At 57.2% G+C, this 115343-nt stretch carries 101 protein-coding genes, 2 tRNA genes and 2 pseudogenes (2 of these 105 cut by a window edge); 71 read left to right on the top strand and 34 right to left on the bottom strand.

All coding sequences use genetic code 11. The features are described 5' to 3' along the window. Window positions 1–845: the 5' portion of a hypothetical protein gene (locus F8562_RS07755; protein ID WP_014839204.1), read on the bottom strand. The gene continues 367 nt to the left of window position 1, outside the view; the window shows 845 of its 1212 coding nt (coding positions 1–845); the start codon lies at window positions 843–845; the stop codon falls past the left edge of the window. Window positions 846–1245: 400 nt separating this feature from the next. Here F8562_RS07755 and F8562_RS07750 point away from each other — a divergent pair, with 400 nt between their 5' ends. The 13 genes from F8562_RS07750 to F8562_RS07690 all read left to right on the top strand — a co-directional run bounded on the left by F8562_RS07750 (window position 1246) and on the right by F8562_RS07690 (window position 19220). Beyond that, window positions 1246–6192, top strand: a complete 4947-nt coding sequence (locus F8562_RS07750; RefSeq protein WP_042934142.1) for an alpha-2-macroglobulin family protein — start codon at window positions 1246–1248, stop codon at window positions 6190–6192. Further along, complete coding sequence (gene pbpC, locus F8562_RS07745) at window positions 6193–8517, top strand: peptidoglycan glycosyltransferase PbpC (protein ID WP_014839202.1); 2325 nt, start codon at window positions 6193–6195, stop codon at window positions 8515–8517. It abuts the gene before it with no gap. Between the two features lie 170 nt (window positions 8518–8687). Beyond that, a complete protein-coding gene (gene ndk / locus F8562_RS07740) occupies window positions 8688–9119 on the top strand; it encodes a nucleoside-diphosphate kinase (protein WP_004114414.1) in 432 nt (143 codons plus the stop codon). 413 nt (window positions 9120–9532) lie between these two features. Next, complete coding sequence (locus tag F8562_RS07735; protein ID WP_004123586.1) at window positions 9533–10699, top strand: bifunctional tRNA (adenosine(37)-C2)-methyltransferase TrmG/ribosomal RNA large subunit methyltransferase RlmN; 1167 nt, start codon at window positions 9533–9535, stop codon at window positions 10697–10699. Window positions 10700–10976: 277 nt separating this feature from the next. Beyond that, window positions 10977–11948: a cytoskeleton protein RodZ gene (gene rodZ / locus F8562_RS07730; protein WP_094909360.1), complete on the top strand. Its 972-nt coding sequence runs from the start codon at window positions 10977–10979 to the stop codon at window positions 11946–11948. A gap of 26 nt (window positions 11949–11974) precedes the next feature. Next, window positions 11975–13096, top strand: coding sequence for a flavodoxin-dependent (E)-4-hydroxy-3-methylbut-2-enyl-diphosphate synthase (gene ispG / locus F8562_RS07725; protein WP_004104485.1), 1122 nt, complete (start codon window positions 11975–11977; stop codon window positions 13094–13096). Window positions 13097–13187: 91 nt separating this feature from the next. Further along, window positions 13188–14462 carry a histidine--tRNA ligase gene (gene hisS, locus F8562_RS07720; protein ID WP_025106604.1) on the top strand — a complete coding sequence of 425 codons (1275 nt, stop codon included), beginning with the start codon at window positions 13188–13190 and terminating at the stop codon, window positions 14460–14462. A gap of 34 nt (window positions 14463–14496) precedes the next feature. Further along, window positions 14497–15117, top strand: a complete 621-nt coding sequence (locus F8562_RS07715; protein ID WP_004853194.1) for a YfgM family protein — start codon at window positions 14497–14499, stop codon at window positions 15115–15117. A gap of 10 nt (window positions 15118–15127) precedes the next feature. Next, the gene (gene bamB, locus F8562_RS07710) at window positions 15128–16306 is read left to right on the top strand and encodes an outer membrane protein assembly factor BamB (protein WP_004104478.1); all 1179 of its coding nucleotides are present in this window, start codon (window positions 15128–15130) and stop codon (window positions 16304–16306) included. A 115-nt stretch (window positions 16307–16421) separates the two neighbouring features. Continuing rightward, window positions 16422–17900, top strand: coding sequence for a ribosome biogenesis GTPase Der (gene der, locus F8562_RS07705; protein ID WP_014230361.1), 1479 nt, complete (start codon window positions 16422–16424; stop codon window positions 17898–17900). A 155-nt stretch (window positions 17901–18055) separates the two neighbouring features. Then, a complete protein-coding gene (locus F8562_RS07700) occupies window positions 18056–18433 on the top strand; it encodes a TonB family protein (RefSeq protein ID WP_014230360.1) in 378 nt (125 codons plus the stop codon). Between the two features lie 59 nt (window positions 18434–18492). Continuing rightward, complete coding sequence (locus F8562_RS07695; RefSeq protein ID WP_014839197.1) at window positions 18493–18885, top strand: cell envelope integrity TolA C-terminal domain-containing protein; 393 nt, start codon at window positions 18493–18495, stop codon at window positions 18883–18885. Between the two features lie 119 nt (window positions 18886–19004). After that, complete coding sequence (locus F8562_RS07690; RefSeq protein WP_014230359.1) at window positions 19005–19220, top strand: zinc ribbon domain-containing protein; 216 nt, start codon at window positions 19005–19007, stop codon at window positions 19218–19220. Here the strand turns inward: F8562_RS07690 and F8562_RS07685 are convergent. From F8562_RS07685 to xseA, 3 genes and pseudogenes are all read right to left on the bottom strand, one after another. Then, the gene (locus tag F8562_RS07685; protein ID WP_009654386.1) at window positions 19217–19561 is read right to left on the bottom strand and encodes a protealysin inhibitor emfourin; all 345 of its coding nucleotides are present in this window, start codon (window positions 19559–19561) and stop codon (window positions 19217–19219) included. The genes F8562_RS07690 and F8562_RS07685 overlap by 4 nt on opposite strands. Further along, window positions 19558–20586: a M4 family metallopeptidase gene (locus tag F8562_RS07680; RefSeq protein ID WP_014839196.1), complete on the bottom strand. Its 1029-nt coding sequence runs from the start codon at window positions 20584–20586 to the stop codon at window positions 19558–19560. Before F8562_RS07680 ends, F8562_RS07685 begins: the two co-directional genes overlap by 4 nt. 68 nt (window positions 20587–20654) lie before the next feature. Then, a pseudogene (gene xseA / locus F8562_RS07675) lies at window positions 20655–22041 on the bottom strand (exodeoxyribonuclease VII large subunit); the annotation flags it as partial. A 158-nt stretch (window positions 22042–22199) separates the two neighbouring features. Here xseA and guaB point away from each other — a divergent pair. Then, a complete protein-coding gene (guaB, locus tag F8562_RS07670) occupies window positions 22200–23666 on the top strand; it encodes an IMP dehydrogenase (RefSeq protein WP_014230355.1) in 1467 nt (488 codons plus the stop codon). 68 nt (window positions 23667–23734) lie between these two features. Beyond that, window positions 23735–25312: a glutamine-hydrolyzing GMP synthase gene (guaA, locus tag F8562_RS07665; RefSeq protein ID WP_004853173.1), complete on the top strand. Its 1578-nt coding sequence runs from the start codon at window positions 23735–23737 to the stop codon at window positions 25310–25312. 137 nt (window positions 25313–25449) lie between these two features. Here the strand turns inward: guaA and F8562_RS07660 are convergent, their stop codons facing one another. After that, a complete protein-coding gene (locus F8562_RS07660; protein WP_014839193.1) occupies window positions 25450–26646 on the bottom strand; it encodes an MFS transporter in 1197 nt (398 codons plus the stop codon). Window positions 26647–26744: 98 nt separating this feature from the next. Between F8562_RS07660 and F8562_RS07655 the strand changes: the two genes are divergently transcribed. Continuing rightward, window positions 26745–27632, top strand: coding sequence for a LysR family transcriptional regulator (locus tag F8562_RS07655; protein WP_014230353.1), 888 nt, complete (start codon window positions 26745–26747; stop codon window positions 27630–27632). A gap of 14 nt (window positions 27633–27646) precedes the next feature. Here the strand turns inward: F8562_RS07655 and F8562_RS07650 are convergent, their stop codons facing one another. Continuing rightward, window positions 27647–27838 (bottom strand): YfgG family protein, encoded by a 192-nt coding sequence (locus F8562_RS07650; protein ID WP_009654356.1) that lies wholly within the window; start codon window positions 27836–27838, stop codon window positions 27647–27649. A gap of 370 nt (window positions 27839–28208) precedes the next feature. Between F8562_RS07650 and F8562_RS07645 the strand changes: the two genes are divergently transcribed. Continuing rightward, window positions 28209–30428, top strand: coding sequence for an EAL domain-containing protein (locus F8562_RS07645; RefSeq protein ID WP_094909358.1), 2220 nt, complete (start codon window positions 28209–28211; stop codon window positions 30426–30428). Window positions 30429–30467: 39 nt separating this feature from the next. Here F8562_RS07645 and ppx read toward each other — a convergent pair whose 3' ends face one another. Both ppx and ppk1 read right to left on the bottom strand, forming a co-directional pair. After that, window positions 30468–32009, bottom strand: a complete 1542-nt coding sequence (gene ppx, locus F8562_RS07640) for an exopolyphosphatase (protein WP_004853121.1) — start codon at window positions 32007–32009, stop codon at window positions 30468–30470. Window positions 32010–32012: 3 nt separating this feature from the next. Then, window positions 32013–34073 carry a polyphosphate kinase 1 gene (gene ppk1 / locus F8562_RS07635; protein ID WP_004123499.1) on the bottom strand — a complete coding sequence of 687 codons (2061 nt, stop codon included), beginning with the start codon at window positions 34071–34073 and terminating at the stop codon, window positions 32013–32015. Between the two features lie 177 nt (window positions 34074–34250). Here ppk1 and F8562_RS07630 point away from each other — a divergent pair, with 177 nt between their 5' ends. Next, window positions 34251–35924: a hypothetical protein gene (locus tag F8562_RS07630; protein ID WP_094909357.1), complete on the top strand. Its 1674-nt coding sequence runs from the start codon at window positions 34251–34253 to the stop codon at window positions 35922–35924. A 3-nt stretch (window positions 35925–35927) separates the two neighbouring features. Here the strand turns inward: F8562_RS07630 and F8562_RS07625 are convergent, their stop codons facing one another. Beyond that, window positions 35928–37025 carry a glycoside hydrolase family 105 protein gene (locus F8562_RS07625; RefSeq protein ID WP_004853118.1) on the bottom strand — a complete coding sequence of 366 codons (1098 nt, stop codon included), beginning with the start codon at window positions 37023–37025 and terminating at the stop codon, window positions 35928–35930. Next, entirely contained in the window at window positions 37000–38454 is a 1455-nt protein-coding gene (locus tag F8562_RS07620; RefSeq protein WP_014230349.1) for an MFS transporter, read from the bottom strand. Before F8562_RS07620 ends, F8562_RS07625 begins: the two co-directional genes overlap by 26 nt. Window positions 38455–38876: 422 nt before the next feature. Between F8562_RS07620 and F8562_RS07615 the strand changes: the two genes are divergently transcribed. Then, window positions 38877–40235 (top strand): glycoside hydrolase family 28 protein, encoded by a 1359-nt coding sequence (locus F8562_RS07615; RefSeq protein ID WP_014839190.1) that lies wholly within the window; start codon window positions 38877–38879, stop codon window positions 40233–40235. A gap of 43 nt (window positions 40236–40278) precedes the next feature. Here the strand turns inward: F8562_RS07615 and purN are convergent, their stop codons facing one another. Beyond that, on the bottom strand, window positions 40279–40920 hold the full coding sequence (gene purN / locus F8562_RS07610; protein WP_014230347.1) for a phosphoribosylglycinamide formyltransferase: 642 nt from the start codon (window positions 40918–40920) through the stop codon (window positions 40279–40281). After that, window positions 40917–41954 carry a phosphoribosylformylglycinamidine cyclo-ligase gene (gene purM / locus F8562_RS07605; protein ID WP_049114485.1) on the bottom strand — a complete coding sequence of 346 codons (1038 nt, stop codon included), beginning with the start codon at window positions 41952–41954 and terminating at the stop codon, window positions 40917–40919. Before purM ends, purN begins: the two co-directional genes overlap by 4 nt. A 265-nt stretch (window positions 41955–42219) precedes the next feature. Here purM and bglK point away from each other — a divergent pair, with 265 nt between their 5' ends. The 5 genes from bglK to F8562_RS07580 all read left to right on the top strand — a co-directional run bounded on the left by bglK (window position 42220) and on the right by F8562_RS07580 (window position 47544). Further along, window positions 42220–43113 carry a beta-glucoside kinase BglK gene (bglK, locus tag F8562_RS07600; protein WP_014839187.1) on the top strand — a complete coding sequence of 298 codons (894 nt, stop codon included), beginning with the start codon at window positions 42220–42222 and terminating at the stop codon, window positions 43111–43113. Between the two features lie 9 nt (window positions 43114–43122). Further along, a complete protein-coding gene (locus tag F8562_RS07595; RefSeq protein ID WP_014230344.1) occupies window positions 43123–44553 on the top strand; it encodes a 6-phospho-beta-glucosidase in 1431 nt (476 codons plus the stop codon). A gap of 182 nt (window positions 44554–44735) precedes the next feature. Beyond that, on the top strand, window positions 44736–45362 hold the full coding sequence (gene upp, locus F8562_RS07590) for a uracil phosphoribosyltransferase (protein WP_004123492.1): 627 nt from the start codon (window positions 44736–44738) through the stop codon (window positions 45360–45362). Between the two features lie 95 nt (window positions 45363–45457). Continuing rightward, window positions 45458–46747 (top strand): uracil permease, encoded by a 1290-nt coding sequence (uraA, locus tag F8562_RS07585; RefSeq protein WP_004853099.1) that lies wholly within the window; start codon window positions 45458–45460, stop codon window positions 46745–46747. Between the two features lie 95 nt (window positions 46748–46842). Further along, window positions 46843–47544 (top strand): DnaA inactivator Hda, encoded by a 702-nt coding sequence (locus F8562_RS07580; protein WP_211800913.1) that lies wholly within the window; start codon window positions 46843–46845, stop codon window positions 47542–47544. 26 nt (window positions 47545–47570) lie between these two features. On the opposite strand, the gene arsC is transcribed toward F8562_RS07580, so the two are convergent. Together arsC and bepA are read right to left on the bottom strand one after the other, a co-directional pair. After that, window positions 47571–47930: an arsenate reductase (glutaredoxin) gene (arsC, locus tag F8562_RS07575; RefSeq protein ID WP_014839186.1), complete on the bottom strand. Its 360-nt coding sequence runs from the start codon at window positions 47928–47930 to the stop codon at window positions 47571–47573. Between the two features lie 9 nt (window positions 47931–47939). After that, window positions 47940–49403: a beta-barrel assembly-enhancing protease gene (bepA, locus tag F8562_RS07570; RefSeq protein ID WP_004853093.1), complete on the bottom strand. Its 1464-nt coding sequence runs from the start codon at window positions 49401–49403 to the stop codon at window positions 47940–47942. Between the two features lie 229 nt (window positions 49404–49632). Between bepA and F8562_RS07565 the strand changes: the two genes are divergently transcribed. Further along, window positions 49633–50700: an AI-2E family transporter gene (locus tag F8562_RS07565; RefSeq protein WP_004123481.1), complete on the top strand. Its 1068-nt coding sequence runs from the start codon at window positions 49633–49635 to the stop codon at window positions 50698–50700. A gap of 78 nt (window positions 50701–50778) precedes the next feature. Here F8562_RS07565 and bcp read toward each other — a convergent pair whose 3' ends face one another. Both bcp and F8562_RS07555 read right to left on the bottom strand, forming a co-directional pair. Next, entirely contained in the window at window positions 50779–51249 is a 471-nt protein-coding gene (gene bcp / locus F8562_RS07560; protein ID WP_004104423.1) for a thioredoxin-dependent thiol peroxidase, read from the bottom strand. A 3-nt stretch (window positions 51250–51252) separates the two neighbouring features. Continuing rightward, window positions 51253–51822 carry a glycine cleavage system transcriptional repressor gene (locus F8562_RS07555; protein WP_004123480.1) on the bottom strand — a complete coding sequence of 190 codons (570 nt, stop codon included), beginning with the start codon at window positions 51820–51822 and terminating at the stop codon, window positions 51253–51255. Between the two features lie 153 nt (window positions 51823–51975). On the opposite strand from F8562_RS07555, the gene dapA reads away from it, so the two are divergent. From dapA to ypfH, 6 genes are all read left to right on the top strand, one after another. Beyond that, window positions 51976–52854 carry a 4-hydroxy-tetrahydrodipicolinate synthase gene (dapA, locus tag F8562_RS07550; protein ID WP_004853086.1) on the top strand — a complete coding sequence of 293 codons (879 nt, stop codon included), beginning with the start codon at window positions 51976–51978 and terminating at the stop codon, window positions 52852–52854. Window positions 52855–52870: 16 nt separating this feature from the next. Next, entirely contained in the window at window positions 52871–53905 is a 1035-nt protein-coding gene (bamC, locus tag F8562_RS07545; RefSeq protein WP_004853085.1) for an outer membrane protein assembly factor BamC, read from the top strand. Window positions 53906–54013: 108 nt separating this feature from the next. Beyond that, window positions 54014–54727: a phosphoribosylaminoimidazolesuccinocarboxamide synthase gene (gene purC, locus F8562_RS07540; RefSeq protein WP_004104417.1), complete on the top strand. Its 714-nt coding sequence runs from the start codon at window positions 54014–54016 to the stop codon at window positions 54725–54727. Window positions 54728–54847: 120 nt separating this feature from the next. Then, window positions 54848–55714, top strand: coding sequence for a neutral zinc metallopeptidase (locus F8562_RS07535; RefSeq protein WP_014839185.1), 867 nt, complete (start codon window positions 54848–54850; stop codon window positions 55712–55714). Between the two features lie 12 nt (window positions 55715–55726). Then, complete coding sequence (locus tag F8562_RS07530) at window positions 55727–57727, top strand: tRNA(Met) cytidine acetyltransferase TmcA (protein ID WP_089046384.1); 2001 nt, start codon at window positions 55727–55729, stop codon at window positions 57725–57727. A gap of 77 nt (window positions 57728–57804) precedes the next feature. Beyond that, window positions 57805–58503 carry an esterase gene (gene ypfH / locus F8562_RS07525; RefSeq protein WP_004853078.1) on the top strand — a complete coding sequence of 233 codons (699 nt, stop codon included), beginning with the start codon at window positions 57805–57807 and terminating at the stop codon, window positions 58501–58503. A gap of 340 nt (window positions 58504–58843) precedes the next feature. On the opposite strand, the gene F8562_RS07520 is transcribed toward ypfH, so the two are convergent. Genes F8562_RS07520 through F8562_RS07510 form a run of 3 tightly spaced genes read right to left on the bottom strand, consistent with a single transcriptional unit; the run spans window position 58844 to window position 60559 of the window. Next, the gene (locus tag F8562_RS07520) at window positions 58844–59047 is read right to left on the bottom strand and encodes a YpfN family protein (protein ID WP_004123464.1); all 204 of its coding nucleotides are present in this window, start codon (window positions 59045–59047) and stop codon (window positions 58844–58846) included. Between the two features lie 27 nt (window positions 59048–59074). Continuing rightward, window positions 59075–60202, bottom strand: coding sequence for a succinyl-diaminopimelate desuccinylase (gene dapE / locus F8562_RS07515; RefSeq protein WP_004853076.1), 1128 nt, complete (start codon window positions 60200–60202; stop codon window positions 59075–59077). A 3-nt stretch (window positions 60203–60205) separates the two neighbouring features. Continuing rightward, window positions 60206–60559, bottom strand: coding sequence for an ArsC family reductase (locus F8562_RS07510; protein WP_014839182.1), 354 nt, complete (start codon window positions 60557–60559; stop codon window positions 60206–60208). Between the two features lie 386 nt (window positions 60560–60945). Here F8562_RS07510 and ypfM point away from each other — a divergent pair, with 386 nt between their 5' ends. Beyond that, window positions 60946–61005 (top strand): protein YpfM, encoded by a 60-nt coding sequence (gene ypfM / locus F8562_RS07505; RefSeq protein ID WP_100181659.1) that lies wholly within the window; start codon window positions 60946–60948, stop codon window positions 61003–61005. A 137-nt stretch (window positions 61006–61142) separates the two neighbouring features. Here the strand turns inward: ypfM and acrD are convergent, their stop codons facing one another. Further along, window positions 61143–64256 (bottom strand): multidrug efflux RND transporter permease AcrD, encoded by a 3114-nt coding sequence (gene acrD / locus F8562_RS07500; RefSeq protein WP_004853071.1) that lies wholly within the window; start codon window positions 64254–64256, stop codon window positions 61143–61145. Window positions 64257–64637: 381 nt separating this feature from the next. Between acrD and aegA the strand changes: the two genes are divergently transcribed. From aegA to F8562_RS07485, 3 genes and pseudogenes are all read left to right on the top strand, one after another. Next, window positions 64638–66602, top strand: coding sequence for a formate-dependent uric acid utilization protein AegA (aegA, locus tag F8562_RS07495; RefSeq protein ID WP_014230339.1), 1965 nt, complete (start codon window positions 64638–64640; stop codon window positions 66600–66602). Window positions 66603–66660: 58 nt separating this feature from the next. Further along, a pseudogene (gene nudK / locus F8562_RS07490) lies at window positions 66661–67258 on the top strand (GDP-mannose pyrophosphatase NudK). A 65-nt stretch (window positions 67259–67323) separates the two neighbouring features. Continuing rightward, window positions 67324–68391 carry a DUF1176 domain-containing protein gene (locus F8562_RS07485; RefSeq protein ID WP_089046453.1) on the top strand — a complete coding sequence of 356 codons (1068 nt, stop codon included), beginning with the start codon at window positions 67324–67326 and terminating at the stop codon, window positions 68389–68391. Here F8562_RS07485 and tkt read toward each other — a convergent pair. Next, entirely contained in the window at window positions 68360–70354 is a 1995-nt protein-coding gene (gene tkt / locus F8562_RS07480) for a transketolase (RefSeq protein WP_014230336.1), read from the bottom strand. The two genes, F8562_RS07485 and tkt, sit on opposite strands and share 32 nt — an antisense overlap. A gap of 289 nt (window positions 70355–70643) precedes the next feature. Here tkt and maeB point away from each other — a divergent pair, with 289 nt between their 5' ends. The 18 genes from maeB (at window position 70644) to eutR (ending at window position 87946) form a co-directional block, all read left to right on the top strand. Next, window positions 70644–72923, top strand: a complete 2280-nt coding sequence (gene maeB / locus F8562_RS07475) for an NADP-dependent oxaloacetate-decarboxylating malate dehydrogenase (RefSeq protein WP_004853066.1) — start codon at window positions 70644–70646, stop codon at window positions 72921–72923. A gap of 159 nt (window positions 72924–73082) precedes the next feature. After that, entirely contained in the window at window positions 73083–73418 is a 336-nt protein-coding gene (eutS, locus tag F8562_RS07470) for an ethanolamine utilization microcompartment protein EutS (RefSeq protein WP_004123425.1), read from the top strand. A gap of 12 nt (window positions 73419–73430) precedes the next feature. Next, entirely contained in the window at window positions 73431–73910 is a 480-nt protein-coding gene (gene eutP, locus F8562_RS07465) for an ethanolamine utilization acetate kinase EutP (protein ID WP_009654912.1), read from the top strand. Continuing rightward, window positions 73888–74580, top strand: a complete 693-nt coding sequence (gene eutQ / locus F8562_RS07460; protein WP_014230335.1) for an ethanolamine utilization acetate kinase EutQ — start codon at window positions 73888–73890, stop codon at window positions 74578–74580. Before eutP ends, eutQ begins: the two co-directional genes overlap by 23 nt. Beyond that, on the top strand, window positions 74577–75380 hold the full coding sequence (eutT, locus tag F8562_RS07455; RefSeq protein ID WP_014839175.1) for an ethanolamine utilization cob(I)yrinic acid a,c-diamide adenosyltransferase EutT: 804 nt from the start codon (window positions 74577–74579) through the stop codon (window positions 75378–75380). Before eutQ ends, eutT begins: the two co-directional genes overlap by 4 nt. Further along, entirely contained in the window at window positions 75377–76393 is a 1017-nt protein-coding gene (gene pta, locus F8562_RS07450; protein ID WP_014230333.1) for a phosphate acetyltransferase, read from the top strand. Before eutT ends, pta begins: the two co-directional genes overlap by 4 nt. Window positions 76394–76434: 41 nt before the next feature. After that, on the top strand, window positions 76435–76725 hold the full coding sequence (gene eutM, locus F8562_RS07445) for an ethanolamine utilization microcompartment protein EutM (RefSeq protein WP_094909355.1): 291 nt from the start codon (window positions 76435–76437) through the stop codon (window positions 76723–76725). Between the two features lie 114 nt (window positions 76726–76839). Beyond that, window positions 76840–77127, top strand: coding sequence for an ethanolamine utilization microcompartment protein EutN (gene eutN, locus F8562_RS07440; protein WP_004853058.1), 288 nt, complete (start codon window positions 76840–76842; stop codon window positions 77125–77127). A gap of 11 nt (window positions 77128–77138) precedes the next feature. Continuing rightward, window positions 77139–78542: an aldehyde dehydrogenase family protein gene (locus tag F8562_RS07435; RefSeq protein WP_004853056.1), complete on the top strand. Its 1404-nt coding sequence runs from the start codon at window positions 77139–77141 to the stop codon at window positions 78540–78542. 10 nt (window positions 78543–78552) lie between these two features. After that, the gene (eutJ, locus tag F8562_RS07430) at window positions 78553–79392 is read left to right on the top strand and encodes an ethanolamine utilization protein EutJ (protein WP_014839174.1); all 840 of its coding nucleotides are present in this window, start codon (window positions 78553–78555) and stop codon (window positions 79390–79392) included. Beyond that, window positions 79382–80569 (top strand): ethanolamine utilization ethanol dehydrogenase EutG, encoded by a 1188-nt coding sequence (eutG, locus tag F8562_RS07425; RefSeq protein ID WP_014839173.1) that lies wholly within the window; start codon window positions 79382–79384, stop codon window positions 80567–80569. The genes eutJ and eutG overlap by 11 nt, the downstream gene beginning before the upstream one ends. Before the next feature lie 194 nt (window positions 80570–80763). Then, complete coding sequence (gene eutH, locus F8562_RS07420) at window positions 80764–81996, top strand: ethanolamine utilization protein EutH (RefSeq protein ID WP_004853049.1); 1233 nt, start codon at window positions 80764–80766, stop codon at window positions 81994–81996. Continuing rightward, window positions 81993–83396, top strand: coding sequence for an ethanolamine ammonia-lyase reactivating factor EutA (eutA, locus tag F8562_RS07415; protein WP_025106628.1), 1404 nt, complete (start codon window positions 81993–81995; stop codon window positions 83394–83396). The genes eutH and eutA overlap by 4 nt, the downstream gene beginning before the upstream one ends. A gap of 11 nt (window positions 83397–83407) precedes the next feature. After that, on the top strand, window positions 83408–84769 hold the full coding sequence (gene eutB, locus F8562_RS07410; RefSeq protein WP_004104373.1) for an ethanolamine ammonia-lyase subunit alpha: 1362 nt from the start codon (window positions 83408–83410) through the stop codon (window positions 84767–84769). A 20-nt stretch (window positions 84770–84789) separates the two neighbouring features. Beyond that, on the top strand, window positions 84790–85683 hold the full coding sequence (eutC, locus tag F8562_RS07405; protein WP_032693169.1) for an ethanolamine ammonia-lyase subunit EutC: 894 nt from the start codon (window positions 84790–84792) through the stop codon (window positions 85681–85683). Between the two features lie 9 nt (window positions 85684–85692). Then, window positions 85693–86352, top strand: a complete 660-nt coding sequence (gene eutL, locus F8562_RS07400; protein WP_004853042.1) for an ethanolamine utilization microcompartment protein EutL — start codon at window positions 85693–85695, stop codon at window positions 86350–86352. 10 nt (window positions 86353–86362) lie between these two features. Then, window positions 86363–86845, top strand: a complete 483-nt coding sequence (gene eutK / locus F8562_RS07395) for an ethanolamine utilization microcompartment protein EutK (protein ID WP_014230327.1) — start codon at window positions 86363–86365, stop codon at window positions 86843–86845. Between the two features lie 48 nt (window positions 86846–86893). After that, a complete protein-coding gene (eutR, locus tag F8562_RS07390; protein WP_032720556.1) occupies window positions 86894–87946 on the top strand; it encodes an HTH-type transcriptional regulator EutR in 1053 nt (350 codons plus the stop codon). Window positions 87947–88060: 114 nt separating this feature from the next. Here the strand turns inward: eutR and hemF are convergent, their stop codons facing one another. After that, entirely contained in the window at window positions 88061–88960 is a 900-nt protein-coding gene (gene hemF / locus F8562_RS07385; RefSeq protein ID WP_014839170.1) for an oxygen-dependent coproporphyrinogen oxidase, read from the bottom strand. Continuing rightward, a complete protein-coding gene (gene amiA / locus F8562_RS07380; RefSeq protein WP_004870750.1) occupies window positions 88960–89835 on the bottom strand; it encodes an N-acetylmuramoyl-L-alanine amidase AmiA in 876 nt (291 codons plus the stop codon). The genes hemF and amiA overlap by 1 nt, the downstream gene beginning before the upstream one ends. A 211-nt stretch (window positions 89836–90046) precedes the next feature. Between amiA and F8562_RS07375 the strand changes: the two genes are divergently transcribed. From F8562_RS07375 to cysM, 9 genes are all read left to right on the top strand, one after another. Next, window positions 90047–90472, top strand: a complete 426-nt coding sequence (locus F8562_RS07375; RefSeq protein WP_004853033.1) for a GNAT family acetyltransferase — start codon at window positions 90047–90049, stop codon at window positions 90470–90472. After that, on the top strand, window positions 90459–90908 hold the full coding sequence (locus F8562_RS07370; protein WP_004853030.1) for a DUF2919 domain-containing protein: 450 nt from the start codon (window positions 90459–90461) through the stop codon (window positions 90906–90908). The genes F8562_RS07375 and F8562_RS07370 overlap by 14 nt, the downstream gene beginning before the upstream one ends. A 63-nt stretch (window positions 90909–90971) precedes the next feature. Next, the gene (locus F8562_RS07365; RefSeq protein ID WP_014839169.1) at window positions 90972–91547 is read left to right on the top strand and encodes an RpoE-regulated lipoprotein; all 576 of its coding nucleotides are present in this window, start codon (window positions 90972–90974) and stop codon (window positions 91545–91547) included. A gap of 93 nt (window positions 91548–91640) precedes the next feature. Continuing rightward, window positions 91641–92540, top strand: a complete 900-nt coding sequence (locus tag F8562_RS07360) for a Dyp-type peroxidase (RefSeq protein WP_014839168.1) — start codon at window positions 91641–91643, stop codon at window positions 92538–92540. Window positions 92541–92765: 225 nt separating this feature from the next. Further along, a complete protein-coding gene (cysP, locus tag F8562_RS07355; RefSeq protein ID WP_014230322.1) occupies window positions 92766–93782 on the top strand; it encodes a thiosulfate/sulfate ABC transporter substrate-binding protein CysP in 1017 nt (338 codons plus the stop codon). Beyond that, on the top strand, window positions 93782–94615 hold the full coding sequence (cysT, locus tag F8562_RS07350) for a sulfate/thiosulfate ABC transporter permease CysT (RefSeq protein ID WP_004123378.1): 834 nt from the start codon (window positions 93782–93784) through the stop codon (window positions 94613–94615). Before cysP ends, cysT begins: the two co-directional genes overlap by 1 nt. Then, complete coding sequence (cysW, locus tag F8562_RS07345; protein ID WP_014230321.1) at window positions 94615–95490, top strand: sulfate/thiosulfate ABC transporter permease CysW; 876 nt, start codon at window positions 94615–94617, stop codon at window positions 95488–95490. The genes cysT and cysW overlap by 1 nt, the downstream gene beginning before the upstream one ends. Next, window positions 95480–96574 (top strand): sulfate/thiosulfate ABC transporter ATP-binding protein CysA, encoded by a 1095-nt coding sequence (gene cysA / locus F8562_RS07340; RefSeq protein WP_014230320.1) that lies wholly within the window; start codon window positions 95480–95482, stop codon window positions 96572–96574. The genes cysW and cysA overlap by 11 nt, the downstream gene beginning before the upstream one ends. 66 nt (window positions 96575–96640) lie before the next feature. Then, window positions 96641–97552, top strand: a complete 912-nt coding sequence (gene cysM, locus F8562_RS07335) for a cysteine synthase CysM (protein ID WP_014230319.1) — start codon at window positions 96641–96643, stop codon at window positions 97550–97552. On the opposite strand, the gene F8562_RS07330 is transcribed toward cysM, so the two are convergent. From F8562_RS07330 to ptsJ, 3 genes are read right to left on the bottom strand one after another with little or no spacing between them, the layout of a single operon-like run. After that, window positions 97549–97956 carry a YybH family protein gene (locus tag F8562_RS07330; protein ID WP_014839165.1) on the bottom strand — a complete coding sequence of 136 codons (408 nt, stop codon included), beginning with the start codon at window positions 97954–97956 and terminating at the stop codon, window positions 97549–97551. The two genes, cysM and F8562_RS07330, sit on opposite strands and share 4 nt — an antisense overlap. 45 nt (window positions 97957–98001) lie before the next feature. Next, window positions 98002–98709 (bottom strand): GMP synthase, encoded by a 708-nt coding sequence (locus F8562_RS07325; protein WP_009654866.1) that lies wholly within the window; start codon window positions 98707–98709, stop codon window positions 98002–98004. Between the two features lie 14 nt (window positions 98710–98723). Then, a complete protein-coding gene (gene ptsJ, locus F8562_RS07320; RefSeq protein WP_089046383.1) occupies window positions 98724–100022 on the bottom strand; it encodes a transcriptional regulator PtsJ in 1299 nt (432 codons plus the stop codon). An 82-nt stretch (window positions 100023–100104) separates the two neighbouring features. On the opposite strand from ptsJ, the gene pdxK reads away from it, so the two are divergent. Both pdxK and F8562_RS07310 read left to right on the top strand, forming a co-directional pair. Continuing rightward, entirely contained in the window at window positions 100105–100971 is an 867-nt protein-coding gene (gene pdxK, locus F8562_RS07315; protein ID WP_014839163.1) for a pyridoxine/pyridoxal/pyridoxamine kinase, read from the top strand. After that, window positions 100968–101207, top strand: a complete 240-nt coding sequence (locus F8562_RS07310) for a hypothetical protein (protein WP_004104337.1) — start codon at window positions 100968–100970, stop codon at window positions 101205–101207. Before pdxK ends, F8562_RS07310 begins: the two co-directional genes overlap by 4 nt. A gap of 41 nt (window positions 101208–101248) precedes the next feature. Here the strand turns inward: F8562_RS07310 and crr are convergent, their stop codons facing one another. From crr to cysZ, 5 genes are all read right to left on the bottom strand, one after another. After that, window positions 101249–101758, bottom strand: coding sequence for a PTS glucose transporter subunit IIA (gene crr, locus F8562_RS07305; protein WP_000522253.1), 510 nt, complete (start codon window positions 101756–101758; stop codon window positions 101249–101251). 42 nt (window positions 101759–101800) lie between these two features. Beyond that, window positions 101801–103528 (bottom strand): phosphoenolpyruvate-protein phosphotransferase PtsI, encoded by a 1728-nt coding sequence (ptsI, locus tag F8562_RS07300; protein ID WP_032693091.1) that lies wholly within the window; start codon window positions 103526–103528, stop codon window positions 101801–101803. Window positions 103529–103572: 44 nt separating this feature from the next. Then, on the bottom strand, window positions 103573–103830 hold the full coding sequence (ptsH, locus tag F8562_RS07295; protein WP_002913505.1) for a phosphocarrier protein Hpr: 258 nt from the start codon (window positions 103828–103830) through the stop codon (window positions 103573–103575). 381 nt (window positions 103831–104211) lie between these two features. Continuing rightward, entirely contained in the window at window positions 104212–105183 is a 972-nt protein-coding gene (cysK, locus tag F8562_RS07290; RefSeq protein WP_004852997.1) for a cysteine synthase A, read from the bottom strand. A 159-nt stretch (window positions 105184–105342) separates the two neighbouring features. Beyond that, window positions 105343–106104, bottom strand: a complete 762-nt coding sequence (gene cysZ / locus F8562_RS07285) for a sulfate transporter CysZ (protein WP_014839159.1) — start codon at window positions 106102–106104, stop codon at window positions 105343–105345. 230 nt (window positions 106105–106334) lie between these two features. Here cysZ and zipA point away from each other — a divergent pair, with 230 nt between their 5' ends. The 3 genes from zipA to F8562_RS07270 all read left to right on the top strand — a co-directional run bounded on the left by zipA (window position 106335) and on the right by F8562_RS07270 (window position 109658). Then, window positions 106335–107348: a cell division protein ZipA gene (zipA, locus tag F8562_RS07280; RefSeq protein WP_014230313.1), complete on the top strand. Its 1014-nt coding sequence runs from the start codon at window positions 106335–106337 to the stop codon at window positions 107346–107348. A 74-nt stretch (window positions 107349–107422) separates the two neighbouring features. Beyond that, window positions 107423–109447 (top strand): NAD-dependent DNA ligase LigA, encoded by a 2025-nt coding sequence (gene ligA / locus F8562_RS07275; protein ID WP_014839158.1) that lies wholly within the window; start codon window positions 107423–107425, stop codon window positions 109445–109447. Further along, the gene (locus F8562_RS07270) at window positions 109440–109658 is read left to right on the top strand and encodes a DUF3820 family protein (protein WP_004123346.1); all 219 of its coding nucleotides are present in this window, start codon (window positions 109440–109442) and stop codon (window positions 109656–109658) included. Before ligA ends, F8562_RS07270 begins: the two co-directional genes overlap by 8 nt. On the opposite strand, the gene F8562_RS07265 is transcribed toward F8562_RS07270, so the two are convergent. After that, window positions 109655–110653 carry a bile acid:sodium symporter family protein gene (locus F8562_RS07265; protein WP_004852990.1) on the bottom strand — a complete coding sequence of 333 codons (999 nt, stop codon included), beginning with the start codon at window positions 110651–110653 and terminating at the stop codon, window positions 109655–109657. The two genes, F8562_RS07270 and F8562_RS07265, sit on opposite strands and share 4 nt — an antisense overlap. Before the next feature lie 89 nt (window positions 110654–110742). Between F8562_RS07265 and F8562_RS07260 the strand changes: the two genes are divergently transcribed. From F8562_RS07260 to F8562_RS07245, 4 genes are all read left to right on the top strand, one after another. Beyond that, window positions 110743–111669 carry a LysR family transcriptional regulator gene (locus F8562_RS07260; RefSeq protein ID WP_014230310.1) on the top strand — a complete coding sequence of 309 codons (927 nt, stop codon included), beginning with the start codon at window positions 110743–110745 and terminating at the stop codon, window positions 111667–111669. A 122-nt stretch (window positions 111670–111791) separates the two neighbouring features. Continuing rightward, the gene (xapA, locus tag F8562_RS07255) at window positions 111792–112625 is read left to right on the top strand and encodes a xanthosine phosphorylase (protein WP_014230309.1); all 834 of its coding nucleotides are present in this window, start codon (window positions 111792–111794) and stop codon (window positions 112623–112625) included. Between the two features lie 60 nt (window positions 112626–112685). Next, window positions 112686–113942: a nucleoside permease gene (locus tag F8562_RS07250; RefSeq protein WP_014839157.1), complete on the top strand. Its 1257-nt coding sequence runs from the start codon at window positions 112686–112688 to the stop codon at window positions 113940–113942. Window positions 113943–114040: 98 nt separating this feature from the next. Further along, complete coding sequence (locus tag F8562_RS07245; RefSeq protein WP_014839156.1) at window positions 114041–114925, top strand: LysR family transcriptional regulator; 885 nt, start codon at window positions 114041–114043, stop codon at window positions 114923–114925. Between the two features lie 314 nt (window positions 114926–115239). Here the strand turns inward: F8562_RS07245 and F8562_RS07240 are convergent. Both F8562_RS07240 and F8562_RS07235 read right to left on the bottom strand, forming a co-directional pair. Further along, a tRNA-Lys gene (locus F8562_RS07240) sits at window positions 115240–115315 on the bottom strand. 4 nt (window positions 115316–115319) lie between these two features. After that, window positions 115320–115343, bottom strand: a tRNA-Val gene (locus tag F8562_RS07235); it runs 52 nt beyond the window's last position.

The following is a 115343-nucleotide window of genomic DNA, read 5'->3' as shown; positions in this document are numbered from 1 at the left end:
AGCATCAATGCCATAATGGCGAAGCCAAAGCCGTTCGCCTTATGCAGCATATGCTTTTCAAGAAAGCCTAACGAGGTAAACACCACGCCAAAAAACAGGCACAGCACGAAGGGGCTGATATTCACTATCGGCTTCGCGAGGTCGGCGACAAGCCAGGCCAGACAGCCGACCAGCGCCAGCCGCAGGAATTTAAAGTAGTTGCTGTTGTAGCTAACGGGGATTTTACTGAACAGGCGCGGCATTTTCTCCTCGCCAACGGTGAGCATCGCGTGCTCTTCGGCAATGTCATCAGGGCGCTGTTCGCCGCTGCGGTAGCGGGCAAGCAGCGTTTTGCCTTCTCGTTGCAGCATAATAGCGGTCAGCGGATATCCGGCGAACCCCTGCATCACGTAAATCAAAATGGCAAAAACCGACAGGTCGACCAGTCCGGCGCTGCTCGCGCCCTGCGACATAATCAGCGATGAGACGATACCGCCGACCAGCGGAGGAATGGTGACCAGCGCGGTGTTGCGGTCGAACAGCGCCAGGCTCACCGCAAAGACCGCCGCCGCGATCCCGGCAATGCCGGCGAGGGAGATGACCACGGCCTTCCACTGCTGCGCCAGCTCTTTTAGCGACAGCAGGGTGCCCATATTGGTGATTAACAGATACATCAGCATTATGGCAACCGGCGTGCCGATTCCGGCCCGGCTGATAATATCTGCCGGGAAAAATGTCCAGTACCCGATTAAAAACAGGACCGCACAGACAAATACGGAGGGAATCCAGGCTTTTGTGCGGGTTGAAACAACGTCGCCGATATAAAGAATTAAAATAATAATCGACAGTGCGACCATCTGAGACATAAATAACTTCCATATTATTAATCCCATATATATTTATATGAGATGGGTTGATGTTGTGCTATCTGGTAAACGCTGGAACGTACAGTCAATATCATCGCCGGCGTAATAATTTATATTTTAAAGGCAATGATATCCCGAACAATAAATAGAAAACGCGCGCCTTGTCAATTTATATGGGCGGAGAGAATGGGATTTCAGAATAAAAAGTATCGATAGCTGAGGATATTAAAAGTTGATATAAGAAAAATCGTAGCGTGGTATATCCGTTAAATTAATCCACTCCTGCTATCCGTGGTCCCTACCAATATTGCTTGCTAGCGCGCTATTGGTAATTCTGCCGTTAACGCATAATAATGTGTTCACTGAATTTATCTGGCCTGCGGGCCGAGGGGTTAGAAGGATGAAACCATTTCGTTTGGCGGCGCTATCTCTGGCGCTACTTACCGCGCTATCGTTGACCGCCTGTGACGACAGCGGCAAACCGCAGGCGGTCGCGTCGGCGCCATCCGCGGCGGCAGATAGCGCTCCCGCGAAGCCGGACAGCGCCCAGCTGGCGGCGCTGGCTGAAAAAAGCAAAGGCAAAGCGTTAACGCTGCTGGATGCTTCTGAAGTTCAGCTCGACGGCGCGGCGACGCTGGTGCTGACCTTCTCTATTCCTCTGCAGCCGGATCAGGATTTCTCCCGCAGCGTGCATCTGGTCGACAAAAAAAGCGGCAAAGTCGATGGGGCATGGGAGCTGGCGCCCAACCTTAAAGAGCTGCGTCTACGCCATCTTGAGCCAAAACGCGAGCTGATCGTTTCGCTCGACCCCACCCTGACCGCGCTGAATAAAGCGACCTTAGACAGCAGCGTTGAAAAAACCATTACCACCCGCGACATCGCCCCGAGCATCGGCTTTGCCAGCCGCGGCTCGCTGCTGCCGGGGAAAGTGGTGGCCGGACTGCCGGTGATGGCGCTGAATGTCGATAACATCGACGTCAATTTTTTCCGCATCAAACCTGAATCGCTCTCCGCCTTCGTCAGCCAATGGGAATACCGCAATTCCCTGAGCAACTGGGAGTCGGACGAGCTGCTGAAGATGGCCGATCTGGTCTACACCGGCCGTTTTGACCTTAACCCGGCGCGCAATACGCGCGAAAAACTGCTGCTGCCGCTGGCGGATATCAAGCCGTTGCAGGAGCCGGGCGTCTATATCGCGGTGATGAACCAGGCGGGCCGCTACAGCTATAGCAACGCCGCGACGCTGTTCACCCTCAGCGATATCGGCGTATCCGCGCACCGCTACCACAACCGGCTGGATGTCTTTACCCAGAGCCTGGAAAACGGCGCGGCGCAGTCCGGTATCGATGTGCAGCTGCTGAACGCCAAAGGGCAAACCCTGGCGCAGGCGAAGAGCGACGCTCAGGGGCACGTGACGCTGCAAACGGACAAAGAAGCGGCGCTGCTGCTGGCGCGTAAGGACGGGCAAACCACTCTGCTGGATCTCAAACTTCCGGCGCTGGACCTGGCTGAATTTTCCATCGCCGGCGCGCCGGGCTTCAGCAAGCAGCTATTTATGTTTGGCCCACGGGATCTCTATCGTCCGGGCGAAACGGTTATTCTCAACGCGCTACTGCGCGATAGTGACGGTAAACCGCTCCCCGAGCAGCCGGTGAAGCTGGAAGTGGTGCAGCCGGATGGCCAGGTTATTCGTTCGACGGTCAGCAAACCGGTTAACGGCCTGTATCAGTTGACTTATCCGCTCGATAGCGGCGCGGCGACCGGGATGTGGCACATTCGCGCCAGCACCGGCGACAACCAGCCGCGCGAGTGGGATTTTCACGTTGAAGATTTTATGCCTGAGCGCATGGCGCTGAATCTCACGCCGCAAAATGCCCCGGTTTCGCCGGCTGCGGATGTCAGCTTTGCCGTGAGCGGGGCGTATCTGTACGGCGCGCCGGCCAGCGGCAACCCGCTGCAGGGTAAACTGTTCCTGCGTCCGCTGCGCGATGCGGTGCCTGCGCTGCCGGGCTTCCAGTTTGGCGACATTGCCGAAGAGAACCTTTCCCGCAGCCTGGATGAAGTGCAGACCACCCTGGACGATCGCGGACATGCGGAAGTCACCGCCGCCAGCCAGTGGCAGGAGAGCCGCTCGCCGCTGCAGGTGATCCTGCAGGCCAGCCTGCTGGAATCCGGCGGCAGACCGGTCACGCGCACCGTCAGGCAGCCGATCTGGCCGGCCGAAACGCTGCCGGGTATCCGACCGGAATTTGCCCTGAAAGAGGTTTACGACTATCGCACCGACAGCACTATCAAGCAGCCGGTGGTGGATGAAAACGGCACCGCCGCGTTTGAGATTGTGTATGCCGACGCCAAAGGTGAGAAGAAAGCGGTCTCCGGGCTGCAGGTTCGGTTGATTCGCGAACGCCGCGACTACTACTGGAACTGGTCCGAGAGCGAAGGCTGGCAGTCGCAGTTCGATCAAAAAGATCTTCAGGAAGGCGAGGAGTCGCTGGATATTTCAGCCGGACAAACGGCGAAAGTGAGCTTCCCGGTCGAGTGGGGTTCTTATCGCCTGGAAGTTAAAGGGCCGGATGATGCGGTCAGCAGCGTGCGCTTCTGGGCCGGATACAGCTGGCAGGATAACAGCGATGGCCAGGGGGCGGCGCGTCCGGACCGCGTCACCATGAAGCTGGACAAACCGGCCTATAAACCGGGCGATACGATCAAGCTGCATATCGCCGCTCCGGCAGCCGGTAAAGGCTACGCGCTGGTGGAATCAAGCGAAGGGCCGCTGTGGTGGCAGGAGATTGACGTCCCGGCGGAAGGGATGGAGCTATCGATCCCGGTGGATAAAGCGTGGAATCGTCACGACCTCTATCTCAGCACCCTGGTGATTCGTCCGGGGGATAAATCCCAGTCCGCGACGCCAAAACGGGCGGTGGGTCTGCTGCATCTGCCGCTTGGCGATGAAAATCGCCGTCTGAACCTGACGCTGGAAGCGCCGGATAAAATGCGCCCCAACCAGCCGCTGAAGGTCAACGTTAAGGCCAGCGTCAAAGAAGGCGAGACGCCGAAACAGGTTAACGTGCTGCTCTCCGCCGTCGATAGCGGCGTACTTAATATCACCGACTATGCAACGCCGGATCCGTGGAACGCTTTCTTTGGCCAGAAACGCTACGGCGCCGATATTTACGATATCTATGGTCAGGTGATCGAAGGGCAGGGGAGACTCGCCAGCCTGCGCTTCGGCGGCGACGGTGATGAACTCAAACGCGGCGGCAAACCGCCGGTTAATCACGTGACGATTATCGCTCAGCAGGCGCAGCCGGTGGTGCTGGATGAGAAAGGCGAAGGGACGGTGACTTTGCCGATTGGCGACTTTAACGGCGAACTGCGGGTTATGGCCCAGGCGTGGACCGCAGAGGATTTTGGCAGCAGCGAAGGAAAAACGATCGTGGCGGCGCCGGTTATTGCCGAGCTGAATATGCCGCGCTTCCTCGCCAGCGGAGATACCACTCGCCTGGCGCTGGATCTCAGCAATCTGACCGATAAGCCGCAGACCCTCAACGTTGCGCTGGCCGCCAGCGGTCTGCTGCAGCTTGAAGGGGGAGAAATACCGACGGTGCATCTGGCTCCCGGCGCGCGCAGCACTCTGTTTGTGCCGGTTCGCGCGCAGCAAGGCTTTGGCGATGGTCAGGTGAATGCCACCATCAGCGGCCTGAACCTGCCGGGTGAAACCTTCGCGCCGATGCAGAAGCAGTGGCAACTGGGCGTGCGTCCGGCTTTCCCGGCGCAAACCGTGAATTCCGGCGCTGTCCTCCAGCCGGGTGAAAGCTGGCAGGCTCCGGCGGCGCAAAGCGAGGGCTTCTCGCCCGCGACGTTGCAGGGGCAGCTGGTGTTCAGCGGTAAGCCGCCGCTGAACCTGGCGCGCTATATACGCGACCTGAAAGCCTATCCTTACGGCTGCCTGGAGCAGACCACCAGCGGGCTGTTCCCGTCGCTCTATACCAACGCCGCCCAGCTTAAAGCCCTGGGGATCGGCGGCGATAGCGATGAAAAGCGACGCGCGGCGGTGGATATCGGCATTTCTCGTCTGCTGCAGATGCAGCGCGATGATGGCGGTTTCGCCCTGTGGGATAAAGAAGGGCCGGAGGAGTACTGGTTGAGCGCCTACGCGATGGACTTCCTCGTCCGGGTGGGCGAGCAGGGCTACAGCGTACCAACGAACGCCGTCAATAACGGCAACCAGCGCCTGCTGCGTTATTTACAGGAGCCGGGGCTGATGACCGTCCGCTATAGCGATGATGCCCAGGCCAGCCGCTTTGCCGCTCAGGCCTACGCCGCGCTGGTACTGGCCCGGCAGCAGAAAGCGCCGCTCGGCGCGCTGCGCGAAATCTGGAGCCGTCACGACCAGGCGCGTTCCGGTCTGCCGCTGCTGCAGCTGGGCGTGGCCCTGAAATTGATGGGCGATGCGCCGCGCGGCGACGAAGCCCTGAAGCTGGCGCTGACGACGCCGCGGCAGGACGCGAATCGCTGGCTCGGCGATTACGGCAGCGAGCTGCGCGACGATGCGCTGAAGCTGGCGCTGCTGGAGGAGAACAAACTGCTGCCGGAAGCGCAAAATACGCTGCTCAGCCATCTGGCGGACGAAGCCTACGGCCAGCGCTGGCTCTCGACGCAGGAGAGTAACGCCCTGTTCCTGGCCGGGCGTACGCTGCAGGATCTCCCCGGCAGCTGGCAGGCGCAAACCTCCGTGCAGGCCGAACCGCTCTCCGGCGAGAAAGCGCAAACCCGCAACCTGACCGGCGACCAGCTGGCGGCCTTGCAGGTGACCAATACCGGCCAGCAGCCGCTGTGGCTCCGTCTCGACAGCAGCGGATATCCGCAGAACGCGCCGCAGCCGGGGGGCAACGTACTCGGCATTGAACGGCAAATTTTCGATACCCAGGGCCAGCAGAAATCGCTCTCTTCGCTGCGCAGCGGCGAACTGGTGCTGGTAAAGCTGGAAGTGACGGCTAAGCGTAACGTCCCGGACGCGCTGGTGGTGGATTTACTCCCGGCGGGGCTGGAGCTGGAAAACCAAAATCTGGCCAACAGCAGCGCCAGCCTGCAGGAGAACGGCGAGGTGGTGCAGAATCTGCTTAACCAGATGCAGCAGGCCGATATTCAGCACATTGAGTTTCGCGACGATCGCTTCGTCGCCGCGGTGGCTATCAATGAAGGCCAGCCGGTGACGCTGGTTTATCTGGCGCGCGCGGTGACGCCGGGCACCTATCAGGTACCGCAGCCGCAGGTCGAGTCAATGTACGTGCCGCAGTGGCGGGCAACCGGCGCGGCCAGCGGACCGCTCACCGTTGCACCCTAAATGCGGGCACTGAAGCGCATTAAACGCCGCTGGTGCTGGCTGGCGGCGTTTATTTTTTTGCTGTGGCTGCTGCTGCTGGCCGCCGATCGCCTGTGGCCGCTGCCGCTGCGCGAGGTGACGCCTGCCCGAGTGGTGGTGGCGGAAGACGGGACGCCGCTGTGGCGTTTCGCCGACGCGCAGGGCGTCTGGCGCTATCCGGTGACCCTGGCTGACGTTTCGCCGCGCTATTTACAGGCGCTGATCCAGTATGAAGATCGCTGGTTCTGGGATCACCCCGGCGTTAATCCGTTCTCGATCGTTCGCGCTGCCTGGCAGGATCTCACTTCCGGGCGGGTGATCTCCGGGGGCAGCACCCTGACCATGCAGGTGGCGCGCCTGCTCGATCCGCATCCCCGAACCTTTGGCGGCAAGCTGCGTCAGCTATGGCGCGCGCTGCAACTGGAGTGGCATCTGTCAAAAAGCGAGATCCTCACGCTCTACCTCAACCGGGCGCCGTTCGGCGGTACGCTGCAGGGGATCGGCGCAGCCAGCTGGGCCTATCTCGGTAAACCGCCCGCGCAGCTCAGCTATGGCGAAGCGGCGCTGCTGGCGGTACTGCCGCAGGCGCCGAGCAGGCTGCGTCCGGATCGCTGGCCGGAGCGAGCGCAGGCGGCGCGCGATAAAGTGCTGCTGCGGATGGAAAATCAGGGCGTGTGGCCGGCGCAGCCGGTACGAGAAGCTATCGAGGAACCCGTCTGGCTCTTTCCGCGGCAGATGCCGCAGCTGGCGCCGCTTTTTGCCCGCCGCGCGCTGGCGAGCAGCCGCGCAGAGAAGGTGGTAACGACGCTGGATGCCGGACTGCAGCGGCAGCTGGAAGACCTGGCGCTGAACTGGAAATCGCGCCTGCCGCCGCGCAGCTCTTTAGCGATGATCGTAGTTGACCATACCAATATGAAGGTGCGCGGTTGGGTAGGGTCGGTGGATATCAACGATGATAGCCGCTTTGGTCATATTGATATGGTCTCGGCGATCCGCTCCCCGGGCTCGGTTCTGAAGCCGTTTGTTTATGGTATGGCGCTGGATGAGGGGCTGATCCATCCGGCTTCGTTGTTACAGGATGTGCCGCGACGGTTTAGCGACTACCGGCCGGGGAATTTTGACAGCGGTTTTCACGGGCCGGTGAGCGCCAGCGACGCGCTGGTTCGCTCGCTGAACCTTCCGGCAGTGCAGGTGCTGGAGGCCTACGGGCCGAAGCGTTTTGCCGCCAGGCTACGCAATGCCGGATTGCCGCTGATGCTGCCCGCCGGCGCGGAGCCGAATCTGTCGCTGATCCTCGGCGGAGGCGGCGCGCGTCTGGCGGATATCGTGGCGGCGTACAGCGCGTTCGCCCGCCATGGTAAGGCGGGACAATTGCGCATCACGCCAGACTCACCGCTGGTTGAGAGGCCGCTGCTGTCGCCGGGCGCCGCGTGGATCGTGCGGCGCATACTGGCCGGCGAAGCGCAGCCGGTGCCCGATGCGTCGCTGGTGCAGGTGGTGCCGCTGGCGTGGAAAACCGGAACCAGCTACGGCTACCGCGATGCCTGGGCGATCGGCGTGAACGCCCGCTATCTGATAGGTATCTGGACCGGGCGACCCGACGGCACGCCGGTCGTCGGGCAGTTTGGCTTCGCCAGCGCGGTGCCGCTGCTGAACCAGGTGAATAATATGCTGCTGGCGCGCCCGGCGATGAGCCGCGGCGGATTGCCGGCCGACCCTCGCCCGTCGTCGGTCAGCGCCGGGACGGTTTGCTGGCCCGGCGGGCAGAATTTACCCGCGGGCGACGCGAACTGCCGCCGACGGCTGGCCACCTGGCTGCTCGATGAGAGCCAGCCGCCGACCCTGCTGCTGCCCGGCCAGGAAGGTATCCGCGGGATTCGCTTCCCGGTGTGGCTGAATGAGAAAGGGCTGCGGGTGGCGGCAGATTGCCCCGGCGCGGTAGAGAAAAGCCTCGACGTCTGGCCGCTGCCGCTTGAACCCTGGCTACCCGCAGGCGAACGGCGTCGCGTCAGGCTGCCTGCGGTTTCGGCGGCGTGTCCGCCGGTGCAAACCGCGGATGCCGCTCCGCTGGTGCTCTCCGGTCTTCGTGAAGGCGCGGTGGTTAAACGGCTGCCCGGCGAGCAAAAGGTGATGCTGCCGCTGCAAACGACCGGCGGGGAGGGGCGCCGCTGGTGGTTTCTTAACGGTGAGCCTCTGCCGGCGGAAGGCGCCGGCGCGACCCTTAACATCGATCGCCCTGACCGTTATCAGCTGGTGGTGATGGACGAGGCGGGGCAAATTGTTGCCGTGAACTTCACCGTGCAATAAACGTAACGTGCCTTAATTGGCGGGATTTGTTGTTTAAGGTCGCTTTTTTTTAAAAAAATGTTACCTAAACACATAGGCAATCGCCTTAGATGATGATTATAATTCGCGCCGTATTTATCGGTCTCATCTGCTCATCTGCAAAACAGAACAACATATATAAAGAGGTTATCATGGCTATTGAACGTACTTTTTCCATCATCAAACCAAACGCGGTGGCAAAAAACGTTATTGGCGGCATCTTTTCTCGCTTTGAAGCTGCAGGGTTCAAAATTGTTGGCACCAAAATGCTGCATCTGACCGTTGAGCAGGCTCGCGGCTTCTATGCTGAGCACGAAGGTCGCCCGTTCTTTGACGGTCTGGTTGAATTCATGACTTCCGGCCCGATCGTGGTTTCCGTGCTGGAAGGCGAAAATGCGGTTCAGCGTCATCGTGACCTGCTGGGCGCAACCAACCCGGCGAACGCGCTGGCGGGTACCCTGCGCGCAGACTACGCTGACAGCTTCACCGAGAACGGCACCCACGGTTCCGATTCCGTTGAATCCGCTGCGCGCGAGATCGCGTTTTTCTTTGCTGAAGGCGAGGTTTGCCCGCGCACCCGCTAATCTCCCGCGTCTTTCACGCCACCGCTTTGTTGGCTTCATTCGCGCACCCCGGTCACATAGTTATCTATGCTCCCGGGATTTGCGAATTCGCCGCCTCGCCGTGACGTAAAATACTTTGGAGATACCCATCCTCGTCGTCTTTTCGACTATCGCTGTGTTGGCTGCGCGCGTTCACCCCGGTCGCTTATCTATGCTCCCGGGGCTTCACTTGCTTACCGCCTTGCGACAATCGAAAATCCTTAGAGGATCTGCCAGGCAGTTACAGATTTTTTCATCATTGCTGCGTGCAAACGTGGTATTGATGGACCAGAATTTGTAGAATACAGCGCCCCGGATGAGCAGTCGCTCCCGGGGCGTTTCTTTTTTCAACCCTCCAGGGGCCATAACGTGTAATAACGAGGCCGGAATCAATTATGTCTGAACAAATAGTCACACCTGATAGCGCCGCTCTGACGGTGCCGAACAAAGATGCCAAAATCAACCTGCTGGATTTGAATCGTCAGCAGCTGCGCGAGTTTTTCAAAAACATGGGCGAAAAGCCTTTCCGCGCCGATCAGGTGATGAAATGGATGTATCACTACTGCTGCGATAACTTTGACGAGATGACCGATATCAACAAAGTTCTGCGCGGCAAATTAAAGGAAGTCGCGGAGATTCGCGCCCCGGAAGTCGTTGAAGAGCAGCGCTCCAGCGACGGTACCATTAAGTGGGCGATTGCCGTTGGCGATCAGCGCGTCGAAACCGTGTATATCCCGGAAGACGATCGCGCCACCCTGTGCGTTTCTTCCCAGGTGGGCTGCGCGCTGGAGTGTAAATTCTGCTCTACGGCCCAGCAGGGCTTTAACCGCAACCTGCGGGTTTCGGAAATTATCGGCCAGGTCTGGCGCGCGGCGAAAATCGTCGGCGCGGTGAAGACCACCGGCGTACGTCCGATTACCAACGTGGTGATGATGGGGATGGGCGAGCCGCTGCTGAACCTGACTAACGTGGTGCCGGCCATGGAGATCATGCTCGATGACTTCGGTTTTGGTCTCTCTAAACGTCGCGTCACGCTCTCCACTTCCGGCGTGGTGCCGGCGCTCGATAAGCTTGGCGATATGATTGACGTCGCGCTGGCCATCTCTCTGCACGCGCCGAACGATACCATTCGTGATGAAATCGTGCCGATCAACAAGAAATACAATATTGAGACCTTCCTGAACTCGGTGCGTGGCTATATTTCGAAGTCCAACGCCAACCAGGGACGCGTCACTATCGAATACGTCATGCTGGATCACGTCAACGACGGCACCGAGCATGCGCACGAGCTGGCCGCGCTGCTGAAAGATACGCCGTGCAAGATCAACCTGATCCCATGGAACCCCTTCCCGGGCGCGCCGTATGGCCGTAGCTCCAACAGCCGTATCGACCGTTTCTCCAAGGTGTTAATGGAGTATGGTTTCACCACGATCGTGCGTAAAACCCGCGGCGACGATATTGATGCCGCCTGCGGTCAGCTGGCCGGCGACGTTATCGACCGTACCAAGCGTACGCTGCGTAAACGTATGCAGGGCGAAGCCATCGACGTGAAGGCGGTCTGATAATCAATGATGCAGCGCACAGCCCTGGCGGTGCGCTGCATATTTATGTGGAATCGCCGGGCGAAATACGCTGTTGTGGTTAATAATTACGGTGCGTTTTTGTCGACTTTGAGGCAGTATGTAGCGGTACAACAACCGCTTAGCATTCAATATTGATAAGTCTCTGTGATACCAGGTCATACGGACTTATACTGTTTGTCTGACGTTGAGCAGATGTCTCGCGGCGCGGGGTCACCGGCGCTGAATTTTAAATTTCACGTACCAGTAGTTGTAGCGAATGAATACTGAAGCCACTCAAGACCATCAAGAAGCAAACACCACGGGCGCGCGTCTGCGTAATGCCCGCGAACAACTCGGGCTCAGCCAGCAGGCGGTGGCTGAACGCTTATGCCTGAAGGTTTCCACGGTTCGTGATATTGAAGACGATAAGGCACCCGCCGATCTTGCTTCAACCTTCCTGCGCGGCTATATCCGCTCTTATGCCCGCCTTGTGCACATTCCTGAAGAAGAGCTGCTGCCGATGATGGCCAAGCAGGCTCCGATCCGGGCGGCGAAAGTTGCCCCCATGCAGAGCTTCTCGCTGGGTAAACGCCGTAAAAAGCGCGACGGCTGGCTAATGAGCTTTACCTGGCTGGTGCTGTTCGTGGTGATTGGCCTCAGCGGCGCCTGGTGGTGGCAGGACCACAAAGCGCAGCAGGACGAGATCTCCACGATGGCCGATCAATCCTCCGCCGAACTGAATGCGGGCGATAGCAACAGCCAAAGCGTCCCTCTGGATAATCAATCGGCGAATTCTGCACCGGATACCGCCGCCAACAGCGCGCCTGTAGAAACGTCTCCGGCGCCAGCGGCGTCGGCCCCGGCCCCGGCTCCGGCCGAGAATAACGCCGTTGTCGCGCCTTCTCAGGCCAACGTCGATACGGCGGCAGCGCCGGCAACTTCGCCGTTACCGACCGACCAGGCAAACGTGACCGCTGCGGCGGCCTCCGCCCAGGATCTGGTGCTGAATTTTACCGCCGACTGCTGGCTGGAAGTGAGCGATGCGACCGGTAAAAAGCTGTTCAGCGGTTTACAGCGTAAAGGCGGTAACCTCAATCTGAGCGGCCAGGCGCCTTATAAGCTGAAAATCGGTGCCCCGGCGGCGGTACAGATACAGTATCTGGGTAAACCAGTCGATTTGAGTCGTTTTATCAGAACTAACCAGGTTGCACGTCTGACCCTCAATGCCGAACAATCACCGGCGCAGTAACAGACGGGTAACGCGGGAGATTTTTCATGCATAACCAGGCTCCGATTCAACGTAGAAAATCAAAGCGAATTTACGTTGGGAATGTGCCGATTGGCGATGGCGCTCCCATCGCCGTACAGTCGATGACAAACACGCGCACCACCGATGTGGCGGCGACGGTAAATCAAATTAAAGCCCTTGAGCGCGTTGGCGCGGATATCGTGCGCGTTTCGGTGCCGACGATGGACGCGGCGGAAGCGTTCAAGCTTATCAAACAGCAGGTTAGCGTACCGCTGGTTGCCGATATCCACTTCGATTACCGCATTGCCCTGAAGGTTGCGGAATACGGCGTTGATTGCCTGCGCATTAACCCGGGCAATATCGGCAACGAAGAGCGTATCCGCATGGTGGTGGACTGCGCTCGCGATAAAAATATCCCTATCCGCATCGGGGTGAACGCCGGCTCTCTGGAAAAAGATCTCCAGGAAAAATACGGTGAACCCACCCCGCAGGCGCTGCTGGAATCGGCAATGCGCCATGTCGATCACCTCGATCGTCTCAACTTCGATCAGTTTAAAGTCAGCGTGAAAGCTTCCGATGTGTTCCTGGCGGTTGAATCCTACCGCCTGCTGGCGAAACAGATCGATCAGCCTCTGCACCTCGGGATCACCGAAGCGGGCGGGGCGCGCAGCGGCGCGGTGAAGTCCGCGATCGGCCTCGGCCTGCTGCTGTCTGAAGGGATCGGCGATACGCTGCGCGTCTCCCTGGCGGCGGATCCGGTTGAAGAGATCAAAGTGGGCTTCGATATTCTCAAGTCGCTGCGCATTCGCTCTCGCGGAATCAACTTCATTGCCTGCCCGACATGTTCACGTCAGGAGTTTGACGTTATCGGTACCGTTAACGCGCTGGAGCAGCGCCTGGAAGATATCATTACGCCGATGGATATTTCGATCATTGGCTGCGTGGTAAACGGTCCCGGCGAGGCGCTGGTTTCCACCCTCGGCGTGACCGGCGGCAACAAGAAAAGCGGCCTGTACGAAGACGGCGTACGTAAAGACAGACTGGATAACGACGATATGATCGATCAGCTGGAAGCGCGTATTCGCGCTAAAGCATCGATGCTTGATGAGGCGCGTCGCATCGATATTCAGCAGGTTGAAGCGAAATAACGTGTTGGGAAGCGATACGCTTCCCGTGTATGATTGAACCTGCGGGCGCGAGGCGCCGGGGTTCATTTTTGTATATATAAAGAGAATAAACGTGGCAAAGAACATTCAAGCCATCCGTGGCATGAACGATTATCTGCCGGGCGAAACCGCTCTCTGGCAGCGCATTGAAGGCTCACTGAAGCAGGTGCTTGGTAGCTACGGTTACAGCGAAATCCGTTTGCCGATTGTAGAGCAGACCCCGTTATTCAAACGCGCTATCGGCGAAGTGACCGACGTGGTTGAAAAAGAGATGTACACCTTTGAGGACCGTAACGGCGATAGCCTGACTCTGCGTCCGGAAGGTACCGCTGGCTGCGTACGCGCCGGCATCGAACATGGTCTCCTGTACAATCAAGAACAGCGCCTGTGGTATATCGGGCCGATGTTCCGCCACGAACGTCCGCAAAAAGGGCGCTATCGCCAGTTCCACCAGATTGGCGCGGAAGCGTTCGGTCTGCAGGGGCCGGATATTGATGCCGAGCTGATTATGCTGACCGCCCGCTGGTGGCGCGAGCTGGGCATCTCCAGCCACGTTGCGCTGGAGCTGAACTCTATCGGTTCGCTGGAGGCTCGCGCTAACTATCGCGACGCGCTGGTGGCCTATCTTGAGCAGTATAAAGATAAGCTGGACGAAGACTGCAAACGCCGCATGTACACTAACCCGCTGCGCGTGCTGGATTCTAAAAACCCGGACGTCCAGGCGCTGCTGAACGACGCCCCGACGCTGGGTGACTATCTTGATGAAGAGTCCAAAGCTCATTTTGCGGGACTTTGCGCGCTGCTGGATGATGCCGGTATCCGCTATACCGTGAATCAGCGTCTGGTGCGCGGTCTCGACTATTACAACCGCACCGTGTTTGAGTGGGTCACCACCAGCCTCGGTTCCCAGGGCACCGTCTGCGCCGGCGGCCGTTACGATGGTCTGGTTGAGCAGCTTGGCGGTCGCGCAACCCCTGGCGTCGGCTTTGCGATGGGGCTGGAACGTCTTGTTTTACTGGTTCAGGCAGTGAATCCGGAATTTAAAGCCGATCCTGTTGTCGATATATACCTGGTAGCCTCCGGAACTGACACCCAGTCCGCAGCAATGCGTCTGGCTGAACAGGTACGCGATGCGTTACCCGGCGTTAAGCTGATGACCAACCACGGCGGCGGCAACTTTAAGAAGCAGTTTGCGCGCGCTGATAAATGGGGCGCTCGCGTTGCGCTGGTGCTGGGCGAATCAGAAATCGCTGACGGAAACGTGGTAGTGAAAGATTTACGCTCAGGAGAGCAAACTACCGTAACGCAGGATAGCGTTGCCGCGCATTTGCGCACACTTCTGGGTTAATCTCCCGGGAATCATTAGTCAGGAGAAGGACTGCGTGGAACTTTACAATAACGAAAACGATCAGGTCGACGCGCTGAAGCGTTTCTTTGCTGAAAATGGCAAGGCGCTGGCCGTTGGGGTGATTTTGGGCGTTGGCGCGCTGGTTGGCTGGCGCTACTGGACCTCCCATCAGTTGGATACCGCCAGAGGCTCGTCTCTGGCTTATGAAAATGCGATTTCCGCCCTCAAATCGGATAAACCAGAAGCGCTGAACGCTGCGCAGAAATTTGCCGCCGACAGCAAAAACACCTATGGTGCGTTTGCTTCTCTTGAGCTGGCGCAGCAGTTTGTCGATAAAAACGACCTGCAGAACGCTGAAAAGCAGCTTCAGCAGGGGCTTACGGCCGCTTCTGATGATAACCTGAAATCGGTTATCAATATGCGTCTTGCTCGCGTCCAGCTGCAGCTTAAGCAGCCTGATGCCGCGCTGAAAACCCTGGATGCCGTGAAAGGCGAAGGCTGGACCGCGATTGTCGCTGACCTGCGCGGCGAGATCCTGCTGAGCAAAGGCGATAAGCAAGGGGCGAAAGCAGCATGGGAAGCGGGCGCGAAAAGCGATGCCTCACCGGCGCTCAGCGAAATGATGCGTATGAAAATAAATAATTTGTCCATCTGAGAGGGACTCGATGCAATTGCGTAAATTACTTCTGCCAGGGCTGCTTTCCGTTACCTTATTGAGCGGCTGTTCGCTGTTTAACAGCGAAGAAGATGTGGTGAAAATGTCGCCACTGCCGACGGTGGAAAACCAGTTTACGCCGTCCACCTCCTGGAGCACCTCCGTTGGCGGCGGTATTGGCGAATTCTACTCTAACCTGCACCCGGCTTTTGCTGATGGCGTCGTGTATGCCGCAGATCGTAAAGGTACCGTTAAAGCCCTTAATTCAGGCGACGGCAAAGAGGTGTGGTCGGTTAATCTGGCAGAGAAAGACGGCTGGTTCTCCCGCGCGCCTGCGCTGCTCTCCGGCGGCGTGACCGTCTCCGGCGGCCACGTTTATATCGGTAGCGAAAAAGCGAAAGTTTATGCGCTGAACACCAGCGACGGCACCGTCGCGTGGGAAGCGAGCGTGGCGGGTGAAGCGATTTCTCGTCCGGTCGTCAGCGACGGCATGGTGCTGATTCATACCACTAACGGTCAGCTTCAGGCGCTGAACGAAGCCGATGGCGCGGTGAAATGGACCGTTAACCTTGATATGCCAGCGCTCTCCCTGCGCGGCGAATCCGCTCCGGCTACCGCCTACGGCGCAGCTATTGTGGGCGGCGACAACGGTCGCGTCAGCGCGGTGCTGATGCAGCAGGGCCAGATGATTTGGCAGCAGCGTATCTCTACCGCGACCGGTCCGACTGAAATCGACCGTCTTAACGACGTCGACACGACGCCGGTTATCGTGAACGGCGTGATTTACGCGCTGGCCTACAACGGCAACCTGACGGCGCTGGATCTGCGCAGCGGCCAGATTATGTGGAAACGCGAGCTGGGTTCAGTGAACGATTTCATTGTCGACGGCAACCGTATTTACCTGGTTGACCAGAATGACCGTCTGCTGGCGCTCACCACAGACGGCGGCGTGACGCTGTGGACGCAAAGCGATCTGCTGCACCGCCTGCTGACGGCGCCTGTGCTGTATAATGGCAATCTGGTTGTTGGCGATAGCGAAGGCTATATGCACTGGGTCAACCCTGAAGATGGTCACTTTGTGGCTCAGCAGAAGGTGGACAGCTCAGGCTTCCTGACCGATCCGGTTGTTGCTGACGGCAAACTGCTGATTCAGGCGAAAGACGGCACGCTGTACGCGATTACGCGTTAACAACAGCGGTAGTCTATTTTTGAGAAACGGCCCCTGGCAGACAGGGGCCGTTTTGGCTTTTTTAAAAACGCCGTGAAAACGGGCGTTGTATCGATTTTTGTATGAGGCATTTAACATGATACCTGTGGTCGCGCTTGTCGGGCGCCCTAACGTTGGAAAATCCACGCTCTTTAACCGCTTAACGCGCACTCGCGATGCGTTGGTCGCGGATTTCCCGGGGCTGACTCGTGACCGTAAGTACGGTCGTGCTGAAGTGGAAGGCCGCGAATTTATCTGTATCGATACCGGCGGGATCGACGGTACCGAAGATGGCGTAGAAACGCGAATGGCGGAACAGTCGCTGCTGGCGATTGAAGAAGCGGACGTGGTGCTGTTTATGGTCGATGCGCGTGCGGGCCTGATGCCGGCGGATTCGGCAATTGCGAAACATCTGCGCTCCCGTGAGAAACCGACTTTCCTGGTGGCAAACAAAACTGACGGTATCGATGCCGATCAGGCGATTGCCGATTTTTGGTCGCTGGGGTTAGGCGAGATTTATCCTATCGCCGCTTCCCATGGCCGCGGCGTCACCAGCCTGCTCGAGCACGTGCTGCTGCCGTGGGTTGACGAGGTGAACCCGCCGGAAGAAGTGGACGAAGACGCAGCATACTGGGCGCAGTTCGAAGCCGAGCAGAACGGCGAAGCGCTTGAAGAGCCGGAAGATGATTTTAACCCGCAGGATCTGCCGATTAAGCTGGCGATTGTGGGCCGCCCGAACGTGGGTAAATCAACGCTCACCAACCGTATCCTGGGTGAAGATCGTGTGGTGGTTTACGATATGCCGGGAACCACTCGCGACAGCATCTACATCCCGATGCAGCGCGATGAGCGTGAATACGTCCTTATCGATACCGCAGGCGTGCGCAAGCGCGGCAAAATTACCGATGTCGTCGAAAAATTCTCGGTGATCAAAACGCTGCAGGCGATTGAAGACGCCAACGTGGTGCTGCTGGTGATTGATGCGCGCGAAGGGATTTCCGATCAGGATCTCTCCCTGCTGGGCTTTATCCTCAACAGCGGTCGTTCGCTGGTGATTGTCGTCAATAAATGGGACGGCCTGAGCCAGGAGGTAAAAGAGCAGGTGAAAGAGACCCTGGACTTCCGTCTGGGCTTTATCGACTTTGCCCGCGTGCACTTTATCTCCGCGCTGCACGGCAGCGGCGTAGGCAATCTGTTTGAATCCGTGCGCGAGGCGTACGACAGCGCAACCCGTCGCGTGGGTACCGCTATGCTGACCCGCATCATGACCATGGCTGCCGAAGACCATCAGCCGCCGCTGGTGCGCGGCCGTCGCGTGAAGCTGAAATATGCCCACGCCGGTGGTTATAACCCGCCGATCGTGGTTATTCACGGTAACCAGGTTAAAGATCTGCCGGATTCTTATAAACGCTACCTGATGAACTACTTCCGTAAATCGCTGGAAGTGATGGGCACGCCGATTCGTATTCAGTTCAAGGAAGGGGAAAACCCGTTTGCCAACAAACGCAATACCCTGACGCCGAACCAGATGCGTAAGCGTAAACGCTTGATTAAGCACATCAAGAAAAGCAAATAAGCTATCTGCCAGCATCAAAAACCTAAAGCCCGCATCCGCCGGGCTTTTTTATTATCGCCATTGTACATGCGCAGAATAATAAACTCGCTTGAGGCCGGGTTATAAATGTGAGACAAACCAGGGAGGATAAATATTTTTGTGACAATGAGGTCTGAATGAAACGCCTTTTAACCCTCCTGATGCTGTTTCTTATTCCCATAGCCTGTGCCGCTGAATCACAACCGATTGAACCACGCGTTAAGCCTGCTTATCCCGCGAAAGCCGAAAAAAAAGGGATACCGGGCCTGGTTAAAGCGCAATTTGACGTTGATGAGAATGGGCGGGTGACTCACGTTCGGTTATTAAGCTCCGATCCTTCCGGAATGTTTGATAATGAAGTCAGGGCCGCAATGGAAAAATGGCGATACGTCAAAGGGAAGCCTTCCAGCAATAACATCATTACCATTCATTTCACGCCGGGGCCGCTTTGCGTAGAGGTGCCAGCGCCAAACCAGCCCGGCAGTATTCAAAGCAGCGGCGTCCCTTTTCGCTAAAGTAGAACACGGGTAAATGAGCGTAGGGGAGAATCGTGTCAAACGATGGGGGCAGGGATATGAAAAAAACAATAGTGATGGTCGGTTTGGTTATTTTAGCCAGCAGCTGTACGCCGTTTCATCCTTCTGACTGTCATAAGACATCAGCGCTTGGGAGCTGTAGCTCCGGACGCTTCAGCGATGACGATAAATATGGCAAACAGGCGAGAGCGATAAAAGAGTCTATTGATTCCCGGTTATCCAATCGCTACGGCTGGACGGGAAAAAAATGCACAATACATCTGAGATTTAGCGATGAGGGGAAACTGAATAGCGTGACAACGAGTGAAGGTCATAAAGCCTATTGTGCCGCGCTGGTTGATGCCGCTAAACGGGCCACTTTTCCGCCGTTTACCGATAAGCAGGTCTATGATGCTTTTGCTCAGTCCCGATTCAGTATGCAGGGTGAATAAAATTAAAGGTGGCGGACCGCCTGGGGGCGAATAACCTGCTGGAGGATAATGACTGGCAGCAGCCACAGATTGTGCAACCGTGATAAAATAAAGCGATATACCCGTCGTCAGGAGTCACCATGGAATTTGATTGCCCCGTGTGCCATACGCAGCTTGCTGTGCAGGGCAATAGCGCCCGCTGCGAGCGTTGTGCGAAAGAGTATGTTGTCGAAGCCCGCTGCCCGGACTGCCACAAGCCGCTGGAGGTGTTAAAAGCCTGCGGCGCAGTGGATTATTTTTGCCAGAATGGCCACGGGCTGATTTCGAAAAAACGCGTCGAGTTTGTGCCGATTTAATCTTTATCGCTGACGCAGCCTTCGCCGTCGCGCCAGAGTTCAACCAGTGAATCTGGCGCACGATCCTCCGGGATGAGAATAATCAGGCTGTGGTAGTGCTGCTCGCTGACGATCTGGATGCGAAAAAAACGCTGGTCGCCCCGGCCAGGCGAGTCGGGCTGGCCCGGCGGCTTGCCCAGCGGTAGCGACTGTTGGAGAATCGTCGCGATCCGCTGCTTCTGTTGCTCGTTGAGCTTCGCCACGACGATCTTACGCATCCCGCTGAGCGCCGGGATCCAGGCAACGCCACCCTCGCGCGCCAGCTCAATCACCGCGTCATCGCTAAGATCGGCAAGATTCATAGCACCACTCCGACCCGCTCCCAGGCCTGAGTAATCGCCTCTGCGGTCTCTTTGCCAGAGCGTTTCTCGCCGTGGCGAATCGTCAGCCTGGCAAAGGCTGAGAAATCGGCGTCTTTTGCCAGAGATTGATCGCACACCGCGTCGTACCAGGCGTATCCCGCTTTCTCCCATGCAAAACCGCCGAGGGCGCTGGCGGCGAGATAAAAGGCGTGATTAGGAATGCCGGAGTTGATATGCACGCCGCCGTTATCCTGCTGGGTATGAACAAAATCTTTCATATGGGCGGGTTGCGGATCTTTGCCAAGGACAGGGTCATCGTATGCGGTACCCGGCTGCGACATTGAGCGCAGACCTTTGCCGTGGATGCCTTTCGCGAGTAGCCCCTCGCCAATGATCCAGTCCGCTTTATCTGCCGTCTGCTGGCGCTGATACTGTTTGACCAGCGAACCGAAAACATCGGAAAGCGATTCGTTCAGCGCGCCGGATTGTTCGAAATAGATGAGACCGGCTTCGCTCTCCGTCACGCCGTGGCTTAGTTCGTGCGCTACTACGTCAATGGCGATAGTAAAACGATTAAAAATCTCGCCATCCCCGTCGCCAAACACCATTTGTTGGCCGTTCCAGAATGCGTTTTGATATTCGTGACCATAGTGGACGCTGCCGGTGAGCTTCAATCCGCGGTTATCCAGCGAATCGCGCTGGTAGCTCTTCCAGAAAAAATCATGGGTGATGCCGAGATAGTCATAGGCTTCATCAACGGCAACGTCGCCGTTGGAGGGCTGTCCCTCAAAACGGACCTGAGTACCCGGTAGATCCTGGGTCTGCCCGGCATCATAAATGTCGCGTTCAAGCAGGCCCGGCGTGGTGACGTGGGGCGCGGCAGGGCGCCCCGGAACATGCGCCATCAGGGTCTGAACGTGGCTGAGGGTATTCTGCGCGCAGCGCTGCTGCTGAAGGGAACCACGATCGACAATGCGGCGTAAAATGTAGGGCGGAATCACATAACAAGGATAAGCATCTGGCATATCACGCTCCTTAGCCGGATAGAACCGTTTAAAAAGGGCATGACAGCAGTATAGTTATCCTCGGTCGAAATGGCAGGCTTATCCGGCTTTTTTGCGGGAACGGGTTTTCTTCACCGGCGTGATGTTCTTCACTTCGCTCTCTACCCAGCCATCGTTCAGACGGGTAGTGAGAACGTCTCCCTCGCGCACCTGTTTCGTTTGTTTCAGCACCTTGCCGTCGCTGGCGGAAGTGACGCTATAGCCGCGGGCCAGCGTCGCCAGCGGGCTGACGGCTTCCAGGTGCGTGACCATATTACCGAAGCGTTCACGTTGCTCGCCAAGACGCGCGCGGATGTTTTCCGCCAGCCGGTATTCCAGCTGTTGAATACGGCTCTGGGCGCGGTGAATTCGCGGCTGTGGGTTTTGTTGATTCAGGCGCTGCGCGGCGCGCTGCTGACGCTGGTCGGCGCGCTTTATTTGCGTCTCAAGAGCGAAACGCATGCGCTGACGCAATCTTTCAAGCTCCGTTTGCTGACGGGCCAGCCGCAGCTGAGGATGCTGCTGCTGCAGGCGGTGAAAAACCTGGGTAAAGCGACGATGGCGGTTGGCAAGGAAGTAGTCCATCGCCATTTCAAGGCGCTGCTGCCCGGACTGGAGCTGGCGCAGCAGCTCCTGCTGGTTGCGGCTGACCATTTCCGCCGCCGCGGAAGGCGTCGGGGCGCGCAGGTCGGCGACAAAATCGGCGATAGTGACGTCAGTCTCATGGCCTACGGCACTGACGATGGCAATAGGGCTGGCAAAAATCGCCCGCGCCACTCGCTCATCGTTAAAGCTCCATAAATCTTCCAGCGAACCGCCGCCGCGCCCGACAATCAGCACGTCGCACTCCTGGCGCGCGTTGGCCAGCTCAATCGCGCGAACGATCTGCCCCGGCGCATCTTCCCCCTGGACGGCGGTCGGGTAAATAATCACCGGCAGGGAAGGATCGCGGCGCTTGAGCACGTGTAAAATATCGTGCAGCGCAGCACCGGTTTTAGAGGTGATGACGCCGACGCAGTGCGCGGGAGAGGGGAGCGTTTTTTTATGCTGCTGATCGAACAAGCCTTCCGCCGCCAGCGCGGTCTTGAGCTGTTCATACTTCTGCTGAAGCAGACCTTCGCCCGCAGGCTGCATGCTTTCCACGATGATCTGATAATCGCCGCGAGGCTCGTACAGCGTGATATTGGCGCGGACCAGCACCTGCTGCCCGTGCTGCGGACGGAACGTCACGCGGCGGTTGCTGTTGCGGAACATCGCGCAGCGCACTTGGGCGTTATCGTCTTTTAGGGTGAAGTACCAGTGGCCGGAAGAGGGCTGGCTGAAATTGGAAATCTCGCCGCTGATCCATACCTGACCCATTTCACGTTCGAGCAGCAGTCGAACCGACTGATTGAGGCGGCTAACCGTGTAAATTGAGGGGGATTGAGATGGCAACATGTGAGCAAGATCAAATTCTAAATCAGCAGGTTATTCAGTCGATAGTAACCTGCTGGGAGGGGATCGCAAGTATTATTTGCAAAAAAGGGTAGATGCAATCGGTTACGCTCTGTATAATGCCACGGCAATATTTATCCACCCTGGTCGAGATATTGCCCATGCTACGTATCGCTAAAGAAGCCCTGACGTTTGACGACGTCCTCCTCGTTCCCGCTCATTCAACCGTTCTGCCAAATACCGCCGATCTCAGCACTCAGCTGACGAAAACCATTCGTCTGAATATTCCAATGCTCTCTGCTGCAATGGATACCGTGACGGAAGCGCGTCTGGCAATTGCCCTGGCACAGGAAGGCGGCATCGGCTTTATTCATAAAAACATGTCCATCGAGCGCCAGGCGGAAGAAGTTAAGCGCGTGAAGAAGCATGAGTCCGGCGTGGTTACCGACCCGCAGACCGTCCTGCCGACCACCACTCTGCGCGAAGTGAAAGAGCTGACTGAACGCAACGGTTTTGCTGGCTATCCGGTGGTGACCGAAGACAACGAGCTGGTCGGCATCATCACCGGTCGCGACGTGCGTTTCGTCACCGACCTGAATCAGCCGGTGAGCGTTTATATGACGCCGAAAGAGCGTCTGGTGACCGTTCGCGAAGGCGAAAGCCGCGAAGTGGTTTTTGCCAAAATGCATGAAAAACGCGTTGAGAAAGCGCTGGTTGTGGATGACAGCTTCCATCTTCTCGGCATGATCACCGTTAAAGATTTCCAGAAAGCGGAGCGTAAACCGAACGCCTGTAAAGATGAGCAGGGTCGCCTGCGCGTCGGTGCGGCGGTGGGTGCGGGCGCCGGTAACGAAGAGCGCGTGGATGCGCTGGTTGCCGCGGGCGTAGATATTCTGCTGATCGACTCCTCTCACGGCCACTCTGAAGGCGTATTGCAGCGTATCCGCGATACCCGTGCGAAATACCCTGACCTGCAAATCATCGGCGGCAACGTGGCGACCGGCGCGGGCGCACGTGCGCTGGCGGAAGCCGGCTGCAGCGCGGTGAAAGTAGGGATCGGCCCTGGCTCCATCTGTACGACTCGTATCGTGACCGGCGTGGGCGTTCCGCAGATCACCGCCGTTTCTGACGCGGTTGAAGCGCTGGAAGGCACCGGTATCCCGGTTATCGCCGACGGCGGTATTCGTTTCTCCGGCGATATCGCGAAAGCGATCGCCGCAGGCGCAGCCGCCGTTATGGTTGGCTCAATGCTGGCCGGTACCGAAGAGTCCCCGGGTGAAATCGAACTCTATCAGGGCCGTTCGTACAAATCTTACCGCGGTATGGGTTCCCTTGGCGCGATGTCTAAAGGTTCCTCCGATCGCTACTTCCAGACCGATAACGCCGCCGACAAACTGGTACCGGAAGGTATCGAAGGCCGCGTCGCCTATAAAGGCCGCCTGAAAGAGATCATTCACCAGCAGATGGGCGGCCTGCGCTCCTGTATGGGCCTGACTGGTTGTGGTACCATCGACACCCTGCGGACCAAAGCGGAATTCGTGCGCATCAGCGGCGCGGGTATCCAGGAGAGCCACGTTCACGACGTGACTATCACCAAGGAATCCCCGAACTACCGCATGGGCTCCTGATTTTCATCGCCCGGCCACGCGCCGGGCGATTTATTTAACCTGTATCACTTGCCTCGGAATTATCGTCAATGACGGATAACATTCATAAACATCGTATTCTTATCCTGGACTTCGGTTCTCAGTACACCCAGCTGGTTGCGCGTCGCGTTCGTGAATTAGGTGTCTACTGTGAACTGTGGGCATGGGACGTGACTGAAGCTCAAATTCGTGAGTTTAATCCTAACGGCATTATTCTTTCCGGCGGCCCGGAAAGCACCACCGAAGATAACAGCCCGCGCGCGCCGCAGTATGTCTTTGAAGCCGGCGTGCCGGTATTCGGCGTATGTTACGGCATGCAGACCATGGCGATGCAGCTGGGCGGCCACGTTGAAGCCTCTAATGAACGTGAGTTTGGCTATGCGCAGGTTGAAGTGCAGACCGATAGCGCCCTGATTCACGGTATCGAAGATGCGCTGAGCGCGGATGGTAAGCCGATGCTGGACGTCTGGATGAGCCACGGCGACAAAGTCACCGCCATCCCGTCTGACTTCGTCACCGTTGCCAGCACCGAAACCTGCCCGTTCGCCATTATGGCTAACGAAGAGAAACGTTTCTACGGCGTACAGTTCCACCCGGAAGTCACCCACACCCGTCAGGGTCTGCGCATGCTGGAGCGTTTCGTACGCGATATCTGCCAGTGTGAAGCGCTGTGGACCCCGGCCAAAATTATCGACGATGCCATCGAGCGCATTCGTCAGCAGGTTGGCGACGATAAAGTGATCCTCGGCCTGTCCGGCGGCGTGGATTCCTCCGTGACCGCCATGCTGCTGCACCGCGCCATCGGCAAAAACCTGACCTGCGTCTTTGTGGATAACGGTCTGCTGCGTCTGAATGAAGCCCAGCAGGTTATGGATATGTTTGGCGATCGCTTCGGCCTGAACATCGTTCACGTCGAAGGCGAGGCGCGTTTCCTGGCCGCGCTGGCGGGCGAAAACGATCCGGAAGCGAAGCGTAAAATCATCGGCCGCGTGTTCGTTGAAGTGTTTGACGAAGAAGCGCTGAAGCTGGAAGACGTGAAATGGCTGGCGCAAGGGACCATCTACCCTGACGTCATCGAGTCCGCGGCTTCCGCAACCGGTAAAGCGCACGTCATCAAATCTCACCACAACGTGGGCGGCCTGCCGAAAGAGATGAAGATGGGCCTCGTTGAACCGCTGCGCGAGCTGTTCAAAGATGAAGTGCGTAAGATTGGCCTCGAACTGGGTCTGCCGTACGATATGCTGTACCGCCACCCGTTCCCGGGGCCGGGTCTGGGCGTGCGCGTGCTGGGCGAAGTGAAGAAAGAGTACTGCGACCTGCTGCGCCGCGCGGACGCAATCTTCATTGAAGAGCTGCACAAAGCCGACCTGTACAACAAAGTGAGCCAGGCGTTCACCGTGTTCCTGCCGGTCCGTTCCGTTGGCGTCATGGGCGATGGCCGTAAGTACGACTGGGTTGTTTCCCTGCGTGCGGTTGAAACCATCGACTTTATGACCGCTCACTGGGCGCATCTGCCGTACGATTTCCTCGGCCGCGTATCCAACCGTATCATCAATGAAGTCAACGGTATTTCCCGCGTGGTGTACGACATCAGCGGTAAGCCGCCGGCGACCATTGAGTGGGAATAAACTTTATTCTTTGCGTTAATTGAATAAAAAAATAATGCCATTAATGATTGACGTCATTAATGGCATTTTTCTTAACAATATCGCCGAGTTACGGCATTCCCTGAGACGATGAATACCGATACACCGGGTTTCTACTGTCAACCCCGTTCTTCAATCGCCGCTGGCGTATTCTCCCGCTGACACCATGCAATGGCCATCGCCAGAGCTGCCACCACCAGGGCCAGCGCGGCGGAAACCGCTAAACTGCCCCTTATCCCGAGATGATCATTCAGCCACGCGTAGGCAAACGGCGAGGCGGCGGCCAGCAGCTGCGCGGGAATCAACAGAATACCGGTTCGTCGGGCATAATCCTCGGCGGCAAAAAGCTGCAGCGGCAGAGTGGCTTTAAATACGGTCGTCAGGCCGTTGATCGCGCCGTAACCCAGCACAAATCCGCCGGCCGCCCACGACAGATATGGCCCGCTCAGGCCGAGCGCAAAGCAGAGCGGCATCAACAGGGTGGTCAGTATCGTTAGCCGCAACGGCGTAAGGACAGAACCGGATGCCACTTCGAGAAAGCGCGCGCCGGTTTGCCCAATCCCCCACAGCATTCCCACCGCGACAGGAAGCCCGACGCTGGCGATATACTCGGGGAGATGCGTCGAGGTACCGTTGGAAACAAAGGTTACCAGCGCAATCAGCGACGCGTACAGGAGGGCAGGGCGTTTATCGCGGTGGGAGAGCCGCTGGCGTTGCATTATCCGTTTCGGTGACGGCAGTCTGTGATTTGGCATTTTCCACAGCAGCATCGCGCTAAGCAGGCCAAACAGGGCATAAATCAGCAGCGCATGCCGCCAGTCCATCTGCGTCAACAACCCGGCGCCGAGCGGCCAGAAGAGAGCCGAAGCCAGGCCGCCGGCCAGCGTCACGCGCGAGATAGTTAATCTGGCGCTTTGCCCATAGATATTCACCAGCGCGGCGAACAGCGCGTCGTAGAGCGCCAGACGCATCCCGGCGCCGGTCAGAACCCAGGCGGCGAACCAGCCCGGCAGGCTCTGGACGTAAGCCATTACCAGGCAGCCCGCTGAAATCATTAGCGTACCCGTGACCACCACCCGTTGGCCCCCAAAGCAGGCCAGTAGCCGGGCGACAAACGGGGAGAGCATCGCCATCATCAGCATGGCGATAGTCAGGCCAAAGTAGATTTCCGTTGCGGCCCAGCCGGTCTCCTGAGCAATAGCTCTGGCGAAAGTGCCGGGCATATAAAATGAGATTCCCCAGTTTATTAGCTGGTTGCACCCGGCGGCAAGCGTGACGGCGCCCGGCGCGGAGAGTGGTTTTGCAGATGTTTTCATGATCGTCCATTTTGTTACGCTGTTGTCGGCAGCATACCCTGCACGCTATTGTGGAGGCAGGCCGGTCCATTTATGACCCTTATAAGAGAAACTTTGTGATGATGACGCTCAATCTGGGAAATCTGGCGACGTTCCGCCTGGTGGTACAGCGCGGAAGCTTTTCCGCCGCAGCTGACCTGCTGGGGCTGTCGCAGCCTGCGGTAAGTCTGCAGGTACGTCAGCTGGAACAATTTCTCCAAACCAGACTGCTTGAGCGAACAGGACGAGGCATCAAAGCGACGGCGGCCGGCATCGCCCTGCTGGCGCACAGCGAGCGGATTGAACTGGCGGTGGGCGCGGCAGTGCAATCGGTTAGCGAATTCAATCGAGAAATCAGCGGCTCGATAACGTTGGGTACCGGGGCGACCGCCTGTATCCACCTGTTACCGCCGCTGCTGCAGAAGCTGCATCAGGATCACCCTCTGCTGACGGTGAGGGTCACGGTTGGCAATACCCTGGAAGTGGTTCGGGCTATCGAGGAGAACCGGCTTGATCTGGGCCTTTGTACGCTTCCGGCGAACGGACGCAGCCTGGCGGTGACGCCGGTTTTAGATGAAGAGTTTGTCGGTATTTTTAGCGATGCTCAGGACGACCTGCCCTCGCCGCTGACGCCAGAGGTTCTGCAATCATTGCCGCTAATTGCTTTTGAAGCGGGGAGCGGAACCCGGGATCTGATTGACGGCTGGTTTCGCCATAATGGACTGATGGTCGTGCCAGTCATGCAGTTAGGCAGCATTGAGGCGATTAAGCGGATGGTGCGAGCGGGACTGGGATACAGCATCGTGCCGCGTATGGCGGTAGAGGATCCGCAGGATCGCGTCGGCCTGAACGTGCAATCGTTGACTCCGCGCCTGTATCGGCAGTTAGGCATCGTCATGCGGCAGGATAAAATCATCAGCAAAGGCATCGCTGAAGTGCTGCGTTTGCTCTCTCAGGCCGGTTGCTGAACAGCGTACCGCGCTTATTTTTGTACCGGCGTTTTTAGCGGATCTGAAGGTTCAACGGTGATAGTGGATTGCTGCGATTGCTTTTTGTCCTGATGATGGTACCAGGCACCGATGGAGGAGTAGACAAAGCGTCCAAAGAAGAAGATAAAGCTGATAAGCAGTACGATACGGGTCATGCGACGGTTAAATCGATGTCGTTTACGCATACTGGGTGCCTGACTCACAAAAGGTTCCTTAAAGTATACCCAAAGGATGGGCGATGTGCGTATTAAGGCACAGTAACGCGGAAGGGTCAATTGATGAGGATGTAAAAATCCCAGGGGTAAAACATTAATTAATGTTATATAAGATAATCCTCGTATTTACATGCTTTCTGCTTATCGCAAATTGATGTTAAAAAAAAGACATTATTAATATTAGCGACGTGATTTTTTGATTTATATCAATCGTCTATTCTCACCGACAACTAAAATCACCAGCCAGTTCCGCGTTGTTATTCCTTGCGCGATTATGACGGTTGGTTGGATGCCTGCCTGAATATACCCTGCAGGATTTAGGGTTATCCGTAGAGCATCTATGAACATTATTAAACTTTACAGACGATATCGGGATAAATGGTGGTCGCTGCCGCTCATCTTACCCATCCTTTTACTCCCCCTGGCAAGATGGGCGAACACCGTTGCTGTACTGAATGGTAATGAAGTTTATCTTTACTATTTACCTCTGGCGTTAGTGCTGAGCCTGATGCTGTTTTTCGGCTGGGCTGCTTTACCGGGGATCGTTGTCGGTTTGCTGCTTTCCATTACGCGCGGCATGGCGCTGGAAGATTCCATCGGCGTGATTTTCCATTTTCTTATTCCGACCGTCCTTTGCTGGGGCGGGTATCGCGTTTTTGTCCCGCGAAGGCAGCAAATCTCGCATGGCAATGTGCGACTGATGCCTCAGCGATTGTTCTGGCAAATGTTGCTGCCATCGCTGATCTTTCTTATCCTTTCCCAGCTCGCCGAGTATTTGGGGATCCATCCTCGCGCGACCGGGTTGATTGGGGTCAACCCCTTAAGTTTGCGTTCGCTTATCACCTTTCAGGCCCTGATGGCCGGATGCCTGACCGGCGTGCCGCTATGCTACTTTCTGATTCGAATTATCCGCAACCCGCTCTATATTCGGGGTTTTGTTTCTCAGATTCGCCTGCAGATCGATCCGAAAATAAAGCCCTTAGAGTTTATTTTATGGGCGGTAGTGCTGTTAATTTTATTAGTTTTGCTATTAATGCCGCTAAGTAGTACGAGCACTATTTTTAGTACAAATTATACCTTGTCCTTGCTTATGCCGGTGATGCTGTGGGGGGCGATGCGTTTTGGCTATCGCTTCATTTCATTGGTCTGGTCCCCTATATTAATTGTTATTATCCACTTTCATTATCAATATCTCCCGCATTCACCGATTTACAGTAATCAGCTGGCTATTATCTCCTCAAGCTATCTGGTGTTTTCATTTATTATCGCCTATATGGCGATGCTGGCGACGCAGCAGAGAATTTTTTATGCGCGGATGCGGCGGATGGCCTTCATTGATCCGGTTGTACGCTTGCCCAATATCCGCGCGCTGAGTCGGGCGTTAAATAAATCCTCCTGGTCAGTGCTGTGCTTCTTACGCATTCCCGAGCTGGAAATATTGGGCCGCCATTACGGCGTTCTGTTGCGCATTCAGTACAAGCAGCTGCTGGCCGAGTCGCTTGGCGATCTATTGCAGCCCGGGGAGGATATCTATCAGATGGCCGGGCACGAGCTGGTTATCCATCTGCACAGTGAAGACCATCAGCAGCGAGTCCCCCTGCTGTTTGACCATCTCAAAAAGTTTCGCTTTGTCTGGAACGGTATGCCGCTGCAGCCGCCCGTGGGATTCAGCTATTGCAACGTTCGCTCTCCGGTGATGCATCTGCATTTACTGCTTGGAGAACTCAGCGGCGCGGCTGACCTTTCCCTGGCGATCGGAAGTCCTGAAAATTTACAGCGTCGCGGCGCCATTAATACGCAGCAGGAGCTGAAAGACAAAGTCATGATAATGAATCAGCTGGTGAAGGCGCTGGAGCACGATCGCTTCGTCCTGATGGCACAACCGATCGTCGGCATCCGGGGGGATAGCTATCATGAAGTTCTGCTGAGAATGCTGAACGACAACGATGAAATCATCATGCCGGATGTCTTTTTACCGGTGGCGCACGAGTTTGGACTGTCGGCGCGTATCGATAGCTGGGTCCTCGAACATACGTTGATCTTTATGGACAAGCGGCGCAAAAAGCTTCCTGGAATGCGCCTGGCGATAAATATCTCGCCGTTTTCAGTGAGTAACAGTTATTTTCATCAGCAGGTAAAAACGCTGCTGGAGCATTATGACATTGAACCCTGGCAGATTATTTTTGAGCTGACGGAGAACCATTCACTGACCAATCCCGAGCAGGCGCGGAAAACCCTGGCGCAGCTTCAGGACCTGGGCTGTCGGGTAGCGATTGATGACTTTGGCACCGGCTATGCCAGCTACGCGCGGCTGAAAACGATGAATGCGGATCTGCTGAAAATCGACGGTAGTTTTATTCGTAATCTGGTGACCAGCAGTCTGGACTATCAGGCCGTTGCCTCTATTTGCCTTCTGGCGAGGATGAAAAATATGCAGGTGGTGGCCGAATATGTCGAAACGCCCGAGATTCGGCAGGCTGTGGTTTCGCTGGGGATTGATTATATGCAGGGCTATGATATCGGCAAACCGGCCCCGCTTGAGGCGCTGGTTGAGGATTGATAAGCGAATGGGCCGGACGTCCGGCCCATATGCGCGAAACTAGCTTGCCGCGTCAGGCTTCTCTTCTTCGCTGATTTTCAGCCACCAGTCAGGTACCCCTTCCCAGTATTCCTGCTCTTTTTCCAGATCGAGCAGCACCAGCGCATTCTGGCTAAACCAGTCGTGCGGGAAGGTCAGCGTCCAGTGGTTTGCCTCGGTTTTCAGCGTAAGGCTCGGCGGCGTTGTCGTTGCCTGACGCTGGTTATTCAGCAGCACGCCAAGGCGCAGCAGCTGAATTAACGGCAGAAACTGCTTCTTCTTAAACAGCGTGAAACGCGGTAAATCATCCAGCTTAATCGCTTTACGGTGATAGCGAACTAAGGTGGCCATCAGCATCTGCTGTTCCTGATTAAAGCCCGGCAGATCGCTGTTTTGCAGGATATAAGCCGAATGACGGTGCATGCCGCTGTGGTTAATATTCAAGCCGACTTCATGCAGCATGGTCGCCCATTTCAGCAGCGCCGCCAGATGGGGGTTCGCGAGCTTGGGATTCTGCTCCTGCCATTGCTCATAAATATGCGTGGTGGTCTCCAGCACCCGACGCGCCTGCTCGCGGTCGATATTGTACTGGTTCGCCAGGCTCTGCGCGGTGCGGCTACGGATATCCTGGTGACGGAAACGTCCTTCCATCTCGTACAGTACGCCTTCGCGCAGCGCGCCGTCGGACAAGCGCAGCTCTTTAATCGCCAGCGCGTCAAACACCCCGCACAGGATAGCCAGACCGGGCGCAAAAACGGCTTTCCGATCTTCAGACAGCCCGGGCAGGCTTAGCGAGTCGAAGTTTTTATACTTCAGCAGCTCTTCGACCAGCATCTCGAGGCGCTCGGGAGTGATGAACCCGTCTTTCTCGCCCATGGCCACCAGCACTTCGTGAGCGGCTTTAATGGTGCCCGATGCGCCCAGGGCGACGTTCCACCCCTGGATGCGGAACTGCCAGGCCAGAGTTTCCAGCTTCTGCACGGCGGAAAGACGCGCGCGCTGGAAATTCTCTTTGTTGATGACGCCGCCAGCAAAGTAGGCCTGAGAGAAGCTCACGCAGCCCATACGGCGGCTTTCCACCAGACGAGGCTCGAAATCCTCGCCGATAACCAGCTCGGTAGAGCCGCCGCCGATATCGATGACCAGCTTACGGCCTCGCTCCGGCTGCGTGTGCTCCACGCCCATAAAAATCAGACGCGCTTCTTCGTTGCCGGGAATGATTTCGATCGGGTAGGGGATGACCTGCTCCGCGCGCTTGAGGAACTCTGCGGCGTTTGTCGCCTGGCGCAGCGTGTGCGTGCCGACGATACAGACGCTTGATGGGTCAAAACCCTGCAGGCGCTCGGCGAACAGCGACAGGCAGTTCAGCCCGCGCGCAATAGCCTCTTCGCTCAGTACAGAGTTTTCATCCAGGCCGTCGGCCAGATGTACGCGCTGTTTCAGACGACCGATGATCTGCATTGCCCCGTCAACGACACGGGCGATCACCATATGAAAACTGTTTGAACCGAGGTCGACCGCAGCGAACTCCTGCGGCCGAGGGGCATTTTCGTTTATTGGCATAGGTTAATCGGGCTGTTCAAGTGATTTGAGGTAGTCGTATATCGCCATCTGTGCGCGCACTTTGCGGCGATTGCCGCGCGGCACGTAGCGATTACTCAGTTCTTTATCAAGATAGCGTGCTTTCACCGTATCGTTGAAGAGGAGATCGAAAATATCCAGCACCCGCTGTTTCAGGCGCGGATCCAGCAGCGGCGCGGCCACTTCGATACGATAGTCAATATTGCGCGTCATCCAGTCCGCGGACGATAGCCAAACCTGCTTATCGCCGCCGTTTTCAAAGCAATAAACGCGGTCATGCTCAAGGAAACGGTCAACAATGCTGGTCACGCGAATATTTTCGCTGATTCCTTCCAGACCGGGGATCAGCGAGCACATACCGCGAATAAGCAAATTAACCGGCACGCCGGAGCTGGAAGCGGCGTAGAGACGGTCTACCAGCCCCTTATCGACCAGGTTGTTCAGCTTCAGCATGATGCCCGACGGCTGACCATTTTGCGCGTTGGCGATTTCACGATCGATCATCTCATAAAGCAGGCGACGCGAGTTTTGCGGCGACACCAGCAGATAATCGAAGCTGACCGGGCGGTAGGGGTTTTCGATAAAGTTAAATACCCGGCGGACTTCATTGGTGATGCGCGCATCGGCGGTCAGCAGCGAGTAGTCGGTGTAAAGACGCGCGGTTTTTTCGTTGAAGTTGCCGGTGCCGATATGCGCATAGCGCACGACTTCATCGCCCTCTTTGCGCGAAACCAGGAACAGCTTGGCGTGGATCTTGAGGCCCGGCGCGGAGAAGATAACGTGCACGCCGGCTTCGGTCAGGCGTTTAGCCCAATGAATATTGGCTTCTTCATCGAAACGCGCCTGCAGCTCCACGACCACCGTCACTTTCTTACCGTTGTGGGCGGCGTGAATCATCGAGTCGATAATCCGTGAATCTTTCGCGACGCGGTAGATGTTGATTTTGATAGCCAGCACGCTTGGGTCGAAAGAGGCCTGGCGCAGCAGCTCAAGGACGTGTTCAAACGTATGGTACGGGTAGTAAAGCAGCACGTCGCGTTCGCGGATTGCGTCAAAGCCGTTGCGGAATTTATCAAACCACAGATGACGCAGACGCGGCATCGGTTTGTTGACCAGATTGGCTTTGCCGACGTTCGGGAAGCCGATAAAGTCTTTAAAGTTGTGGTAACGACCGCCCGGCAGCATTGAATCGTAGTTGGAGATGGAGAGCTTATCGCGCAGCATTTCGACCATCGCGTCGGGCATATCGCGCTGATAAACGAAGCGCACCGGCTCGGCGGTCAGACGCTGTTTCAGGCTGGAGGACATCAGCTCCATCAGGCTCGATTCCATCTCGTGCACCAGATCGTATTCGGCGTCACGGGTCATTTTCATCGAGTAGGCGTTCAGCGCGTCGTAATCAAAAAAGCCCTTGAAGATATCATCCAGGCAGTAGCGCAGGATGTTATCTAACAGAATCATCGGCTTGCGGCGGCGAGGCGCTTCCGGCGGCAGGTTCACAAAACGCGGCACCTTGTCTGACGGAATTTCAAGCAGCGCGTAATTGATGGTATCCCCGCGAATAATCTCGACGGCCAGGTAGGTGTAATCATCCTTCAGGAACTGCACCAGATCCGTTTCGCGGTTAATCAGGATTGGCGTGATGTGCTGACGAAGATACAGCTTGAAGTAGTTACGCAGCCAGGACTGCTGGTTGACGGAGAGCTGGCGTTCGTTGATCAGGAAAATCTGGTTACGCGCCATTTCCAACAGCAGCTCGTTGTATAAGCCGTCAAACTCCTGATCGGCCTTGAGCACGCGGGCCTGAATTTTGCCCAGCAGATGGCGAGAGTGTGCGGTACTGCCTTGTTCTTCGCTGATGATGATGCGGCGCTTCAGCTCGGCAAAGCGCACTTTATAAAATTCATCGAGGTTATTAGAGTAAATCCCTAAAAAGCGCATGCGCTCGATCAGCGGGTTGCTTTTGTCCGCCGCTTCCTGAAGTACGCGCTCGTTAAAGGATAACCAGCTGAGTTCTTTTTCGATGTATAGCTTTTCCTGGCCCATTACAGCTCACACTCCGGTAGATGTATGTTGCTATTTCATTATGGCGAGCTTTGCCACTGAATGTCCAATTATGTCAAAGAAGTATGACTGTTTTCTTTCAGTATATAGCGAAGAAAAACAGACGATTTTCGCGACTTACGTTATGTTCAAGGCAAGGTGAGATTCAGGAGCAAAACCATGTGGGAGACGCGAGCGTTAGAACTGAATAATCAGGATATATGGAACTGGTCATCGGTATGCAATCTGGTCAGGTATGCCTCTCAGCATGGCTTTAATACTATCGTGGTGGGGCAGGCAGATCTCTTCGGTAAGCTGGTGTCCCCGAAGGGATATACGCCTTTTCACTATAACGATAGCGTTTCCAGCCAGCAGAGAGCGCGCTGTATCTACCTTAATCGTCTCGCCATGTATTGCCGCGAGCAGGGGCTGCGATTTTATTTACAGGCAAAAGAGCTGGATTTCCCAACGGAATTGCTGTTGTCGCATAAGTATCTACTGGATAACCAGCAAGGGATCCTTTTTGATGTGGATTTCTGGAGCCGCTGGCTGACAGACAAAATTCGCGGCGTTTGTCAGGGAATTCCAGCTTTAACAGGGCTAATTATTGCGCTTTCCAGCACCGATGGTTTATTGCCAATTACGCGCCCTAAATGGGATATAAACGCCAGGGATGAGCCTGAAAATACCCGGCAACCGTCGCAAAGCTTTGTGCTCTATCGCCGTTGTTTTCAAGCGCTCAGCCAGGTGGTTACCGCACAAAATAAACATCTGGTTTTGCGGGTTTTCCCTGCAAGTAATGATGATCTTGGTACCGTTCTCGATGCTATCGAGCCGCTTCCGCCAACCGTTTCGGTATCGATCAAGTTAACGCCAGAACGTTTCTGGCCAGCATTTCCAAATAATCCCGCACTGCTTCAGGTCACTATGCGAGACGTCTGGGTTGATATTGATTTAGCAGGCGAAGAGGTGGGCTGGGGCGTTATGCCTTTCTTGCGCATTGATGAGTTAAAAGGCCGACTGCTGTGGTGCCAAAGCGCGAATCCCAGAATCACCGGTGCGATATGCAAAACCAGTTGGGAGAGCGTTGATAACCACTGGGTACCGGAAACGTTAAGCGAATGCAATCTGTTTGCCTGTAGCCAGCTGTTAGGTCATGGTGCGGGAAAGACCCAGGAGCAGCTGTTGGATCTCTGGCTGGCTGAGCGTTACGGCTGGTGCCCCGATGTTACAGTCGCCCGCCGTTTTCAGCAGCTACTTGAGCAGGCAACGGAGGTGCTTTACCAGGCGATTTATGTTCGCGATCACGTTTTTCACCGCCATAGTCAGCTACCGGAAAGCTACGGTCAGGCAGTATGGAGTTTGTACAGCCAGCTGGCGCGTAATCACTGGCTGCCGGGGTCGGCCAAGGATATCCACTTCACGCGTGACGATCCGCAAATATCGATGGAAAACCTCACGCGAATTGCGCAAGAGAAGGATGAGGTAGCGGCAGATGCCCTGAAGCTATGCGCGCAGGCGCTGGAGTTTGCCGAGAATGCCGCGTTTCCCACGGCGCTCTATCGGCTCTGGCAGAATGAATGGCGGGGGCTCGCACTCTACTGTCAGCTGTTCACGCATGCACAGAAAGCTTTTTTTACGCTGCATTTTGCTCGTGAGGTGGAGAATAGCTGGAGTATGAGAGAAATCTGCCATATCAACGTGCAGGCGTTGTATCAGGGGGCATCCGAAATGGAGATGCTTTGCCAGCAGATGAACGAAGCATCGCCTGGGTTTTATATCATGTTCGATGCGGGTCGGGTTCGTAGCCTGGCTGATAGCCTGAGTAGCGAACTATCGGCACTCAGGCATTAGGTATTAACGCGTGCGGTATAAAGCCTCGACCAGGCTGAGTATCGCCAGCGCCTGGCCATATGGCATCGCAGTTAGGGGGATTCGTCGGTAATGGTCAAGGTCGTGTCCCATTGCCGTGCCAAATGAAACCTGGGTTAACTCTCCCTCCGGCGAGATATGCTCAATAATGCCTGCGATTGCTCGTTCGGCAACGGGTAGATAGCTGTCGTCGAGGTAGCCGAGACGTATCGCTTTCAGGATACCGGCTGCGAATCCCCCTGTTGCTGAGGCTTCAGCGTAGCTTGTTGCATCATCTAATAGCGTCGGCCATAGCCCGTTTTCACATTGACAGCGGGCGAGGGCGGATACCTGGCCCTGCAGGATGTTACAGAGCTGGCGATAGAAGGCGTCATGCTCATCAAGATTGAGCATTTCCAGTAGTTCAGGAATCGCCAGTGTTATCCAGCTATTGCCACGAGCCCATCGGGCACCGGCAAAATGATGCCTGCCGTCGAAATTCCAGCCGTGAAACCATAAACCACTTTTTCTATCCGTAAGGTAGTGAATGTGCTGTAGAAATTGAAATTTTGCTTCTTCTACCCAGTAAGGTTTTTGCAATAAAAGCCCAATCCTGGCCAGAGGCAGGACCGCCATCATCAAGGTGTCATCCCAGATTTGCTGATAATGCGCGTTTTCGTAGGTGACATGCTGCATGCAGCCTTCATCAGTGCGCGGAATCTGACGATAAAGCGCATCTCCCCACACTTCCAGATACGCGCGCCATTCGTGACGCGCGTCCTGCTGGTAGCGACTGGCAAGCGTCAAAAAAGGGATCGCGGTATTAATATTCTTCTCCGGCGTTCCTTCGGCGAAACGGGCGCTGAACCAGTCGTCAATAATCTGCCTGGCGCGAGATGAGCCGGTAAGTTCATGGTAGCGGTAGAGACCAAACAAGCCGATACCATGTGTCCATTCCCATCCAGCCCAGCCTTTTGTATCAATCACGCGCCCGTCAGGCAGGCGCTGCAGGAATTGACCATTGTCATCCTGAATTGCGGTGAGGCTATCGATCAGTTTTTCGATAAGACGGATGATTTCAGGATGGCTTATTTTCTGCGACATAGAGATTCCCTTGCGTTGTCGTTTCAGCTGTATGCTGCCAGTGGGTATTCATATGCGGATGCCCGGTAAGTAACTCTACGGTTTGTCGTACCTGCGTTGATGCATCTTCGGGTTTACCGCCAGACCGCAGACGCTCTAGCTCGAAGGTAAGCGTCTTATGACACTCCTGGCTTAGACGAAAGCGAAACGCGCCGTACATCGCCAGCAGAGTGAGTAAACCCGGTCCGATAAGGAATACCCACCAGATGCCGTTTAGCGCGGCGGCATCTTGCGACTCTGCGCCTTTGGTAAAGCCAAACGCCTCCAGCGCCAGTCCAACAATAAACAGGGCCAGCGCCTGGGAAAATTTGCGCGTTAGCATCATGACGCCCGCGTAAATGCCTTCACGTCTGACGCCGGTATAAGCTTCATCCACATCAGGTAAAAAGTTGTAGACGTTCCATGGGATAAGATAGGTTCCGCCGCGTGCGATGCCCATCACGATGGCCCCGCCGAATAAGAATCCTGATAAATGGCTAATGGAGGCGGAAAGCTGGCTGAACCACAGTAGAGCGCACATAATCAGTGCAATTGCCAGTTTGTAGGCGTTGCCGTTGCCGATGCGAATACAAAGCCAGGTAAAGAAAGGGATGGCAAAAAATTGAAATAGCGTCATCAGGCTCATTGCCTGGGAAGCTAAGGATGCGCCGACCTGAAGTACATATGTAAGATAGTGCATAAACAGCGAGCCGAAAATATCTAGGGCGACGGCTCCGCCAACGTACATCATGATGTGAATGCGAAAAGTACGTAAACGGAAAGTTGAAGCCATTTCTCGATACAGCGAAATAATTGTTTTCCCCATCCCGCGCTGAGTCGAAGGCGGCGGGAGATTCTCCCGTTCCCAGGTTCCCCGCCAAACGAAGATCCACGGTAGGGCGAAGAGTACGGAAAAGACCAGGCCGATATATAAAAATGCCTGCGATTTATCGGCGACGTGCGCCAAAATTTGTCCTGGGATAAGTGCAGATAAAAACGCTGTCGCCTGGGCAAATAGCATCCGCGCGCCAGACATTTTTGAACGCAGATCGTAACGCGAGGTCATCTCCGCAGGCAGCGTATCGTAGGGCACCATCAAGAGGGTAAAAACGGTGCTGAATAACAAATAAGTACCAAGATACCAGGCATAGCCAAAACCGCTTACCCACATCAGGGCAAAGCAAAAGGAGAGCGGCGCGCCGATAATAAAGAATATTCGGCGTCGCCCCCAGCGCGTGCGAATATTGTCGGTGATATAACCCATGATCGGGTCGGTGATGCCATCCCAAATTTTGGCGATCGCAAAGATGGATGCGGCGGCGGCGGGAGAAAGGCCCGCCACTTCAATATAAAAATAAAGCAGCCAAAGCCCGGTGATCGTCATTGCCCCGCTGCCGAAGATATCGCCCATCCCCCAGCAGAGAATATTGCGTGTTTTTACTTCCCGTGGTGCCGTTACTGTCCTCGTCATTTTTCCTGTCTCTTCTGTCAGTAAAGAGGAAGTAGCACAGTAAAAGAGGTGAAAATTTTGCGGAATCGTCATCAAGGCGCTTTTGTTAAGAACTGAGAGCGGGGCGGAGAAAGCGGATTAAATGAAATAAATAGCGTGATATGGCCGGCAGTATTAGGACGGGCGAAAAAATGAAATGTGATAGCCATCGCTATTTCTGCGGAAGGAGCGAGAAGAAATGTGTCCGAAATCACAGATGAACTGCGGGAAAAAAGGACGTTGTGAGAACGGCGACAGATTACTTATGTCGATGCTGTTTTGCCCTACGGCGATCGATAATGACTGTGTTCAGATAGCATTCCCATTTCATCTCAGGAAATCCTATGAACATTTTTCTTTCAAACTGGCGCCCGCACGCAGATGGTATTACTCGCGACACTGAGATTTTTCAAAAAGCGCTGGATACCTTATCGCAAGCGGGCGGCGGTACGCTGGTGGTGGAAAGTGGAAAATATTACCTTGGCGGGTTACGCATGGGGTCAAACACCTGCCTGTGGTTGTCACCCGGTGCAGAACTCATCGTCAGCGATAATTATGCTGACTTCACCCAGGCGGTGGCCTTAAGCCGCGCAGAGTGCTCAGACCGGGCTTTCCTCTATGCCCAGGATGCCGAAAATATCTCGATTTGTGGGGGCGGTACTATTTACGGTAATGCCGATGGTTGGTTCTCCTCATCGGTTGATGATATGGGCTATCGCACGCCCGCCGAACAGCGGCCGCGCATGATTCTTCTGGAAAATTGCCAGCGGGTCAGGCTGGAAAATATCTGTATACACCATGCGCCGATGTGGACAATTCATCTTGTTTCATGTTCACAGGTGGTGATTGATGGCATTACCGTCGATAACGATCTGACAATGGCAAATACTGATGCGCTGGATATCGATAGCTGTCAGCAGGTACACGTTGCTAATAGTTTTTTTAGTGCGGCGGACGATGCAATTTGTCTGAAAACCACCGATAAACCGGCGGCTATCCAACGTCCTTTACGTCAGGTGACGATCGTCAATTGTACCCTGCGCTCAAAAAGCTGCGCTTTTAAAATCGGCACGGAAACCTGGCAAGATATTGAAGATATTGTGGTCAGCAACTGCACTATCTATGATTCGAATCGCGGTATCGGCCTGATTTCACGAGATGGCGGCCGGCTACGAAGAATGCTCTTTACCAGCATGACTTTTGAGTGTGTGGCGGCGCCAGCCTGTCACTGGGGGGAGGCGGACCCGATTTTCCTCTCCGCGCGTCGCAGGAATCCGCAGATCGAGCCCGGTGAGATTACGCAAATCCAGTTTCGTGGGCTTTGCGGAGAATGTGAAGGCGCCATCAATATGCACAGTGAAACCCCTTCCATGATCAACCGAATACGACTCGAGAGTATTCAGCTTACCCAGCGACTGCATTGCCACGGTTGGCAGGGGAATTATGATATTCGTCCGCCGTGTAATCCTCTTTCGCCAACAGGAATGGGTGTCGATAACGCCTGGTGCCTCAACCCAGAAACGGGAAAGGCCTGGGGAGTCGAACCCTATCCCGGAGGGCTACCCGTCCTGTTTGCGCAGGGGGTTTCCGATTTAGTCATCAGAGAACTTGATTGGCAGCGTCCAGTTCCCCTACCGGCAGGCTGGAATACGCAAGCGCTGTGTCTGGAAAAATGCGAGCGGTCATCCGTGCGGGAAACCTGAGCTAATGAAAAACGCCTCCAGCGGACGCCAGAGGCGGGAAAGTTTACTCTTCTGCCGCATATCCCTGCGGTGGAAGAGGAACATCATCAAGCCAGGCTTCGTTTCCTTCCGCGCGCAGGCGGCCATCGACAAACCAGCTGATAGCCAGGGGATAGATATCGTGTTCCTGCGCCTGTACGCGGGCGGTAATGTCGTCCTCGGTATCTTCAGCGAAAACCGGTACCTTTGCCTGCAGAACCACCGGACCTCCGTCCAGCTCATCGGTCACAAAATGCACCGACGTCCCGTGCTCCTCATCGCCATTTTCCAGCGCCTGACGATGGGTGTGCAGCCCCGGATATTTTGGCAGCAGGGAAGGGTGGATATTCAGCATGCGCCCCTGGTAGTGGGCGACAAAAGCCGGGCTAAGAATACGCATGTAGCCGGCGAGAACCACCAGATCCGGCGCGTAAGCATCGATCTCGTGCATCAGCTCTCGGTCGAAAGCTTCCCGGTTGGCAAACTGGCTTGCGGCGAGCGCGTGAGCCGGAATATTGGCCGCGCGCGCGCGCTCAAGGCCGAACGCGTCGGCCTTGTTGCTGAAGACTGCACGCAGGGTGCCGTTGATTTTTTTCCGGGCGCAGGCGTCAATAATCGCCTGCAGGTTGCTACCGTTACCGGAAATCAGCACCACGATGTTTTTCATTCAATGACCACACGCTGTTCGGAATCAGAGGCTTTGATATACCCTATTTTCCACGCGCTTTCACCTTTGTCGTTCAGGAAGGCAATGGCTTTATCCGCCGCTTCCGCCGGCAGCGCGATGACCATGCCGACGCCGCAGTTAAAGGTGCGATACATTTCGTGGCTGCTAACGTTACCCGCGGTTTGCAGCCAGTTGAACACGTCCGGCCACTGCCAGGAGGATTCATCAATGACCGCCTGGGTATTGTCCGGCAGCACGCGCGGGATGTTTTCCCAGAAGCCGCCGCCGGTCAGGTGGGCGATGGCGTGCACGTCAACGTTGGCGATCAGGTCGAGTACGGATTTCACATAAATGCGGGTCGGCGCCAGCAGATGGTCGGCCAGCGGCTTACCGTTGAGATCGGTGGTTTGCGGGTCAACGCCGCTGACTTCGATAATTTTGCGCACCAGAGAGTAGCCGTTAGAGTGCGGGCCGCTGGAAGCCAGCGCCACCAGCACGTCGCCATCGGCCACTTTGCTGCCGTCGATAATTTCTGATTTTTCTACCACCCCAACGCAGAAACCGGCCACGTCATAATCTTCGCCGTGGTACATGCCCGGCATTTCCGCCGTCTCGCCGCCCACCAGCGCGCAGCCTGACTGCAGACAACCTTCGGCAATGCCGCTGATTACGCTCGCCGCAGTATCGACATCCAGTTTGCCGGTCGCGTAGTAATCAAGGAAGAACAGCGGCTCTGCGCCCTGAACCACGAGGTCGTTTACGCACATAGCGACCAGGTCGATACCGATAGTGTCGTGACGCTTGAGGTCCATCGCCAGACGCAGCTTGGTGCCGACGCCGTCGGTGCCGGAGACCAGAACCGGTTCGCGATACTTCTGCGGCAGCGCGCACAGCGCGCCGAATCCGCCCAGTCCACCCATCACTTCCGGGCGGCGGGTTTTCTTCACCACGCCCTTAATACGGTCGACGAGAGCGTTGCCTGCATCAATATCCACGCCGGCATCTTTATAGCTGAGAGAGGTTTTATCGGTCACTGCGAAGTCTCCACGCGTTTGCGGTAGCAATAAAAAACGGCGCAATTCTAACAGGGATAGCAAACGTTTGCGAGCCTGCTTTGCAGCCGATGTAAAACGGCCGTTAAGTGCGCAAATTTGATACTGTTCACGAAAATGAAACCGGGTACATTCTTCTGCTTGCCAGCGTTGTCGGGAATAATCATCATGCCAGTGAAACCGGTTTCTTTCCTGATTTCTGGAGAGATAAACCGCGAATGTGATGGATTCTGGAGGAAAGCTGAGGATGAACATTGCCGCATTTGATATCGGTGGCACGGCGTTAAAAATGGGGGTAATGACGCGCGAAGGCACGCTGCTGGAGAAAGGAAAGCAGAACATCGTCGACAGCGACGGCGACCAGATCCTGCAGGCGATGCTGGCGTGGATCGCCGCTCACCCGGCGTGTGAAGGGGTGGCAATCAGCGCGCCCGGCTACGTTAACCCGCACACCGGCTTTATCGAAATGGGCGGCGCCATCCGTAAATTCGATAACTTCGCCATCAAACGCTGGCTTGAGCAGCAGGTTCGCCTGCCCGTGGCCATTGAGAATGATGCCAACTGCGTGCTGCTGGCCGAGCGCTGGCGGGGGAAAGCCGCCGACATGAGCAACTTTCTGGTCCTGACCATCGGCACCGGCATCGGCGGGGCGATTTTCTGTAATAACCAGCTGGTCCACGGCGCGCGCTTCCGCGCCGGCGAGTTCGGCTATATGCAAACCGCGCGTCCGGGCACCCGCGATGTGCGGCGCTATTCGATGAACGAAAAATGCACGCTGCGCGTGCTGCGCCATCGCTACGCTGAACATATCGGCAAGGCGCTGGATGACGTCACTGGCGAAGAGATTTTTGACCGCTACGATGCGGGCGACGCCACCTGTCGACGTCTGGTCGCTGAATTCTTTAACGGCCTGGGTACCGGGCTTTACAACCTCGTCAACTTATTCGACCCGCAAACGATTTTGATCGGCGGCGGGATTGTGGAACGACCGGGCTTTCTGGCGCTGCTGCGCGAACATCTGGCCTGGTTTGGCATTGCGGAATATATCGACACCGTCAGCCACGGCAACGATGCCGGGCTGGTAGGCGCGGTTTACCATTTCAATCAGCAATACCGGTCGCAGAGCGGCGACTGCGCATAGGGAGAGAACATGTCCGGATTTAAAGAAGGTTTTCTGTGGGGCGGCGCGGTGGCGGCGCATCAGCTGGAAGGCGGCTGGAAAGAGGGCGGTAAAGGGGTGAGCGTCGCCGACGTGATGACCGCAGGCGCGCACGGCGTACCGCGCGAAATCACCGATGGCGTGCTGCCGGGGAAAAACTACCCCAACCACGAAGCGATCGATTTTTATCATCGCTATAAAGACGACATTCGCCTGTTTGCCGAAATGGGCTTCAAATGCTTCCGCACCTCCATTGCCTGGACGCGCATCTTTCCGCTGGGCGATGAGCAAGAACCTAACGAGGCCGGGCTGCAGTTTTACGACGACCTGTTCGATGAGTGCCTGAAGCACGGTATTGAGCCGGTGATTACGCTCTCCCACTTCGAAATGCCGTACCATCTGGTGACGGAGTACGGCGGCTGGCGTAACCGTAAACTGATTGATTTCTTCGTCCGCTTTGCCCGGGTGGTATTTACCCGCTACCAGCACAAAGTGAAGTACTGGATGACCTTCAATGAGATCAATAACCAGGCCAACTTCCACGAAGATTTTGCGCCGTTCACCAACTCCGGACTGAAATATCTGCCGGGGGAGGACCGCGAGCCGGTCATGTTTCAGGCGGCGCACTATGAGCTGGTCGCCAGCGCGCTGGCGGTTAAAGCCGCCCGCGAAATTAACCCGTCATTGCAGATTGGCTGCATGATCGCCATGTGTCCGATTTACCCGCTGAGCTGTGCGCCCAACGATATGATGATGGCGATGAACGCCATGCATCGCCGCTACTGGTTTACCGACGTTCACGTGCGCGGCCGCTATCCGCAGCACCTGCTGAATTACTTCGAGCGTCGCGGTTTTGCGCTGGACATCACCGAAGAAGACCGCGTGGCGCTGACTCAGGGCTGCGTCGACTATATCGGCTTTAGCTACTATATGTCGTTCGCCACGAAAGCAACGGATGATAATCCGCAGCTGGATTACGATGAAAGCAAGAGTCTGGTTTCCAACCCGTACGTGCAGAAGTCAGACTGGGGCTGGCAGATTGATCCGGTAGGGCTGCGCTACTCCCTGAACTGGTTCTGGGATCATTACCAGCTGCCGCTGTTTATTGTGGAGAACGGCTTTGGCGCCATCGACGTGCGCGAAGCGGACGGCTCGGTGGATGACCAGTATCGTATTGACTACCTTTCCGCCCATATCGCCGAAATGAAAAAAGCGGTTGTTGAGGATGGCGTCGACCTGATGGGCTATACCCCGTGGGGCTGTATCGACCTGGTTTCCGCGGGAACCGGTGAGATGAAAAAACGCTACGGCTTTATCTACGTGGATAAAGATAATGAGGGCAATGGCACGCTGGCGCGTAGCCGTAAGAAATCTTTTGCCTGGTATCAGCAGGTTATCGGCAGCAACGGCGAAAAGCTATAAACGGCCGTAAAGCCCCATTCAGCCCCGCCTTCGCGGGGTTTTTTTATTTTGTCTTATACTGGCACAGGCAGCGTAAAGCATTTTGGTTGATCCCGGTCAAACATATCGGCTATGGCGTAAAAGGAAAAAGGCGGTATAATCCGGCGATTTTTTTTGTGGCTGCCCCTCAGAGGAGAAAGAGAATGAAGATCGTGGAAGTGAAACACCCACTCGTCAAACACAAGCTGGGCCTGATGCGTGAGCACGACATCAGCACCAAACGCTTCCGTGAACTCGCCTCAGAAGTTGGCAGCTTACTGACTTATGAAGCAACTTCCGATCTGGCGACCGAAAAAGTCACCATCGAAGGCTGGAACGGCCCGGTAGAAATTGAGCAGATCAAAGGCAAGAAAATTACCGTAGTGCCGATTCTGCGCGCGGGTCTGGGGATGATGGAAGGCGTGCTTGAGCACGTGCCGAGCGCGCGCATCAGCGTGGTGGGCATCTATCGTAACGAAGAGACCCTTGAGCCGGTGCCTTACTTCCAGAAGCTGGTATCCAACATCGACGAACGCATGGCGCTGGTGGTTGACCCGATGCTGGCGACCGGCGGCTCCATGATCGCCACCATCGACCTGCTGAAAAAAGCGGGCTGCTCCAGCATTAAGGTGCTGGTTCTGGTGGCGGCGCCGGAAGGCATCGCCGCGCTGGAGAAAGCGCATCCGGACGTTGAGCTGTACACCGCGTCCATCGACCAGGGCCTGAACGAGCACGGATACATTATTCCGGGGCTCGGCGACGCCGGCGATAAGATTTTTGGTACGAAATAAATGATGAAGTAGAAAAAGCCGACTTTGAGAGTCGGCTTTTTTTTGAATAAAACACACCAACAGCAATCAACAAACGACTCTCAGAGGAAAATGCCATGACGCGCCGTGCTATCGGGGTGAGTGAAAGACCGCCGCTTTTACAGACAATCCCGCTTAGTTTGCAACATCTGTTCGCCATGTTTGGCGCAACGGTACTGGTGCCCGTTCTGTTCCATATCAACCCGGCCACGGTACTGCTGTTTAACGGCATCGGAACGCTGTTATATCTTTTCATCTGCAAAGGCAAAATTCCGGCTTATCTCGGATCGAGCTTTGCGTTTATCTCCCCGGTGCTGCTTCTGCTGCCGCTGGGCTACGAAGTCGCTCTCGGCGGCTTTATCATGTGCGGCGTGCTGTTTTGCATCGTCTCCTTTATTGTCAAAAAAGCCGGAACCGGCTGGCTGGACGTGATGTTCCCACCGGCGGCGATGGGCGCGATTGTCGCGGTTATCGGCCTGGAGCTGGCGGGCGTGGCGGCGAATATGGCCGGTCTGCTGCCCGCTGACGGGCAATCGCCGGACAGCAAAACCATTATTATTTCGATGGTGACGCTGGCGGTGACGGTTTTCGGTTCGGTGCTGTTCCGCGGTTTCCTGGCGATTATCCCGATTTTAATCGGCGTCCTGGTCGGCTACGCGCTCTCCTTCGTGATGGGCGTCGTCGATACCACGCCCATCGCCGAGGCCCACTGGTTCGCGCTGCCGACCTTCTACACCCCGCGCTTTGAATGGTTTGCGATTTTCACCATTCTCCCCGCCGCGCTGGTGGTGATCGCCGAGCACGTTGGACATCTGGTAGTCACGGCCAATATCGTCAAAAAAGATCTGATCCGCGATCCGGGCCTGCATCGTTCAATGTTTGCCAACGGCCTGTCTACGGTGATCTCCGGCTTCTTTGGCTCCACGCCAAACACCACCTACGGCGAGAACATTGGCGTGATGGCGATCACCCGCGTCTACAGCACCTGGGTTATCGGCGGCGCGGCGATCATCGCGATTCTGCTCTCCTGCGTCGGCAAGCTGGCGGCGGCGATCCAGATTATCCCGCTGCCGGTAATGGGCGGCGTCTCGCTGCTGCTGTACGGGGTTATCGGCGCTTCGGGTATTCGCGTGCTGATCGAATCTAAAGTTGATTACAACAAGGCGCAGAACCTGATTCTGACCTCCGTTATCCTGATCATCGGCGTCAGCGGGGCAAAAGTGCATATCGGCGCCGCCGAGCTGAAAGGCATGGCGCTGGCGACCATCGTTGGCGTCGGGCTGAGCCTGATCTTCAAACTGATTAGCGTGCTGCGTCCGGAAGAGGTGGTTCTCGACGCTGCGGATAGCGAAGAAGCAAAACATTGATCCTTATACCGGGCGGCGATCCTGCCCGGTTCTCTCCTTGCGTATTTCTGTGCTAAACTCTCCGCGTTTTTCTGCAAGCCTATGTTGAGGTCCATCTGAACGCACCGGCACAGCTCTCTTTGCCACTGTATCTTCCCGATGATGAAACTTTCGCGAGTTTCTGGCCGGGCGATAACCCTTCTCTTCTTGCCGCCCTTCAGAACGTGCTGCGGCAGGAACATAGCGGATACATCTATATCTGGTCACGCGAAGGGGCGGGGCGCAGCCATCTCCTGCACGCGGCCTGCGCGGAGCTCTCCCAGCGCGGCGATGCGGTGGGCTACGTACCTCTGGATAAACGGACGTGGTTTGTTCCTGAAGTGCTGGACGGGATGGAGCACCTGTCGCTGGTTTGTATCGATAATATTGAGTGCGTAGCGGGCGATGAACTGTGGGAAATGGCGATTTTCGATCTCTACAACCGCATTCTCGAGTCCGGTAAAACCCGGCTGCTGATTACCGGCGACCGACCGCCGCGCCAGCTCAAGCTTGGCCTGCCGGATCTGGCTTCGCGTCTTGACTGGGGGCAAATCTACAAGCTGCAGCCGCTGTCGGATGAAGACAAGCTCCAGGCGCTTCAGCTTCGCGCCAGACTGCGCGGTTTCGAAATGCCGGAAGACGTCTGTCGGTTCCTGCTTAAGCGGCTGGATCGCGAAATGCGTTCGCTGTTTATGACGCTCGATCAGCTCGATCGCGCCTCCATTACCGCCCAGCGCAAGCTGACCATTCCTTTCGTGAAAGAGATCCTCAAGCTTTAGCGGGCCGCGGCCTGAGGATCGACAACTTAGTTAACGATTTCCAGAACCTGCTCCGGCGGGCGACCGATACGGGCCTCGCCGTGGCTAACGACGATAGGCCGTTCAATCAGCTTTGGATTATCAATCATCGCCTGGATCAGCGCATCTTCGCTCAGCTGCGGGTTAGCGAGATCGAGGGATTTATAGAGATCTTCTTTCTGGCGCATTAAGTCGCGCGCGCTGGCCATCCCCAGCATCTTCAGCAGCTGGCGCAGCGTGGCGGCATCCGGCGGCGTCTCCAGATAGAGCACCACTTCGGGGTCGATGCCGTTAGCCTTCAGCAGGCTCAGCGTGTCGCGACTCTTGGAGCAGCGCGGGTTGTGATAGATTTTGACCGTATCGGACATGAGGTCTCCTTACATTTTCTGGTACGGTTTGAAGCGTTCCTGCAGCTGACGCAGCTGATCGATACGCGCATCGTAGCGGGCCTGCTGCAGACTGCCTAATTTTACCTGTGAGCTGGCGCTGCTGAGCAGGGTAATGGCCTGATCGAGTCGGCCAACCAGCGCCATGCCTTCCGCTCGGGCTGCCAGCTCCTGATCGCGATTTCCCAGTTTAGCTTCCGCTTGCGCCAGCAAATCCCAACCATTGACGTCATCTTTATTATTGAAGGTATAGCGGTTAAGGATCGTCGCCGCTTCTCCCGGCTGCCCGCCTTCCAGCAGGGCGTTGGCGAGGTTGAGCTGCAGCACCGGATTAGTACGCAGCTCGCGGGCGCCCTTCAGGCGATTAATCGCGTCTGTGGCTCTCTTTTGCCCGAGATCGATATCGGTCGCCAGGTCAAGGTACCAGGCGTTCTGCGGTTCGGCGCTCAGCAGCGGCTGCAGCGTTTTGCGCGCCAGATCGTAATTGTTATTGCCCATGGCCAGCAGCGCGCGGCCGTACTGGGCGGCGTGCTGCTCGCGAATATTGCCTTTTTCCCAGCTGCTCAGCAGGTCGTTGCCCAGCTTATTGTCGCCGGAGGTGTACATGCCCAGCGTTCTGGCCTTCGCCAGGTAGAAGTCAGCGGAGGACTGCACCACAACCGGGCGCATCTGGTTCGCACGGTTGCGGGCGTCGGCGAGACGGCTTTCCGGTAAGGGGTGGGTCAGCAGCATTTCCGGCGGCCGGGTGGAGTAGCGCGACTCGTCGAGCAGCTTACCCATAAACGCCGGCATTGCCTGCGGGTCGAACCCGGAGCGCTGAAGGACCTGAATGCCAATGCGGTCGGCCTCTTCTTCATTTTGACGGGTAAAGCTGATCAGCCCCTGCTGGCTGCCCGCCAGGGTGCCGGTCAGCGCGGCCATCCCGGCCTGCGGGCTGGCCATCGCCAGCAGAATCGACCCCAGCGCGCCGACCCAGGTCAGCGGAGCGTTACGCTTTTGGTCTTCCATCGCGCGGGCGAGATGGCGCTGGGTGACGTGAGAAATTTCGTGCGCCATTACCGACGCCAGCTCGCTTTCATTATCCGAGTAGCGGAACAGGGCCGAGTGCAGTACGACGTTACCGCCGAAGAAAGCAAAGGCGTTTATTTGATCGTTATTAATCAGATAAAAGTGGAACGGGGTGCGAACGGAATTGGCGTGCGACACCAGGCGCATGCCTAAACCGTTAATATACTGCACCAGCAGCGGATCGTTGATTAACGGCGCGCTGCCGCGCAGCTGGCGCACGTAGTAATCTCCCATCTGCATTTCCTGGCCGATGGAGAGCGTGCTTCCTGCAGAGGTGCCCATGTCCGGCAGCGTGTCTGCGGTATCGGCAAAAGCAGGTAATATTGAACCCAGCGTCAGCGACGCTATGACGGTCGCCACCAGCGTTTTCTTCAACTGCCTGAACATAACCTCTGTCCTGTAATGTAGGTGTGCCAGTTTGACCGATTGTGCGGCGTAATGTTCCCTGACCGCAAGCAGGTCCAGCGAGTTTAGCCGTCGTTCGCGGCGTTGCAAATATGATATTCATCCGGCCAGTAATGTTTGTGGTTTTACCCATAAAAAGCGAAGTCTTTTTTGTGACATTTCGATACAATTCCTGAGATTGTTACAGCTCCGCTCTTCAGGGAAGGGTTTTATGCTCCAGATGTTAATGCAGTGGTACCGTCGTCGGTTCAGCGACCCGGAGGCGATAGCGCTGCTGGTCATTTTGCTGGCTGGGTTCGGCATTATGTTTTTCTTCAGCGGCCTGCTGGCACCTTTGTTAGTGTCGATTGTTCTGGCCTATCTGCTGGAGTGGCCCACCGTCAGACTGGAGCGTATCGGGTTTTCACGTACCTGGGCCACCTCGGTCGTTCTGATTCTGTTCGTCGGCATTCTGCTGCTGATGGCGTTTGTGGTGATGCCGGTTGCCTGGCAGCAGGGCATTTATCTGATTCGCGATATGCCCGGGATGCTGAATAAACTTTCCGATTTCGCCGCCACGGTGCCGCGCCGTTATCCGGCCCTCATGGATGCCGGCATTATCGACGCGATGGCGGAGAATATGCGCAGCCGGATGTTAACCGTCGGCGACTCGGTGGTGAAATATTCGCTGGCCTCCCTGGTCGGGCTGCTGACCCTGGCGGTCTATCTGGTGCTGGTGCCGCTGATGGTTTTCTTTCTGCTGAAAGATAAAGAGCAGATGCTTAACGCCGTACGCCGGGTGCTGCCGCGCAACCGCGGCCTGGCCGGGCAGGTATGGAAAGAGATGAACCAGCAAATTACCAACTATATTCGCGGTAAGGTGCTGGAGATGATCGTCGTCGGCGTGGCGACGTGGATTGGCTTTATCCTTTTTGGCCTCAACTATTCGCTGCTGCTGGCGGTGCTGGTGGGGTTCTCGGTATTAATCCCCTATATCGGCGCGTTTGTGGTCACCATTCCGGTGGTGGGCGTGGCGCTGTTCCAGTTTGGCGCGGGAACCGAGTTCTGGAGCCTGTTTGCGGTGTACCTGATTATTCAGGCGCTGGATGGCAACCTGCTGGTGCCGGTACTCTTCTCGGAAGCCGTTAACCTGCATCCGCTGGTGATTATTCTGTCGGTGGTGATTTTTGGCGGTCTGTGGGGATTCTGGGGCGTGTTCTTCGCTATCCCGCTGGCGACGCTCATCAAAGCGGTGGTGCACGCCTGGCCGGATGGCCTGATAGTGGAAGACGAGCATTAGCGCGAAGCCGCAAGGAATGCCCTAAAAAAAGACGCCGGGTGGTTGAGAACGACCCGGCGTCTTGCGTTTATCTTAGCGTCAGGCGTTTTCTTTCAGCCAGTTCAACACCACGTCGTGGTGATTGCTGGTTTTGAAATCATCAAACACATGTTCGATTTTGCCGTTGGCGTCGATGAGGAAGCTAATACGATGGATACCGTCGTAGGTTTTCCCCATAAAGGTTTTTTCACCCCAGATACCAAACTGCTCGCATACCTGATGATCTTCATCAGACAGCAGAGTGAAGTTCAGCAGCTCTTTTTCGGCGAAACGGGAGAGTTTTTCTGGTTTATCCGTACTGATACCCAGTACTTCAACGCCTGCTTTTTTCAGGTCGTCCATATTATCGCGTAAACCGCACGCCTGTACGGTGCAGCCCGGGGTCATGGCTTTCGGATAAAAATAAACCAGAACACGCTGTCCCTGGAAGTCGGTCAAATTTACTTCCTCGCCGTCCTGGTCCGGTAAGCTAAATTTCGGTGCAATATCACCGGCTTTCAGTGGGTTCATCACTCAAACTCCATCCTGTTCATCATGCTGTGAATAATTAACAATGTTAATACTGCCTTGTGCATTCAGTTCTGTACATAGGGCTTTGAACGCTTGTTCGATATTTGATGCATTTTGCGTAGTCGGGCTGTGGGCGGTGATTTGAATAAAAAGCTGTGCTGACTCGTCGTTCGCTCCGGGCTGAGTGCGGGAAACCAGCTCGGCAATGTTCATTTTCCACGTATCGCACAGCGCCGTAAATCGCTCAATGATATGCGGCGAATCCGGCACCTCAACCTGAACCCAGACGGTGTTCTGCATCGCCTGAGGTGGCCTCGCGGTTGTACGCTTCATCACGATAAGCAGATCCAGCTCGGCGCCTTTCAGCGGCAGAGTGGATTCAATCAGGTTAATTGCATTCCACGAGCCGGAAAGCAGCATGATAAACGTAAACTCATCGCCAAGCATGGCCAGCCGACTGTCTTCAATATTACAGCCGCAGCTGCTGACGTGACGAGTGATCGTATTCACGATGCCTGGGCGGTCAGCACCCAACGCGGTAATAACCAGATAGTGTTGTAATGAGGCTGTCAAACCTGTTCTTCCTTTAAAAAGGTGAGGTAACGTTAGGAAAGCATAAAAAAAACCGGCATACAACATCCCTGATGGCATCGGGTCTCTTGCTTTTATTACGACTCCAAACGTAACATTGAGAATCTTGTCCCACTTATGCTCTGAGGATGGCCCATGTTTACGGGAAGTATTGTAGCGCTTGTCACGCCAATGGATGAAAACGGCAACGTCTGCCGGTCAAGCCTGAAAAAACTGATTGATTATCATGTCGCCAGCGGAACCTCGGCGATCGTTTCGGTAGGGACTACCGGAGAGTCCGCAACATTGAGCCATGAAGAGCATGGTGATGTGGTGATGCAGACGCTGGAGCTGGCCGACGGGCGTATCCCGGTCATTGCCGGTACCGGTGCAAATGCAACCGCAGAGGCGATTAGCCTGACCAAGCGATTTAACGATAGCGGCGTGGTTGGCTGCCTGACGGTAACGCCGTATTACAACCGTCCGACCCAGGAAGGGCTGTTCCAACACTTTAAAGCTATCGCAGAACATACTGACCTGCCGCAAATCCTGTATAATGTGCCGTCCCGTACCGGTTGCGATATGCTGCCTGAAACCGTTGGTCGTCTGGCGGAAATTAAAAATATTATCGGTATTAAGGAAGCGACGGGGAACTTAAGCCGCGTTCATCAGATCAAAGAGCTGGTTTCAGATGACTTTATTCTGCTGAGCGGCGATGACGCGACCGGAATGGACTTTATGCAGCTTGGCGGTCATGGCGTGATTTCCGTAACGACAAACGTTGCGGCGCGCGAAATGGCCGAGATGTGCCGACTGGCGCTAGCAGGTCAATTTGCCGAAGCTCGTGCGATTAACCAGCGTCTGATGCCATTGCATACCAAATTATTTGTCGAACCCAACCCTATCCCGGTCAAATGGGCCTGTAAGGCGTTGGGTCTTGTGGCGACCGATACGCTACGCCTGCCGATGACCCCGATTACCGAAAACGGTATTAAGGTTGTGACCGCAGCGCTGAAGCATGCCGGTTTGCTGTAAAGTTTAGGGAGATTTGATGGCTTACTCAGTACAGAAGTCGCGCCTGGCGAAGGTTGCGGGTGTTTCGCTGGTTCTACTCCTCGCGGCCTGTAGTTCTGACTCGCGCTACAAGCGTCAGGTGAGCGGCGACGAGGCCTATTTGCAGGCTACGCCGCTTAGTGAACTTCACGCGCCAGCAGGGATGATCCTGCCGATTCAGGTGGGTGATTATAATATTCCGGTTGCGACCAGCACCGGTAACACTGGCAAAGCCCTGGACATTCGTCCGCCGGCCCAGCCACTGGCGCTGGTCAGCGGCGCGCGTACGCAGTTTAACGGTGATACCGCGACGCTGATGGTGGAAAACGGGCGCAGCGGTTCGCTGTGGGCGCAGGTGGCAAGCATCGTGCAGTCGAAAAACTACACTATCGCGAAACGCGACGATGCCAGCCAGACGCTGAATACCGACTGGGTCGAATGGAATCGCCTCGATGAAGACCAGCAGTATCGTGGTCGCTATCAAATCTCAGTTAAGCAGCAGGGCTATCAGCAGGCGGTGATCGTGAAGCTGGTGAATCTGGAGCAGGCGGGTAAACCTGTTGCCGATCCGGCTTCGCTGCAGCGCTACAGTACCGCCATGCTGAACGTCATCTCCGAAGGTCTGGATCTGAACGCCACCAGCGCGCAGAACGCCGCGCAGAAAAATGCCGGGGCGACCTTCGACGTGCAGAGCGGCGCTGATGATACCGGCCTGCCGATGCTGATCGTTCGCGCGCCGTTTAACCTGGTGTGGCAACGCCTGCCGGGCGCGCTGGAAAAAGTGGGCATGAAGGTCACCGATAGCTCTCGTTCTCAGGGCAGCTTCTCCGTCACCTACAAACCGCTTTCCGACAGCGGCTGGACCGATCTGGGCGCCCGCGACCCGCAGCTGGTTTCCGGCGATTATAAACTGCAGGTCGGGGACCTCGATAACCGCAGCAGTCTGCAGTTCATCGACCCGAAAGGCCATACGCTGACGCAGTCGCAAAATGATGCCCTGGTTGCCGTATTCCAGGCTGCATTAAGTAAGTAATTAACAGGGCTGGAGCAATCCGGCCCTTTTTAATGTATAGTGACGCAAACGTGTGCGTCGGCAGAAAAGCACAAATTTTTATCGTTAATCATCACTGGAGTGACAAAGATGCAAAAGCAAGCTGAGTTGTATCGTGGTAAAGCGAAGACGGTATACAGCACCGAAAACCCGGATCTGTTGATACTCGAATTCCGTAACGATACGTCAGCAGGGGACGGCGCTCGCATTGAGCAGTTCGATCGTAAAGGCATGGTGAACAACAAGTTCAACCATTTCATTATGAGCAAGCTGGCGGAAGCGGGTATCCCGACCCAGATGGAAGCGCTGTTGTCCGATACCGAGTGTCTGGTTAAAAAGCTGGATATGGTGCCGGTGGAGTGCGTGGTACGTAACCGCGCTGCCGGTTCGCTGGTGAAACGCTTAGGGATTGAAGAGGGCATCGAGCTCAACCCACCGCTGTTCGACCTGTTCCTGAAAAACGACGCCATGCACGACCCGATGGTCAACGAATCCTACTGTGAAACCTTTGGCTGGGTGAGCAAAGAGAACCTGGCGCGTATGCAGGAGCTGACCTACAAAGCTAACGATGTGCTGAAAAAGCTGTTTGACGATGCGGGCCTGATCCTGGTGGACTTCAAGCTGGAGTTCGGTCTGTTCAAAGGCGAAGTGGTGCTGGGGGATGAATTCTCTCCGGACGGCAGCCGTCTGTGGGATAAAAAAACCATGGATAAAATGGACAAAGACCGCTTCCGCCAGAGCCTTGGCGGCCTGATTGAAGCCTACGAAGAAGTCGCTCATCGCCTGGGCGTGAAGCTCGACTAATCCCCCGACGCCAGAAGAAGTTTTCTTCTTCTGGCGCTCTTCTTGCTGTTTCCTGTGGTAATCCTCCGCTGAACCGCCTACGATCTTATTCATTGGTTAATATGATGAATTGAGGTGCTTATGCGCTGGCAAGGACGTCGCGAGAGCGACAATGTGGAAGATCGTCGTGGTCAATCTGGTTCACCGATGGGCGGAGGAGGCGGTTTTCGTCTCCCCAGCGGTAAAGGCGGCATTGTACTGCTGATTATTGTTCTGGTGGCGGGCTATTACGGCGTGGATTTAACCGGCATGCTGACCGGCGAGCCGGTATCTCAACAGCAAACCACCCAACGCTCCATTAGCCCGCAGGATGAAGAGGCCGCGAAATTCACGAAGGTGATTCTGGCGGACACGGAAGATACCTGGGGCGCTATTTTTAAAGATATGGGCCGTCAGTATCCGCAGCCCAAACTGGTGATGTACCGCGGCGCGACGCGGACCGCCTGCGGCACCGGTCAATCGGTCATGGGGCCTTTTTACTGCCCTGCGGACAGCACGGTGTATATCGACCTGTCATTCTACGATGAGATGAGAAACAAGCTTGGCGCCGGCGGCGATTTCGCGCAGGGTTACGTTATCGCCCACGAGGTTGGCCATCACGTACAAAAGCTGTTGGGTATTGAATCGAAAGTGCGCCAGCTGCAGCAAAACGCTTCGCAGGCGGAAGCGAACCGTCTGTCGGTAAAAATGGAGCTACAGGCGGACTGCTTTGCCGGCGTCTGGGGCTACAACATGCAGAAGCAAGATTACATGGAGACCGGCGATCTGCAGGAAGCGCTGAATGCCGCAGAGGCGATTGGCGACGATCGCCTGCAGCAGCAGAGCCAGGGGCGCGTCGTGCCGGACAGCTTTACCCACGGAACGTCGCAGCAGCGCTATACCTGGTTTAAACGCGGTTTCGATAGCGGCGACCCGGCGCAGTGCAACACCTTCGGCAACGCGCTGTAATGCTCTGTTGTCATGGATGAACTGCGTCACCTGACGGCGCAGATGGCGCGCGAAGGCGTTCGTCGTCTGCTGGTTCTCAGCGGCGACGATGCCTGGACCCTGCGTCAGGCGCAAAGAGTCCGTACCGCGCTGGCCGGCGACGGGCTGTGGGTCGGCCCGCGTCCGATGCCCGAGCCGTACGTCTCGTCTGCTGCCCTGAAATCGCTGCTGGGCCGCGAATTCCAGCACGCCTTTTTCGATGCCCGCGAGGGTTTTGATGTGGCGGCCTTTGCCGCATTAGCCGGTACGCTGCGCGCCGGAAGCTGGCTGGTATTGCTCACCCCCGACTTTGCGCAATGGCCGGCCCGTCCTGATGCGGATTCTCTGCGCTGGAGCGACGCTCCCGACCCCATCCCTACGCCGAATTTTGTTTATCGTTTTTGCCAACAGATTAGTGCGGATAACGCGTCCATTCTCTGGCGGCAGGGCAATGAACTTGCGGCGCCCGCGTTACCCGTGCGCCCGGCATGGCATCCCGCCGACGGACATCCGCAGGCGGAGCAGGCTGCCGTGCTTGCCGAACTGGCCCGGTTCCCTCCCGGTATTGCGGCGCTAACCGCCGAGCGCGGGCGAGGCAAGTCCGCGCTCGCGGGAATGCTTATTCGCCATCTGGGGGGAGATGCCATCGTCACGGCACCGGCGCGGGGAGCAGCGGAGGTGATGGCGACATTCGCCGGGGAGGCTTTCCGCTTTATGGCCCCCGACGCACTGCTGGCTTCCGGCTGCACCGCCGGATGGCTGATTGTCGATGAGGCCGCGGCCATCCCCGGGCCGCTGCTGCGCCAGCTGGTCTCCCGCTTCCCGAGGACGCTGTTGACCACTACCGTTCAGGGGTACGAGGGGACGGGACGCGGCTTTTTGCTTAAGTTTTGCGCCAGTTTTGCGCACTTACGGCAGTTTAGCCTGACGACGCCCATCCGTTGGGCAAGCGGCTGCCCGCTGGAGGCGGCGATTGCGCGGCTGCTGCTGTTCAACGACGAGACCTTTCAGCACGCGCCAGGCGGCGATATCGTGCTGGAAAGCGTCAGCCAGGAGAGCTGGCGGCGACAGCCTGCGTTACCGGAAGCGATGTATCAGCTGCTCTCCGGGGCCCACTATCGCACGTCGCCGCTGGACCTCCGGCGCATGATGGATGCGCCGGGGCAGCATTTTACCTGCGCCCGCGGCGGGGAGCGCATCGCCGGATCGCTATGGCTGGTGGAGGAGGGCGGTCTTGAGCCGCCGCTTAGCCAGGCGGTGTGGGCCGGCTATCGTCGTCCGCGCGGCAATCTGGTGGCGCAGTCGCTGGCGGCGCACGGCGGTAGCCCACTGGCGGCTACGTTGGCGGGGCTGCGCATCAGCCGTATTGCCGTGCATCCGGCTCGCCAGCGCGAAGGGCTGGGGCAGCGGCTGGTGGTCCGGGCGGCGTCGCAGGCTGCGGACCGGGATTATCTCTCGGTGAGTTTTGGCTACACGCCTGAGCTGTGGCGCTTCTGGCAACGCTGCGGTTTTACGCTGGTGCGGCTGGGCACGCATCGGGAAGCCAGCAGCGGCTGTTACACCGCGATGGCGCTCTATCCTCTCAGCGAAGCGGGCCATCGCCTGGCACGCGAAGAAGCCCAACGGCTGCAGCGCGACGAATTCTGGCTGCGCGAGTGGCGAGATGAACCTGTGCCGCTGACGGCGCTGAAAGCGACTATTCTTACTGAAGAAGACTGGCTGGAGGTGGCGGGTTTTGCTTTTGCCCATCGTCCGCTGCTGACCTCGGCGGGTAGCCTCAATCGCCTGCTTATATTGGTGGAGCTGCCGCTTCCGGCGCTGCGGGCCCGCCTGCAGCAGCAGGATGAGGCCGCGCTTTGCCGGACGTTAGGTTTATCCGGACGGAAAGCGCTGCTGGCCAGGCTGCGCGAAGAAGCGGCGCAGGCGCTGCTCAGCCTGGATGAAAACCGCGCCAACGACCTGCGCCGGCAGGTTCAAATGCTGCAATTTTTTTAACTAACTCCTTCAGTTAAATGGCATGGTCATATTTCGCCTGCGGCGTAAACTTCCTTGCAGACATTAAGGAGACAGCCATGAAACACGATCATTTTATTGTTCAAAGCCCCGCGACACCTGCACAGCAACTGCTGCTGCTGTTTCATGGCGTCGGCGATAACCCGGTGGCCATGGGGCAAATCGGTAGCTGGTTTGCGCCGCTGTTTCCCGATGCGCTGATTGTCAGTATCGGCGGCGCTGAGCCGTGCGGTCCGCCTCCGGGACGCCAGTGGTTTTCCGTGCAGGGCGTTAGCGAAGAAAACCGCCAGCAGCGAGTGGATGCCATCATGCCGACCTTTATCGAAACGGTGCGCTACTGGCAACAGCAGAGCGGCGTCAGCCCGCAGGCGACGGCGCTGATCGGCTTCTCACAGGGGGCGATTATGTCGCTGGAGAGCATTAAAGCCGAGCCGGGTCTGGCATCGCGGGTGATCGCCTTTAACGGCCGCTATGCGACGCTGCCGGAGACCGCGACGACCGCGACTACAGTTCATCTGATCCACGGCGGTGAAGATCGGGTGATCGATCTGGCGTGGGCGGTGGCGGGGCAGGAGGCGCTGCAGCAGGCCGGCGGTGACGTGACGCTGGATATTGTTGAAGATCTGGGGCACGCGATTGACGATCGCAGTATGCAGTTTGCCCTCGATCATCTGCGCTTTACCGTACCGAAGCACTATTTCGACGAAGCCCTCAGCGGCAGCACGCCGAAAGACAGCGATATTATTGAACTGCTGTGATAATAAACCCGGAGGCGGCGCGATGCGCCTGTCCGGGCTACCGGACCTGCAGACGGGCTGGAAACCCGTAGCCCGGGCAAGGCGCGTTAAGCGCCGCCCCCCGGGAGAAGAGCGCAGAGTGGGGTAATTTTCCGGAGCCGATGCTGCGCATCTGTCCGGGCTACCGGCCGGCAGACGGGCTGTAAACCCGTAGCCCGGGCAAGGCGCGTTAAGCGCCGCCCCCGGGAAAAGAGCGCAGAGTGGGATAATTTCCCGGAGGCGATGCTGCGCATCAGTCCGGGCTACTTGACCCGCGTCGAACTCGCCGGGCGATTGCTTTATGGCAATCCGCAGTAAGATGTTACTTCTTCTTCGACGGGTCGTTCTTCGGCCAGTCGTCATCGTCGTCCCACTTGTCGTTGAAGTCGCGATGCGGCGGCAGATCCGGTTTATTGTTGAGAAATTTTTTGTGGTCAACGCGGGTCAGATCTTTAATCACGTTGATCATCACGCCCACCAAAAATACCAACACCAGAACCCACCAGTATTTCGTTAGCCAATCCATGCGCTTACCTCTTCTCTATTGATGCCGTCAGGCGACCAGCTGTTCCATGATGCGTTGGTACATCCGCGCCAGCAGCTGGAGGTCGGCGGCATTCACACACTCGTTTATTTTATGAATGGTGGCGTTCACTGGCCCCAGTTCAACCACCTGCGCGCCCATACGCGCGATAAAGCGCCCGTCGGAGGTGCCGCCGTTGGTCAGCAGCTGCGGTTTTATTTCATTATAGTGCTCAATGGCGTTAACCACCGCATCAACCAGCTTACCGCGGCTGGTCAGGAACGGCTGGCCTGAGAGCCACCAGTCGACGCTGTAGCGCAGCGCGTACTTCTCCAGCAGCGCCACGACGCGCGCTTTAATCATTTCGTCGGTCAGCTCGGTGCTAAAGCGGAAGTTGAACTGGACGAACATATCGCCGGGAATCACGTTGTTGCTGCCGGTGCCGGACTGCACGTTAGCGATTTGCATACTGGTCGGCGGAAAGAACTCGTTGCCCTTATCCCATTCGATATTCACCAGCTCCGCCAGCATCGGCGCGGCGCGGTGCACCGGGTTATCGGCGAGATGCGGGTAGGCCACGTGCCCCTGCACGCCGTGAATGGTCAGGTTGCAGGTCAGCGAGCCGCGACGGCCGTTTTTCACCACATCGCCGACGACTTCGGTGCTGGACGGTTCGCCGACCAGGCAATAATCCAGGCGCTCATTGCGCGCCATCAGCGCTTCAACAACCTTAACGGTGCCGTTTTTGGCGCTGGCTTCTTCATCAGAAGTGATCAGGAAGGCCAGACGACCTTTATGATTCGGATACTGAGCGACAAAACGTTCGGCGGCGACGACCATTGCCGCGAGCGAGCCTTTCATATCCGCGGCGCCGCGGCCAAACAGCATGCCGTCGCGAATGGTGGGTTCAAAGGGGGGATTAATCCAGCGATCGGCGTCCCCCGACGGGACGACATCGGTATGGCCGGCAAACGCCAGCGTTTCCCCGCGCCCGCGCCAGGCCCAGAAGTTTTGGGTATCCCCGAAATCCATCGGTTCAACGGTAAAGCCAATCGCACGCAGGCGTTCAATCATTAACGCCTGGCATCCCGCATCATCGGGGCTGAGGGAAGGGCGGCGAATAAGCTGCTGAGCCAGCTCAATGACCGGGCAAGACATAGACTACACCTCGTTAAACTGCTGATAACTTGATTCACTGAAACCCAGCAGCATAGGCTGACCGGGCGCGCAGAGCAATGGGCGTTTAATGATTGCCGGCATTTCCAGCATCAGTTTTGCCGCAGCGTCGGCGTTATTGATACCGGCGCGGACCGTTTCATCCAGCTTGCGCCACGTCGTCCCCCGGGTGTTAAGCAGGGCTTCCCAGCCGAGTTCAGCGATAAAGCTATCTAATAAAGTGCGATCCAGACCATCGACACGATAATCATGAAAGCGATATTCTATCTGCTGTGTCTCCAGCCAGCGGCGAGCCTTTTTTATGGTGTCGCAGTTTTTTATCCCGTACATGGTAAGCATGATTAAACCTTTTCCGTTGAATTAAACGATTGGCTAAGAATGTTCCGAATATATAAGCCCTGAATAAATAATACGTGAAATGCTTTAATAAATATCGTTTTTTCCCGTCGGGATATATTCATTGTTACATTTTGACCATTTTTTAAACGCACCCTGACGGTGTTTCCTGGCCTCGAGGCGGATCCCGGTGATTCAGGCTGATGAACAAATGTTGCTAAATGTTGCTGTTGGTCACATTAAAATGCGCAAAATCGGCTCATAGTACTTACGAATGAAAGAGAACGTTCCGCAGGGGGTAATGAAAGTTATCAGTACGATAGCGCAAACAGGCTTTTAACCATCAATGAATTTGCATAAAATCACCCATAATAATAAGAGAGGCTATTATGATTGAACACGAACTGGGGAACTGGAAAGACTTTATCGAAGGCATGCTTCGTAAATAGTTTTCCGCAATAAAAGCATGGCGATTTCACAGGCAGAATAATAATGCAGTTGAAGCGACCACATGAAAAAGGCGACCTGTCCGGTCGCCTTTTCTGTTATTTGGCCCTGGCGAAAATATCGTCAGGGCGCGTCCCGATTATTGCGGCCGTTCCTTGAGCGGGAAGCGGCGACGTACCAGCACAAAGAACAGCGGCACGAAGAAGATAGCCAGCACCGTAGCGGAAATCATCCCGCCCATCACCCCGGTGCCGACGGCATGCTGGCTGCCGGAGCCCGCCCCTGTGCTGGTGGCCATCGGCAGTACGCCGAAGATAAACGCCAGTGAGGTCATCAGGATCGGCCGCAGACGCTGGCGGCAGGCGGAGAGCGTGGCGGTAAGCAGATCTTCGCCTTTCTGATTCAGCTCATTGGCAAATTCGACAATAAGAATGGCGTTCTTCGCCGACAGGCCGATAACCGTCAGCAGGCCTACCTGGAAATAAACATCGTTTTCCAGACCGCGCATCCAGGTGGCCAGCAGCGCGCCGATAACCCCCAGCGGTACCACCAGCATCACCGAGAACGGCACCGACCAGCTTTCATACAGCGCCGCCAGGCACAGGAACACCACCAGCAGCGAAATGGCGTACAGCGCCGGCGCCTGCGCCCCGGAGAGCCGCTCCTGATAAGACATCGCCGTCCATTCGAGACCAAAGCCGTTCGGCAGCTGCTGGGCCAGCTCTTCCATAATCGTCATGGCGGTACCGGTACTGACGCCCGGCGCGGCTTCACCGACGATCTCTACCGCCGAGTAGCCGTTGTAGCGCTCCAGACGCGGCGAGCCGGTCTCCCAGCGCGAGGTCGCGAAGGCGGAGAAGGGCACCATCGTACCGCTGCTGTTGCGCACGTACCACAGGTTGATATCGTCCGGCAGCATGCGATACGGCGCGGCCGCCTGAACGTAGACCTTCTTCACGCGGCCGCGATCCATAAAGTCGTTGACGTAGCTTGACCCCCACGCGGTCTGCAGGGTGTCGTTGATATCGTCGATAGAGACGCCCAGCGCCTGCGCTTTACGCTGATCGATGTCCACCTGAAGCTGCGGGCTATCGTCGAGGCCGTTGTGGCGGACGCGGGTGAGCTGGTTATTTTTGCCGGCCAGCTCCAGCAGGGTATCGCGGGCGGCCATCAGCGCTTCGTGTCCGTTGCCCGCGTGATCCTCCAGCTCCATATCAAAACCGGCGGAGCTGCCCAGACCGCTGATGGCCGGCGGACTGCTGGCAAAGACGCGCGCTTCTTTAATTTTGTTAAACGCTTTGGTTGCGCGTTCAATGATGGCGAAAGATGAACCGGTTGTGGGATCGCGTTCGTCCCAGTCCTTCAGGCGTACGAACATACGCGCCACGTTCTGGCCGTTGCCGCCGGGGCCGGAGCCGATGGTCGCGAATACCGATTCGACGTTTTGCTTCTCATTGTTCAGGAAGTAGTCTTCCGCCTGCTGCACCACCTTCAGGGTTTGCTGCTGGGTTGAGCCGCTCGGCAACTGCACCGAAGTGGTAAACATGCCGCGGTCTTCCAGCGGCAGGAATGACGTGGGCAGATGCAGAAACAGAAAGACCATCCCGCCCAGCAGCAGGACGTAGATCATTATCCAGCGCAGCGAACGATGAAGAATTTTACCGACCGCGGTTTCGTAGCGGCTGGCGTTGCGGTTAAACGTGCGGTTAAACCAGCCAAAAAAGCCCCGCTGCCCGTGGGTTTCGCCTTTATGAACGGGTTTAAGCAATGTGGCGCACAGCGCCGGGGTGAGGATCATCGCCACCAGCACCGACAGCACCATCGCCGAGACGATGGTAATCGAGAACTGGCGGTAGATCGCGCCGGTGGTGCCGCCGAAGAAGGCCATCGGCACAAATACCGCCGATAGCACCATGGCGATACCGACCAGCGCGCCCTGAATCTGCCCCATTGATTTTCGCGTCGCTTCACGCGGCGAGAGGCCCTCCTCGCTCATGATACGCTCGACGTTCTCTACCACCACGATGGCATCGTCCACCAGCAGGCCTATCGCCAGCACCACCGCGAACATGGTTAAGGTGTTGATGCTGTAGCCGCAGGCGTAAAGGACGGCAAAGGTTCCCATCAGCACCACCGGAACGGCGATGGTCGGGATCAGCGTGGCGCGGAAGTTCTGCAGGAACAGATACATCACGAGAAAGACCAGCGCGATGGCTTCAAGCAGCGTTTTCACGACGTCGGTAATCGACGCCTTAACGAATGAGGTGGTTTCGTAAGCGACTTTATATTCCAGGCCGTGCGGGAAATATTGCGACAGCTCGTTCAGACGGCTGATGACGCGTTCAGCGGTCGCCATTTCGTTTGCGCCAGAGGCCAGCTTAACCCCCAGCCCGGACGCCGCCTGGCGGTTGTAGCGGCTGAGGTAATCGTATTTTTCCGCCCCCATCTCGACGGTGGCGACGTCGCCAAGGGTGACTTCCGAACCGTCTTGATTAACCCGCAGGGTAATATCACGGAACTGTTCCGGCGTTTGTAACAGCGATTGTGAATTAATCGTCGCATTGAGCGCCTGTTTATCCACCGACGGCGTGCCGCCCAGCTGGCCGACGGCGATCTGCGCGTTTTGCGAAGAGATGGCATCAGTGACGTCTTTCGCCGTCATCTGAAAGCTGTTGAGTTTGGCCGGATCGAGCCAGATGCGCATCGAATACTGCGAACCATAGGCGTCAATATCTCCGACGCCGTTGACCCGGCTGAGCGGGTCCTGAATATTACTGGCGACGTAGTCGGCGATATCCTGTTTATCCATACTGCCGTCGGTAGAGACGAAGGCGATCGTCAGGATATTGGTATCCCCGGTTTTACGCACCGTTACGCCCTGGTTCTGGACGGCCTGCGGCAGTTTGCGCATCGCCGACTGTAGCTGGTTCTGCACCTGCTGGACCGCTTCATCCGGATCGGTCCCGGCGGTAAAGCTCAGCGTCACGGTGGCCTGGCCGGTGCCGCTGCTCTGGGATGACATATACATCAGGTTATCGAGGCCGGTCATATTTTGCTCGATAACCTGGGTGACCGTATTTTCCAGCGTCTGTGCCGAAGCGCCCGGATAGTTCGCTGTGATCCGTACGTTAGGCGGGGCAAGGTCGGGATATTGCTCAACGGGAAGCGACAAAATTGCGAGCGTACCGGTCAGGCATAAAAGTATTGCCAGTACCCACGCAAAAATGGGGCGATCGATAAAAAAATTCGCCATCAGAATTAGGACCTCATTTTGCACATTTTTTTGTTATTGCACAGCCTGTGACACTCTAGCGGCAAGCCCTCAGGCAATCGTGGAGAAAATAAGGAGATAGTGTAATTTATCGTGTGCCTTTTATGGCAGCGTAAAGAACTCTCTTTCTTCCTCTACCTGCTCCTTCCTTTCGGCGCGCCGCCGCGGTGGCGCATACGAAGCGCATTATTACTTAGCTAAATAAAACGTGATTTCATTTAAGTCAAAAAAATTGATCCACCTCGGGTTATTACCAAAAAATCGGCAACCTGTGCAAATGCACATTGTTCCGGCACCGTTTTGTCGGGTAATAGATAAGCATGCGAATTGAGGGGTTATTCACCACGAAGACTGAAGGATGTCATGAACCACTTTATTTTAAGCGATAGTCATAAGTGCATCGGATGCAAGGCTTGTGAAGTTGCCTGCGTCATGGCGCACAACGATGAGCAGCATGTTTTGACCCCGCAGCGTTTTTTGCCGCGCATTACGGTTATCAAAAACGAGCAAAAACGTAACGCCGTAACCTGCCACCATTGTGAAGGGGCGCCGTGCGCCCGCAGTTGTCCCAATGGCGCCATCAGCCAGCTTAACGACAGCGTCCAGGTTAATCAGGAGAAATGCATCGGCTGTAAATCCTGTATGGTTGCCTGCCCGTTTGGCGTGATGCAAATCGTCCTGACGCCGGTACAGGAGGAGAGGGTCAAAGCGACGGCGCATAAATGCGATTTGTGCAGCGGTCGCGAAGAGGGGCCCGCCTGCGTACAAAACTGCCCGGCCGAAGCGCTGGTACTGGCAACGGACAGCACGCTGGTGAATCTGGCGAAACAGCGGCGTCAGCGCGCGGCGCGTCTTGGCCACCCCGGCGCGGCGATGGCGCCTTGCTCCGCGGGCAAAGTCGCGCAGATGGCCGCGACGCCGCCGCGCGGCGAGCCCGACAAGCTATCCGCCGAGGCGCGTAAGGCCAATTTTAGCGAAATCTATCTGCCGTTCAGCGCCGGGCAGGCCAACCGCGAGGCGGAGCGCTGCCTGACGTGCGGCGAGCACAGCATTTGTGAATGGACCTGTCCGCTGCATAACCACATTCCGCAATGGATTGAACGCGTGAAAAAGGGGGATATTTCCGCCGCCGTGGAGCTTTCTCACCAGACCAACTGCCTGCCGGAAATTACCGGCCGCGTCTGCCCGCAGGATCGCCTGTGCGAAGGGGCCTGCACGCTGCGCGATGAGCACGGTTCGGTGACTATCGGCAACATTGAACGCTATATCTCCGACCAGGCGCTGGCCAACGGCTGGCGGCCGGATCTTTCTCAGGTCGTTGAAAGCGGCAAGCGGGTGGCGATTATCGGCGCGGGTCCTGCCGGGCTCGCCTGCGCCGACCGCCTGGTGCGTAACGGCGTGAGTCCGGTGGTCTTTGACCGTCACCCGGAAATTGGCGGTCTGCTGACCTTTGGTATTCCGGCCTTTAAGCTGGATAAATCTCTGCTTGCCCGGCGGCGGGAAATCTTTACCCAGATGGGCGTACGCTTTGAGCTGAACTGCGAGATAGGCAAAGATATCCCGCTGACGACGCTGCTTGATGACTATGACGCGGTATTTATTGGCGCCGGAACCTATCGCTCGATGAAAGCGGATCTGCCGAATGAAGACGCGCCCGGCGTATATGACGCGCTGCCGTTCCTGATAGCCAACACCAAACAGGTGATGGGGCTGCTTGAGCTGCCGGAAGAGCCTTACGTCAACACCGAAGGGCTGAACGTCGTGGTGCTCGGCGGCGGCGATACGGCGATGGACTGCGTGCGTACCGCGCTGCGCCACGGCGCGAAGCAGGTTACCTGCGCCTATCGTCGCGATGAAGCCAATATGCCTGGTTCGAAGAAAGAGGTGAAAAACGCGCGCGAAGAGGGGGCGCAGTTTGAATTTAACGTCCAGCCGGTCACCCTGGAGCTGAACGAAAAGGGACACGTCAACGGCGTACGCTTTCTGCGTACCCGGCTGGGCGCGCCGGACGCTCAGGGGCGCCGCAGCCCGTCGCCAATCCCCGGAAGCGAGTTTGTCATGCCCGCCGACGCGGTGATCATGGCCTTTGGTTTCCATCCGCACGGTATGCCGTGGCTGGAATCGGTGGGCGTTAAGCTCGATAGCCGGGGTCGAATCAAGGCCAATGTGGAAAGCCGCTACCGCTACCAGACCACCCATCGCAAAGTGTTTGCCGGCGGCGATGCGGTGCGTGGCGCCGATCTGGTGGTGACCGCCATGGCGGAAGGCCGCCACGCGGCGCAGGGGATAATGGACTTCCTCGAGGTTAAATCGATTCCGCTTCACTGACGACAAAGCGGGCTTCACAGCGTAGTATGGAATCGTCATTTCACGCTGTGGGGCTCGTATGTCACTCAATATCAACATTATCAAAGATAAAATCCTCTCCGAAAACTGGTTCCTTTTGCGCAACATGACCTATGAACTGACGCGCAGCGACGGCAGCGTGGTTCGCCATAGACGCGAAGTCTACGATCGCGGCAACGGCGCTACCATCTTGCTGTATAACCGCCATAAGCAGACCGTCGTGCTGGTTCGCCAGTTTCGCGTCGCGACCTGGGTAAACGGCAACGAAGACGGGATGCTGATTGAAACCTGCGCCGGGCTGCTGGACAGCGATGAGCCGGAGGAGTGCGTGCGCAAAGAAGCTATTGAAGAGACCGGTTTCGAAGTCGGTGAAGTGCGCAAACTGTTTGAACTGTTTATGTCGCCCGGCGGCGTCACCGAGCTTATCTATTTCTTTATTGCCGAATATAACGATACTCAGCGGGCCAACGATGGCGGCGGCGTTGATGATGAAGATATTGAGGTGCTGGAGCTCCCTTATCATCGGGCGCTGGAGATGATGGCGAACGGGGAGATCCGCGATGGCAAAGCGGTGATCCTGCTGCAATATTTGCAAACCTCCGGGCTGATGAACGGGGATCTCTGATAAATCCGATTGAGTAAAACCTCGCCGCTGGTGAACATAGCCGCTGTGTATGGCGTTTTCTCCGGGGTTGTGCCGCTCATGTTGCATCGGGTTATTTTGTTTCTGCTTTTCGGTTTACTGCCGACGTCGCTGGTGCGGGCGGCGCCGGCACAACAGCTCTTCAATGACTGGCAGGTAACCTGCAACAATCAGAACTTCTGCGTGGCCCGCAACGTCGGGCTGCATCACGGCCTGGTCATGACCCTCACCCGCAGCGCCGGGGCGGCCACCAGCGCCAGCCTGCGCATTGAACTCGGCGGCGTGGGCAACCCGGTCGCGGCGCTGGCGCCGATTGCGCCGCGCCTTCGCCTCGATGGTAAACCCCTGTCTCTGGGCGATAAACATTGGCAGATCGCCGACAAACTGCTTGAAACCGACGATAGCGTCACCATTGATGCCTTTCTGCAGCAGGTGCAGGCAGCAAAGGCGATAACCCTTGAAAATGGCCTGCAGGCCATCTCTTTACAGGGGCTGAAAGCCGCCCTGCTGTTTATCGATAGCCGGCAGAAGCGCGTGGGGAGCGAAACCGCGTGGGTAGGGAAGGGGGAAGAGCTGCCGCTCAGCGTTCCGCCCGCCCCGGCGCTGCGCTCGGTGGCGAGAATCGACGTGGCGGAGTCCCCCCTCAGCCGCGATGAACTTAACGATCTCATGGATTATGGCAACGAGCGCATGAACAGCAGCGCCTGTTCGCTGGATCCGTTTCGCCGCGAGGTGCGGGTTGCCGCGCTGACCGACGATAGGGTGCTGCTGATGACCAGCTGCGAAGCGGGCGCCTACAACACCATTTGGCTGGCCTGGCTGGTGTCGCGCCAGCGGCCGTATATTGCTCATCCGGTACGGCTCACTCTGCCTTTCCAGCCCCCCGGCGACGGGCCGCGCGATGTCGAACTGGTAAACGCCCGCTACGACGATCGACGCCAGGAACTGGTGACGCTGGATAAAGGGCGCGCGCCCGGCGACTGCGGGACGCAAACGCGCTGGCGCTATGACGGCCAGCGGTTTAGCCTGGTACGCTACGCGCGGCAGCCGCAGTGCGATAACTGGCAGGGGCCAGACGCCTGGCCCACGCTATGGGTTACCCGTTCAGTACCTCGTCCCCTACGGTAACGATATGCTCAACGGTAAAGCCGAAGTAAGGGAAGAGCTTATCCGCGGGGGCCGATTCACCGTAGCCGGTCATGCCGACGATTTTGCCTTTTAGCCCCACATACTTATACCAGTAGTCGGCGATGCCGGCCTCAACCGCGACGCGGGCGCTGACGTCCGACGGCAGGACCGATTCCCGGTAGGCTTCCTCCTGGGCATCAAACACGTCGGTCGATGGCAGGGAAACCACGCGCACGTTCACCCCTTTGGCCAGCAGCTTCTCCGCCGCCAGCACGGTGATCTCGACTTCCGAACCGGTAGCTATCAGGATCAGGTCCGGCTTGCCGCCAGCGTCCTTCAGCACGTAGCCGCCGCGGGCGATATTCTGTACCTGCTCCGGCGTGCGCGCCATTTGCGCCAGATTTTGCCTTGAGAGGATCAGCGCCGTCGGCCCGCTGTGACGTTCGACCGCCAGCTTCCACGCCACCGCGGCCTCCACCTGATCGCACGGTCGCCAGGTGCTGAAGTTTGGCGTCAGGCGCAGGCTGGCCAGCTGTTCTACCGCCTGGTGCGTCGGACCATCTTCGCCGAGACCGATGGAGTCGTGGGTATAGACCATGATTTGCCGCGCTTTCATCAGCGCCGCCATACGCGCCGCGTTGCGGGCATATTCGACGAACATCAGGAATGTGGCGGTATAGGGGACAAACCCGCCGTGATGCGCGATGCCGTTGGCGATGGCCGTCATCCCGAACTCGCGTACGCCGTAGTGGATATAGTTACCCGCCGGATCCTCTTTCAGCGAAGTCGACCCTTTCCAGATGGTCAGGTTGCTGGGCGCGAGGTCAGCTGAGCCGCCCAGCAGTTCCGGCAGATGCGGGCCGTAGGCATCGAGGGCATTTTGCGAAGCCTTGCGGGTGGCGATTTTCGCCGGGTTAGCCTGCAGATCGGCAATATACTTCCGCGTCGTTTCATCCCACGACTCAGGCAGTCCGCCGCTCATGCGCCGCGTAAACTCCGCCGCCAGCTGCGGATGGGCCTGCTGATAGGCGGCAAACTTCTCCTCCCAGCTTTTCTGCGCCTTTTGTCCCTTTTCACGCGCGTCCCAGGCCCGGTAGATCTCTTTCGGGATCTCAAACGCCGGATGATGCCAGCCCAGCTGCTGGCGCGCCAGCGCCACTTCCTGTTCTCCCAGCGCGGCGCCGTGGGCCTCTTCTTTCCCGGCTTTATTCGGCGAACCAAAGCCTATCACCGTACGGCAGATAATCAGCGAGGGTTTGTCCTTCACGCTCTGGGCTTCCAGAATCGCTTTCTTCACGGCTTCGGGGTCGTGGCCGTCAATTTCATGCACCACATGCCAGTGATAGGCCTCAAAGCGTTTTGCCGTGTCATCGGTAAACCAGCCTTTGGTTTCGCCATCAATGGAAATGCCGTTGTGGTCGTAGAAGCCGATCAGCTTGCCTAGTCCTAACGTCCCCGCCAGAGAGCACACTTCGTGAGAAATCCCCTCCATCAGGCAGCCATCGCCCATAAACACGTAGGTGAAGTGATCGACGATCTCATGGTCTGGCTGATTAAACTGGGCCGCCAGCGTGCGCTCGGCGATAGCCAGGCCCACGGCATTTGCCAGTCCTTGCCCCAGCGGACCGGTGGTGGTTTCCACTCCCGGCGTATAGCCAATCTCCGGGTGGCCCGGGGTTTTTGAATGCAGCTGACGGAAGTTTTTTATCTCTTCGATGGGCAGGTCATAGCCCGTCAGATGCAGCAGGCTGTAGAGCAGCATCGACGCGTGGCCGTTGGAGAGAATAAAGCGGTCGCGATCGTACCATTGCGGGTTTTCAGGATTGTGCTTGAGGAAATCGTTCCATAGCACCTCGGCGATATCGGCCATACCCATTGGCGCGCCGGGGTGGCCGGAGTTGGCTTTCTGGACTGCATCCATACTCAGGGCGCGGATGGCGTTGGCTAGTTCTCTACGGGACATAATGTGCTCCTGAAACAATAGGTTACATGAGTTTTTATTGGATTAGGATAGAGAGGGTGATGAGTTGCATAACTAAAAAGCATAGCAGACGGGGCTATCCTTGCTTCTGAAACTAAGTTACATAAACAATATAAATCGATAACAAATATAACTTTGTTATGGCGAGAGTTTGGCGGTGTTCAAAGTTTACGAAGCCGTCAGGCGAGATACTAGGTGGCCCTTTAGGGTGAACACCAGGTACGCGATAACGTTTCACCCCCTACGATCGATACGTGAAAGGAACGATAAAATGGATGAGCAGTTAAAACAAAGCGCCCTTGATTTCCACGAATTCCCGGTCCCCGGAAAAATCCAGGTCTCCCCGACAAAACCGCTGGCTACCCAACGCGATCTGGCCCTGGCCTACTCGCCGGGCGTTGCCGCGCCCTGTCTGGAAATCGAGAAGGATCCGCTGGCAGCCTATAAATATACCGCGCGCGGCAACCTTGTGGCGGTGGTCTCCAACGGCACGGCCGTTCTGGGGCTGGGCAATATCGGCGCGCTGGCCGGTAAGCCGGTGATGGAAGGCAAAGGCGTTCTGTTTAAAAAATTCGCCGGTATCGATGTGTTCGATATTGAAGTCGATGAACTGGACCCGGACAAATTTATCAACGTCGTCGCGGCGCTGGAGCCGACCTTCGGCGGTATCAACCTTGAAGATATCAAAGCGCCGGAGTGCTTCTACATCGAGCAAAAGCTGCGCGAGCGCATGAATATTCCGGTTTTCCATGACGATCAGCACGGGACAGCGATTATCAGTACCGCGGCGATTCTTAACGGTCTGCGGGTGGTGGAGAAAAACATCTCCGACGTGCGGATGGTGGTCTCCGGCGCGGGCGCGGCGGCGATTGCCTGTATGAACCTGCTGGTGGCGCTGGGGATGCAGAAACACAACATCGTGGTCTGCGACTCGAAAGGCGTTATCTATAAGGGCCGCGAGCCGAATATGGCGGAGACGAAAGCGGCCTATGCGGTTGAAGACAGCGGCAAACGCACGCTGGATGACGTGATTGACGGGGCGGACATTTTCCTCGGCTGCTCGGGCCCGAAAGTGCTGACTCAGGAGATGGTGAAGAAAATGGCCCGCGCGCCGATGATTCTGGCGCTGGCTAACCCGGAGCCGGAGATTCTGCCGCCGCTGGCGAAAGAGGTGCGCTCCGACGCCATTATTTGTACCGGCCGCTCCGACTATCCGAACCAGGTGAACAACGTGCTGTGCTTCCCGTTCATCTTCCGCGGCGCGCTGGACGTCGGCGCAACGGCGATTAACGAAGAGATGAAGCTGGCGGCGGTGCACGCGATTGCCGAGCTGGCGCACGCTGAACAGAGCGAAGTGGTAGCCTCCGCCTACGGCGATCAGGATCTGAGCTTCGGCGCGGAATATATCATTCCGAAGCCGTTCGACCCGCGGCTGATCGTCAAGATTGCTCCGGCAGTGGCGAAAGCAGCGATGGACTCCGGCGTCGCGACCCGCCCGATCGCCGATTTTGATGCGTACATCGAGAAGCTCAGCGAGTTCGTCTACAAAACGAACCTGTTTATGAAGCCGATTTTCTCGCAGGCGCGCAAAGAGCCGAAGCGGGTGGTACTGGCGGAAGGCGAAGATACCCGCGTACTGCACGCGACTCAGGAGCTGGTCTCCCTTGGACTGGCGAAACCGATTCTGATCGGTCGTCCCGGCGTCATTGAGATGCGCATCCAGAAGCTGGGACTGCAGATCAAAGCCGGGGTTGATTTTGAGATCGTCAATAACGAATCCGATCCGCGCTTCAAAGAGTACTGGAATGAATATTACACCCTGATGAAGCGCCGCGGGATCACCCAGGAGCAGGCGCAGCGGGCGGTGATCAGCAACACTACGGTCATTGGCGCGATCATGGTGCAGCGCGGCGAAGCCGATGCGATGATCTGCGGCACCATCGGTGACTATCACGAGCACTACAGCGTCATTCAGCCGCTGTTTGGCTACCGCGAAGGGGTTCATGCGGCCGGGGCGATGAACGCGCTGCTGCTGCCGAGCGGCAACACCTTTATCGCCGACACCTACGTCAACCACGATCCCTCGCCGGAGCAAATTGCCGAGATCACCCTGATGGCGGCAGAAACCGTTCGTCGATTCGGGATTGAACCGCGGGTGGCGCTGCTGTCGCACTCGAACTTTGGTTCCTCGGACTGCCCGTCCGCCAGCAAAATGCGTCAGGCGCTGGAGCTGGTGAAGGCGCAGGCGCCGGAGCTGATGATCGATGGCGAAATGCACGGCGATGCCGCGCTGGTGGAAAGCATTCGTAATGAGCGGATGCCGGACAGCCCGCTGAAAGGTTCGGCCAATATTCTGGTGATGCCGAATATGGAAGCGGCGCGTATTAGTTACAACTTACTTCGCGTCTCCAGCTCTGAAGGCGTCACCGTCGGACCGGTGCTGATGGGCGTCGCAAAGCCGGTGCATATCCTGACGCCAATTGCTTCGGTACGGCGTATCGTGAATATGGTCGCGCTGGCGGTTGTTGAAGCGCAAACTCAGCCGCTGTAATGTTCATTTAATTATTTCAGGCGTGGGAATTCTCCCGCGCTTTTTTATTTCTGTTTATAAGTGATCTATCTCACCTTTCAAATCAACTTGCCGAATTTTGTTATTTACTCCAGCGGAAACTTGTCACGATAAGCGCAAGTTTTAGCGGAGCGGTGAGCCATGGATAAAGAACGCATCATTCAGGAATTTGTACCCGGCAAGCAGGTGACGCTGGCGCATCTGATTGCACATCCTGGGGCAGAACTGGCGAAAAAGATCGGCGTTCCCGAATCCGGCGCTATCGGCATTATGACCTTAACCCCTGGAGAAACCGCCATGATCGCCGGTGATTTAGCGATGAAGGCCGCCGATGTGCATATCGGTTTTCTCGACCGGTTTAGCGGCGCGCTGGTGATTTATGGCTCGGTCGGCGCGGTAGAAGAGGCGCTGCTGCAGACGGTGAGCGGGCTTGGCCGATTATTAAATTACACCCTCTGCGAGTTAACCAAAAGCTAATTAGAGGCGGCAATGAAACGTATTGCATTTGTCGGTACGGTGGGTGCGGGAAAAACAACGCTATTTAATGCGTTGCAGGGGAATTATTCCCTCGCGAGAAAAACGCAGGCCGTGGAATTTAACGAGAAAGGCGATATTGACACCCCGGGGGAATATTTCAGCCATCCGCGCTGGTACCACGCATTAATTACCACGCTGCAGGATGTCGATACGTTGATTTATGTCCACGCGGCAAATGATACCGAAAGTCGCTTACCCGCCGGACTACTGGATATTGGCGCGAATAAACGACATATCGCCGCGATCAGCAAAACGGATATGCCGGACGCCGACGTCGCCGCGGTGCGGCAACTGCTGTACGGGATGGGGTTTCAGGAGCCGATTTTCGAACTCAACGCTCACGACCCGCAAAGCGTAGAGCATCTGGTGAATTACCTGAGTGAGCTCAGCCAAAAGGAGGAAGGGGCAGGTGAAGAAACTTATCACAGCTAACGATATTCGTGCGGCCCACGCGCGAGGCGAAGAGGAAATATCGGTTGTGCTGCGCGCCAGCATCATCACCCCGGAAGCCCGCGAAGTCGCGGAGCTGCTGGGCGTCGCCATCCAGGAGTGCGATGAATCCGCGCCAGAGCCGGCAGTCCCGGCGGCAGAGGAAAAAACCGAAAGCCAGCGCATTCGCGAAACCATTATCGCGCAGCTGCCGGAAGGGCAGTTTACCGAAAGCCTGGTGGCGCAGCTGATGGAAAAAGTGATGAAGGAGAAGCAGTCGCTGGGGATGGACGCGATGCAGCCCAGCTTTAAGGCGGTCACCGGTAAAGGCGGCGTAAAGGTCATTGACGGCAGCAGCGTGAAATTCGGCCGCTTCGACGGCGCCGAACCGCACCGCGTCGGCTTAACGGATTTGGTCACCGAGCAGGACGGCAGCAGCATGGCCGCCGGGTTTATGCAGTGGGAAAACGCCTTCTTCCCCTGGACGCTGAACTATGACGAGGTCGACATGGTGCTGGAGGGCGAACTCCACGTGCGCCATGAAGGTGAAACCATGGTGGCCAAAGCCGGGGACGTGATGTTTATCCCGAAAGGTTCGAGCATTGAATTCGGCACGCCGTCGACCGTGCGCTTCCTGTACGTCGCCTGGCCTGCGAACTGGCAATCGCTATGAAAGATTTTATTACCGAAGCCTGGCTCAGAGCGAACCATACGCTCAGCGAAGGGGCAGAAATTCATCTGCCCGCCGACGCCCGTCTGACGCCTTCGGCCCGGGAGCTGCTGGAAAGCCGCCGTCTGCGCATTAAGTTTCTCGACGAGCAGGGCAGCCTGTTTGTCGATGACGACGCGCAGCAGCCGCAGCCGGTACACGGTTTAACCAGCAGCGGTACGCATCCGCAGGCCTGCTGCGAACTGTGCCGCCAGCCGGTAGACAAAAAACCGGACACCCTGACCCATCTGACGGCGGAGAAAATGGTCGCCAAAAGCGATCCGCGGCTGGGCTTTCGCGCCGCCCTCGACGCCACCATCGCCCTGGCGGTATGGCTGCAAATCGAACTGGCGGAGCCCTGGCAGCCCTGGCTGGCGGATATCCGCTCGCGCCTGGGCAATATTATGCGCGCCGACGCCGTGGGTGAACCGCTGGCGGCGCAGTCTATCGTCGGGCTGAACGAGGATGAACTGCATCGCCTTTCCCACCAGCCGCTGCGCTATCTCGACCACGATCATCTGGTGCCGGAAGCCGGCCACGGCCGCGATGCCGCGCTGCTCAATCTGCTGCGCAGCAAAATACGCGAAACGGAAACGGTCGCCGCGCAGGTCTTTATTACCCGCAGTTTTGAGGTCTTACGTCCGGACATTCTGCAGGCGCTCAACCGCCTCTCCAGCACCGTCTACGTGATGATGATTTTAAGCGTGGCGAAACATCCGCTAACCGTCAGTCAGATCCAACAGCGTCTGGGAGGGGAGCAATGATTATTCAACGCGCCCGTCAACTGGCTTTGCGTTCGCCCGCCCGGGTGGTGTTTGCGGACGCGCTGGATATCCGCGTCCTCAAAGCGGCGCACTACCTCCAGCAGCAGGGGCTGGCAAAGCCGATTTTGATCGCCAGCCCCTTTGCCCTGCGCCAGTTCGCCCTCAGCCACCGCCTGCCGATGGACGGTATGCAGATCGTCGACCCGCACAGCAACCGGCAAATGCGCGAAGCGTTTGCCCGGAGCTGGCTTGCCCGCGCCGGAGAAAAAACGCCGCCGGACGCGGAGGAAAAACTCAACGACCCGCTGATGTTCGCCGCCGCCATGGTCAGCGCCGGGAAGGCCGACGTGTGTATTGCCGGCAATCTCTCCTCGACGGCGAACGTGCTGCGCGCCGGATTACGCATTATTGGCCTTCAGCCTGGCTGCAAAACGCTGTCGTCGATCTTTCTGATGCTGCCGCAGTACGTCGGACCGGCGCTGGGATTTGCCGACTGTAGCGTGGTGCCGCAGCCGACGGCGGCGCAGCTGGCGGATATCGCCATCGCCAGCGCGGAGACATGGCAGGCCATTACCGGCGAGGAGCCGCGGGTGGCGATGCTGTCGTTTTCCAGCAGCGGCAGCGCCCGTCATCCCAACGTCGCCAACGTACAGCAGGCCACAGAGATCGTACGTCAGCGCGCTCCGCAGCTGATGGTGGATGGCGAACTGCAGTTTGACGCCGCCTTCGTGCCGGAGGTCGCCGCGCAAAAAGCGCCCGCCAGTCCGCTGCAGGGGCGGGCCAACGTGATGGTTTTTCCGTCGCTGGAAGCCGGCAACATCGGCTACAAAATCGCCCAGCGCCTGGGCGGCTATCGTGCGGTCGGGCCGCTGATTCAGGGGCTGGCCGCACCGCTCCACGACCTCTCCCGAGGCTGTAGCGTGCAGGAAATTATCGAACTGGCGTTAGTGGCAGCCGTGCCGCGCCGGAGTGACGTAAGCGGCGAGTGCCGCTTACCCACGCAGGTTGAATGAACGGTCCCGTTCTGGACCCCCTTAAGTAAGAGGAAAACACAATGGAAGCATTAGGAATGATTGAAACCCGGGGCCTGGTTGCGCTGATTGAGGCCTCTGATGCGATGGTGAAAGCCGCGCGCGTGAAGCTGGTTGGCGTGAAGCAGATTGGCGGCGGTCTGGTGACCGCGATGGTGCGCGGCGACGTGGCGGCCTGCAAAGCCGCTACCGATGCCGGCGCCGCTGCGGCGCAGCGCATCGGCGAGCTGGTCTCGGCGCACGTGATTCCGCGTCCGCACGGCGATCTGGAGGAGGTGTTCCCCATCAGTTTTAAAGGCGACAGCAACATCTGATGGTCGGGCCGGATAAGACGCGCCAGCGTTGCCCTCCGGCATTAACGCGCGCCATTGCCTGATGGCGCTGCGCTTATCCGGCCCACGACTTACCACGCAATTCAGGGAGGCGGTATGAAACTGGCAGTCGTCACGGGACAGATTGTCTGCACCGTCCGCCATCAGGGGCTGGCGCACGACAAGCTGCTGATGGTGGAGATGATTGATGCCGCGGGCAAGCCCGACGGGCAGTGCGCCGTCGCCATCGACAGCATCGGCGCGGGGCCCGGCGAATGGGTGCTGCTGGTGAGCGGAAGCTCGGCGCGACAGGCACACCGCAGCGAGGCGTCTCCTGTCGATTTGTGCGTCATCGGTATCGTCGATGAAGCGGTGGCTGGCGGTCAGGTGATTTTCCATAAATAGGACTGAACATCATGAATCAACAGGATATTGAACAGGTGGTGAAAGCGGTACTGCTGAAAATGACGGCCAGCAGCCAGCCGGACGACGCCGTTCATGAGATGGGCGTCTTTGCCTCCCTGGATGACGCCGTCGCGGCGGCAAAGGTGGCCCAGCAGGGGCTGAAAAGCGTGGCGATGCGCCAGCTGGCGATTCACGCCATCCGTGAGGCGGGCGAAAAACACGCCAGAGAATTAGCGGAGCTTGCCGTCAGCGAAACCGGCATGGGTCGCGTTGAAGATAAATTTGCCAAAAACGTGGCCCAGGCGCGCGGCACGCCGGGCGTGGAGTGCCTCTCTCCGCAGGTGCTCACCGGCGATAACGGCCTGACGCTGATTGAAAACGCGCCCTGGGGCGTGGTGGCCTCGGTCACCCCCTCCACCAACCCGGCGGCGACGGTAATTAATAACGCCATCAGCCTGATTGCCGCGGGCAATAGCGTGGTGTTCGCCCCGCATCCGGCGGCGAAAAGGGTTTCCCAGCGGGCGATTATGCTGCTCAACCAGGCGGTGATTGCCGCGGGCGGTCCGGCCAATCTGCTGGTCACCGTGGCGAACCCGGACATCGAAACGGCCCAGCGGCTGTTTAAGTACCCCGGTATTGGCCTGCTGGTGGTCACCGGCGGTGAAGCGGTGGTGGAGTCCGCGCGCAAGCATACCAATAAACGTCTGATTGCCGCCGGCGCCGGTAACCCGCCGGTAGTGGTCGACGAAACGGCCGACCTGGCGCGCGCCGCGCGGTCCATCGTCAAAGGCGCCTCGTTTGATAACAACATCATCTGCGCCGACGAAAAGGTGCTGATTGTGGTCGATAGCGTCGCCGACGAGCTGATGCGCCTGATGGAAGGCCAGCAGGCGGTGAAGCTCAGCGCGGCCCAGGCCGAGCAGCTTCAGCCGGTGCTGCTGAAGAATATCGATGAGCGCGGCAAAGGTACGGTCAGCCGTGACTGGGTGGGACGTGACGCGAGCAAGATTGCCGCCGCCATCGGCCTGAACGTGCCGCCGCAGACGCGCCTGCTGTTCGTGGAAACCCCGGCCAGCCATCCATTTGCCGTGACGGAACTGATGATGCCGGTGCTCCCTGTCGTACGGGTGGCCAGCGTCGATGACGCTATCGCGCTGGCGGTGCAGCTGGAGGGCGGCTGCCACCATACGGCGGCGATGCACTCGCGCAATATCGACAACATGAATCAGATGGCGAACGCCATTGATACCAGCATTTTCGTCAAAAACGGGCCGTGCATCGCCGGGCTCGGGCTGGGCGGAGAGGGCTGGACCACCATGACCATCACCACGCCAACCGGGGAGGGGGTGACCAGTGCGCGCACCTTCGTTCGCCTGCGGCGCTGCGTGCTGGTGGATGCCTTCCGAATTGTATAAGGGATGACTCATGGCACACGACGAACAACGTTGGCTCACCCCCAGACTGCAAAAAGCGGCCGCCCTGTGTAATCAGACGCCTGCCGCCAGTGAATCACCGCTGTGGCTGGGCGTGGATTTAGGCACCTGCGACGTGGTGTCGATGGTTGTCGACAGCGAAGGGCAGCCGGTGGCGGTGTGTCTGGACTGGGCTGACGTCGTGCGTGACGGTATCGTCTGGGATTTCTTCGGCGCCGTCACCATCGTGCGCCGCCATCTCGATACGCTCGAACAGCAGCTTGGCTGTCGCTTCAGCCACGCGGCGACCTCGTTTCCGCCGGGCACCGACCCGCGTATTTCGATCAACGTACTCGAATCTGCCGGACTGGAAGTTAGCCACGTGCTGGATGAACCGACCGCGGTGGCGGATCTGCTACAGCTCGACAACGCGGGCGTGGTGGATATCGGCGGCGGCACCACCGGGATCGCTATCGTCAAACGGGGCGAGGTGACGTACTCCGCCGATGAAGCGACCGGCGGTCACCATATCTCCCTGACCCTCGCCGGTAACCGCCGCATGCCGCTGGAAGAGGCGGAGCAGTACAAGCGCAGCAACGTCCAGGAGATCTGGCCGGTGGTGAAGCCGGTATACGAAAAGATGGCCGAGATTGTTGCTCACCATATCGAAGGCCAGGGCATTGCTGATTTATGGCTGGCGGGCGGCTCCTGTATGCAGCCGGGCGTGGACGCGCTGTTTCGCAAGCGCTTCCCGGAATTACGGGTGCATTTACCGCAGCACAGCCTGTTTATGACCCCGCTGGCGATAGCCAGCAGCGGGAGAGAGAAAGCGGAGGGAATCTATGCAAGCTGAACTGCAGACGGCGCTCTTTCAGGCATTCGATACCCTGAATCTGCAGCGGGTGAAAACCTTCAGCGTGCCGCCGGTGACGCTGTGCGGCCTCGGCGCGCTGGGCGCCTGCGGTCAGGAAGCGCAAGCGCGAGGCGTAAGCCATCTGCTGGTGATGGTCGACAGTTTCCTGCATCAGGCGGGAATGACCGCCGGGCTTGCGCGCAGCCTGGCGATGAAGGGGGTGGCGATGACCGTCTGGCCCTGTCCGCCGGGAGAGCCGTGCATTACCGACGTCTGCGCGGCGGTGGCGCAGCTGCGCGAATCGAAGTGCGACGGCGTGGTGGCCTTTGGCGGCGGTTCGGTGCTTGACGCGGCGAAAGCGGTCGCGCTGTTGGTCACCAACCCGGAGCAGACGCTCAGCGCGATGACGGAAAGCAGCGTACTGCGCCCGCGTCTGCCGCTCATTGCGGTGCCGACCACCGCCGGAACCGGCTCGGAAACCACCAACGTGACGGTGATTATCGATGCGGTCAGCGGGCGCAAGCAGGTGCTGGCGCACGCCTCGCTCATGCCGGACGTGGCGATTCTCGACGCCGCCCTGACCGAAGGCGTTCCGCCGCCGGTGACGGCGATGACCGGGATTGACGCGCTGACCCACGCCGTTGAGGCGTACAGCGCGCTCAACGCGACGCCCTTTACCGATAGCCTGGCGCTTGGCGCGATAGCGATGATCGGCCAGGCGCTGCCGAAGGCCGTGGGCTACGGCCACGACCTCGCCGCCCGCGAAAGCATGCTGCTGGCTTCCTGTATGGCGGGAATGGCCTTTTCCAGCGCGGGTCTGGGTTTGTGTCATGCGATGGCGCATCAGCCCGGCGCGGCGCTGCATATTCCACACGGGCAGGCCAACGCCATGCTGCTGCCGACGGTAATGCGGTTTAACCGCATGGTATGCCGCGAGCGTTTCAGCCAGATCGGCCGGGCGCTGACCGCTAAAAAAACCGACGACCACGAGGCTATTGCCGCCGTTGAGGCGCTGATCGCCGAAGTCGGCCTGAGCAAACGACTCTCTGACGCCGGGGCGAAGCCCGAACATTTCAGCGCATGGGCGCAGGCGGCGCAGGAGGACATTTGTCTGCGCACCAATCCACGCACCGCCACCCGGGAGCAGGTTATCGATCTGTACGCGGCGGCGCGCTGATGCGGCCATTTTCCCGGAGGCGTGTGGCTGTCCCGGCTCGCGCTGCGCTTAGCCGGGCTACAGGATTGCAGCCGTCTGCTATTCCGTAGCCCGGGTAAGGCGTTCACGCCGCGACCCGGGAAAGCCCCCGGAGCGCGGTTAATGCCCCGGCGTTCACAGTATCTACAAATCATAAATGACAGGGAGTAAAGGCTATGGGAATTAACGAAATCATCATGTACATCATGATGTTCTTTATGCTGATTGCCGCCGTAGACAGGATCCTGTCGCAGTTTGGCGGCTCGGCGCGCTTTCTCGGCAAGTTTGGCAAAAGCATCGAAGGATCCGGCGGCCAGTTCGAAGAGGGGTTTATGGCGATGGGCGCGCTGGGCCTGGCGATGGTCGGGATGACCGCGCTGGCGCCGGTACTGGCACACCTGCTCGGGCCGGTGATAATTCCGCTGTATGAAATGCTCGGCGCCAACCCGTCGATGTTCGCCGGAACGCTGCTGGCCTGCGATATGGGCGGCTTCTTCCTCGCCAAAGAGCTGGCGGGCGGCGACGTGGCGGCGTGGCTCTATTCCGGCCTGATCCTCGGGGCGATGATGGGGCCGACGCTGGTGTTCTCCATTCCGGTCGCGCTCGGCATCATCGAGCCCTCCGACCGCCGATACCTGGCGCTGGGCGTGCTGGCCGGGATCGTCACGATTCCAATCGGCTGCATCGCCGGCGGCCTGGTGGCCATGTACTCCGGCGTGGAGATTAACGGACAGCCGGTGGAGTTCACCTTCGCGCTGATCCTGATGAATATGATCCCGGTGCTTATCGTCGCGGTGCTGGTGGCGCTGGGGCTGAAGTTTATTCCGGAAAAAATGATCAACGGCTTCCAGATCTTCGCCAAATTTCTGGTGGCGCTGATCACCATCGGCCTGGCCGCGGCGGTCATCAAGTTCCTGCTCGGCTGGGATCTGATCCCGGGGCTCGACCCGATCTTTATGGCTCCCGGCGACCAGCCCGGCGAGGTGATGCGCGCCATTGAAGTCATTGGCTCGATCTCCTGCGTGCTGCTCGGCGCTTATCCGATGGTGCTGCTGCTGACCCGCTGGTTTGAAAAGCCGCTGATGCGCGTCGGTAATCTGCTGAAAATCAACAATATGGCTGCCGGCGGGATGGTAGCGACGCTGGCCAACAACATCCCGATGTTCGGTATGATGAAGCAGATGGATACCCGCGGCAAAGTCATCAACTGCGCGTTCTCCGTCTCCGCCGCTTTCGCGCTGGGCGACCACTTAGGCTTCGCCGCCGCCAACATGAACGCCATGATCTTCCCGATGATCGTCGGCAAGCTGATCGGCGGCGTCACCGCCATTGGCGTAGCGATGCTGCTGGTGCCGAAAGATGAAAACGCACCGGCGGCGGCGAAAACCGAAGCGGAGGCGCAATCGTGAAAACTCGCCAGCTGCTGAGCGTCGGTATCGATATCGGCACCACCACCACTCAGGTGATCTTCTCCCGCCTTGAGCTGGTTAACCGTGCGGCGGTGTCGCAGGTGCCGCGCTACGAATTCATCAAACGCGAAATTAGCTGGCAAAGCCCGGTCTTCTTTACCCCGGTTGATAAGCAGGGCGGTCTGAAGGAGGCCGAACTCAAGGCGCTGATTCTGGCGCAGTATCAGGCCGCCGGGGTTGCCCCCGAATCGGTGGACTCCGGGGCGATCATTATTACCGGTGAAAGTGCGAAAACCCGTAACGCCCGTCCGGCGGTGATGGCGCTCTCGCAGTCGCTCGGCGACTTTGTGGTGGCCAGCGCCGGGCCGCATCTGGAATCGGTGATTGCCGGTCACGGCGCCGGCGCGCAAACCCTTTCTGAACAGCGGATGTGCCGGGTGCTGAACATTGATATCGGCGGTGGTACTTCAAACTACGCGCTGTTTGAAGCGGGAAAAATCAGCGCCACCGCCTGCCTGAACGTTGGCGGGCGCCTGCTGGAGACCGACGGCCAGGGGCGGGTGGTTTATGCCCATCAGCCGGGACAAATGATCGTCGATGAGGTTTTTGGCGCAGGCGCCGATGCGCGCGCGTTGAGTGCTTCGCAGTTAGCGCAGGTGGCGCGCCGGATGGCGGAGCTGATCGTCGAAGTTATCGACGGCACGCTCTCTCCGTTGGCGCAACGGCTGATGCAAACCGGCCTGCTGCCCGCAGGCGCGGTACCCGAGGTGATAACCCTTTCCGGCGGAGTGGGCGAGTGCTACCGCAACCAGCCCGCGGATCCGTTCTGTTTTTCTGATATTGGGCCACTGTTGGCCACGGCGCTGCATGAGCATCCGCGGCTGCGGGAGATGAACGTGCAGTTCCCGGCGCAAACCGTACGCGCCACGGTGATTGGCGCCGGCGCGCACACGCTCTCGCTTTCCGGCAGCACCATCTGGCTGGAGGGGGTTCAGCTCCCGCTGCGCAATCTGCCGGTGGCGATCCCGCTTGATGAAGCCGATCTGCTGAGCGCCTGGCAGCAGGCGCTGATGCAGCTCGACCTGGATCCGGGATCGGATGCTTACGTGCTGGCGCTTCCTGCTTCGTTGCCGGTGCGCTACGCCGCCCTGCTGGTGGTGATTGACGCGCTGCTGGCTTTTGTCGCGCGCTTTCCCAACCCGCATCCCCTGCTGGTGGTGGCCGAGCAGGACTTTGGCAAAGCGCTGGGCATGCTGCTGCGCCCGCAGCTGCAACAACTCCCGCTGGCGGTCATCGATGAGGTGAGCGTACGGGCGGGGGACTATATCGACATTGGTACGCCTCTTTTTGGCGGATCGGTTGTGCCGGTGACGGTGAAATCACTCGCATTTCCTTCCTGAGGGAACGACTTATGAAACTAAAGACCACATTGTTCGGCAATGTTTATCAGTTTAAGGATGTAAAAGAGGTGCTGGCTAAAGCCAACGAACTGCGTTCGGGGGATGTGCTGGCGGGGGTGGCGGCGGAAAGTTCGCAGCAGCGCGTGGCGGCGAAGCAGGTCCTCTCCGATATGACGGTCGCCGATATTCGTAATAATCCGGTGATTCCTTATGAAGAGGACTGCGTGACGCGCCTGATTCAGGATGACGTCAACGAAACCGCCTATCAGCGGATTAAAAACTGGACCATCAGCGACCTGCGCGAATACGTGCTTAACGATGAGGTCACCAGCGATGACATCGCGTTTGTGCGCAAAGGGCTGACCTCAGAAGTGGTGGCGGCGGTGGCGAAGGTCTGCTCCAACGCCGACCTGATCTACGGCGCGAAGAAAATGCCGGTGATTAAAAAAGCCAACACCACCATCGGCCTGCCGGGCACCTTTAGCTGCCGCCTGCAGCCGAACGATACCCGCGATGACGTGCAGAGCATTGCCGCGCAAATCTACGAGGGGCTCTCGTTCGGCGCGGGCGATGCGGTGATCGGCGTTAACCCGGTAACCGATGACGTGGAGAACCTGACCCGCGTCCTCGATACCGTCTACGGCGTTATCGACAAGTTTAATATCCCGACCCAGGGCTGCGTGCTGGCGCACGTCACCACCCAGATTGAAGCGATCCGTCGCGGCGCGCCGGGGGGGCTTATTTTCCAGAGCATCTGCGGCAGCGAAAAGGGGCTAAAAGAGTTCGGCGTGGAGCTGGCGATGCTCGATGAAGCGCGGGCGGTCGGCGCCGAGTTTAACCGGATCGCCGGGGAAAACTGCCTCTATTTTGAAACCGGACAGGGCTCGGCGCTTTCCGCCGGGGCGAACTTCGGGGCGGACCAGGTGACGATGGAAGCACGTAACTACGGCCTGGCGCGGCACTACGATCCGTTCCTCGTCAATACCGTGGTGGGCTTTATCGGGCCGGAGTACCTCTATAACGATCGGCAGATTATTCGCGCCGGTCTTGAAGATCACTTTATGGGCAAGCTGAGCGGCATCTCGATGGGCTGCGACTGCTGCTACACCAACCATGCCGACGCCGACCAGAACCTCAATGAAAACCTGATGATTCTGCTCGCCACCGCCGGCTGCAACTACATCATGGGCATGCCGCTCGGCGACGACATCATGCTCAACTATCAGACCACCGCGTTTCACGATACCGCTACCGTCCGTCAGCTGCTGAATCTACGGCCGTCGCCGGAGTTCGAACGCTGGCTGGAAACCATGGGCATTATGGCAAACGGTCGTCTGACCCAACGGGCGGGCGATCCGTCACTGTTCTTTTGATGACGCGGGGATGACACATGATGGATCAAAAGCAGATTGAAGAAATTGTACGTAGCGTGATGGCGTCAATGGGACAACCGCAGACGGCAGCAGCAGCGCCTGAGGCGACGGTGACGAAATGCGCCAGCCGGTGCGAGGTCGCCGCGGAGAGCTGCGCGCTGGATTTAGGTTCGCCAGAGGCGAAAGGCTGGATTGGCGTGCAGCAGCCGCATCGCGCGGAAGTGCTGGCCGAACTGAAGCGCAGCACCGCAGCGCGCGTGTGTACCGGCCGCGCCGGTCCGCGTCCGCGCACCCTCGCGCTGCTGCGCTTCCTCGCCGACCACTCGCGCTCCAAGGATACGGTGCTGAAAGAGGTACCGGAGGAGTGGGTGAAAACCCAGGGATTGCTGGAGGTACGCTCCGAAATTAGCGACAAAAACCTCTACCTGACGCGCCCGGATATGGGCCGTCGGCTGAGTCCGGAGGCGATTGACGCGCTTAAGGCGCAGTGCGTGGCGAATCCTGACGTTCAGGTGGTGGTATCCGATGGCCTCTCTACCGACGCGATTACCGTCAACTATGAAGAGATCCTGCCGCCGCTGCTGTCGGGCCTGAAGCAGGCCGGACTGAAGGTCGGTACGCCGTTCTTCGTCCGCTACGGGCGGGTCAAAATTGAAGATCAGATTGGCGAAATTCTCGGCGCGAAGGTGGTCATCCTGCTGGTAGGCGAACGTCCGGGGCTGGGGCAGTCGGAAAGCCTCTCCTGTTACGCCGTGTATTCGCCGCGCGTGGCGACCACCGTCGAAGCGGACAGGACCTGTATTTCCAATATTCACCAGGGCGGCACGCCCCCGGTAGAAGCCGCGGCGGTGATTGTCGATTTGGCCAAACGCATGCTGGAGCAGAAGGCTTCCGGCATCAACATGACTCGGTAAGGAGGCATCATGCCTGCATTAGATTTAATTCGCCCTTCGGTGACGGCCATGCGCGTGATTGCCTCAGTGAATGACGGCTTTGCCCGCGAGCTTAAATTACCGCCACATATACGTAGCCTCGGACTCATCACGGCGGATTCGGATGATGTGACTTATATTGCCGCTGACGAAGCGACAAAACAGGCGATGGTGGAAGTGGTCTACGGTCGTTCTCTTTACGCCGGCGCGGCCCACGGTCCTTCGCCAACCGCAGGTGAAGTGCTGATTATGCTGGGCGGCCCGAACCCGGCGGAAGTGCGCGCCGGTCTGGATGCGATGGTGGCGCATATCGAAACTGGGGCCGCGTTCCAGTGGGCCAACGATGCCGAAGATACGGCGTTTCTGGCGCACGTGGTGTCGCGTACCGGCTCTTATCTCTCGTCTACCTCCGGCATTGCGCTGGGCGATCCGATCGCTTATCTGGTGGCGCCGCCGCTGGAGGCGACCTTCGGTATCGATGCGGCAATGAAATCGGCCGACGTGCAGCTGGTGACCTACGTGCCGCCGCCGTCGGAAACCAACTATTCCGCCGCCTTTTTGACGGGAAGCCAGGCCGCCTGTAAAGCCGCCTGTAACGCCTTTACCGATGCCGTTCTGGATATTGCCCGTCATCCAATCCAGCGCGCGTAAGGGGGAAGCGATGATCAACGCCCTGGGATTACTGGAAGTGGACGGCATGGTGGCCGCCGTTGACGCGGCGGATGCGATGCTGAAGGCGGCCAACGTGCGGCTGCTCAGCCATGAGGTTCTTGACCCCGGCAGGCTGACGCTGGTGGTGGAAGGCGACCTGGCGGCGTGCCGGGCGGCGCTGGATGCCGGCAGCGCTGCGGCGCAGCGTACGGGGCGCGTTATCAGCCGTCGGGAGATTGGACGCCCGGAAGAGGATACCCAGCGGCTGATCGCCGGTTTTCAACGGCTACCGCAAACGCCGGAGCCGCCGGTGGTCGTGGAATCCTCAGAACCCTTGCTGACGCTGCTCTCTTCGACGCGTCAGGGAATGACGGCAGGGGAGGTGGCCGCCCATTTCGGCTGGTCGCTTGAAGAGGCCAGGAAGGCGCTGGAGCAGCTCTTTTCTACCGGAGCGTTGCGTAAACGCAGTAGTCGCTATCGCTTAAAAAATTAACCAGTCGGAGGTGCCGGGAACGCGAAAGTGCTCCCGGTTTATCAGATCATGAAAAAGAAAAAACCGGCCAACCTGCACCATCTTTATCATGAAGCATTACCCGAAGACGTTAAACTGACGCCGATGGTCGAGGTGGACAACGTCCATCAGCGGCGGACCACCGATGTCTATGAACATGCCCTGACGATTACTGCCTGGCAGCAGATTTACGATCAGCTGCATCCGGGGAAATTTCACGGTGAATTTACCGAAATCCTGCTCGATGATATTCAGGTCTTTCGCGAATATACCGGCCTGGCGCTGCGTCAGTCCTGCCTGGTGTGGCCGAACTCCTTCTGGTTCGGTATTCCGGCAGCCCGCGGCGAGCAGGGGTTTATTGGCTCACAGTGTCTCGGCAGCGCCGAAATCGCCACCCGACCCGGCGGCACCGAGTTTGAGCTCAGCACGCCGGATGATTACACCATTCTGGGCGTAGTGATCTCGGAGGATGTCATTTCCCGCCAGGCCAGCTTCCTGCATCACCCGGAGCGGGTGCTGCATATGCTGCGTAACCAGTCGGCGCTGGAGGTCAAAGAGGAGCACAAGGCGGCGCTGTGGGGCTTTGTGCAGCAGGCGCTGGCGACGTTTAGCGAGAATCCGGAGAACCTTCATCAGCCCGCGGTGCGTAAGGTGTTGGGCGATAATCTCCTGCTGGCGATGGGGGCGATGCTGGAGGAGGCGCAGCCGATGATTACCGCCGAGAGCATTAGCCACCAGAGCTATCGGCGTTTGCTTTCCCGGGCGCGGGAGTACGTGCTGGAGAATATGTCGGAGCCGCTGACGGTTCTCGATTTATGTCAGCAGCTGCACGTCAGCCGCCGTACGCTGCAAAACGCCTTTCACGCCATTCTGGGGATCGGGCCGAACGCCTGGCTGAAGCGCATTCGTTTAAACGCGGTGCGCCGGGAGCTGATTAGCCCGTGGTCGCAGAGCACGACGGTTAAGGATGCGGCGATGCAGTGGGGATTCTGGCACCTGGGCCAGTTCGCGACCGATTATCAGCAGCTGTTCGCCGAGAAACCGTCGCTGACGCTGCATCAGCGGATGCGGCAGTGGGCGTGATGACGATCTATTTAGCGGATGGCGATTCGCGCCGTCATCGCAGGCCTGATAAGCGTAGCGCCATCAGGCAAAACGGCGCCGTATCTGGCCTGCGAACCGCACCATCAGGCAACGTTAAACCCAATCGCGCACCTGAATAAACTCGCTCAGCGCCGCTTCCGGGCTGCCCGCTTCCGGCTGGTAGTCGTATTCCCAGCGCACCAGCGGCGGCATCGACATCAGAATGGATTCGGTGCGGCCGCCGGTTTGCAGGCCGAACAGAGTACCGCGATCCCACACCAGGTTGAACTCCACGTAGCGCCCGCGGCGGTAGAGCTGAAAAGCGCGCTCGCGCTCGCCCCAGACCCTCTCTTTACGCCGCTCGACAATGGGCAGATACGCATCGGTGAAGCCATTGCCCACCGCCTGCATAAAGTCGAAACAATGGTCAAAGTTCGGGGTATTCAAATCATCAAAAAACAGGCCGCCGATGCCGCGCTGCTCGTTACGATGCTTGAGGAAGAAGTAGTCGTCGCACCACTTTTTATAGCGCGGATAAACCTCTTCGCCGAAGGGCTGGCACAGGTCGCGGGCGGTGCGATGCCAGTGAACGGCATCTTCTTCAAAGCCGTAGTAGGGGGTTAAATCGAAGCCGCCGCCGAACCACCATACCGGCTCGGCGCCCGGTTTTTCCGCGATAAAGAAGCGCACGTTAGCGTGGCTGGTGGGGATATAGGGGCTGCGCGGGTGCACGACCAGCGAGACGCCCATCGCTTCAAAGCTGCGGCCCGCCAGCTCAGGGCGGTGCGCGGTTGCGGAGGCCGGCATCGCCTCGCCGTGCACGTGCGAAAAGTTAACGCCAGCCTGCTCAAAGATACCGCCATCGCGCAGCACCCGGCTGCGTCCGCCGCCGCCGCCTTCCCGCTGCCAGCTATCTTCGATGAATTCGCTGCCGTCAACGGCGCTGAGCTTTTGGCAGATAGCATCCTGGAGCTGGAGAAGGAAAGCTTTTACCTGGTGCGCATCGGGTCTCATTAACGTCTCTTCGAATGGGCTTTCTGGTTATCGAACCAGTGGAAATAGCTGATAATGCCGTTGGCAATCGCCGTGGCGATTTTCTGCCGGAACGCGGTGGTGCCGAGCAGTTTTTCTTCGTTCGGATTGGTAATAAACGAGGTTTCTACCAGAACCGACGGAATCGACGGCGATTTCAGCACCACAAACGCCGCCTGCTCGGTATTGCGGCTGTGCAGCTTATGCACCGGCTTGATCTTTTTCAGGATATGCGAACCGAGCGTCAGGCTGTTTTTGATGGTATCAGTTTGTACCAGGTCGAACAGCACTTGCTGCAATAGGTGGTCTTTATCCGTCGTTTTCTTGCCGGCCACTTCATCCGCCCGGTTTTCACGGTCCGAGAGATACTTTGCCATGGCGCTACTGGCGCCGCGGTTGGAAAGGGCGAAAACGGAGGCGCCGGCCGCGCTCGGGTTGGTGAAACCATCGGCGTGAATTGACATAAAAAGATCGGCGCCGTGCTGGTGGGCGATCTCCACCCGGTCATAGAGCGGAATAAAGGTATCGCCGCTGCGCGTCAGGCGCGCATCGATGCCGTTGCTGCGCAGAATGCTGCGCACGTTTTTAGCGATCGCCAGCACGACGTGCTTCTCTTTTGAACCGTTATGGCCGATAGCGCCGGTATCAATACCGCCATGGCCCGGGTCGAGCATCACGACGCGTTTGGCGCCTTTTTTCTTCGCTGCGGGTTTGCTGTGCCCATTGGATGTTTTCAATGGCTGTTGTTCTTTCGCGCTGGCCTGTGAGGCGATCCCTGAAAGCGTGATTGCTGCCAGCCCGGCTTTCAGCACCTGGCGGCGCGAAGCAAGTATTTTTAATGGTTTAAAAGTGCTCATTCGGCCTGAATTGCAAACAAGTGGTAACCAATGTTATATCGTATCGTCTTTTCTGATACGACCATTCAAAATAAGAATTGTTTTACTTTTCATTTCAATACATGACAAAGTCATAGTATGCCATTTTTTGCGGCTCATTGCGCCTGATATTGGCTATCGGGCACAATCACGCCATAATCTCTGTTTTTAACCGTCAATGGTGGGGAATACCATGGAGATACGCGTTTTTCGCCAGCAAGATTTCGAAGAGGTCATCACCCTGTGGGAGCGTTGCGATCTCCTTCGCCCATGGAACGATCCGGAAATGGATATTGAACGTAAGCTGAACCACGATGCCAGCCTGTTTCTGGTCGCCGAAGTTAACGGTGAAGTGGTTGGCACGGTGATGGGCGGTTATGACGGTCATCGCGGGTCTGCCTATTATCTTGGCGTGCATCCTGAATATCGCGGTCGCGGTATTGCTAATGCGCTGCTTAATCGGCTGGAGAAAAAGCTGATCGCCCGCGGCTGTCCGAAAATAAATATTATGGTTCGCGAAGATAATGACGTGGTGCAGGGGATGTACGAACGCCTTGGCTATGAGCATTCAGACGTGCTGTGCCTCGGCAAGCGCTTAATTGAAGATGAAGAATACTGAGTTTATCCCCGCCGATTTCGATACCCACGGCCGCCTGCGTTTGCCGTTTCTCTTTTGGTGCGTGCTGCTGCTTCAGGCGCGGACGTGGGTGCTATTTCTGATGGCCGGCGCGTCACGTCAGCAGGGCGACGCGCTGCTGAATCTGTTTTATCCGGACCACGATAATTTTTGGCTGGGATTGCTCCCCGGCATTCCGGCGGTGCTGGCGTTTATCATTAGCGGGCATCGTCAGCGCTTCCCCCGGCTCTGGCCCATGATGCGCTGGCTGCTGGTGCTTTCCCAGCTCTTGCTGTTGGTCTGGCAACCGCTGTTGTGGATGAGCGGCGAGTCGCCTTCGGCGGTGACCATCGGCCTGCTGGCGGCGGATCTTTACGCGCTCTGGTGGTTGTTAAGCAGCCGTCGGCTGAAAGCCTGTTTTCGCGAAGAACAGGTTTAACGGCACTTTTTGCCGATCGCGCACTCCAACTTGCGTTGAATACATCAGAAAGGACACTCAGTCATGAAATCGCTACGTTTACTTCTCTGCGCACTACCGCTGGCTTTAACCGGCTGCTCAACGATGAGCTCGGTGAACTGGTCGGCGGCTTATCCGTGGAACTGGTTTGGTTCCTCTATGGAGGTGAGCGAACAGGGCGTAGGCAACCTGACAGCGTCAACGGCGCTGAGCGAGCAGGCGATCGGCGACGCGCTCGGCAGCAGCTACCGCCTGCGCAGCGGCATGAAAACGGCTAACGGCAATATTGTGCGCTATTTCGAAGCGTTAAAAGATGACAAGGTCGCGCTGACCATCAACGGCGAGAGCGGGACTATTAGCCGCATCGACGTGCGCGATAGCAATATCAAAGCCGCCAGCGGCGTGAAAATCGGTACCCCGTTCAGCGATATCTACAGCAAAGCGTTTGGCAACTGCCAGAAAGGCAGCAACGATAACGGTGCCGTGGTGGAGTGCAAGGCCGAGGGTAGCCAGCATATCAGCTATGCCTTCACCGGCAACTGGAGCGGCCCTGAAGAGCTAATGCCCTCCGACGACACGCTGAAAAACTGGAAGGTGAGCAAGATTATCTGGCGTCGCTAATTTGATCTGAAGTGATTCGAGGTCCTGAAAAAGCGGGTACAATAGCGCCTTAAAAAGCCACAGCGTTGTGGTTGTACTATTTCAGGAGGAGCGATGTCTCAGGTTCAGAGCGGCATTTTGCCGGAACATTGCCGTGCGGCGATTTGGATTGAAGCAAATGTCAAAGGCGATGTTGACGCCCTGCGCGAAGCCAGCAAGGTGTTTGCCGATAAGTTAGCTACCTTTCAGGTGAAATACCCGGAAGCGAAGCTGGGGGCGGTGGTCGCTTTTGGCCATAACGTCTGGCGTCAGCTAAGCGGTGGCGTCGGGGCTGAAGAGCTAAAAGACTTCCCGTCCTACGGCAAAGGTCTGGCCCCGGCCACCCAGTATGATGTGCTAATCCACATTCTGTCAGCGCAGCATGAGCTGAATTTTTCTGTCGCTCAGGCGGCCCTGTCCGCTTTTGGCGCAGCGATTGATGTCAAAGAAGAGATTCACGGCTTTCGCTGGATTGAAGAGCGCGATCTGAGCGGCTTTGTCGACGGTACTGAAAACCCGGCGGGGGAAGAGACCCGACGTGAAGTGGCGGTGATTCAGGATGGCGTCGATGCGGGCGGCAGCTACGTATTTGTGCAGCGCTGGGAGCACAACCTCAAGCAGCTTAATCGCATGAGCGTTCCCGATCAGGAGATGATGATCGGCCGTACCAAAGAAGCCAACGAAGAGATTGACGGCGACGATCGTCCGGATACCTCTCACCTGAGCCGCGTGGATCTGAAAGAAGAAGGTAAAGGGCTGAAGATTGTGCGTCAGAGCCTGCCGTACGGTACCGCCAGCGGGACCCACGGCCTCTACTTTTGCGCCTACTGCGCGCGTCTGCACAATATTGAACAGCAGCTGCTGAGCATGTTCGGCGATACCGACGGTAAGCGCGACGCGATGCTGCGTTTTACCAAACCGGTGACCGGCGGATACTACTTCGCGCCTTCGCTGGATAGACTGCTGGCGCTGTAAGATCTCCTCCTGACCCTCTCCTGCGGGGAGAGGGAACCGTTCGGCGCGGCCGGCAGGCGTCGAACGTTTTCCGGTTCTGCATGCGTGATTCAGATAAGCTTTGCCATTCCCTTATTCTCTTTTCGACTTCCAAATCGCCAAACGGTATATAAAACCGTTACTCCTTTCATAGCCGTTATAAATATGATGATCAGCAGAAAATCATCATATTGATAAGGGTGCGCAATGGCCGTTAAATCACTAAAAAAAGGATATCTGGCGCTGGCTGCTTCTGTGCTGCTGGTCGCGCAGGCGCAGGCGACGGAATTGCTGAACAGTTCCTACGATGTTTCCCGCGAGCTGTTTGCCGCCCTTAACCCGCAGTTCGAACAGCAGTGGGCGAAAGATAACGGCGGCGATAAGCTGACGATTAAACAATCTCATGCCGGCTCATCAAAACAGGCGCTGGCGATCCTGCAAGGGCTGAAGGCCGACGTGGTGACCTACAATCAGGTGACCGATGTCCAGATTCTGCACGACAAAGGCAAGCTGATCCCCGCCGACTGGCAAAGCCGTCTGCCGAATAACAGCTCGCCGTTTTACTCCACCATGGGCTTCCTGGTGCGTAAAGGCAACCCGAAGAATATCCACGACTGGAATGACTTAGTGCGTTCCGACGTGAAGCTGATTTTCCCGAACCCAAAAACCTCCGGCAACGCGCGTTACACTTATTTAGCGGCGTGGGGCGCGGCGGACAAGGCTGACGGCGGCGATAAAGCGAAAACCGAGCAGTTCATGACCCAGTTCCTGAAAAACGTCGAAGTGTTTGATACCGGCGGTCGCGGGGCTACCACGACCTTCGCCGAGCGCGGTCTGGGCGATGTGCTGATCAGCTTCGAATCGGAAGTGAATAACATCCGCAAACAGTATGAAGCGCAGGGCTTTGAGGTGGTTATCCCGAAGACCAACATCCTGGCCGAGTTCCCGGTGGCGTGGGTGGATAAAAACGTCCAGGCCAACGGTACCGAGAAAGCGGCAAAAGCCTATCTCAACTACCTGTACAGCCCGCAGGCGCAGACCATCATTACCGATTACTACTACCGCGTGAATAACCCGGACGTGATGAACAAACTGAAAGATAAATTCCCGCAGACTGAACTGTTCCGCGTGGAAGATAAATTTGGCTCCTGGCCTGATGTGATGAAAACCCATTTTGCCAGCGGCGGTGAGCTGGACAAACTGCTGGCGGCGGGGCGTAAGTAATGTTTGCAGTATCGACTAAACGCGTGCTGCCGGGCTTTACCTTAAGCCTCGGGACCAGCCTGCTGTTCGTCTGCCTGATCCTGTTGTTGCCGCTCAGCGCGCTGGTGATGCAGCTTGCCCAGATGAGCTGGGCGCAGTACTGGGACGTGGTGACCAACCCGCAGGTGGTGGCGGCCTATAAAGTGACGCTGCTGTCGGCGTTTGTCGCCTCCATTTTTAACGGCGTGTTCGGCCTGCTGATGGCGTGGATCTTAACCCGCTACCGCTTCCCGGGCCGCACGCTGCTTGATGCGCTGATGGATTTGCCGTTTGCGCTGCCGACGGCCGTTGCCGGCTTAACCCTCGCCTCGCTCTTCTCCGTGAACGGGCTGTACGGCGAGTGGCTGGCGAAATTTGATATTAAAGTCACCTATACCTGGCTCGGTATCGCGGTGGCCATGGCCTTTACCAGCATCCCGTTTGTGGTGCGTACCGTGCAGCCGGTGCTGGAAGAGTTGGGCCCGGAATATGAAGAAGCGGCGGAAACCCTGGGCGCCACGCGCTGGCAGAGCTTTCGCAAGGTGGTGCTGCCGGAGCTCTCCCCGGCGCTGATGGCGGGCGTTGCGCTGTCCTTTACCCGCAGCCTCGGTGAGTTCGGCGCGGTGATTTTTATCGCCGGCAACATTGCGTGGAAAACGGAAGTGACCTCGCTGATGATTTTTATCCGTTTGCAGGAGTTTGATTACCCGGCGGCGAGCGCGATTGCTTCGGTGATCCTCGCGGCCTCGCTGCTGCTGCTGTACTCGATTAACACTCTGCAAAGTCGCTTTGGTCGACGTGTGGTAGGTCACTGATGGCGGAAGTTACGCAATTGAAGCGATACGATGCGCCCCGCATCAACTGGGGTAAATGGTTTCTGATCGGTGCGGGCGTGCTGGTTTCCGCATTTATTCTCGTCGTGCCGACGGTGTATATCTTCGTTCAGGCCTTCAGCAAGGGGCTGATGCCGGCGCTGGAAAACCTGGCGAACCCGGATATGCTGCACGCCATCTGGCTGACCGTGCTGATTGCATTGATCACCGTGCCGGTGAACCTGGTGTTCGGCACGCTGCTGGCGTGGCTGGTGACGCGCTTTAACTTCCCGGGACGTCAGCTGCTGCTGACCCTGCTGGATATTCCTTTTGCCGTGTCGCCGGTGGTAGCGGGCCTGGTTTATCTGCTCTTTTATGGCTCCAACGGGCCGCTGGGCGGCTGGCTGGATGAGCACAACCTGCAGATCATGTTCGCCTGGCCGGGCATGGTGCTGGTGACGGTCTTTGTGACCTGCCCGTTTGTGGTGCGCGAGCTGGTGCCGGTGATGTTAAGCCAGGGGAGCAACGAAGACGAAGCGGCGGTGCTGCTGGGCGCATCAGGCTGGCAGATGTTCCGCCGCGTCACGCTGCCGAATATCCGCTGGGCGCTGCTTTACGGCGTGGTGCTGACCAACGCCCGCGCGATTGGCGAGTTTGGCGCCGTTTCCGTCGTCTCCGGCTCTATTCGCGGTGAAACCCTGTCGCTGCCGCTACAGATTGAGCTGCTGGAGCAGGACTACAATACTGTCGGCTCCTTTACTGCCGCCGCGTTGCTGACGCTGATGGCTATTTTGACCCTGTTTTTGAAGAGTGTGGTGCAGTGGCGTTTAGAAAATCAGGAAAAACGTCAGCATCAGGAGGGAAATCATGAGCATTGAGATTGCCAATATTAAGAAGTCTTTTGGTCGCACCCAGGTGCTGAATGATATCTCGCTGGATATCCCTTCCGGACAAATGGTGGCGCTGCTCGGGCCGTCTGGCTCCGGTAAAACCACGCTGCTGCGTATTATCGCCGGGCTTGAGCATCAGACCAGCGGGCACATCCGCTTTCACGGCACCGACGTGAGCCGTCTGCATGCCCGGGATCGTAAGGTGGGCTTTGTATTCCAGCATTACGCGCTGTTCCGCCATATGAACGTATTCGACAATATTGCGTTTGGCCTGACCGTGCTGCCGCGCCGCGAGCGCCCGAATGCGGCGGCCATCAAAGCGAAAGTGACCAAACTGCTGGAGATGGTACAGCTTGCGCATCTGGCGGATCGCTTTCCGGCGCAGCTCTCCGGCGGGCAGAAGCAGCGCGTGGCGCTGGCGCGTGCGCTGGCGGTTGAACCGCAAATTCTGCTGCTGGATGAACCCTTCGGCGCGCTGGACGCCCAGGTGCGTAAAGAGCTGCGTCGCTGGCTGCGTCAGCTGCATGAGGAGCTGAAGTTCACCAGCGTCTTCGTCACCCACGATCAGGAAGAGGCGATGGAAGTTGCCGACCGCGTGGTGGTGATGAGCCAGGGTAACATTGAACAGGTTGACGAGCCGGAGCAGCTCTGGCGCGAACCGGCGACCCGTTTCGTTCTGGAATTTATGGGCGAGGTGAACCGTCTGCAGGGCACCATTCGCGGCGGACAGTTCCACGTGGGCGCGCACCGCTGGCCGCTGGGCTATACCTCCGCGCATCAGGGGCCGGTCGATCTGTTCCTGCGTCCGTGGGAAGTGGACGTCAGCCGCCGAACCAGCCTCGATTCACCGCTGCCTGTGCAGGTGCTGGAAGCTAGCCCTAAAGGTCACTACACGCAATTGGTGGTACAACCGCTGGGCTGGTATACCGAGCCGCTGACCGTGGTCATGCGCGACGACGTCCCGCCGCACCGGGGAGAGCGCCTGTTTGTCGGTCTGCAGCATGCCCGTATTTATCACGGGAAGGAACGCATTGAGACGCGCGAGGATATTGCTCTGGCGGAGTCAGCCTGATAGGTTATCGCGTATGTTTTTCGCCCGGTGGCGTAATGCTTACCGGGCTTTTTATTGGGCAAAACCGTGAATACATTAGAACAAACAATCGGCAACACGCCTCTGGTCAAACTGCAGCGCATGGGGCCGGACAACGGCAGCGAAATCTGGGTCAAACTTGAAGGCAACAATCCGGCGGGGTCGGTGAAAGACAGGGCGGCCCTGTCGATGATTGTCGAGGCCGAAAAGCGCGGAGAGATTAAACCCGGAGATGTGCTGATTGAAGCGACCAGCGGCAACACCGGCATTGCGCTGGCGATGATCGCCGCGCTTAAAGGCTATCAGATGAAGCTGCTGATGCCGGACAACATGAGCCAGGAGCGCCGTGCCGCCATGCGCGCCTACGGTGCGGAGCTGATTCTGGTCACCAAAGAGCAGGGAATGGAAGGCGCGCGTGACTTAGCGTTAGCCATGGCGCAGCGCGGCGAAGGCAAGCTGCTCGATCAGTTCAACAACCCGGACAACCCGTACGCGCACTACACCACTACCGGGCCGGAAATCTGGCAGCAGACCGACGGGCGGATCACCCATTTTGTCTCCAGCATGGGCACCACCGGCACCATTACCGGCGTATCGCGTTTTCTGCGCGAGCAGGATAAAGCGGTGAGCATCGTGGGGCTGCAGCCGGAAGAGGGGAGCAGTATTCCCGGAATTCGCCGCTGGCCTGCCGAATATATGCCGGGCATTTTTAACGCGCAGCTGGTGGACGCGGTGCTCGATATCCATCAACAGGATGCCGAAAACACCATGCGGATGCTGGCGGTGAAGGAGGGGATTTTCTGCGGCGTCAGTTCCGGCGGCGCGGTGGCGGGCGCGCTACGCGTGGCGGGTGAAAATCCTGGCGCGGTAGTGGTAGCGATCGTTTGCGATCGCGGCGATCGCTACCTTTCTACCGGCGTATTTGGCGAAGAGCACTTTACCCAGGGCGCGGGAATTTAAACCTCGGGCACGTCGAGCAGGTCCGTACCGTAGGAGTTATCCACGGTGCAGAGCCAGCGTTCGCCCTGCTGACGAAAGACATAGGTTGCGCGCCGCGTGACCTGTGTTATCCCGGCTTCCGCCGTCGGGATATCCAGCCGGGTCTCCATAATCACCAGCGCATTGCCGCCGCCTTCGATAATCTCCATTTTTCCCTGCGTCACCACCAGCCGGTGCTGGAAATAGTCGGCAATGGCGATAAACGCGTTGCGGATATTTTCTTTGCCCCGCACCACCATGCCTGGCTTGACGACCAGCGCGGCGTCATCAGCGTAATACTCCATCAGTGTCGCGTAATCCTCCTGGGAGATAGCGCGATCGCAGGCTTCGATGGCGGCTTTAAGCTGTGGGTTGGGATTGTGCATTTCTGGCGATCCTCGAATTGTCGGGCTTTAATAAAAGCCTTTTGCTTACTTTGCCGTCAGCTTATCAAGAAACGCCCACAGCTTCTCATTCATTTCGCGATAATCCCAGGCACGCATCTCCTGTTCACTACGAATGAAACGCCTGCCTCTGGCGGCGCTAAGCTCCTGCTGCGAATGGGCGATCAGCAGCTCAATGACCTCAGCATCAAACTCCATGTGGCACTGGAAGCCATAAACCCGGTCGCTGTATTTCACAATTTGTCGCGGGCAGCCTTCGCTGGAGGCCATCACTTCTGCCTCCGGGGTCAGGCCGGGCATATCGTTATGCCAGTGGCCGACGACCAGCGAGGGGCCAAAATGGGCCAGTTTGTCATCCTGCAGGCCCGCGGTGGTGAGCGTGATGGGATAGTGACCCACCTCTTTTTCCGGACTTTGCATGACCGGCGCGCCCAGCGCTTCACCGATAAGCTGCGAGCCGAGGCATATCCCTACCACGATCCGTCCTGCGGCAATGGCCTGCGCAATCAAACGCTGCTCGGCGTGGCTATCAAACCAGGGGCACTCAGATAATGTCGTGCGCGGCGACTGCGGACCGCCGAGCACAACCAGCATATCAAAAGCGTTGGCGTTTTCCGGTAGCCTGTCCCCCGCGTATACCCGCGACCAGCTGATACCGTAGCCGCGCGCCTGCGCCCAGTGCAGGTAAGCTCCCGGCGCTTCAAAGACTTCATGGACGATAAAGTGGATCTGCATAGCGTTAACTCCCGTCACTGTTGTTGTAATATCTGGTATAAGTCATTGGCGAGCTTATTCATTTCATTGTCGCTGAGCGTCGCAAGCGATAGCCTCAGCCCGTGCGAAGGGGCGCGAATGCCGAACGTTTCGCCTTCGCGAACCAGCCAGCCGGCGTGCGCCAGACGGAGCGCTACCGGCTGGCTCGGCTCTTCCAGCGGGAACCAAAAATTAAGGCCGTCTCCCGGCGTCAGGTGGGTGATTCCGCGGCTGGCGAGGGCGGCAATCAGCTTTTCATGCTGCTGACGATAGTGGCGCCGGGTTTCCGCCAGAGAGGCCATAAAGGTGTTGTCGTTAAGGCAGGCGATGACCAGATCCTGCAACAGATGGCTGACCCACTGGCTACCGGAATTAAGCCTCAGTCGCAGCGCCGCCGACGTGTCAGCGTCGCTGGCGACGATGGCCAGACGCATATCTGGTCCCAGGGTTTTTGACAGGGAGCGTACCAGCGCCCAACGCTGACTTTCCGCGGCGATAGGGGAGTACCAGGGCGTGGCGGAGAGCAGCGCGAAATGGTCGTCTACAATCACCAGAACCTGCGGATAGCGGGCCAGTATTTCGCGTATTGCCCGGGCGCGGGATTCGCTGAGGCTACAGCCGGTCGGATTGTGCGCGCGCGGGGTAATAATGACCGCCCGGGCGCCGTTGCGCAGCGCCTCTTCAAGGGCCTCAGGCTGCATGCCTTCCCCGTCGACCGGTACCGGCGAAGGGCTAAAACCGGCGTAGCGCAGCATATTGATGCTGCTGAGAAAGCAGGGGTCTTCGATGGCCACGCTATCGCCGGGCAGCAGCAGGGCGCACAGCAGGCGCTCAAGCGCATCGACAGCGCCGCTGGCAAGGTTAATATCGGCATCCAGGTTCACATCGTTGTTAACCCAGCTGCTGGCCCACGCGGCCAGCCGTGGTTCAACCGCCGCATCGCCGTACAGGCGAGGCGCTGGCGCAATTGCGCCGAGATAGTGCTTGAGGTTTGCCAGGCGAGCGGGGTCGGGATTGCCGCTGGAGATATCCTTCAGCGGCGAAGAGGGATCGCCACCTTCAAGGGCGGGCAGGGTATTATGCGTTTTAATGGCGGTACCATTACGCCCCTGGCTGATAGCCAGGCCAGAGGTCACCAGTCGCTTATAGGCGGCAGCGACGGTATTGCGGTTAACCGACAGCTTGCCCGCCAGCTCGCGGACCGGCGGTAAAACATCGCCAGGCTTGAGTGCGCCGCTTTGTACCAGATGGCGGATGCTATCGAAGATCTCACTGGCAGTTTTTCCAACGATCATTATTGACCTATGACAAAATGAATTTTAGCATAGGACGAATGATAATCAGAGTATGACCCGCTGTCCAGCGGGGGGAGAAAGGATGGGCCAGCAAGATGAAATACAATCGGTGCTCTTCAACGATAAAAGTCGGGCGCTTCAGGTCGATATTGTGGCCGTGCAGTCGCAGGTGGTCTACGGCAGCGTAGGCAACAGTATTGCGATACCGGCGATAAAGCAGCACGGCCTGCGGGTCATCGCGGTGCCGACGGTGCTGTTCAGCAATACGCCGCACTATGATACTTACTATGGCGGCGTTATCCCGGAAGAGTGGTTTGCCGGCTATTTAAAGGCGCTGGAGGAGCGTGACGCCCTGCGCGAGCTACGGGCGGTAACGACCGGCTATATGGGCAGCGCCGTGCAGATTAAGCGTCTGGCGCAATGGCTGCTGCGCATTCGCGAGCAGCATCCTGAACTGTGTATTCTCGTTGATCCCGTCATTGGCGATGTGGATAGCGGCATCTACGTCAAGGCCGAGATCCCTGAAGCCTATCGTACGCATTTGCTCCCGCTGGCGCAGGGGATCACGCCCAATCTGTTTGAGCTGGAAACGCTAAGCGGTCTGCCTTGCCATAATCAGCAGGAGGCGATTATTGCCGCCCGTAGTCTGCTCTCTGATTCACTGAAATGGGTCGTTATCACCAGCGCGCCGGGAGAAAATAGCGCCACGATCAACGTGCTGGTGGTTAGCGCGCAGTCGGTCGAGGTGGTTGAACATCCGCGCGTTGAAACCGATCTGAAGGGAACGGGCGACCTTTTTTGCGCCGAGCTGGCGAGCGGCCTGGTGCGCGGAATGCCGCTGGGCGAGGCCGCCCACGCTGCCGCGCAGCGGGTGCTGGCGGTTATGACCTGGACCAATGAACAGGGCTGCGATGAGCTCATTCTTCCGCCGCGTAGGGAGGGAGAATGAAGAGCTATCGTTTAGTGGTGCGTCAGCAGGGAAGAGTCGTCGGCCATTTTGAGACCACCGGCAGCGAAGCCCTTGAGGATGTCTGCGAAGTGGGATCTTTATTTGGCGCCGTTGGAGGATATCAGTGTGATTTACAGGTTTCTGACAGCGAGAAGCGGATTCTGGAAAGCGGCCCGGAAGGGATGAAAATACTTTCGCGGGAGAAGTGCTATCGGCCGTTTAAAGCGGCGAGATAAAAAAATGGCGCCCGAGAGGCGCCATTCTTCTGCGGCAAGAATTACTTCTTGATGCGGATAACCGGTGTTTCACCCACGGTTACGCTACCGGACAGTTTGATCAGCTCTTTGATCTCGTCCATGTTGGAGATAACAACCGGAGTCAGGGTAGACTTGGCTTTCTCTTCCAGCAGCGGCAGATCGAATTCGATAACCGGGTCGCCGACTTTCACACGCTGGCCTTCTTCGGCGATACGTTTGAAGCCTTCGCCTTTCAGCTCAACGGTATCAATACCGAAGTGAACGAACAGTTCAATGCCGCTATCAGATTCGATTGAAAAAGCATGGTTGGTTTCAAAAATTTTACCGATGGTACCATCTACCGGCGCAACCATTTTGTTGCCAGTAGGTTTGATAGCAATGCCATCACCCACAATTTTTTCCGCAAAAACTACATCCGGCACGTCTTCAATGTTGACGATCTCGCCAGAGAGCGGGGCAACAATCTCAATAGTTCCGGTGTCTTTTTTATCATCAGAAACCAGAGATTTCAATTTATCGAACAAACCCATGATCTTCTCCTAAGCAGTAATTTGGGCCGCGCATCTCGTGAATTAGCAGATTGTTTTTTCTTCAATGAACTTGTTAACCAGCGTCATTAACTCGTCCGTTGTCGGTTGAGCAAGAGCCTGCTCTGCTAATACTTTCGCATCTTCGAAGTTCGTGTTACGGATAATCTTCTTGATGCGCGGGATGGAAATGGCGCTCATAGAGAACTCGTCCAGACCCATACCCAGCAACAGAAGTGTAGCACGTTCATCGCCCGCAAGCTCACCGCACATGCCAGTCCATTTGCCTTCAGCATGAGAAGCATCAATAACTTGCTTAATCAGCGTCAGCACGGACGGGGACATTGGCTGGTAAAGATGTGAAATCATATCATTACCACGGTCAACTGCCAGAGTATACTGCGTTAAATCATTGGTACCGATACTAAAGAAATCAACTTCTTTGGCTAAGTGACGCGCAATTGTCGCAGCGGCTGGGGTTTCCACCATCACGCCAATCTCAATTGCCTCATCAAAAGCTTTACCTTCGAGCTTAAGTTCCTGTTTGTAGATTTCGATCTCTTTCTTCAGTGCACGCACTTCTTCAACAGAGATGATCATCGGGAACATGATGCGCAGTTTACCGAAAGCGGAAGCGCGCAGGATGGCACGAACCTGGTCGCGCAGAATCTCTTTGCGATCCATGGCGATGCGCACTGCGCGCCAGCCGAGGAACGGGTTCTCTTCTTTCGGGAAGTTCATGTACGGCAGCTCTTTGTCGCCGCCGATGTCCATGGTGCGAACGATAACCGCCTGCGAGCCGCACGCTTCGGCAACGGCTTTGTATGCTGCGAACTGTTCTTCTTCAGTCGGCAGCGAGTCGCGGTCCATGAACAGGAATTCTGTACGATACAAACCAACGCCTTCCGCGCCGTTACGTTCGGCACCTTCAACGTCGCGTACGGTACCGATGTTGGCGCAGACTTCAACCTGATGGCCGTCCAGCGTAATGGCCGGCAGGTCTTTCAGCTTAGCCAGTTCCGCTTTCTCTTCAGCGACCTGAGCCTGCAGGTTGCGCAGTTCTTCGATTTGTTGATCGCTCGGGTTAACCAGAACCTGATTATTCACCGCGTCGAGAACCAGATAATCGCCGTTTTTCACCTGGCTAGTTACGCTACCGGTGCCCACGATGGCCGGCAGTTCAAGGGAACGCGCCATGATAGAGGTATGGGAAGTACGACCGCCCGCGTCGGTGATGAAACCCAGCACCTTGTTCAGGTTCAGCTGTGCGGTTTCAGACGGGGTGAGGTCAGCGGCTACCAGGATAACTTCATCCTGAATCGCGCTCAGATCGATGATGGCCAGACCGAGGATGTTGCGCAGCAGGCGCTTACCGATGTCGCGTACGTCAGCGGCACGCTCTTTCAGGTATTCGTCATCCAGTTCTTCCAGGGCAGTAGCCTGACCTTCGATAACTTCATTGGCTGCCGCATCGGCAGTCATATGCTTATCTTTAATCAGGGCTATGATTTCCTGCTCAAGCTCCTCATCTTCCAGCAGCATGATGTGCCCTTCGAAGATGGCTTCTTTTTCTTCACCGAAGGTTTCACCAGCTTTGGTTTTGATGACCTCCAGCTGGGCGGAGGCCTTGGTGCGGCCATTCAGAAAACGTTCAACTTCCTGATCAACCTTATCGGCAGAAATTTTCTTCCGGTCGATGACAATTTCATCTTCTTTCAGCAGAAGTGCCTTGCCGAAAGCGATACCCGGGGATGCTAAAATGCCTGAAATCATAACCCTACCTTACTTGTGACTGATATTAAAAAGAACCCGTGAACTTACTCGAGTTCAGCCATCAGTTTTACCAGATGCTCAACCGCTTTTTGCTCGTCTTCGCCTTCGGCAGAGAGAGTGACAACGGTACCCTGGGTCAGGCCCAGAGTCTGCAGTTTGAACAGGCTTTTGGCGCTGGCGCTTTTGCCGTTGGAGGTTACAGTGATCTCAGAAGTGAAGCCTTTTGCTTCTTTAACAAACTGAGCAGCAGGGCGGGTGTGCAGACCGTTCGGAGCGGTAATAGTAACTTCTTGCTGGAACATTATATTTCCCCAACTTATAGGTTTAGTGTTGTGGACCTAAAGTTTAGCCTAACGGCCAAACTTTAGCCTGTATCGTTAGCGCCGGCATCACGTATCCGGCTCCGGCACCATCAGCGGAAAATTGCTGTGGAAACCTTCAGGCCGTTAACGTCTACCACGTCATTAAACATTATGCCGCTAAAGGAAGACTTGAACCAAATCATAAAATCGATTCAGCTTATGGAAATCCAAATCGGAATAATTTCGCGCATCGAAATAAATGTGCTGGTTAAATACCAGACCCAACGAAGTGAATCAATGCCAGGAGGGGTAAAAGTTTGATGTACGCCACAAAAAAGCACCTGAAAAGGTGCTTTTTTACACGATATTAACAAGCTGGCATTACTGTTGCAGTTCTTTCTCGGTGAAGAGATCGGCAAACAATGCGGTGCTTAAATAGCGCTCACCTGAAGAGGGTAGGATAACCACAATATTCTTGTTGGTAAAGGCTTCATCCTCCTGCAGCTTCAGCGCAGCGGCAACGGCAGCGCCGGAAGAGATGCCGGCCAGAATGCCTTCCTCTTCCATCAGGCGACGGGCGGTGGAAATGGCTTCTTCATTGGTAATAGCCACTACTTTATCCACCAGCTTCAAATCCAGGTTGCCTGGGATAAAGCCTGCGCCAATACCCTGGATTTTGTGCGGGCCTGGCTTCAGCTCTTCGCCTGCCAGCGCCTGGGCGATAACCGGGGAGTCGGTAGGTTCAACGGCAACGGTAATCAGATCTTTTTTACCTTTGGTGCCTTTGATATAGCGGCTCACGCCAGTCAGCGTACCGCCAGTACCGACGCCGGAGATGAAGACGTCGATTTGACCATCGGTATCTTCCCAGATTTCCGGGCCGGTGGTTTTTTCATGAATTTCCGGGTTGGCCGGGTTGCTGAACTGCTGGAGCAGGAGGAATTTTTCCGGGTTGCTGGCGACAATTTCTTCGGCTTTCTGGATGGCGCCTTTCATCCCCTTGGCGCCTTCGGTCAGCACCAGGTTAGCGCCCAGGGCCTTCAGCAGCTTGCGGCGTTCGATGCTCATGGTCTCCGGCATCGTCAGCGTCAGTTTATAACCGCGCGCCGCAGCCACGTACGCCAGCGCGATACCGGTATTACCGCTGGTCGGTTCCACCAGCTCAACGCCGGGCTTCAGCACGCCGCGTTTTTCGGCATCCCAAATCATATTGGCACCGATACGGCATTTTACGCTAAAGCTCGGGTTACGAGATTCTACCTTTGCCAGGATGCGTCCGTTACCGATGCGGTTCAGTCGTACCAGCGGCGTATGGCCGATAGTCAGGGAGTTATCTTCAAAAATCTTACTCATGGCCCGTCCTTAACTGTATGAAATTTGGGAGTACGGCTTCAGCATACCCGCTTAAAGAATATGCGGAAGTAAGGATTTAGCATATCTATATTCAGAAGAGAAATAATGGCAAGCCAGAAGTAATAAGGAGCGGCATAAGCCGCTCCGAAAGCGATAGCGCTACTTCCACATGGCGTGTTTGTCACGGTAGCAATCGACCCACATCGCCGTCGCGCCGCAAATCGCGACGGGCAGGATGACCAGGTTTAGCACCGGGATCATGGTAAACAGGCTGGTCAGGGCGCCAAACTGCATATTGGTCACTCTACGCGTGCGCAGCGCCTGACGCATCATTTTAAACGGCACCTTATGGTTATCAAAAGGGTAATCGCAGTACTGAATCGCCAGCATCCAGGCGCTGAACAGGAACCACAGCACGGGGGCGACGGTCTGGCCGATACCGGGGATAAAGTAGAGAAGCAAAAGGACGATGGCCCGCGGCAGGTACCAGGCGAACTTCTGCCACTCGCGCTTCATGATGCGCGGCACATCTTTCAGGATGCCGAAAACCCCGACATCCGGCGGCGTCGCGCCCGTCAGGCGCGCTTCAAGCTGCTCGGCCAGCAGGCCGCTAAAGGGCGCGGCAATCCAGTTGGCGATTGTCGAGAAGAAGTAGCCGAAGACAAGCAGAATAGAAATGACCACCATGGGCCACAGCAGATAGTTAAGCCATTGCAGCCATTCAGGAACATGGCTCATCAACGAAGGGATCCAGCTGTCCAGACGCGTGAACAGCCACCAGAATGCGCCGCCCATCAGAATAATGTTGACGAGTAAAGGGAGGAATACGTATCGACGGATCCCCGGCAGCCCGATCAGCTTCCAACCCTGCGAAAAATAGTAGACGCCACTGCGCGGGGTCGTTACGGATGATGAAACCATAGTCAGGTAATGCTCCTTTTTCGACATCCAGGCTGAATGCCGGGCTATTTTATCGGGTTAGCAGACAATAACCAGTTAGGAAATGTTCGAAAAAACAGCAAAAAGCACGATTTAGTTCATCTTTATGTAGTGAAAGCCCCCGACGCACTTGCACTTGATGTAATCGGCAAATACTCTTAGTGAGTAAATGTTTGCCGTGGTGGCAAGGTGTTAGAACAACAGAGAATATAATGATGCAGGATTTGCGTCTGATATTAATCATTGTTGGCGCGATCGCCATAATCGCTTTACTGGTGCACGGTTTCTGGACCAGCCGTAAAGAACGCTCCTCGATGTTTCGCGATCGCCCTCTGAAACGTATGAAGTCTCGCGACGATGAAGCGTCGGAAGGCGACGACTTTGATGACGATGTTGAAGGCGTTGGTGAAGTCCGGGTTCATCGGACCAGTCATGCGCCGAATGGCGTTCATGGGGAGCATGAAGCACCTCGTCAGCCGCAGCACCAGTATCAGCCTCCTTATGAGCGTCAGGCGCAACAGCCACCTGTGCGCCCGGAAGAGCCTGTCCGTGCACCGCAGCCGCCGCAACATCAGCCCGTTCACGCCCAGGCCCCGGTCCAGCAGCCGCAGCGCGCCGTGCCGCCTCAGCAGCCGGTACAGCCGCAGCCCGTTCCGCATGTGCAGCAACCCGTTCAGCATGCGCAGCAGCCCGTTCAGCATGTGCAGCAGCCGGTTCAACAACCTGCCGCCGCTCCAGAACCGCAGCCAGCGCCGGAACCTCAGGCCCCTGAGCCGCAGCAGGCCGCGCCGCAGCCTAAAGAGCGTAAGGAGACGGTCATCGTGATGAACGTCGCTGCGCATCACGGTTCGCAGCTCAACGGCGAGCTACTCATCAATAGCATCCAGCAGGCGGGCTTCAAATTTGGCGATATGAATATCTTCCATCGCCACCTCAGCCCGGACGGCAGCGGTCAGGTGCTCTTCAGTCTGGCCAATATGGTTAAGCCTGGCACCTTCAATCCTGACAGCATGGCGGATATGATGACGCCCGGGGTGACTATCTTTATGCAGGTTCCGTCCTTTGGCGATGAACTGCAAAACTTTAAGCTGATGCTGCAGTCCGCGCAGTACATTGCCGATGAAGTCGGCGGCGTAGTGCTGGATGACCAGCGTCGTATGATGACGCCGCAAAAATTGCGTGAATATCAAGACCGAATTCGTGAAGTGAAAGAGGCTAACGCCTGATTCATCTTCTTGCGTTTCATCTACTTATCCTGAACCCCCGCCCGTCGGGGGTTTTTTATCATTGATGGTGTGATATGGAATCGAACGAACAAAAACTGACTGAACTGCGAACCACGCTTCGCCATCATGAATATCTCTACCACGTCATGGATACGCCGGAAATCCCTGATGCGGAATACGATCGGTTAATGCGCAAACTGCGCGAGCTGGAAGCTCAGCACCCTGAGCTGATCACCCCGGACTCGCCCACCCAGCGCGTCGGTGCCGCACCGTTAGCCTCTTTTAGCCATATTCGCCATGAAGTCCCGATGCTGTCGCTGGACAACGTTTTTGATGAGGAGAGCTTCCTCGCGTTCAACAAACGGGTACAGGATCGCCTGAAAAATACCGATAACCTGACTTACTGCTGCGAGCTCAAGCTGGATGGCCTGGCGGTCAGTATCCTGTATGAAAACGGTCTACTGGTGCAGGCGGCGACCCGCGGCGATGGAACGACCGGTGAAGATATTACCTCCAACGTGCGTACCATTCGCGCGATTCCCCTGAAGCTACGCGGTGACAATATTCCGCAGCGGCTTGAGGTGCGCGGAGAGGTGTTCCTGCCGCAGGCAGGGTTTGAAAAAATTAATGAAGAGGCGCGGCGAACCGGAGGTAAAGTCTTTGCTAACCCGCGTAACGCGGCGGCGGGGTCTTTACGCCAGCTCGATCCGCGAATTACCGCGAAGCGTCCGCTCACTTTCTTTTGCTACGGCGTGGGCGTGCTGGAAGGCGGCGAGCTGCCTGCCAGCCACTCGGCGCGCTTGCAGCAGTTTAAGTCCTGGGGGCTGCCGGTCAGCGAGCGTGTAAAGCTCTGCCATACGCCAGAGGAAGTGCTTACTTACTATCGCCAGGTTGAAGAGGATCGGCCGAAGCTGGGGTTTGATATCGACGGCGTGGTCATCAAGGTCGATTCGCTGGCGCTGCAGGAACAGCTTGGCTTCGTAGCCCGCGCGCCGCGCTGGGCGGTGGCGTTTAAGTTTCCGGCGCAGGAGCAGATGACTTTCGTGCGCGACGTTGAGTTTCAGGTCGGGCGCACTGGCGCCATCACGCCGGTTGCGCGTCTGGAGCCGGTACACGTCGCCGGGGTCCTGGTCAGCAACGCGACGCTGCATAATGCCGATGAAATCGAGCGTCTGGGGCTGCGTATCGGCGATAAGGTGGTCATTCGCCGCGCCGGCGATGTTATCCCTCAGGTCGTGAACGTCGTGCTCTCAGAACGCCCGGAGGAGACGCGTGAGATCGTGTTCCCCACCCATTGTCCGGTATGTCATTCCGACGTTGAACGCGTGGAAGGCGAAGTGGTGACTCGCTGTACCGGCGGTCTGATCTGCGGCGCCCAGCGTAAAGAAGCGCTCAAGCATTTTGTCTCCCGTCGCGCCCTGGACGTTGACGGTATGGGCGATAAAATCATCGATCAGCTGGTTGAAAAAGAGTACGTGCATACGCCGGCCGATCTCTTCCAACTGACGCCGGGTAAACTCACCGGGCTCGATCGCATGGGACCCAAATCAGCGCAGAACGTGGTGGATGCCCTGGAGAAGTCCAAAGAGACCACCTTTGCCCGTTTCCTTTATGCGCTGGGGATCCGCGAAGTCGGTGAGGCGACGGCAGCCGGTTTAGCGGCCCACTTTGGCACCATTGAGGCGCTGGAGCAGGCTTCAATTGACGATCTGCAAAAAGTGCCCGATGTCGGGATTGTGGTTGCCACGCACGTGCGTAATTTCTTTGCCGAAGAGAGCAACCGCGAAGTGATTGCTCAGCTGCGTAAAGAAGGCGTCCGCTGGCCGGCGCCGGTCGTGGTCAATGCGGAAGAGATTGATAGCCCCTTTGCCGGCAAAACGGTGGTTCTGACCGGTAGCCTGAGTCAGCTCTCCCGTGACGATGCGAAAGCCCGGCTGGTTGCGCTGGGGGCGAAGGTGGCGGGCAGCGTGTCGAAGAAGACCGACCTGGTCATCGCCGGGGAGGCGGCGGGCTCTAAGCTTGCCAAAGCGCAGGAGCTGGGAATTGCGGTGATCGATGAAGACGAAATGCTGCGTCTGCTCGGAGAGTCGCGTGGATAAAGATCAGCTTATTGAGATTGCCAACACGGAAATGCCGTTTGGTAAATACAAAGGGCGGCGCTTAATCGATGTGCCGGAAGAGTATTTGCTGTGGTTTGCCCGGAAGGATCAATTTCCCGCCGGGCATCTTGGCGAGCTGATGGCATTAACGCTATTGATTAAAACGGAGGGGCTGACCAGCCTGGTCGAGCCCCTTAAGCGCCCGCGTTAGGCTTCGGAGGCGCGGCTTTTCTCCTGCGCCTGTAACGCTTCGGCCTGGCGCTTATAGCGCCGCGCCAGCACCGCACAGACCATAAGCTGAATCTGATGGAAGATCATCAGCGGCAGCACCATTATCCCCAGGATAGAGGTCGGGAAGAGAATGTTGGCCATCGGAATGCCGTTCGCCAGGCTCTTTTTCGACCCGCAAAAGACAATCGTAATTTCATCCGCTTTATTAAACCCGCACCTGCGCGCCACAAAGACGTTAATCGCAATCACAATCGCCAGCAGCACCATGCTGACAATAACGATAAACAGCAGCGAACCGACGCCGACTTTGTGCCAGATACCGTTAACAACCGCCTCGCTGAACGCCGAATAGACCACCAGCAGGATGGAGGTCTGGTCGGTTTTCGAGATCCACTTTTTATGTTTTGCCACCCAGTTGCCAATCCACGGACGAGAGAGATGTCCCAGCACAAACGGCAGCAGCAGCTGCAGCATGATTTTGCCAACCTGCTCCAGACTCCCCCCCGCACCGTGCAGGTTCATCAACAGGCCGACCAGCAGCGGCGAAATGAAGATCCCCAGCAGGCTTGAGGCCGAAGCCGAGCATACCGCAGCCGCCACGTTGCCGCCCGCCAGAGAGGTAAACGCAATGGCTGACTGGACGGTGGCGGGAAGAATGCAGAGATAAATAAACCCGGTATAGAGCGCCGGATCGACGTTAACGGGCGCCCACCAGGCAAACAGCACGCCAAGCACGGGAAAAACGATAAACGTGCTGCACATGACCCAGAGATGTAAACGCCAGTGGCTGCCCCCGGCAACGATCGCCTCACGGGAGAGCTTGGCGCCGTGCATAAAGAAAAGCAGCGCGATGGCGGCGGTGGTTAAATGTTCAAAGAAGGGGACAAATCCGCCGCGCGCAGGAAAAAAGGAGGCCAGCAGGACGACGGTGACTAACGTCAGGGTGAATGGATCAAGAATGCGGAAAAATTTCATAAACGCTCCTGAAAATCGATGTCGCTATTGTGCTTTCTTTAGTTTGAGAAATAAAATCGATTTATTGCATCTATTCATGAAAAAAAGAGATGAATTATTCGCTACGTCAGTTGAAGGTTTTTGTGACCGTTGCTCGCGTCAAAAGCTTTAGCCGGGCAGGGGAGAGTATTGGCCTGAGTCAGTCAGCGGTAAGCCACAGCGTGAAAGAGCTGGAACATCAGACCGGCGTACGCCTGCTTGACCGAACGACGCGCGAAGTGGTGCTCACGGAAGCCGGACAGCAGCTGGCGGCCCGGCTTGAGCGCCTGCTGGATGAGTTAAACGGCACGTTGCGTGAGGCCGGGCGCGTCGGGCAGCAGCTTATGGGAACCGTGCGGGTGGCGGCCAGCCAGACCATTTCCGCCCATCTGATCCCGCAGTGCATCGCCTACAGCAACCGTCGCTATCCGGAGATAGATTTCGTTCTGCACGATCGCCCCCAGCAGTGGGTGCTGGAGAGCATCCGTCAGGGAGAAGTTGATTTTGGCATTGTTATCGACCCTGGCGCCGCGACCGATTTGCAGTGTGAGGCGGTTCTCGCTGAACCTTTCCTGCTGCTTTGCCGTTGCGATCACCCTTTCGCTAAAAGGGATGCGGTGAGCTGGCATGCGCTGCATGACCAGCGGCTGGTTTTGCAGGATTATGCTTCTGGCAGCCGGCCGCTGATTGACGCCGCGCTCGCGGGATTCGCCGTTACCGCAAATATCGTGCAGGAAATCGGTCATCCGGCCACGCTATTTCCAATGGTTGAGTCGGGGATAGGCATCAGCATCCTACCTGCGTTAGCGCTGCCGCTCCCTCAGGGAAGTCATCTGCAGGTGAAGCGGCTCACCCCGGTGGTGGAACGCCAGCTGATGCTGGCGCGGCGTAAAAACCGCTCGCTATCGACAGCCGCAGAGGCGCTGTGGGAGGTGGTGCGGCAGCAGGCTGGCCAGCTGACCGCATTACGCGAAAACGACCCCTTGTATCAGAAATGAAATCAATAGCTTTTTAATATCAAACGTCCGGGAAAACTGTATTGGTAATCGATTGCGTAGCATCGTTATAACAGCATGGTAGCCAATCACTTTATCGATCTTTCAGTTTTTAAGGACAGCTTATGAGCGACACGCTTTTCTCACAGAATCCCTGGTATAGCGCCGATATTATTCGCGGATATAAGCCGGATTTTACGCCGCGGGTGGCCTTTATCCTGGGGTCGGGTCTCGGGGCGCTGGCGGAACAAATTGAAGATGCGGTGGCGATATCTTACGAAAAGCTGCCCGGCTTTCCGGTGAGTACCGTGCACGGCCATGCCGGCGAACTGGTGCTTGGAAATCTGGCCGGCGTACCCGTTGCCTGCATGAAAGGGCGTGGGCACTTCTATGAAGGTCGGGGCATGACGGTGATGACTGATGCCATCCGGACGCTAAAGCTGCTGGGGTGTGAACTGCTGTTTTGTACTAACGCGGCCGGTTCTTTACGTCCGGAAGTGGGACCGGGAAGTCTGGTGGCGCTCAGCGATCATATTAACACGATGCCGGGTACGCCAATGGTGGGCCTGAATGATGAGCGCTTCGGCGAACGCTTCTTCTCCCTGGCCAACGCCTATGACGCGGATTACCGCGCCGTTCTGCAGCGCGTAGCTGAGGAGGAGGGGTTTCCGCTGACTGAAGGCGTATTTGTCTCTTATCCCGGGCCGAATTTTGAAACGGCGGCTGAGATTCGCATGATGCAGATTATCGGCGGCGATGTGGTGGGGATGTCCGTCGTACCGGAAGTCATCGCTGCCCGCCATTGCGAGCTGAAAGTGGTGGCCGTCTCAGCCATTACCAATCTGGCTGAGGGCCTCGGCGATGTGAAACTATCTCACGCGCAAACCCTGGCGGCGGCCGAACTCTCCCGGCAGAACTTTATTAACCTGATCTGCGGCTTCTTACGCAAACTGGCCTGAAAAAATAATAAATATTGACCCCGCTTGCGGGGTCTTACTTTAATGGCAAGGAACGGAAAAATGGGTATCGCCTCTCGCTTAAAACTCATGTCGTTTTTGCAATATTTTATCTGGGGTAGCTGGCTGGTCACCCTGGGTTCTTACATGATAAACACACTGCATTTCACCGGGGCAAATGTCGGCATTGTCTATAGCTCCAAAGGGCTGGCAGCCATTATCATGCCCGCCATTATGGGGATCGTTGCCGATAAATGGCTACGTGCAGAACGGGCCTATATGCTCTGCCACCTGGTCTGCGCGGGAGTGCTTCTTTATGCAACGACCGTCACCGATCCGGAGATGATGTTCTGGGTAATGCTGATTAACGCGATGGCCTATATGCCGACTATCTCGTTGTCTAATAGCATCTCCTATTCCTGTCTGGCGCAGTCCGGCCAGGATCCGGCGACCGCGTTTCCTCCTGTTCGCGTATTTGGCACCCTTGGTTTTATTGTCGCCATGTGGACGGTGAGCCTGATGGGGCTGGAGCTGAGCAGCGCGCAGCTGTATATCGCCTCTGCCGCGTCGTTATTACTGGCGATTTATGCGCTTACGCTACCGAAAATTGCTGTGACCGAGAAGAAATCTGGCGCCACATTGGCCGCGAGGCTGGGACTGGATGCATTCGTATTGTTTAAAAATCCGCGGATGGCCATTTTCTTTTTCTTCGCGATGATGCTCGGGGCGGTACTGCAAATAACCAACGTCTTCGGTAACCCCTTTCTGCATGATTTCGCCCGCAACCCGGCGTTTGCCGACAGCTTTGTCGTACGCTATCCCTCTGTTTTACTTTCGGTTTCGCAGATGGCGGAAGTCGCCTTTATTCTCACCATTCCGTTCTTTCTGAAACGCTTTGGCATTAAAACGGTCATGCTGATGAGTATGCTGGCGTGGACGCTGCGCTTTGGCTTTTTTGCCTTTGGCGATCCCTCTCCGTTCGGTTTTGTTCTGCTGCTGATGTCGATGATCGTTTACGGCTGCGCATTCGACTTCTTTAATATTTCAGGGTCGGTGTTCGTAGAGCAAGAGGCGGGGGCGCATATTCGCGCCAGCGCGCAGGGGTTGTTTATGACCATGGTGAACGGTGTTGGCGCATGGGTAGGTTCGGTTCTCAGCGGCATGGCCGTGGATTACTTCTCTGTTGATGGCGTAAAAGAGTGGCAGACCATCTGGCTGGTGTTCGCGGCCTATTCATTGCTGCTGGCGGTTACTTTTGCCGCGTTCTTCAAATATAAACATGAACCTGAGAAGTTAATGAAAAAAGCGCTGACGCATTAATCCTCTTCCGCGGCGGGCACATGTTCCGCCGTTTCATTTTTTCTGATGCAGTGTGGTAACTTTGCGCATTATCTCTATGCCTCAGGAGCGCATGACCCATGGAACGCACGCATCGTATCGATCTGAAGTTATTGCGCTATTTTCTGGCTGTTGCAGAAGAGCTGCATTTTGGTCGTGCGGCGGCCCGTCTGAACATGTCGCAACCTCCGCTCAGCATTCACATTAAAGACCTGGAGCAGCAGCTTGGCACGCTGCTGTTTGTTCGCCACTCCCGCAGCGTGGCGTTGACCCACGCAGGAAAAATCCTGATGGAGGAGTCGCGTCGTCTGCTTTCTAGCGCGAATCAGGCGCTGGCGCGCGTGGAACAGATTGGGCGGGGTGAGGCGGGACGGGTAGAGCTTGGCGTGATAGGTACGGCTATGTGGGGAAAAATGCGTCCGGTGATGCGGCGTTTTTTGAAAGAGAACCCTAACGTAGAGGTGCTTTTCCGCGAGAACATGCCCGCCATGCAGATGGCGATGCTGGAACGACGCGAGCTGGACGCCGGCGTCTGGCGGATGGCGACAGCGCCTTCTCCTGGATTTACCAGCCTGCGCTTGCACGAATCCTCTTTTCTGGTGGCCATGCCGGAAGAGCATCCGCTTGCCGCGCGTAAGGCGACCCCGCTTGCGGCGTTGCGTAACGAATATTTTGTCACCATGCCTTCAATACATACCGACTGGACGTTTTTGCAGCGCGTGTGCCAGAGCGCCGGATTCTCACCGATGATTATCCGTGAAGTGATGGAGCCGCAAACGGTTCTGGCGATGGTCAGTATGGGGATAGGTATTACGCTCATCGCTGATAGCTATGCGCAAATGACGTGGCCGGGGGTGGTGTTTCGTCCGCTGGAAGAACGCATACCCGCAGATTTGTATATCGTCTATGACCAACAGCAGGCGACGCCCGCGCTGGAGAAGCTGATTGCGGCGCTGGTGAATTGATGGTCAGTGGCGGATAGCAAGATGAAGGCCTGTGCCGGCTTTGTAAGCGCAGATAGCAAAAAAGCGCCGCCAGCGCCATTTTTACATTGGCGGGTCGTGCAGGATGACTCGTTTCGCTCGCCCTCCGGGCCGTCGCCGCAGGCGGCTCCGTTGTCTCTCTTCGCTACTCGTCTCATCCTGAGACTCGCCCTTCGGGCAACGCTACGCGTTGTGCAAAATTGTTCCCAACAATTTTGTCGACTCGAACCTGCGGCAGGTTCGAATCTTATATATCGCAGATAGCAAAAAAGCGCCTTTAGGGCGCTTTTTTGCATTGGTGGGTCGTGCAGGATTCGAACCTGCGACCAATTGATTAAAAGTCAACTGCTCTACCAACTGAGCTAACGACCCGAAGTGGTGGGTGATGACGGGATCGAAC

It is taken from the genome of Klebsiella sp. RCJ4, from assembly GCF_009025755.1.
GTDB classification, from domain to species: domain Bacteria; phylum Pseudomonadota; class Gammaproteobacteria; order Enterobacterales; family Enterobacteriaceae; genus Klebsiella; species Klebsiella michiganensis.
This window is presented reverse-complemented; position numbering and strand designations above follow the sequence as displayed.

What these genes read in the sequence shown, in the direction of transcription:
- F8562_RS07325 (WP_009654866.1), bottom strand. Translation starts at nt 98,709, where the DNA reads ATGCAGATCCACTTTATCGTCCATGAAGTCTTTGAAGCGCCGGGAGCT.
- F8562_RS07370 (WP_004853030.1), top strand. Translation starts at nt 90,459, where the DNA reads ATGAAGAATACTGAGTTTATCCCCGCCGATTTCGATACCCACGGCCGC.
- cysA (WP_014230320.1), top strand. Translation starts at nt 95,480, where the DNA reads ATGAGCATTGAGATTGCCAATATTAAGAAGTCTTTTGGTCGCACCCAG.
- upp (WP_004123492.1), top strand. Translation starts at nt 44,736, where the DNA reads ATGAAGATCGTGGAAGTGAAACACCCACTCGTCAAACACAAGCTGGGC.
- eutS (WP_004123425.1), top strand. Translation starts at nt 73,083, where the DNA reads ATGGATAAAGAACGCATCATTCAGGAATTTGTACCCGGCAAGCAGGTG.
- ndk (WP_004114414.1), top strand. Translation starts at nt 8,688, where the DNA reads ATGGCTATTGAACGTACTTTTTCCATCATCAAACCAAACGCGGTGGCA.
- eutK (WP_014230327.1), top strand. Translation starts at nt 86,363, where the DNA reads ATGATCAACGCCCTGGGATTACTGGAAGTGGACGGCATGGTGGCCGCC.
- F8562_RS07435 (WP_004853056.1), top strand. Translation starts at nt 77,139, where the DNA reads ATGAATCAACAGGATATTGAACAGGTGGTGAAAGCGGTACTGCTGAAA.
- F8562_RS07595 (WP_014230344.1), top strand. Translation starts at nt 43,123, where the DNA reads ATGTCCGGATTTAAAGAAGGTTTTCTGTGGGGCGGCGCGGTGGCGGCG.
- eutR (WP_032720556.1), top strand. Translation starts at nt 86,894, where the DNA reads ATGAAAAAGAAAAAACCGGCCAACCTGCACCATCTTTATCATGAAGCA.
- tkt (WP_014230336.1), bottom strand. Translation starts at nt 70,354, where the DNA reads ATGTCCCGTAGAGAACTAGCCAACGCCATCCGCGCCCTGAGTATGGAT.
- F8562_RS07655 (WP_014230353.1), top strand. Translation starts at nt 26,745, where the DNA reads ATGATGACGCTCAATCTGGGAAATCTGGCGACGTTCCGCCTGGTGGTA.
- F8562_RS07735 (WP_004123586.1), top strand. Translation starts at nt 9,533, where the DNA reads ATGTCTGAACAAATAGTCACACCTGATAGCGCCGCTCTGACGGTGCCG.
- F8562_RS07615 (WP_014839190.1), top strand. Translation starts at nt 38,877, where the DNA reads ATGAACATTTTTCTTTCAAACTGGCGCCCGCACGCAGATGGTATTACT.
- der (WP_014230361.1), top strand. Translation starts at nt 16,422, where the DNA reads ATGATACCTGTGGTCGCGCTTGTCGGGCGCCCTAACGTTGGAAAATCC.
- F8562_RS07700 (WP_014230360.1), top strand. Translation starts at nt 18,056, where the DNA reads ATGAAACGCCTTTTAACCCTCCTGATGCTGTTTCTTATTCCCATAGCC.
- pdxK (WP_014839163.1), top strand. Translation starts at nt 100,105, where the DNA reads ATGGGCCAGCAAGATGAAATACAATCGGTGCTCTTCAACGATAAAAGT.
- F8562_RS07650 (WP_009654356.1), bottom strand. Translation starts at nt 27,838, where the DNA reads ATGCGTAAACGACATCGATTTAACCGTCGCATGACCCGTATCGTACTG.
- bamC (WP_004853085.1), top strand. Translation starts at nt 52,871, where the DNA reads ATGGCTTACTCAGTACAGAAGTCGCGCCTGGCGAAGGTTGCGGGTGTT.
- F8562_RS07645 (WP_094909358.1), top strand. Translation starts at nt 28,209, where the DNA reads ATGAACATTATTAAACTTTACAGACGATATCGGGATAAATGGTGGTCG.
- cysZ (WP_014839159.1), bottom strand. Translation starts at nt 106,104, where the DNA reads ATGGTTTCATCATCCGTAACGACCCCGCGCAGTGGCGTCTACTATTTT.
- eutN (WP_004853058.1), top strand. Translation starts at nt 76,840, where the DNA reads ATGAAACTGGCAGTCGTCACGGGACAGATTGTCTGCACCGTCCGCCAT.
- eutP (WP_009654912.1), top strand. Translation starts at nt 73,431, where the DNA reads ATGAAACGTATTGCATTTGTCGGTACGGTGGGTGCGGGAAAAACAACG.
- ppk1 (WP_004123499.1), bottom strand. Translation starts at nt 34,073, where the DNA reads ATGGGCCAGGAAAAGCTATACATCGAAAAAGAACTCAGCTGGTTATCC.
- ppx (WP_004853121.1), bottom strand. Translation starts at nt 32,009, where the DNA reads ATGCCAATAAACGAAAATGCCCCTCGGCCGCAGGAGTTCGCTGCGGTC.
- F8562_RS07510 (WP_014839182.1), bottom strand. Translation starts at nt 60,559, where the DNA reads ATGCTTACCATGTACGGGATAAAAAACTGCGACACCATAAAAAAGGCT.
- acrD (WP_004853071.1), bottom strand. Translation starts at nt 64,256, where the DNA reads ATGGCGAATTTTTTTATCGATCGCCCCATTTTTGCGTGGGTACTGGCA.
- F8562_RS07250 (WP_014839157.1), top strand. Translation starts at nt 112,686, where the DNA reads ATGGGTATCGCCTCTCGCTTAAAACTCATGTCGTTTTTGCAATATTTT.
- cysW (WP_014230321.1), top strand. Translation starts at nt 94,615, where the DNA reads ATGGCGGAAGTTACGCAATTGAAGCGATACGATGCGCCCCGCATCAAC.
- F8562_RS07565 (WP_004123481.1), top strand. Translation starts at nt 49,633, where the DNA reads ATGCTCCAGATGTTAATGCAGTGGTACCGTCGTCGGTTCAGCGACCCG.
- eutH (WP_004853049.1), top strand. Translation starts at nt 80,764, where the DNA reads ATGGGAATTAACGAAATCATCATGTACATCATGATGTTCTTTATGCTG.
- crr (WP_000522253.1), bottom strand. Translation starts at nt 101,758, where the DNA reads ATGGGTTTGTTCGATAAATTGAAATCTCTGGTTTCTGATGATAAAAAA.
- F8562_RS07265 (WP_004852990.1), bottom strand. Translation starts at nt 110,653, where the DNA reads ATGAAATTTTTCCGCATTCTTGATCCATTCACCCTGACGTTAGTCACC.
- F8562_RS07360 (WP_014839168.1), top strand. Translation starts at nt 91,641, where the DNA reads ATGTCTCAGGTTCAGAGCGGCATTTTGCCGGAACATTGCCGTGCGGCG.
- F8562_RS07535 (WP_014839185.1), top strand. Translation starts at nt 54,848, where the DNA reads ATGCGCTGGCAAGGACGTCGCGAGAGCGACAATGTGGAAGATCGTCGT.
- bglK (WP_014839187.1), top strand. Translation starts at nt 42,220, where the DNA reads ATGAACATTGCCGCATTTGATATCGGTGGCACGGCGTTAAAAATGGGG.
- ptsH (WP_002913505.1), bottom strand. Translation starts at nt 103,830, where the DNA reads ATGTTCCAGCAAGAAGTTACTATTACCGCTCCGAACGGTCTGCACACC.
- eutJ (WP_014839174.1), top strand. Translation starts at nt 78,553, where the DNA reads ATGGCACACGACGAACAACGTTGGCTCACCCCCAGACTGCAAAAAGCG.
- eutL (WP_004853042.1), top strand. Translation starts at nt 85,693, where the DNA reads ATGCCTGCATTAGATTTAATTCGCCCTTCGGTGACGGCCATGCGCGTG.
- purC (WP_004104417.1), top strand. Translation starts at nt 54,014, where the DNA reads ATGCAAAAGCAAGCTGAGTTGTATCGTGGTAAAGCGAAGACGGTATAC.
- dapA (WP_004853086.1), top strand. Translation starts at nt 51,976, where the DNA reads ATGTTTACGGGAAGTATTGTAGCGCTTGTCACGCCAATGGATGAAAAC.
- F8562_RS07630 (WP_094909357.1), top strand. Translation starts at nt 34,251, where the DNA reads ATGTGGGAGACGCGAGCGTTAGAACTGAATAATCAGGATATATGGAAC.
- eutB (WP_004104373.1), top strand. Translation starts at nt 83,408, where the DNA reads ATGAAACTAAAGACCACATTGTTCGGCAATGTTTATCAGTTTAAGGAT.
- F8562_RS07625 (WP_004853118.1), bottom strand. Translation starts at nt 37,025, where the DNA reads ATGTCGCAGAAAATAAGCCATCCTGAAATCATCCGTCTTATCGAAAAA.
- ptsJ (WP_089046383.1), bottom strand. Translation starts at nt 100,022, where the DNA reads ATGATCGTTGGAAAAACTGCCAGTGAGATCTTCGATAGCATCCGCCAT.
- hemF (WP_014839170.1), bottom strand. Translation starts at nt 88,960, where the DNA reads ATGAGACCCGATGCGCACCAGGTAAAAGCTTTCCTTCTCCAGCTCCAG.
- F8562_RS07330 (WP_014839165.1), bottom strand. Translation starts at nt 97,956, where the DNA reads ATGCACAATCCCAACCCACAGCTTAAAGCCGCCATCGAAGCCTGCGAT.
- bepA (WP_004853093.1), bottom strand. Translation starts at nt 49,403, where the DNA reads ATGTTCAGGCAGTTGAAGAAAACGCTGGTGGCGACCGTCATAGCGTCG.
- F8562_RS07695 (WP_014839197.1), top strand. Translation starts at nt 18,493, where the DNA reads ATGAAAAAAACAATAGTGATGGTCGGTTTGGTTATTTTAGCCAGCAGC.
- guaB (WP_014230355.1), top strand. Translation starts at nt 22,200, where the DNA reads ATGCTACGTATCGCTAAAGAAGCCCTGACGTTTGACGACGTCCTCCTC.
- ligA (WP_014839158.1), top strand. Translation starts at nt 107,423, where the DNA reads ATGGAATCGAACGAACAAAAACTGACTGAACTGCGAACCACGCTTCGC.
- zipA (WP_014230313.1), top strand. Translation starts at nt 106,335, where the DNA reads ATGATGCAGGATTTGCGTCTGATATTAATCATTGTTGGCGCGATCGCC.
- rodZ (WP_094909360.1), top strand. Translation starts at nt 10,977, where the DNA reads ATGAATACTGAAGCCACTCAAGACCATCAAGAAGCAAACACCACGGGC.
- cysT (WP_004123378.1), top strand. Translation starts at nt 93,782, where the DNA reads ATGTTTGCAGTATCGACTAAACGCGTGCTGCCGGGCTTTACCTTAAGC.
- ypfH (WP_004853078.1), top strand. Translation starts at nt 57,805, where the DNA reads ATGAAACACGATCATTTTATTGTTCAAAGCCCCGCGACACCTGCACAG.
- eutC (WP_032693169.1), top strand. Translation starts at nt 84,790, where the DNA reads ATGGATCAAAAGCAGATTGAAGAAATTGTACGTAGCGTGATGGCGTCA.
- F8562_RS07245 (WP_014839156.1), top strand. Translation starts at nt 114,041, where the DNA reads ATGGAACGCACGCATCGTATCGATCTGAAGTTATTGCGCTATTTTCTG.
- xapA (WP_014230309.1), top strand. Translation starts at nt 111,792, where the DNA reads ATGAGCGACACGCTTTTCTCACAGAATCCCTGGTATAGCGCCGATATT.
- F8562_RS07620 (WP_014230349.1), bottom strand. Translation starts at nt 38,454, where the DNA reads ATGGGCGATATCTTCGGCAGCGGGGCAATGACGATCACCGGGCTTTGG.
- bcp (WP_004104423.1), bottom strand. Translation starts at nt 51,249, where the DNA reads ATGAACCCACTGAAAGCCGGTGATATTGCACCGAAATTTAGCTTACCG.
- F8562_RS07365 (WP_014839169.1), top strand. Translation starts at nt 90,972, where the DNA reads ATGAAATCGCTACGTTTACTTCTCTGCGCACTACCGCTGGCTTTAACC.
- F8562_RS07750 (WP_042934142.1), top strand. Translation starts at nt 1,246, where the DNA reads ATGAAACCATTTCGTTTGGCGGCGCTATCTCTGGCGCTACTTACCGCG.
- bamB (WP_004104478.1), top strand. Translation starts at nt 15,128, where the DNA reads ATGCAATTGCGTAAATTACTTCTGCCAGGGCTGCTTTCCGTTACCTTA.
- guaA (WP_004853173.1), top strand. Translation starts at nt 23,735, where the DNA reads ATGACGGATAACATTCATAAACATCGTATTCTTATCCTGGACTTCGGT.
- F8562_RS07530 (WP_089046384.1), top strand. Translation starts at nt 55,727, where the DNA reads ATGGATGAACTGCGTCACCTGACGGCGCAGATGGCGCGCGAAGGCGTT.
- F8562_RS07660 (WP_014839193.1), bottom strand. Translation starts at nt 26,646, where the DNA reads ATGAAAACATCTGCAAAACCACTCTCCGCGCCGGGCGCCGTCACGCTT.
- F8562_RS07680 (WP_014839196.1), bottom strand. Translation starts at nt 20,586, where the DNA reads ATGCCAGATGCTTATCCTTGTTATGTGATTCCGCCCTACATTTTACGC.
- pta (WP_014230333.1), top strand. Translation starts at nt 75,377, where the DNA reads ATGATTATTCAACGCGCCCGTCAACTGGCTTTGCGTTCGCCCGCCCGG.
- F8562_RS07520 (WP_004123464.1), bottom strand. Translation starts at nt 59,047, where the DNA reads ATGGATTGGCTAACGAAATACTGGTGGGTTCTGGTGTTGGTATTTTTG.
- eutM (WP_094909355.1), top strand. Translation starts at nt 76,435, where the DNA reads ATGGAAGCATTAGGAATGATTGAAACCCGGGGCCTGGTTGCGCTGATT.
- purN (WP_014230347.1), bottom strand. Translation starts at nt 40,920, where the DNA reads ATGAAAAACATCGTGGTGCTGATTTCCGGTAACGGTAGCAACCTGCAG.
- eutG (WP_014839173.1), top strand. Translation starts at nt 79,382, where the DNA reads ATGCAAGCTGAACTGCAGACGGCGCTCTTTCAGGCATTCGATACCCTG.
- pbpC (WP_014839202.1), top strand. Translation starts at nt 6,193, where the DNA reads ATGCGGGCACTGAAGCGCATTAAACGCCGCTGGTGCTGGCTGGCGGCG.
- ptsI (WP_032693091.1), bottom strand. Translation starts at nt 103,528, where the DNA reads ATGATTTCAGGCATTTTAGCATCCCCGGGTATCGCTTTCGGCAAGGCA.
- maeB (WP_004853066.1), top strand. Translation starts at nt 70,644, where the DNA reads ATGGATGAGCAGTTAAAACAAAGCGCCCTTGATTTCCACGAATTCCCG.
- eutT (WP_014839175.1), top strand. Translation starts at nt 74,577, where the DNA reads ATGAAAGATTTTATTACCGAAGCCTGGCTCAGAGCGAACCATACGCTC.
- F8562_RS07310 (WP_004104337.1), top strand. Translation starts at nt 100,968, where the DNA reads ATGAAGAGCTATCGTTTAGTGGTGCGTCAGCAGGGAAGAGTCGTCGGC.
- arsC (WP_014839186.1), bottom strand. Translation starts at nt 47,930, where the DNA reads ATGTCCGATACGGTCAAAATCTATCACAACCCGCGCTGCTCCAAGAGT.
- amiA (WP_004870750.1), bottom strand. Translation starts at nt 89,835, where the DNA reads ATGAGCACTTTTAAACCATTAAAAATACTTGCTTCGCGCCGCCAGGTG.
- dapE (WP_004853076.1), bottom strand. Translation starts at nt 60,202, where the DNA reads ATGTCTTGCCCGGTCATTGAGCTGGCTCAGCAGCTTATTCGCCGCCCT.
- cysP (WP_014230322.1), top strand. Translation starts at nt 92,766, where the DNA reads ATGGCCGTTAAATCACTAAAAAAAGGATATCTGGCGCTGGCTGCTTCT.
- uraA (WP_004853099.1), top strand. Translation starts at nt 45,458, where the DNA reads ATGACGCGCCGTGCTATCGGGGTGAGTGAAAGACCGCCGCTTTTACAG.
- F8562_RS07375 (WP_004853033.1), top strand. Translation starts at nt 90,047, where the DNA reads ATGGAGATACGCGTTTTTCGCCAGCAAGATTTCGAAGAGGTCATCACC.
- F8562_RS07260 (WP_014230310.1), top strand. Translation starts at nt 110,743, where the DNA reads ATGAATTATTCGCTACGTCAGTTGAAGGTTTTTGTGACCGTTGCTCGC.
- cysK (WP_004852997.1), bottom strand. Translation starts at nt 105,183, where the DNA reads ATGAGTAAGATTTTTGAAGATAACTCCCTGACTATCGGCCATACGCCG.
- F8562_RS07690 (WP_014230359.1), top strand. Translation starts at nt 19,005, where the DNA reads ATGGAATTTGATTGCCCCGTGTGCCATACGCAGCTTGCTGTGCAGGGC.
- F8562_RS07485 (WP_089046453.1), top strand. Translation starts at nt 67,324, where the DNA reads ATGTTGCATCGGGTTATTTTGTTTCTGCTTTTCGGTTTACTGCCGACG.
- aegA (WP_014230339.1), top strand. Translation starts at nt 64,638, where the DNA reads ATGAACCACTTTATTTTAAGCGATAGTCATAAGTGCATCGGATGCAAG.
- ispG (WP_004104485.1), top strand. Translation starts at nt 11,975, where the DNA reads ATGCATAACCAGGCTCCGATTCAACGTAGAAAATCAAAGCGAATTTAC.
- F8562_RS07685 (WP_009654386.1), bottom strand. Translation starts at nt 19,561, where the DNA reads ATGAATCTTGCCGATCTTAGCGATGACGCGGTGATTGAGCTGGCGCGC.